The sequence below is a fragment of the Halobacterium wangiae genome (genome assembly GCF_021249345.1).
GTDB classification, from domain to species: Archaea; Halobacteriota; Halobacteria; order Halobacteriales; family Halobacteriaceae; genus Halobacterium; species Halobacterium wangiae.
Window position 1 is genome coordinate 709,336 of record NZ_CP089588.1, and the last position, 108,501, is coordinate 817,836.

The window sequence follows — 108,501 nt, forward strand, 5'->3', positions numbered from 1 at the left end:
CGCGCGCCTCGGCGCGGTACTGTTCGTAGAGGTCGAGTGCCCACTCGCGAGCGGCGGGGTCGTCGGTGCCCACGAACGCGCGGAGCATCCCCGTCTCCTCGTCGTACCCACCGACGCCGACGTAGTCGTCGAAGATGGCGAGGCCGAACGGGAGGTCGTCGTGGACCGAGAGCCTGAGGTTCCCCGACGCGACCGTCCGCCGCACCTCGTCGGGGTAGGTGTCGAGGATGTCGTCGACGACCGACGGCAGGTAGACGACGTCGACCTCCATCCCCCCGAGGATCTCGTCGCGAATCTCGGCGACGAAGATCGGAGCGATCGACGTCGTGTCGAAGCCGACGATGGAGTCGGACTCGCGGAGGCGTTCGAGGAACCTGACGACGGGTTTGTACGGGTTCGTCGGCTCCATCTCGCAGACGTGTGCGTCGGCGAAGAACTCCGTCTGGAGTTCGTCGGCGCGGTCGCCGAGCGTCTCGAGGAGGGGCTGCAGGTGGTCCGCGGCGTGGAGGCGCGTCCGGTAGGTCGTGACCTCGCGGGCGACGGTGGCGCCCAGCGGCGTGAGTCGGAACGAGCCCTCGTGCTGCTCGGCCAGCTCTTCGTCCTCCAGGGTGCGGATCGTCCGGCTGCGACGACGCCGTTCGTCGTCCAGCCGGGGGCGAACCAGACGCTGACGGTCACGTTCGCGCCAGCCGCGCCCGGACCACACGTCGCCACCGTCGAACTCGCACACAACGACTCCGACGCGTCGCCCAGCGTCGTCGGACTCGCCGGTAACGCCGTCGACACCACCGCACCAGCGGTCACCATCGACACCGTCGAGGGGTCCGCAGTGAACGGGACGACCGTCTACGCGAACGACACGGTCGTCGTCGACGGCACCGCTGGGGACCAGTACGGCACCGTCGATTCGGTCGTCGTCGACCTCGAGTCCACGTCCGTCCGGTACGTCCACTCGACGACCGCGAACTACGACTCGGGGACGGGCGAGTGGTCGGCCGACGTCGACCTCTCGACGCTCGTCGACGACGGCACGTACCGCGTCACCGTCCGGGCACGCGACGACAGCGGGAACGAGAACGCGACCACGGCGACGGAGAGCCTCGTCGTCGACCGGGAGCCGCCGGGGCTCGCGACGGTCCTCTCGCGGGTCAACGCGACGTTCGCCCGCGTCAACGTCACGGCGGACGAACCGCTCCAGGACGACACCCTCGACGTCACCGTCGACCGACCCGACGGCAGCAGCGTGACGGTCCCGCTCGCCCGGGCCGACGGGCGCTGGAACGGCACGTTCGAACTGGTCGGCACCCCCGGGCAGTACGAGGCCCGGGCGACCGCGCTCGACGAGGCCGGGAACCGCGGCACCGCGGACGCCACGGCGGTGTTCGAGACCGCGAGCACGGACGAGAACAACACGATCACGGTGAAGGTCGAACCGTCGAACCTCTTCGTCCGGTTCACCACGAACCAGTCGGTCAACGACACGTTCGTGACGATGACCGCGAGCAACCGCCCGCTCGCACCGCTCGTCCGCGGCAACGCTGGCGTGAACTTCATCGACGCCATCCTCGGTCCGGAACTCACGGCGAACCTCAGCTACGCCACCATCGGCATCCCGGTCGACGAAGCCGGGTTACCCGGCGGCAGCACCGTCGACGACGTGACCATCCGGTACTTCAACGAGACCGCCCACCAGTGGGAGGACGTCCCGACGACCGTCGAGACGGTGACGCTCCGGGACGGCACCACCGGCGAGTACTGGGTCGCGAACGTCTCGCACTTCTCGACCTACGGCGCCGTCGCCGTCGACACGACCGCGCCCACCGTCACGAGCCTGACCCCGACTCCCGGCCACGAGTTCCCGGCGGGCACGACCTCGACGACGCTCGAGATCGACTACGCGGACGCGCTGAGTGGCGTCGACACGAGCGCGGTCAGCCTGACCTACGACGGCGTCGACGTCACCGACGACAGCGCCACCAGCGTCACGAGTACGGGTGTGACGTACACCCCGACGGGGCTCGCGAACGGGTCGAGTTACACGCTGGCGGTGACCGTCGAGGACTACGCCGGGAACAGCCACACAGAGACGCTGTCGTTCGACGTGGCGGACCCGGCCGTCAGCCAGCCACCGTCGAACCCGGGGACCAGCGACCCGTCGCCGCCGACGAGTTCGCCACCGGCCACGCCCACGCCGCCAGTCGACCCACCGGAGACGGAGCGGCCGGCGCCGGCCGTCGACGTCTCGCCGCGGCTCGACGGCGGCTTCGACGCCACCGTCACGGACGCCCGGGCGAACGAGCGCGTTACGTTCGCGGTGCCAGCCGGAGCCGTCGCGTCCGACGGCGTCTCGCTCGACGCGCTCGACGTGACCGCGGCGGTCGACGGCGACCTCGCGTTCCAGGTCACGGGCAGTCGCGACCGGCCCACCGGGAGCCGAGCGTTCGACGAGGCGGCAGGAGTCCCGCTGGTCTTCCTGAACGTCTCCCACCCGACCGTCTCCGACGACCAGATCGCGAACGCGACGTTCCACCTCACCGTCTCGCGGGACCGCCTCGCCGACGGCACGTCGCCCTCTGACCTCGTGCTCTACCGCGACCACGGTGGTGCGTGGACCGCCCTGGAGACGCGAGTCGTCGAGAGCACGACCGACGCGGTCGTCCTCGAGGTCGCGTCGCCCGGACTGTCGGTGTTCGCGCTCGCCGCGCGCCAGCCGACCACGACGGCGCAGCCGACGACCGTCGACTCGACGACCACGACGACTGCGCCGACCACCACCCCGTCGAACCAGGAGACGGGCGTCGATTCGGGTTCGTCGGGGACGACGGTCACCGTCTTCCTCGGGTTGCTCGCCGTCCTCTCGCTGCTCGCGGTGGCGTTCCACCGCCGGCGGTCCTGAGAACGGCCCGCCGTTCGGTTAGTCGCGTTCGGCGACCGACGCCTCCTCCCTGAGGACGGTGACGGACACCTCGTTGCCCGTCTCCTCGTGGATCTCTTGCTGGAGTCGCGTCGCTGTCAACGACGAGTCCTCGGTGACGGTGACGGTCACGCTCGTCGGCGTCCGCGAGAAGAGGTTGGTCTCGTAGGACACCGACTGGGAGAGGATCGTTCCACTGTTGGCCTCCACCGCGCGCTCGACGTCCTCCTCGAAGGCGGCGTTCTGGGTCGCGTCGATGGTGGTCGCGACGAGGAACGACGAGAGGACGAGCACGCAGACGAGCAGGACGCCGACCTGCATGATCGCCCCGCTCCGGGCGAGTCGCTCCTCGCGGTACCGCTTGGGTCGATAGCCCCGGATCCACAGGACGGCCATGCACGCGAGGTTGATGCAGAGGACGTTGACGAGGACGAGGATGGTCGTGCTCACCGCGAGCACGGGGTTGGCGAAGGCGGCCCCGACACCGACGGCGGCGGCCGGAGGGATGAGCGCCGCGGCGATCATCACGCCGACCAGGACGGCGCTCGTGCCAGTGGTGAACGCCAGTGCGCCCGCGATCCCCGAGGCGAGCGCGATGACGATGGAGAGCGCACCGGGGTTCATCCGCTGGGCGATCTGCTCGTGTGTCTGTATCTCGATGCCGCTCCCGATGGTGTAGCGGACCACGAGCGCGAACGCCAGCGCGCTGGCGATCGCGAGGCCGACCCCGAGGAACTGCGCGCGGATGCCCCTGCGGAACAGCTGGGGTTCGTGTATCATCCGCCCGACGCTCGCGCCGATGGCGGGTCCGAGCAGCGGCGCGATGACCATCGACCCGACGATGACCGCCGCGCTGTCGGTCAGCAGTCCCGCCGTGGCGACGACGGCGCTGAGAGCGATCAGGACGAGATAGCTCGGGCCGGTGTCGGTCATCTCCTGGGCCCGGGAGAGCAACTCCTCCTGGGCGATGCGAGTGTCGTCCGCCGACTCGTCGGCGACGCCAGTGGACTCGTCACTTCCCTCGTACCGGTAGGAGGCGAGCGTCTCGAGGTCGCCGACGGCGACGAACCCCCGCTCCTGGATGCCGAGGTCGCGGAGTCCGTCCATCAGCTGGGTCGTGTCCGCCGTCGAGACCGGGACGAACAGCATCGCCTCGTAATCCCGGTCCGACGCCTCCTCGACGAGCGTGTAGTCGAACTCCGAGTCCTCCAGGAACGAGAGGACAGATTCGCGCTCACCGCTGGGGACTGGAAACTGTACGAGCCGCATACGGAGGGGACGGTTTCCAGTTCAATAGGGGCGTCGCCGCCACCTCACGTCCGCCTGGAGCGACTGTGCCGCCGCACACGGCGCCCCAGATCCGTCGCTGCAAGCAACTACGGCGTCGCCTCCTGGAACTCGACGGTTCGGACCCGGACGGCGACGGAGCGGCCGGTTCGGCGCTCTATCTCGGCAGCGATCTCGTCGGCGAAGTCCGGCGGCGGCGCGTCGTCGGGGTCGGTGTCGCTGAGCACCACGGTGACAGTCTGCGATTCGGCGAACAGGGAGGGGCTGACGTACTCGCTGCGGACCGCCACCACAGTCAGGTCCTGGTGGGCGGGGTCGTCGACGAGTTCGTGGACGGCGGCGTTGGCGTCTCGTTCGAACGCGACCTGCTGGGCCGAGGCCCCGGCAGTGCCCAGGACGACGGCCGCGAGGACGGCGACCACCGCGACGAGCAGCGCCGCCTCCCGCAGCGTCTGGAACTCGAGGACACTGCCGCGCCCGGTGAGGTCGGGTCGGTAGAGCGCCCACAGCGCCAGTAAACAGGCGACGTTGATCGCGACGACGGTCACGATTAGCAGGGCGAGGGTCCCCGCCCAGACGAGCGGCCGGTTCCAGACGATTCCGAGGCCGGAGGCGGCCGCAGTCGGGATCAGGGCCGCCGCGATCATCACGCCGATGAGGGACATCGGCCCCTTCGTCGTCAGGCCGATGCCGCCCGCCGCGCCAGCGGCCAGACCGACGATCACGGCGAGCATGTTCGGGGCGAGTCGCACCCCGACCAGTTCGATCGTGCTCAGATCGAGCACCGGCGGCGCGAACCGGAATACCTGCAGGGCGACTCCGAGGGCCGTCGAAGCGAGCACCGCGACCGCCAGTCCCAGCGCCTGCATACGGAGGCTGCCGGCGACCATCTGCCGGTCGCCGGTGATCACCCCGACGTTCGTCGTCAACACCGGTCCGACGACGGGTGCGATGACCATCGACCCGACGACGATGGCCGGCGAGTCCACGAGCAGGCCCGCGGTCGCAATCAGCGCACTGAGGACCATCAGCGCGTAGTACGAGACGTCGTCCTGGCTGAGGTCCCTCGCCTTCGACCGGAGTTCGGGCATCGTGAGCGGGTCAAAGTCCCGACTGTACCGCTGCTCGAGTGTCTCCCAGGTCGAGGTCATCGCGGTCTCGCCCCTGGAGACGACGGTGTACTGTTCGGTGTCGACACCCGCGTCTTCGAGCGCGTCCAGCACCGGCCCGACGGCGTCACCGGGGATCGGAATCTGGAGGAGGACATCCTCCTCGGACACCCCCGCGACCGGTTCGGCGCTCTCGGGGACGTCCGCGAGCGACCCGGACCCGAGCACTGCGTACTCGACGTCCATGTCGGCGAGCGACTCGAGGACCTCGTCGCGGCGGTCCTCGGGGACTCGTACGTAGAGGATCCTCACACAGGAACGTCAACGACCAGTTGAAAATACGTTCGGGCTGGCCGCAGACGGCCAAGGAGAGTCCAGCGGTAGCTTCAGTGCAGCGAACATCCCCACGGAGGAGATGCGGACCTCGGTACTCATAGGGCTCGTCGTCCCGCGGGAGCCACCCCGGGTCGGCCCGGTGGCGTCGTCATCGGCCAGGCGTCGGTACGGGCGGGCGGGAAAAGACGCTGGCGGTCAGTCGGTCAGCGCCGCCGAGTCGTCGCTGCCGCTCTGGGAGTCCCAGAGGTCGGCGTAGATGCCGCCCGTGTCGACGAGTTCGTCGTGGGTCCCGACCTCCGCGATCTCGCCGTCGTCCATCACGACGATGCGGTCGGCGTCCTGGACCGTCGAGAGGCGGTGGGCGATGACGAACGCGGTGCGGTCGGCGGTGAGCCGTCGCAGCGACTCCTGGATGAGCTCCTCGGTCTCGGTGTCCACGTCGCTGGTCGCCTCGTCGAGGACGATGATGGCGGGGTCGTTGAGGAGCGCGCGAGCGATGGAGAGCCGCTGGCGCTGGCCGCCCGAGAGCTTCACGCCGCGCTCGCCGATCTGGGTCTGGTAGCCCTCGGGCAGGTCGCGGACGAACTCGTGGGCCTCGGCGGCCCTCGCGGCGTCGAGGACGCGGTCGTCCACGCGGAAGTCTGCCGCCTCGTCCCGCACCCGCTGGCGGTCTGGCGAGTCGTCGAGGGTGGTGAGGTCGCCGTACGCGATGTTCTCCTCGACGGTGCCGGAGAACAGGTAGGGGTCCTGTTCGACGACGCCGACGTGTTCGCGGAGCCCCTGGAGGCTGTACTCGCGGACGTCCGACCCGTCGACGTGGACCGCGCCCGAGTCCACGTCGTAGAACCGCGGGACGAGTTTGACGAGCGTGCTCTTGCCGGCGCCCGTCGCGCCGACGAGACCGACCGTCTCGCCCGGGTCGACGTCGAGGTGCACGCCCGAGAGCACCTCCTCGGTGGAGTCGTAGCTGAAGTGGACGTCGTCGAACGTGACGCGGCCGTCGACGTCGTCGGGGTCGACGGGGGTCTCGGGGCTGGTGACGGTCGGTTCGTGGCCGAGCACGCCGAAGACGCGCTCGGCGCTGGACTTCGCGCGCTGGTAGCGGTTGACCGTCACGCCGATGCGGCGCATCGGGGCGTACATCCGCCGGAGGAACAGGAAGAACATCGTGAACGTCCCCGTGGTGATGCCCGCGCCGAGGACGAGCGGGCCGGCGACGAACTCCCCGCGGATGACCATCTCGCCGCCGACGAGCAGGATACCGACGAACGCCACGCCGGTGAGCACGCGGATGCTGGCGAAGAACAGCCGCCGGAGTTTGATGGCGGCGACCTTCTCGTCGTGGTAGGTCGCGGACTGCTCGGCCACGCGGTCGAGTTCGAAGTCGTAGCGGTCGAACGCCTTGATGACCTTCGCGCCGCCGATGTTGTTCTCCAGGCGGGCGTTCATCCGTGCGACGGTCTCCCGGATGCGCTTGTACCGGGGTTCGATCCACGTGAGGAAGAAGGCGCTCGACAGCCCGATGATGGGGACCGGCGCGAGCGCGATGACCGCCAGCGGCGGCGACACCCAGAACAGCACGGCGCCGATACCGCCGACGGTCGCCACCACGCGGATGATCTGGCGGATCTCGTCGTTGAGGAACCGCTCGAGGCGGTTGATGTCGTTGTTCAGGATGGACATCATCGCGCCGGTCTGGTGGTTCGCGAAGAAGTCCAGCGAGAGGTGTTGCATGTGGTCGTACGTGTCGTTGCGGAGGTCCCGCTGGATCTTCTGGGCGGTCGACTGCAGCAGGTATCTGGAGACGAATCGCGTCACCGAGCGGACGACGTACGCGAGCGCGGCGACGAGCGCGAGGCGGTGGAGGAGCGCGAGACGCGTCGCCTCAGAGGTGACCGCCGCGGTGGGGACGAGACCGGCCTCGGCGAGCAGCCCGGGTTCGCCGGACTGCAGGATGACGCGGTCGATGGCGGCGGCGACGACCAGCGGCGGGACGAGCCGGGAGAGCCGCGTGACGAGCGAGGACGCGATGCCGACGGAGAGGCGGGGCCAGTAGCGCCTGGCGTACCTGAGCAGGCCCACCATCGGGTGGCCGTCGACCTCCTCGCGGACGTCCTCGAAGCCGCCTAGCTCGTCGGACACACACGGGGTAGGCGCGGGACGCAAAAAGACCACACGGCTGCCCGAGCGTTTACCGGTACGCGTCGCCCGGGGTACCGAGACCGTGCCAGCTCAGAGCCCGGTCGGGTGATCGAGGAACGTCGTCTCCAGTCCCCACTCGTCGGCGATGGACTGGAGACGCCGCACACCGAACGTCTCCGTCGCGTAGTGGCCCGCGAGGACGACCGTCACACCCGCTTCACGGGCCTCGTGGTACACCATCTGCTTGCCCTCGCCGGTGACGAAGGCGTCGACGCCCGCGGCCTCCGCCTCCCGGATCCAGTCTGCACCGCCGCCCGTGAGCACCGCGACGTCCTCGAGGTCCGCCGGCCCGAAGTCGAGTACCCGGACGTCCTGGCCGCCCGTGTCGAGTTCCGATTCGAGGAGTTCCCGGAGTTCGTCGGCGGAGTAGGCCTCGGCGGCGGTACCCCGCGTCCCGGTGTGTTCGCCGCTATCCTCGGCGAACGGTTCACGGTCTTCGAGTTCCAGCAGGTCCGCGAGCCCCGCCGCGTTCCCGAGTTCCGGGTGACCGTCGAGGGGCAAGTGCGCGGCGTACAGCGCGCACTCGCCGTCAATCAGCGGCTGGATGCGCTCGTACTCGCGGCCGGTGACGGCGTCCAGGCCGCCCCAGACGACGCCGTGGTGGGTGACCAGCAGGTCCGCGCCCCACTCGACGGCCTCGTCGATGGTCTCGACGACGGCGTCGACGGCGAACGCGACGCGCTCGACGTCGCGCTCCCGTGGCCCGACCTGCAGGCCGTTCGTCGCGCCGTCCGCGTAGTCGTCGACGCGCAGGCGCTCGTCGAACTCGGAGACGATGTCGGAGAGGTCCATGTACGGAGAGGCGTGCGCCGGGAACTTCTAGGCGTCGCCATCGCGACGTTCCACCACCTCAGTAGCCGGCCAACCCAACACAGGGTGGGACTGGAAGGGGCCGCGTTCTCGACGACCCTCGGGGACGCAAGCACCGCAGGGACGAACGGAGTGAGTGACGAGGAGCGCAGCGAGCGCGAGGCCGACCGACGGGAGGCCTCGGACCGCTCGAACGGGGAGCGCAGCGACCCGTGAGAGCCGCGGGAGTCGAGAACGCGGGGGCTTCCAAGGCGTCGTACCTCCTCATGGCCGAATTTTCGAAACAGTAGAGAACTAGCCGTCCGCGTGAGCGTGAACGAACTCCCGGACCAGTTTCGCAGCTAGCGTCGCCGACTGGCCGTCGTCGCGGTCGTTGACCTCGACGACGTCGAACCCCACGGACTCCGGAGCCAACTCACGCACGAGGTCCCGCATCGTCGCGGAGTCGAGACCGAACGGTTCGGGGGTGCCGGTGCCGGGCGCGTATGCAGGGTCGGCAGCGTCGATGTCGACGCTGAGATAGACCGAGCCGTCGACGTCGGGCGTCCAGTCCGCCGCGTCCTCGGGCGGAACCACTGTCACGTCGGCCTCGCTGGCGCGCTCCCACTCGGCCTCGCTGCCCGAGCGCGCGCCGACCACGACCGCCTCGTCGGCGACTTCGAGTGCGTGGCGGGTGACCGTCGAGTGGCTCAGGGGGTCGCCGTCGTAGGACTCCCGGAGGTCGAGGTGGGCGTCGAGGGCGACGAAGACGTCCGGGTCGGCGGCGCGCACGCCCGCGACGCTGACGGTGTGTTCGCCGCCGAGGAGGATGGGGACGGCGTCGTTCCAGTGTGCGTCGGTGAGGACGCCCTCGAGGTAGTCGAGGTAGTCGGCGGCGTCGTTCCACGCGTGGACGTCGCCGTAGTCCGCGACGTCGCGTTCGGAGAAGTGGGCGCCCGACGCGTGGTGGTAGTCCTCGAAGGTGCGGGCGAACTGTCGGATCCGGTCCGGCCCGAAGCGTGCGCCCGGCCGGAAGGAAGTAGAGACGTCGAGCGGTGCGCCCACGACCACGTAGTCGGCGGTACTGCCGGCCGACTGGGGGTCGGCGTCGTGGGCGCCGGGGAACATGCTCAGTCCTGGAGGATCTTGCGCTGGCCCTCGAACTCGAGGTACTCGATGTTGTCGTCGGACTGCACGTCGAGGTCAGCGGGGATCTGCATCGTGACGGTCTCGTACGTGTCGAGGTCCATCACCTGCGCGACCGTCTCGGACTCCTTGGAGACGACCTGGCCCTGCTTCCGGTCGACGATGGGGACCCAGATCTTCGCGTCGACGGGCTGGCTGAGACTGCGCTTCTTCTCGTCGAAGACGCCCCGGGCTTCGATGCGTGCCTTCGCGCTGCCGTGCTTGCCCGGCTTCGCGGTGCTGTAGGCGTTGATCTTGCAGGCGGCGTCGTCGATCATGACGTAGTTGCCTTCCTGCAGTTCGCGCACTTCCGTCTGCTCTTTCGCCATACGGCTGGATTCACACCTGCCGGGTATAAACCGTTTGGAACGCGCTCCGCGGGGAACTGCTCGCAGTCGTCAGAGCACGGTCGAGACCCGGTCGAGTCCCTCGCGGAGTTCCGCGGTCGGCAGCCCGAACCCGATGCGGAAGTAGTCGTCGTAGGCGTCGCCGAAGCACCGCCCGGGCGCGAGCACGACGGAGGACTCCTCGACGACGGTCCGGCAGAACGTCGCCGAGTTCTCGAAGCTCGCGGGCACCTCGAGGAACGCGTTGCAGCCGACGGGGTCTGGCCAGTCGATGCCGTGCTCGCGCGCCCACTCTGCGGTGATCTCGTGGTTCGCCCGGACGTGTGCGAGTGCGTCCTCGCGCAGTTCAGCCTCCCGGCCCGTCAGCACCTGGCGGGCGACGTGCTGGCCGAACTTGGTGGGCGAGATGGTGGTGTAGTCCTTCCAGCGCTCGGTGGCCTCGACGACCTCGCTGGGGCCGGCGAGCCAGCCGAAGCGGAGGCCCGCGAGCCCGTACGTCTTCGAGAGCCCAGACGTGCTGATGGCGCGATCACCGAGACTCGTCACGGGCGGCAGCGGGTCCTCGGCGAGCAGGCGGTACACCTCGTCGCCGAGCAGGTAGGCGTCGGCGTCCACGGCGAGGTCGTAGACGGCTCGTACCGTCTCCTCGTCGTGCTGGCGGCCGGTCGGGTTGTTCGGGTTGTTCAGGACCACGAGTTCGGTCTCGGGGCGGATCGCCTCGGCCACGGCGTCAACGTCCAGCGTCCACTCGGGTGGGTCCAGCGGCACGCGGGTCACGTCGCAGATGGACTCCGGGATGGCGTGGAGGCTCTGGTACGTCGGCGTGACGACGACGGCGTGGTCGCCCGGCGAGAGCAGCGACTGGAAGACGAGGAAGTTCGCCTCCTGGGTGCCCACCGTGCAGACCACCTCGTCGGCGGTCCGGTCGTGTTCGTCGGCGATGGCGGCTCGCACGTCCGGCGCACCCTTCGTCGGGATGACGTACCCCAGTTCGCCGGGGTCCGTGTCGAAGTCGCTCGCCGGGAGGCTCCGGACGCCGCTCTCCGCGAGCATCACGTCGGCGTCGTGTTCGTACTCCGCGAACCACCGCTCCAGTTCGAACGGCGCTACGTCCATACGGTGGCTACGCGACAGGGGGTGAAAACTCGGGCGACGCCGGCAGGGAACTACACGTGCGGCTCGGGCATGAGGTCCGCGAACGCCTGGTCGTCGAGCCACTCGCAGAGCCGGACGAGTTCCCCGGTCGCGGCCTCGAACAGCTGTTCGCCCTTCGCTGGCGTGGCGTCGGTCTGGTCGCCGAGGACGCCGTTGGCGGTGTTGTCCGCGGCGTCGTAGAACGTCCGCGCACCGTGGACGATGGTCTCGGCCTCGGCGACGCTCGGGACGCCGCCGTCGCGTGCCTCGGCGAGGCGGTCGTCGTGGACCAGGTCGGGCGCGAGGTGCTGTATCATCGCCGTCTCCTTCGGGCCGCCGTGGGGGCCGTTCTGCGCGAACAGGTCGTCGACGAGTTCGGGAACGCTCTCGTCCCACATCCAGTCGACGGCGTACGCGACCTCGTCCTCGCGGAGGCGACGCCCCACTTCGCGCAGGTGCGGGACGTTGCCGCCGTGGGCGTTCACGAAGACGACGCGGTCGACGCCGTGGTAGGTGAGGTTGCGCGCGAGCGACTCGACGTAGTCGCGGAACGCGGGCGGGCTGACCCACATCGTGCCGTGGAACTGCCGGTGGTGGGAGCTGACGCCGACGTTCACGGTGGGCGTACAGAGGAAGCCGGTCTCGTCGGCGGCCGCCCGGGCGAACGCCTCCGCGATGAGGTGGTCGGTCCCCTCCGGGAGGTGGGGGCCGTGCTGTTCGGTGGAGCCGAGCGGGACCAGCGCGAGCGACTCCGACTCGAAGTAGGCGCCGAGGTCCGGCCACGCTTCGTTGCCGAGGTACATCACCGGACGAACGGCCGTCGTCCCAAAGAGTCTACTGGGAGTCAGTCGCGGTTGCGGAGGTTCTGCCGGGTGAACTGCGGCGTCGCGCGGATGCCCCGGCGCCGCCGGAACGAGCGGTACAGCGCGAGCGCGACGAGGAACGTGAACACGCCCGCGAGGGCGGTCGCCAGGGTGAGGTCCTCGAAGGCGTACAGCAGCGCCGTCGTCGGGACGCTCGTCGCGAGGACGAGCCCCAGGACGAGGCGTCGCGCGAGGCGGTCGATGACGCCGTTGTTGTCCTCGAGGTCCGCGCGGACGTGGAGGTCCTCGCGTTCGACGCGGTTGAGCGCGTCCTCCAGTTTCGGCGGAATGCGGACGGCCGACTGCGTGGAGTCGCGCAGCTGCTCGGCGGTCTGGGTGGCGAACTGCCGGATGGACTCCTCGCGGTAGCCCTGCTCGGTGAGGTACTCCGTCGCCACGGAGATGAAGTCGAACTCCGGGTCGAGGGTGACACAGACCCCCTCGACGACGGTGGCGACACGGAGTACGAGCGCGAGGTTCGACGGCAGGCGCAGCGGGAACTCGTAGATGGTGTCCTCCACCTTCCCGACGATCTGCTGGACGCGGTAGGTCTCGATGGACTCCCCGCGGGCGTCCTGGATGGCGAGTTCCATCACCTCCGCCATCGTCGCGCGGTCGGCCTCCGGGGAGAGTGTCCCCATCTCGATGAGCGCGTCGAGGATGGCGTCGATGTCCTGGTTGGCGACCGCGACGTAGAAGTCCACGATCTTCTGCTGGACGAACTCGTCGACGCGGCCGCTCATCCCGAAGTCGTAGAAGACGACGGTGCCGTCGTCGCGTACGGCGAGGTTTCCCGGGTGGGGGTCGGCGTGGAAGACGCCGTCCTCGATGATCATCTGGAGGTAGGTGCGTTCGAGCGTCTCGGCGACCCGCGAACGGTCGATGCCCTTGCGTTCGAGTTCCTCGACGTTCGAGATCTTCGTCCCCGAGATGTACTGCATCGTGAGCACGCGACTGCTCGAGTAGTCGTCGTACACCGGCGGGATGGCGACGGCCGGGTCGTCCGCGAAGTTCGCCCGGATCTCCGTGAGCATCTCGGCCTCGCGGTCGTAGTCCATCTCCTCGCGGATGGTCTTCGAGAACTCGTCGGCGAGGTTCCGGAGGCTGAACGCGCGTCCCTCCCCCACGAACCGCGCGACGACCGGCAGCGTCCACCGGACGACCCGGAGGTCGGCCTCGACGAGTTCCTCGATGCCGGGCCGGCGGACCTTCACCGCGACCGGTTCGCCCTCGACCTCGGCGGTGTACACCTGCCCGAGACTCGCGCCGCTGATTGGCTCGCGGTCGAAGTCGTCGAACACCTCGTCGACGGGGCCGAGTTCGCCCTCCAGTACAACCCTGGCGTTCTCCCAGTCGGCCGGCGGCACGCGGTCCTGGAGCTCCGTGAGCACGTCGACGTACTCCGGGGGGAGGACGTCCGGTCGCGTCGAGAGCAGCTGTCCGAGTTTGATGAACGTCGGGCCGAGCGTGAGCAGCGAATCGAGCAGCCGCTCCGCGCGCTCGACGCGTCGCTCGGACGTGACGCGTCGACTGCTCCCGAACAGCAGGAATCGCCGCCGGTCGCGGAGGTAGCCCCACACCAGCGGGAGGAACTGCCACGCGACGACGACGAACCGGCGGTACGACCGGAGTACCGCCACCGCTCTACCCCTCTACGGGGACGCGGTGGGCGGTCTCCCCTCGCTTCGGTAGTCGGACCTCGAGGACGCCGCGGTCGACGGACGCCGACGACCCGTCGTCGGTGGCGTCCGGCGGCAGGGGGAGTTCGAGGTCGAGGAACAGCGGGCGCTCCTCGGTCCGGTAGGTGAACCCGGTGGGCACCGACTTCTGGCGGTGGGCGTCGACGACCAGCGTCCGGCCGTCCACGCGCACGTCGACGTCGTCGGCAGTGACGCCGGCCACGTCGACGACGAAGAGGTAGGCGTCCTCCCGTTCGAGCACGTCGACGAACACCGAGTCTGGCAGGTTCCCCAGCGCTTCGCGCAAGCGGGACATGCGCGACGTTTAGAGCGGCGAGGCGAAAAAGCCGGTGGTCGAGACACTGACTCGTCTCGACGGTGCGCCGACCCGGTGGAAGTGCCGGCGCGGACCGTGTGCCCTGACACCGCATTCCCCGGGCATCCGTGTTCGGGTGGGGGGAAACGCGTGGGGGAAACGCGAAATCGTGGTCGCCGACCGGCGGAGGGGGGATGGCCGGCGGCGACCGGCGGACGCCCGGAACTGTGCCCTGACCGGCGGCGTACTGTTGCCGCCATCGAAGACATGGACCGCGAGGGTATTGAACGGTGGCGTCGTTCGCACTCGATTTCCGTCGCTTAAGCCGAATTAATCCGGAGTTATCCGGTGATTTTCGGCGACGCAATCCGGCCCCGGGACCGGCGTCCTACCGGCAGCGTGGCTATCCAGCCGGTGGACCGGGAGAACGCGGGTAGCGACCGGTTTCAGTCCGCCCGCGGGTCGAAGACCTCGTGGAACGTCTCGACGCGGTAGTCGCCGAGCACGCAGTGCCCGCGGTTCTCGGGCGCGTGACGTTCCACGTGGACGGCGTCGAGGCCGGCGTTCATCGCGGCGCCCACGTCGCTGGCCGCGTCTCCGACGTAGACCCCGCGGTGGGTCGCGGGTTCGACGCCGACGTCGCCGAGCGCGAGTTCGAGCGGGCGCGGGTCGGGTTTCCAGCCGGTGTCGTCGTCACAGCAGAGGACGACGTCGAACCAGTCGTCGATGTCGAGGTGCTCCATCACGGGACCCGCGAGGAACTCCGCGCAGTGGGTGACGACGCCGACCGGGCCGTCGAGGTCGCCGACGTAGGCGGCGTCGTCGTAGAGGTAGGTGGCCTCGGCACGGCGCTGGGGGTCCTCGATGTCGTGGAACGCCGCCCAGAACGCCGTCGGGTCGAACCCCCACGAGCGGAGGCGCTCGTTGCGGGACCCACCGAGGCCGTGCCACAGGATCTCGGCTTCGCGGTCCGTGAACTCGCGGCCGACGCGGTCGCCCACGCGGTCGAACACCTCCCGGGTGTACGACCACTCGGTGTCCACGAGGGTCCCGTCGAGGTCGAACAGCCAGACGTCGTAGTCGGACGGGGAGCCCATCGGATACGGGTGTACGCAATCCCGAAGTATGAGCGTTCCGGGAGACTGTGAGCGGGGCACACGCTCCCGTCGACGCGCCGGAGAGGCCGACCACCAGGCTGTCAGGCGGTGTTCGGGTCCGGTCGCTCGGCCAGCGTCACCTCGACCTGCCGGCGCTCGCCGTCGCGGAGGACCGTGAGCGTGACCGTCTCGCCGGGCCGCGTCTCCGTGAAGAGGTACGTCGAGAGGTCCTTCGTCGTGTTCACCGCCCGACCGTCGACGCCGACGATCACGTCACCACCGACCGGGATCGGGGTCCCGTCGACGACGGTGACCTCGGTCGTCTCCTGCAAGACGCCGCCGGCTGGCGTCCCCTCGTCGACCCGGTGGACGTAGACGCCCTCGGTCGCGTCGAGGTCGTTCGCTGACGCGAGCTGGGGGGTAATCGGGCGCACCGACACGCCGAGGTACGCGTGTTCGTAGCTGCCGTTCTCGACGAGGGCCGGCACGACCCGCTCGAGGAGCGTCGAGGGGACGGCGAAGCCGATGTTGTCGGCTCGCGCCGCCTGGAGGCCGGCCGTGTTGACGCCGACGACGGTGCCGTCGCAGGTGACGAGTGGCCCGCCGCTGTTCCCGGGGTTGATGGGAGCGTCAGTCTGGAGGACCGTCGGGATGGCGGCGTTCTGGCCGGTCGGCAGCGAGCGGTTGACGCCGCTCACGATGCCGTGGGTGATGGACTCGTCGAGGCCGAACGGACTGCCGAGCGCGGTGACGCTGGTGCCGGGGTCGGGGTTCGACGCCGCGACGGCCAGCGCCTCGACGTCGCTCGGTGTCTCCGTCACGCGGACCACCGCGAGGTCGGCGACCTCGTCCCTGCCGACGACCGCCGCGCTACTGGACGTCTCGTCGGTGAACTGGACGGTGACGGACTCGGCGTCGCCGACGACGTGGGCGTTCGTGACCACGTAGCTCGTGGCGTTGCCCTCGAACGTCTGGTAGACGAAGCCCGACCCCTGGCCGGCCGTCGTCCCGACGCCGACCACCGAGTCGATGGTCTGGTCGTACAGCGTCGCGTAGTCGCAGTCGGCTCGCTGGCCGGGGCGCTCCGTCTGTCCGGCGCTGGCTCCGTCCGTGGCGAGCGGGGACGCGGCAGTCGCGAAGCCGACCCCCGTGGTCACGAGGAGGGCCGCGACGGCGACGACGAGGAGGTCGCTGCGCATGCCGTGGTACGGTTCGTCGACGGTGGGAAAACGAGTTCTGGCCGATTGGCGACCCGAACCTTGCGGAGTACACCGCTGTCGCGCACCCTTCCGCTGGCCACTCCCTCAGTCCGTCGGTCGTTCGACCTGGGCGAGGAACTCCCGGATCGCCCGCTCGAAGAACGCGGGGTTGTCCCAGGGAGAGGCGTGCCCGGCGTCCGGGACTTCCCGAACCGTCACGTCGGGAATCCCGGCAGCCAGCGTCGATGCGTGACGGCTGACCACCGACGCTTCGTGTTCGCCGTACAGTACCAGCGTCGGGACGGTGATGGCGGCGAGGTCGACGTCGGTCTCGTGGAACGAGGCGACGGCCTGCAACGAGTTAACGGCGGCCACAGTGTCCATCTCCGGGAACGCCTCGACACGGAGACTCGAGGTGTTGTCCCCCTCCAGCTTCCGCCCGAACCACAGCACGAGCGCCCTGGCCCGGCCGTAGCCGACGACGCGAACGAGGCCGACCAGGACGTTCGTCAGCACGGTCCGCTCGATGCGGTCCCGGCGACTGACGAACGTCGGCGTGAAGGTGTCGGCGAGCACGAGACCGCCGAGCCGGTCGGGGTACCGACTCGCGTACACCTGGGCGATCATCCCGCCCATCGAGACGCCACAGAGAACGGGCCGGTTGAGGCCCAGGGCGTCGACGAACTCGTGGAGGTCCTCGGCTAGCTGGTCGATCGAGTACGCCGTGTCGTGTGGGTTCGTCGTTCTGCCGTGGCCCCGGAGGTCGTACGCGATGGCGGTGTAGTCGTCGCCGAACGCCCTCAGCTGCTGGGCTGCCGCCGTGTGGTCCGAGAGGGCGCCGTGGACGAAGACGATGGGCGGGCCGGTGCCTCGCTGCTCGTAGTGGGTCTCGATATCGCCTGTCTGGACTGTGGGCATCTGGGCACCTCTAGGGGGCTACTCGGGATGAAGGTGCCGCGGAGCGGCGGGCCTCGCGTGGAACCTGCCGAGAGCGTCTGCTGGCCGGTTCCACGCCCGGGACCGGCTACTCGCGCAGCTCCACGGAGCTCCCGAGGTACTTGTTCAGCACCTCGGTGGTGGTGTCGGCGTTGAACTGCGCGAGATCCGCGGCGATCTCGGCCTGCAGCGCCTCGTAGTACTCGCGGTCGGTCTCCAGGGAACGGTACTCCACGGACTCGACGGGCACGTCTAAGGCGTCCTCGACGACCGACCGGAACCGCACCGGGTCCCCGAGGTCGCCGCGCCAGAGGTTGTCTCTGAAGAAGCGCCAGCCGGGGTCGCCGGGCGGGTCGGCGGGCCGGCGGAGTCGCGTCTCGAACACCTGGGGGTCGACGCGCACGCCGCCCGTCGGTTCGAGGCGGAACCGGACCGCGAAGACGTACGCCGCGTCCATCTACCGGTGGTCGTCGCAGAGCTCCGCCATCTCGATGTCCTGGTCGGTGACCCCGCCGGCCTCGTGGCTCGTGAACCGGACCTCGACCTCCTCGTAGCCGATGCGGATCTCGGGGTGGTGGAACTCCTCCTCGGCGAGTTCGCCGACCTCGGTGGCGAACGCCACGCCCTTCAGGTAGTCGTCGAACTCGTAGGTCCGCGTGATCTCGTCGCCGTCGAGCGACCAGTGTGTCGGGAGTTTCCGTTCGATCTCGTCGTCGGAGAGTACGTCGGCCATGGGAGAAAGGTCACTCGCCAGCCACATAACGCTACGCCACGGCCCGCGTCGGCTCGCGTTCGGTCAGTCCTCGGACTCCGCCGGCGTCGCGTCGCTCGCCGTGGTGTCGAACGGCATCCCGTCCTCGAACTCGGGGTTGAACAGCTGGAGGGCGGTGGCGATGGTCGACCAGTCGTCCTCGGCCGCGGCGTCCCGGAGGCTCTTCGTCGGCGCCGCGAGCAGCTGGTTGACGAGCGCGTCCGCCATCGACTCCAGCACCTCGCGTTCCGCCGCCGAGAGCTCACCCTCGGCCGCCTCCAGTTGGGAGATGGCGGTCGACAGCTCCCGGTTCTTCAGGCGGTCGGCGCTCTCGTACATCTGCGCGATGACCTCGTCGGCGCGCTTGCGCTTGTACTGGGCGAGCAGGCGCTCGAACTCCGCGTCGATCATCGCTTCGACCTCGCGGGCGGCGTCCTCGCGGCGTTCGCGGGTCGCCTCGGTCACCGCTTCGAGCGCTTCGAGGTCGTGGACCGACACCGCCGCCTCGTCGTCGGCCTCGGGTGCGACGTCCCGGGGCTGGGCGAGGTCGACGACGACCGTCTCGCCTGCGCCCGCGAACGCCTCGCCGTCGAGGACGTAGCCCGGACTGCTGGTCGCCGCGACGACCACGTCCGCGTCGGCCGTCTGGTCCGTAGCGGCGGCGAGCGTCGTCGTCTCCGTCGGTGTGTCCACGACGTCGGCGACGCGGGCCGCGCGCTCCGGCGTGCGGTTGGCCACGACGAGCGCCTCGACGCCCGCGCTCGCGAACGCCTTCGCCGCGAGCGTCCCCATCTCGCCGGCGCCGACGACCAGCGCGCGGGCGCCGTCGAGGTCGGTCTTCCGTTCGGCGAGCCGGACCGCCGCCGTCCCGAGGGAGGTCGCGCCCTCGTTGATGGCGGTCTCCGTCCGCGCGCGCTCGCCGACGTGGATCGCCTTCGTGACGGCCTGACGGAGCACGTGGTCGATGCCGCCGGCGTCCTGGGCGGCGTCGAACGCGTCCCGGAGCTGGCCGAGGATCTGGTCCTCGCCGACGACCAGCGACTCCAGGCCGGCGGCGACGCGGAGAAGGTGGCGGAGGCTCTCCTCGTGGCCCATCGAGATGGCGCCAGCGCCCGCCGGGTCGAAGCCCGCGGCGCCCAGGGCGCGGCGGCCAGTCGCGGGGTCGTCTGTGACCACGTACGCCTCCACGCGGTGGCACGTCTGGAGGACGAGTGCCTCCTCGACGGCGGGCTGGTCGAGCAGCGCGTCGAGTGCGGCCGCGTCGGACGCTGCGCTCGCGGCCTCCAGTTCGTCGAGGGAGGCCGTCTCGTGTGAGACCCGCACGCCGGAGACGACACCTGTGTTCCCGTTCACGTAGACCACGTCACTTCGCCGACGGCGCTCGAAACGACGCCCTCGGCAGTTTCCCGAGGGTTGGAACTTCCGGTACGTAAAGCCTTCCAAACCGCGTCCGACCGCACGACAGCGCGTACGGCCTCGCGCCGCCGGTTCGGGGCGACGCCCGCCGCCTTCAGGTCGGCGCGGAGGTCGGCGGTCAGCGCCGCCATCTCCCCCGCGCCCTCGAACTCCGTCTCCAGTCGCTCCCGGAGGTACTTCGAGAGGGCCGGACTCGCGCCGCCGGTGGCGACGGCGACGGTCACCGGGTCGTCCCGGACCGTCGCGGGCACGACGACGCTGTCGGCGTCCCGGCCGCCGGACTCGTCGGCGCGGTTCACCAGCGCGCCCGCCTCCCGGGCCGCCGTCGCGAACGCGTCGTTGACGGCTGCGTCGTCGGTCGCCGCGACGACGAGTGCGGGGTCTGTCCGCGCGACCCAGTCGCCAGCGTCGGCGGGCGATGGCTCCGTCCGCACGAGGCGGGCGTCGCCGAACTCGGCGTCCGCGAACGCGGGGCTCAACACGACGACGTCGGCCTCGCGGGCGAACCGCCGGGCCTTCCGCGCACCGACCGGGCCGCCGCCGACGACCAGCACCGTCTCCTCGGCGAAGTCGTGGAGCAGGGGGATCATGTCGGAAGCGGCGCCCTCATGCGGTGTTGGCGTCTGCCCGCTCGGCGAGCCTGATGCCCGTCTTCTTCAGGATGCGCGTCGAGAACAGCGTGTCCCAGTCGTCGTCGCCGACGTCCCAGTACTCCGCCATCACGTCCCTGACCTGCTCGATGCGTTCCTGGCTCTCCTCCTCGGTGCGGCCGTGTGTCATCGCGAAGAAGTTGTACGGCCAGACGCCGTCGTGACGCGGGCGCTCGTAGCAGTGCGTGACGAAGTCGAGGCTCGCGACCGCCGGCCCGACCTCGCTCACCAGGTCGTCCGGGACGTCCCAGACGGTCATCCCGTTCTCCGTGTAGCCCAGCGAGTAGTGGTTCGGGATGACGCCGACGCGGCGTACCTTCCCCTCCTCGTTGAACCGGCGCAGCGTCTCGACGACCCAGTCGGTCTCCTGGCCGATCTCCTCGGCGACCGCCGCGTACGGCGTCTCGACGACGGGGAGGCCGTCCTGCACCGCGAGTACGAGGTCGCGCTCGGCGGGCGTGATCGTCCCGCGGTCGGTCGGCTCCGGGGCCGGGCCGAGGTGCGAGAGGTCGACGTCACCGTCCGAGACGGGGCCGTCGACGAGGAACTTCGCCTCCACGCGGAACTCCCGGAGCTTCGGGAGGTTGTACGTCTGCTGGCCCGTCTCCGCCTCGATCTCCTCGAGCACGTCCGCGACGCGCTCGTCGTCGGCGACCGACACGACGAACCACATGTTCAGGTGCGGGTGTTCGCGCTCGTAGTTGTGCGCGACCTCGCGGCGGGCGTTGACCTGTTCGGCAATCTCCTCGTAGCGGTCTTCCGGCGCGTGCATCGCGACCAGCGACGCGCTGCCGCCGATCTCCTCGGCGTTGATGAGTGCGCCGAACCGCGTCAGCACGCCCTCCTCGTCGAGTCGTCGCACGCGGTCGAGGAGGGCTGCAGGCTCGATCTCGATGCCGCGCGAGCGCAGCGCGTGTGCCGCTGGCTCGAACGGCCGCTGGACGACCGGGAATCCACCCTGGAAGGCGTTGAGTACGGCGCGGTCCCGGTCGTCGAGGTCCGCGATGTCCATGGCGGTGGTTGGGTCGCCACGCCAGATAAACGGCCCGGGTCGCGCCCGACGACCGGGAGAGACGCGATCGAACAGAGAAGAGGAAACTGGATTCGCCGGGGCCGTCTCAGGCGTCGAAGCCGTCCTCGGTGATACCGACGACCTCCTCGACACCCTCCACGTCCGCGATGTCCGAGAGGACGGCGTCGTGGTCGCCCGTGGCTTCCCAGTAGAGGACGAGGTCGAAGCGGCCGTCTCGGAGCAGTTGCTGGCACTCCCAGACGAACTCGTCGTCCGCGAGGGTGAGCCCCTGGTGCTGGTTCACGCCGAACTCGTCGCTGTCGTTGCCCGAGTAGACGTACGTGTCGCCCGTCTCGGCGTGCGCAGCGACCGCGTCGCCCGCGTCCAGCGTGAGCTGGTGGAGCAGGCTCTCCTCGTCGGAGCCGTAGCGCGTGTGCACGACCGCTCCGGCGAGTTCGATGTCACCCGGTCGCAGCAGTTCGACCGTCTCCCGGTAGAGGTTCTCGTCGACCGTCTCGCTCATGTACGATTGGACGCACCTGCCGGGCATACGTGTGGCGATTCACTCGTAAGCGGGCGCCTAACCCGTCTGTCGAGGGGGAAGGCTGATACGTGAGAGCGTTGTCGGTACGAGCAATGCGAGACCGGCTTCGAGCAGCGGTGCACGGCGCCTACGAGCGCGTGCTCCGCCGGGAGATCGACGGCGCCCCCGAGCACGTCGCGGTCATCATGGACGGCAACCGGCGGTACGCTCGCGAGCGCGGGCGAGACGCCACCGACGGCCACCGCTCGGGCGCCCAGACGACCGAGCAGATGCTGGACTGGTGTGCGGACCTCGGCGTCGAGGAGCTGACGCTGTACGCCTTCTCGACGGAGAACTTCGACCGTCCCGCCGAGCAGAACGAACAGCTGTTCGACCTCCTCACGGAGAAGCTCCGGGAGTTCGCGGACGCCGACCGCGTCCACGAGCAGGGCGTCCGCATCCGGACCATCGGCGAGACCGAACGCCTCCCCGAGCGCGTCCGAGAGGCCGCCACGTACGCCGACCGCCGCACCGCCGGCTACGGGTCGTTCACGCTGAACATCGCGCTCGCCTACGGTGGTCGCGCGGAGCTCCTGGGCGCCGCCCGCGGCATCGCCGACGCGGTCGACGCCGAGGACATCGAACCGGGCGACGTCGACGTCGCCGAGATCGAGTCCCGCCTCCACGCGAGCCCCGTCCGCGACGTCGACCTCATCATCCGCACGGGCGGCGACGAGCGCACGTCGAACTTCCTGCCGTGGCACGCCAACGGCAGCGAGGCCGCCGTCTTCTTCTGCACGCCGTACTGGCCGGAGTTCTCGAAAGTCGACTTCTTGCGGGCCGTCCGCACCTACGAGTCCCGCGAGGCGTCCTGGCGCCGCACCCGCGCCCGCCGTGCACTCGCGCTCGTCCGCTCGCTGGGCACCGAGGTGAAGGAGGCCCGCCGCGTCCTCGACCGCCTGAAGGAAACGCTCCCCGAGAGTCCGGACGTCGAGGAACCGGAGCGGCGGTCGGCGGACTAACCTCCGAAGATCGGCCTGTTCGCCCTCATCGTCCGAACCTGCGCTGCCTGTTCTCGTAGTCCAGCACCGCGCGGAGGTAGTCCCGCTTGCGGAAGTCCCGCCAGTTGACGTCCGTGAAGTAGAGTTCGGAGTAGACGGACTGCCAGATCATGAAATCCGAGAGGCGCTCGGCGCCGGTCTTGATGACGAGGTCGGGTTCCGCGGGGAAGACGAGTTCCGCCTCGATGGCGTCCTCGTCGACGTCCGCGGGGTCCATCTCGCCGTCGTCGACGGCCTCCGCGACGTTCCGGACGGCGGTGGCGAACTCGTGTTTGCCGCCGTGGCCGACGCTCACCTGGATGGGGGCATCGGCGCGCTCGTCGTCGTCGGGGCCGCGGACGGCGATCTCCCGGGGCGTCGAGACGCGCGCGAGTTCGCGTTCGAGCGTCGGCACCGCGGCCTCGTCGAGGACGCTGACGTACACCGTGACGCGGTCGGCGCCGTAGTCGAACGCCCAGTCGAAGAAGTCCGCGAGCGTGTCGTAGGCGCCCGCTTCGAGGAGGTCGCGTTCGGTGATGACGAGCGCGACGTGGTCGGGGGCGTCGGCGTCGTGGCGGCGCACGCGAGCGGCGAGGTACCAGTCGTACAGTCCCACGGCGACACCACGAACGGGGCGCCCAAAACGTTGCGGGTCCGTTCGGGGAAGTTAAGTGTGGTCCCACTCAACCGCCGGGAGACGTGAACTGGAGTCTCCGGCGCGCCCTCGCGTTCGCGCTCGTGGCGACGCTGGCTCTCGCGGCACCGCTGCTCGGCTGGGCAGCGGCGGTGCCGTTCGTCGTCGTCGCCGTCCTCGGCGCGTCGGTCACCGACGGCTGGCTGTTCGAGGTGTTCTCGACCGCGCGCGACCGCCGCGAGGAGCGCCTGCAGACGCTCGTCGGCTTCGCGGGCGCGGCGGCCAGCGTCGGCCTGCTGGTGCCGCTGTTCGACGTGCCAGTCGGCGTGTTCGTCGCGAGCGTGCTCGTCGTCGGCTACGGCGACCTGGGCCGCCGGCTGGTGCTGGAAGTGCGGGAGAACCGCGCGCTCTCGATGGCCGCGTTCGTCGTCCTGGGCGCGCTCGCGGCGCTCGTCGGGCAGGCCGTCGTCGCCGCCGCGACCGACGCGGCCGTGGACTACCCACACTGGGTGTTCCTGGCGACGAGCGGCGCGCTGCTCGCGGGCATCCTGCGGACGGTGTTCGTCTCGCGGGACGACCCGGTCGTGCTGTTGACGGTCGCCCTGTTGCTGTGGCTGTTCGCGGTGCTCGCGCCCCTCGAGGGCGTCCCGGCGACGGCGGCCTGGGAGCGCGTGCTCGTCGCGCTCGGCGTGACGGCCCTCTTCGGCTACGTCTCCCGCGCGCTCGGCGCGACGTCAGTCGCGGGGATGCTCACCGGCGTGTTCCTCGGGTTGCTCGCGGTCGTACTCGGGGGCTACGGCTGGTTCGTCGTCCTCATCGCGTTCTTCGCGGTCGGCAGCCTCACGACGAAGTTCCGGTACGACCAGAAACTCGAACGCGGCGTCGCCGAACCGAACGACGGCGCCCGGGGCACCGGGAACGTCCTCGGGAACTCCGCGGCGGCGCTCATCGCGCTCCTGCTGTACGCCGCCCACGCCCACGTGCCGCTGTCGGACCTGGTCTACCAGTTCGCCTACGCTGGCAGCGTGGCCACCGCGCTCGCGGACACGCTCTCCTCGGAGGTCGGCGGCCTCTTCGACGACCCCCGGCTGGTGACGACGTTCGAGCGCGTCGACCCCGGCACCGACGGCGCGGTCACCTGGCAGGGCGAGGTCGCCGGACTCGCGGGCGCCGCGGTCATCGCCGGTCTCACGGTGCTCGTCTTCGACTTCGGCGCGACGGGCGCCGCGGTCGTCGTCGGTGCGGGCGTCGCCGGGATGACCGCCGACAGCGTCGCGGGCGCGACGCTCGAGGGTGGGACGGTCGGGAACCAGTCGGTGAACTTCCTTGCGACGCTGGTCGGCGGCGTCGTCGGTGGCCTGCTCGCGATCGGCGTCGGACTCGCGTAGAAGGGTCGTCTAGTACTGGTCGGCGGTGTGGACCCGCACGCTCGCGGGCTGTTTGACGAACTCGCCACTGTCGGGTCCGACCAGCGTGCCGACGCCGCGCTGGGCGGCGAGGTCGAGGAGTCGCTGAGTGACGGTCGCGTCGACGACGAGGAACCGCGGGACCGTCTTCGCGTCCTCGAGCGCGTCGAAGGCGTCGGCCGCCTCGGTCTCCTGGAGCACGCGGAGTTCCTCGTCGAGCATGCGGGCGGTGCCCGCACCGACGACCTCCGCGACGTGGTCGGCGAGCGTCTTCGCCGCCGGGTCGGGACTCGCAGTGCCGCCCGTCGCGGGGGCCGGCGTCGCGCTGCCGTCGGTGGCCGCCGTCGCTTCGTCGTCGCCGGGAGCCTGCTCCGTCTCGCTCGCCGGCTGCTCGGCGTCTGCCGCCCCGTCAGTCACGGGATCCGCCGGGTCGAGTGGCCCCTCGCCGTCCCCGTCGTCGCCGGCGACCGAGGCGGGCTTCTTCCCGCGGAGCGCGGCGTCGACGGCGGCTCTGGAGAGGTCCTCGACGGACTCGCCGCGGGGCGCCCGTGCGACGAAGTCGACGTCGCCGACCTGCTGAAGTTCCTGGCGGATGAGGTCGCCGCCGCGGTCGCCGTCGAGGAACGCGGTGACGGTGCGCTCGTGGGTGAGGGCCGCGATTTCGTCGGGGACGTTCGTCCCCTCGACGGCGACCGCGTTCTTGATGCCGTACTGGAGGAGGTTCACGACGTCCGCGCGCCCCTCCACGACCACGACCGCGTCGCTGGTCTCCACGTGCGGGCCGGCAGGGTAGCCCTCGTACTCGGTGATGTCCTCGATGCGGACGCTCTCCCGGACCTCCTCGAGGATGTCGTCGGAGTCGATGGCGCCCTCGTCGAACGCCGTCGACAGCAGTTCCTTCGCGCGGTCGACGACCTCGCGGCGCTTGGCGGCGCGGACGTCCTCGATGCGCTGGACCTCGACCCGCGCGCGGCACGGGCCGATCCGCTCGATAGCCTCGAGTGCGGCCGCGAGCGTCGCCGTCTCGACGCGGTCGAGGCTGGAGGCGATGGTGATGTGGCCGAACGACTGTCCGCCCTCGCTGTCGACGGAGACGTCGATGCGACCGAGTTTCGCGGAGTCCTGCAGGTCGCGGATGTCGAGGCCGTCGCCGAGCAACCCCTCGGTCTGCCCGAACGCCGCCCCGACGACGTCGCTGCGCTCGACGACGCCGTCGGCGACGAGGTCCGCGTGGATCAGGTACTTCGCGGTGTCCTCCATCGATGTAGTTCTAGTCACGAGTACGTATCCGGGTGGGAAATAGCTGTCGTGACCGACACCACGCGCCGGACACCGCCTGCTCGCACCCGCCACTCGCCCGGAGACAGGATAGAGAGTTCGAGCGTGCGTTCTGCAGTTCAGGAGAGAATTTCTCTTCGAACCCGAAGATAGGTAGTTTTCAGTAACACTTAACCCGGATGGACGAAGAGTTGTGACAACGATGGCGTCACGTGTAGCTCTCGGGTGGGGAGTCGTCTTCGTCGTGCTCGTCGCGCTCAGCATCCCGTGGTTCCTCTGGCGCGACGCCACGACAGTCGCCGGCCTCCCGGTGTGGCTCTGGTGGCACGTCGCGTGGATGGGCGTCACGGCCGCCGCGTTCGCGCTGTTCGCGCGCCGCGACTGGGGCACCTTCGTCGAGGTGAGACGATGAGCGCGCTCCTCGAGATCGGTATCGTCACCGCCTACATGCTCGCCGCGGTGGCCGTCGGCGTGGTCGCCTACCGCGTCACCGACCGCTCCGCGGAGGACTACTACCTCGCGGGCCGCGGCCTCGGCACCGGCGTCCTGCTGTTCACGACGTTCGCCACGCTGCTGTCGGCGTTCACGTTCTTCGGCGGTCCGAACATCGCCTACCGCCTCGGTCCGGAGTGGATCCTCGTGATGGGGCTGATGGATGGCGTCCTCTTCGGCCTGCTGTGGTACCTCCTGGGCTACCGGCAGTGGCTGCTCGGGCGCGCCTACGGCTACCTCACGCTCGGCGAGATGCTCGGCGACCGGTTCGGCTCGCGGACGCTGCGCGGCCTCGTCGCCGGCGTCAGCATCCTCTGGCTGTTCCCGTACGTGATGCTCCAGCAGGTCGGCGCCGGCACCGCCCTCGAAGCGCTCACCGACGGCGTCGTCCCCTACTGGGCCGGCGCCGGTTTCATCACGCTGTTCATGATCGCCTACGTCGTCCTCTCGGGGATGCGCGGCGTCGCGTGGACGGACACCCTCCAGGGCGTGTTCATGCTTACGATGACGTGGCTCGCGTTCGTCTGGGTCGCCGCCGAGATCTCGTCCAGCGGACCGCTGGCTGCCGCGCTGCCCGCGGAGTTCAAAGCCCTCGGCGGCGGCGCGTACTCGCCGCAGTGGCTGCTCTCGCAAGCCATCGGCATCGCGTTCGGCGTGACGATGTTCCCACAGGTGAACCAGCGGTTCTTCGTCGGGCGGTCCGAGAAAGTGCTGAAGCGGACGTTCGCGCTCTGGCCGGTGCTCGTCGTGCTCCTGTTCGTCCCCGCGTTCCTGCTCGGGTCGTGGGCGCAGGGGGTCGGTCTCGCGATTCCCGAGGGCGTCAACGTGCTCCCGGTCCTGTTGAACGAGTACACGCCCGGCTGGTTCGCGGCGCTGGTCGTCGCGGGCGCGCTCGCGGCGATGATGAGCTCCTCGGACTCGATGCTGCTCTCGGGGTCGTCGTACCTCACGCGGGACATCTACCGGCCGTTCGTGAACGCCGACGCCAGCAGCGCCCGCGAGAACCTGCTCGGCCGCGCGGGCGTCGTGGTGTTCGCGCTCTCGACGTTCGCCGTCAGCCTCTACGAACCCGGCACGCTCGTCGAACTCGGCGAGACGGCGTTCGGCGGCTTCGCCCAGCTCGCGCTCCCCGTCGCGGTCGCGCTGTACTGGCGCGGCACCACGAGGTCCGGGATGCTCGTGGGGGTCGCGGGCAGCCAGGCGTTCTACCTCTGGACCGTCTTCGGCCCAGACGTCTACGTCGAGTCGCTGACGCTGTTCGGAGCCACGTTCACGAACGTCCCCATCCTCGCAGACGCCTACTGGGGCTGGTTCGCGTCCATCGTCGGGATGGCGCTCGGACTCCTGCTCACCGTCGGCGTCTCCGCCGTCACCGCCCGGTCGGTTACCGAGAACGAGGACGCGTACTTCGAGCCGCTGCGCGCTGACTAGTCGAGGTACCCCGCGGGGCTTCCCGTTCGCTCGCCGCCGAACCGCCGAAATCGGCCCCGTACGAGTGCAACGACCGGCCACGAACGGCGATGGAGCGACTCAGTACGTCTCGGACAGCCCGTCGCTCTGGAAGCTGTTCGTCGTGTAGTCGATCAGGCCGACCATCTCGCGGACGGTGAGGAAGTTCGTCGACTCGTTCGAGCCCTCGGGGAGGTGATATCGAGGAACGCCCTCGGAGTACGCCGCGACGATAGCCTTGTGTATTCCCGGGTGGTCGTCCAGTAACTCCCGGCGGATCTCGTCCAGGTCCTCGTTCGTGTCGTCGTACTTGTTCTCCAGAACCGCCTGCCGGATCTCGTCCTGTGCGTCCGCCCCGAGCTCACGTGCCCGGTACGCCCTCGGCACCCCGAAATCGTTCGCGACAAACACCACTAGTTCGCCGGAGACCGTCTCGTTCAACCGTCTGACGTGGCAGCGGACAGCGTCCGTGTCGAAGAACTCGGCGTCGTCTCTCCGGCCGCGGAGCCTAGTCATCTCCGCGCGGAGCAGTCCGTACTTCCGGTTCAGGTCCTCCGTCTCCGTGTACTCCTCGACCCAGTTGCTCATGAAACTCGTCCGGGCGTCAGAGTGGATGAACGTACTGGTGGAGTGGGACACGCTAGCATCCCTGTTTCGCTCTGCGCCCCGGACGAGGAGGACTGCCGACGGCCTAGACGTCGAGGTACTCCGCGACCCACTCGTGGTGGTCGCGCAGGCGGCGCTCGCCCGCGTCCGTCAGCGAGAGGCGGTCGTGGATGCCGTCGGCTTCCCGGACGAGGATGCCCGCAGTTTCGAGCTTCCGGACGGCGCCGTTGAACCGCTTGGGCCGGATGCGGTCGTCGTTCTTCCGCTCGACGGCGCGCTTCACCGACTGCTGCGTTGGGTTCCCTTCCCCCGCGACGACGACGCAGACGTCCCGCCGTAGGCCGGACTCGAGCCACTTGCTCATGGGCGGCGGTTGGCGCGACCGGAAGAAACCGCTGACGGTCCCGCGTACGCGAAGTGAGCGCGGGAGCACGAGAGACCGGTGTCTCTCGGCGAACCGAGGGACCACCCGTCGGAATCCCACTCGCGGGGAGCGAGGGAAACACGGAAATTCACGGCCTCCGGAACTCCGTGCATGAACGAGGCCGAACTGGGAGCGGTCCTCGACCACGACACCGCCGTCGATCGCGTCGAGTCCGGGGCCGTCCCGGAGTGGGCGCAGCGCCACTTCGAGAACTTCCGCGCGTCCGTGACCGGCGAGCGCGACGGCGAGCCGTTCCCGTGTTTCTTCGGGAAGGCGTCCGTCGAGGAGGGGCGGCCGCTGTACGCGTTCGTCGAGTCGACGACCCACCCGGACGCGCTGTTCTCGCTCCGCGACGCCCTGCTGGAGTACCTCGACACGTTCCGCGACCACGGCGACCGCGTGAGCTTCGCGGTGTTCTTCAGGCCGCCCGAGCGCCCGCTCGACGAGGCTGGCTGGCACGAGCGCTTCTGGCACGTCCTCCAGTTCCTCCACGTCGAGGACCCCGAACCGTGGCCCGCGGACATCCCGACGGACCCCGACGACCCGTACTGGGAGTTCTGCTTCGGCGGCGAACCCATCTTCCCGACCGCCCGCGCGCCGTTCTACGAGACGCGCCAGAGCCGGTACTGCCCGGTCGGCCTGGAGGTGACCTTCCAGCCCCGGGCGATCTTCGAGGGGGTCACCGGCGACACGGACGCCGGTGAACGGGCCCGCGACCGCATCCGGGAGCGCCTCGAGGACTACGACGGCGCCTGCCCGCACGCCGACCTCGGCGACTGGGGGGAGGACCACGAGTGGCCCCAGTACCTCCTCAGCGAGGACGAGTCGGAGGCCCCGGAGATGTGCCCGCTGCAGGTGACGGCGGACGTGACGACGGGGCGAGCATGACCGCGCCCGTCCTGCTGCTCGTCGACTTCCAGACGGGCTTCGACGACCCCGCCTACGGCGAGCGCAACAACCCCGACGCGGAGGCCAACGCCGCGCGCCTGCTGTCCACGTGGCGCGAGCGCGGCGACCCCGTCGTCCACGTCCGCCACGACTCGACCGAGGTCGACAGCCCGCTCCGTGGCGACAGTCCGGGGTTCGCGTGGAAGCCCGAGACGGCGCCCGAGGGCGACGAACCAGTGTTCGTGAAGTCCGTCAACAGCGCGTTCGTCGGGACCGACCTGGAGACGTGGCTCCGCGAGCGCGGGAACGACGAACTCGTCGTCTGCGGGCTGACGACCGACCACTGCGTCTCCACGACCACGCGGATGGCGGAGAACCTCGGCTTCGAGCCGACGGTCGTCGCGGACGCCACCGCGACGTTCGCCCGGGAGACCCACGACGGCGGGACGGTCGACGCCGAGACGAACCACCGCGTCGCGCTCGCCCACCTCCGCGGGGAGTTCGCGGCCGTTGCCACGACGGCAGACCTCGTCTAACGACCGACCGGCGCTACCGGAAGACCGGCGCGAGGCCGTGCGCGAGTGCCAGCACCAGCGCGACTGCGAACGCTGCGGCGACGGCTGCGACGACGCGCAGTGGACGTTCGACGCGACCGCGCTGGTGAGCGCGGGCCGCGAGGTAGCCGGCCAGGGGCACAGTTTCGAGGGCGTGGAGGCCGACGAAGTGTGCAATCCGGAGGTCGCCGCCGAGGTTCCAGCCGAGCACCGGGACGGTCCCTCCAGAGCCCGTGACCGACCCGGAGAGCGCCGCCATCGTCCCGCCCTGGAAGGAGCCGAGAACGAACAGGAGGACTCCCAGGCGGATCCCCCACGCGAACGGCGGTGCGACGTCGAAGTCCGCACGCCACGACCGGACGAGCAGCCAGGCGACGAGCACGACGACGCCGACGATGGTGGCTCCCATCACGTTGTAGACGGCCGTGTCGAGAGCCGTGGCAGTGTTGAAGTGGGATTCGACGCCGCGGGCTGCCTGGCCACCGATCAGCGCGATCTCGACGATCGACCCGGTGGCGACACCCGCGCTCACGACGCCCAGCAGGCGGTCCGAGACGGGGAATTGCGGCGTGAGCCACGCCAGCGACCCGGCGAACAGCGCGATGCTGGCGGCGAACTTCGTGGGTTTGAGCCAGACGGACTCACCGCCGACCGTCCGCGGGTCGATCGCGAAGCCGACGAGGAAGGCGGCGAGCAGTACGAGGAAGCCCGCGGTGACGCTCGCGAGCACGCGGTTCCGGCGGTAGAGTTCGGTGCCGAACGTGGACGGACGTAGGCGATGTCCCAGTTCGGACGCGACCTGTTGGACCATTGAGTTACGTCGCTCGCCCACGCCGGTAGTGGTTACCCCAACATGTTGGTGTCGGCGCGAGATGCTCCGTGCGCCACACTCGAGAGAGCGGCGTCCGATGTCGGGGTGGGCGCGTCACCTCCCGTGGCAGTACCCCAGGTCGGCGGCGTCGGCGGCCCCGGTATCGAGTCTCCTGATTTTTATACCGTCCACTCCACGGGTCCACGTATGCAGACGCACGTCGTGCCGGTCGGCTTCGACTACGACCGGCTCATCGCGCCGCTGGTCCGCGAGCAGTTGACCGTGGACCGCGTCATCCTCCTCGAGGGCGCGGTCGGCAGCGAGGCGAACGTGGAGTACAGCCAGCGCATCGCCCAGAAACTCGAAGCCGACTTCCGGAACCTCCTCGGCGCGGAGACAGAGCGCGTCGCCGTGACCGACGTCTACGACTACGACACCGCCTTCGAGCAGGCGTTCGACCTCATCGCGGATGTGCTCGACGCCGACCCCGAGGGCGAGGTGTGGGTGAACATCGCGTCGATGCCCCGGACCGTGTCGTTCGCGTTCGCGACGGCCGCCCACTCCATCATGGTCGAGCGCCAGGAGGACCGCGACCGCATCCACACGTACTACACGGCCCCCGAGAAGTACCTGGAGACGGAACTCGCCGAGGAACTCCAGGCGAGCGCGGACCTGCTCGCGGGCGTCTCGGACGGCGGCGTCGACGAGGACGAGGTCGCCGAGCGACTGGACGCCGCCCGTGACCTGCTCGCGGAGTTCGACGAGCGCGGCACAACCATCGGCGCGAAGGAGATCGACGGCAGCCACATCGTCGAACTCCCGGTCGCGTCGTTCTCCAACGTCAAGCCGTTCGAGGAGCTCATCCTGTTCACACTCGGCGAGCACGGCGAGTTCGACTCCGTCAGCGAACTCGCGGAGACGGTCGCCGCCGACCTCAGCGAGGAGTACACGGACAGCTTCCGCTCGAAGGTGACGTACACGGTGGACAAACTCGGCCCCGGCGGGAAGGGGTACGTCGAGCGCGAGGAACGCGGGAAGTCCTACCGGACGCGACTCTCGCGCATCGGCGAACTGTGGGTGCGCGCCCACCAGGACAGCGAGTAGTCGGGAGCCGTTCCCCGCCGCTACGTTCCCCCCGTCGCGGACGGGGCAGTGGTCCGGTCGACGGCCTCCCAGATGCCGACCCCGACGACGGCCGCGACGACGGTCAACGCCGCGCTGGTCGTCGCCGCCATCGCGACGGCGAGCACCCCGAGAGTGCCCGCGCAGGCCAGCGCCCATCTCGGGCGGTGTCTCGCCAGCCGGGTCATCGCCGCGAGGAACAGCAGGCCGACGACGACGCCGACGACGACGTCGACGACGTAGTGGACGCCGAGGACCACCCTCGACAGGGCGACCAGCGCGATCAGGAGGCCGGCGACCACGAACCGGCGCTGACGCTCCCGCGTTTCGAGGACCAGCGCGGCACCCCCGAACACCGCCGCCGACTTCACCGCGTGGCCGCTCGGGAAGCCGAACCCGTCGCCGGTCACCAGCGACTCGTACACCGGGTTCGCCACCGCCGGGAGCCACGCCGGGAAGGTCGCCGTCGCGGCCCCAGGTGGCCGCGGGAGACCGAACGTGTGTTTGAGGAGCAGCGTGAGCGCGTACCCGCCGATGGCGAGCGAGAACAGGAACAGGCTGTCTCCCAGCGGGCGTTCTGTCCGGAGCACGCCGCGCCTGCCGAGCCAGTAGAACGCCGCGATGCCGACGAGGACGAACCACATGTCGCCGAACTGGGTGACGAGTCCGGCGAGGGCGACCACCCACTCCGGGAACTCCGTCACGACAGCCAGTTCCCCTACTCCCCGCGACATCCGACATCCCTCCGGTTCATCTCCTCGGGCTACAGAGTCGCCGTACTTAGACGTTGGTGAACGGTCTGCAGACCAGACGCTCGGTGGCGAGCAGTTCGCCGCGCGAGACCCCCACTAGAACCCGAAGCCGACGTGGTCCTCGGGCACCCGGATCGGACTCTCCGGCAGGTTCTCGGGGAGGTCGACGTCGTTGAACGCGCCCGGCGCGACGTCGTTCGGCCCGTCGGCGTAGAACACGCCGGCGAGTTCCTGTATCTGCCCGCGACCCACGGAGAGTTCGAACTGGCCGCCACCGTACAACGACACGTCGTTCTCCAGTGCCCACTCAACGGTCTCCAGCAGCGACTCGACAGTGCCGAACCGCGAGGGCTTGATATTCAGCCACTCGGGTTCGAACGGCAGCGCGCGTACGTCGTCCATGCCGTGGATCGGGGCGTCCCAGGAGACGCGGTCGGCGTGTTCCTCGACGATAGGCGTCGTCTCGTCGTCGAGCGCCGGGTCCTCGACGACGGCGTCGGGGAACGTCTCGAAGACGCGCTCGTAGAGGCCGGGGTCCGGCGACTGGTCGACGTCCGTACCCTCGTAGCGACCCTTCAGGTCGAGGATGCGGACGGCCGACGTCTCCTCGAGGTAGTCGAACGTCTCGACGGGCCAGTCGGCGGTCGGGTCGAGTTTCAGTTCGGCCCCGGGGTAGCGCTCCAGGAGCGTCTCCATCCGGGACGTGTCGCCCTCGGGGAGGCGGCTACTGACGACGAACCGCACGGAGTCCAGCGTCCGGCCGAGGCGGTCGGCGAGCGTCGCGTCGGCCTGCCGGAGCGACAGGTCGAGCGCGGCGGCCTCGAACCCCCAGCGGCGGTAGTCCCGGAAGTCCTCGCGTTCGGGGTCGTCCGCCGGCCAGAGGTCGGTGTCGTCGAGGGCCGCGGAGAACTCCGCGAACGTGTACTCGCCCGCGAGGTCGAAGGCGTCGTCTGCCGTCTCGTCCCACCACTCCGCGAGGGCGTCGTGGTGGTCCGCCTCGTAGGTCACGTCCTCGCCGCGGCCCGTCTCGGCGTCCCCGTGGAGCGTGACGACGGTGGTAGCCCGCGCGAACGCCGGCGTCTCGCGCTCCACGCGTTCGAGTTCGACGCCTCCGACGGTCAGTGAGAGGTCTGCGACCGCGTCGTACATGGCCGAGTTGTCGGGTGCCGGAGTGATAAGCGCTCAGGCGTTCGTGGGTTCAGGCGGTATTTGGAACGGCTGGTGGTGCGTCCCACCAGAAAGCCCCGGGACGCTCGCGCTTGCCTGTTCGCTCGCGATCCAAGCACCGGAGCGAACGCAGTGAGCGAGGCGCACAGCGAGGCCCGGGAGTCGACACGGCCGGGGCTTTCCGGCGGTTGTTGAAGTCCAGAGAGAATGCCCCGGTTCCTCGGCCCCGGATTCAACTATCGCGGCGACCGTGCTCAGATTCCAGCGTCTTCACGCGCGTCGCGAGCGCGAGGAACGTCGCGAGGATGGTGAGTGTCACCGCAGCAGCGGCCGCAAGGTCGTGTGCGGCCAGCGAGTGGTCGAAGCCCATCCTAGTCTGTTCGGCGCGCAGCAGCGTGTGGTGGGGACCGCCGGCGACCTGCAGGAAGTAGTCGACGAGGTCGTTGAAGCCGTACCAGCCGACGGCGACGGCGACGGCGCCGACGGAGAACGTCGCGTAGCGGTGGATGACGAACGCCTGCACCGCCATCCCGACGTGGCTCACGACGAGGAACCAGTACATCGCCCACCAGAGGCTGCCCTGGCCGTTGACGACCAGCTGGACGAACGGCGTCCACAGTCCGAGTTTGAGACAGCCGAAGAACGCCAGCGCGTGCAGCCAGTCGGCGTCGTAGTCGAGTTTGTAGGCGGCCAGCGACAGCGCGATGAACAGCGTGGCGACGGGGCTGTCGGGGACGAGCGCCCACGCGACCAGCGGCGTCTCGACGAACTGGACGCGGTAGTACCAGAAGCCGAAGGCGGTCCCCGCGAGGTTGACGGCGACGATGACCCACGCGAACCGGAGCGCGAAATCCTCCAGCCACTCGGGCAGCGGCGCGACGTACCAGGGGAGCGACGCTCTCGACGGCAGCGACATAGCTGGTCGTCTCGCGAGCGGCGCAAAGCTCTGGCGGTCTCTCCCGTCGCGACGGCCCTACCGACCGAACAGCCGGTCGCGGATGCTCCGGGGGGACGCACGCTCGGCCAGCAGTATCGACCCGTCGAAGTGGGTGACGACGTCGACGTGCAGCGAGTCGGTGACGAGCCGGGAGAGCAGCCCCTGTTCGGTCGCACCCACGAGCAGGAGGGAGTGGTCGGCGGCCTCGTCGACGATGGCACCTTCCACGTCCCCGGAGTCGTCGACGACCAGGTCGGCGTCCGACAGGTCGTGGTCGGCGGCCCAGTCGGCGAGGAACTGCTCGCCGGCCTCGCGTTCGTCGGGAAGGGGGGCGACCCGCAGGAGCGTGACGGCCGCGCCGGCGGTTTCGCGGAGCGCTCGCGCGACGTCGGCGTTCAGGTCGGCGTGGACGTTGTCCGCGACCGGCAGCAGGATGCGGGAGGCGTCCAGTCCGCGGTCCCGGAACACGAGGACGTCGGCGGGCAGCCGGTTCGTGAGTTCGTCGAGCGGCCGTTCCGCGCGGCCCTTCGACCAGAGGCGGTCCTCGGCCCACCCCATCACCACGAGGTCCGCGTGCTCGCGCTCCGCGATGTCGAAGATCTCCTCGAACGAGCGGTGGGAGACGACGGTCGACGTCTCGTAGTCGACGTCGAAGCCCGCCGCTACCTCCCGGATGTCGCCGAGTAGTTCGTCGGAGTTCGCGACGATCCGGTCGCGCTGGTCGACGCGGTACCCCCGGGGCGTCCGGTCGGGCATCTGGACGACGTGGACGACGTGGACGGTGGCGCCGTCCGTCCGGGTGGCGAGCGTGCACGCCAGTTCCACGAGGTTGGACTCGGTCCGTGGGTTCGAGATGGGGACGACGATGCGGTAGTCGTCCTCACCGTTCCCGTGACCCTCGGCGGTGTCGACGATGGGAACGTACGAGCGGCCCACCAGTCCGCCGAAGAGCCACTCGCGGAGCGAGAGCTGTCGGTCCACGCCCTCGAAGCGGGCCGAGGAGATCCGGTGTTCCGTCGTCTGGAAGTAGTTGACGACGGTGACGAGGACGACTCCGCCGACGGTGTTCCCCAGGAGTACGGGGAGGACGAACTCCACGAGGCCGACGGCCACCGCGAGGTCGCCTTCGAGGACGAGGTACACCATCTCGGTGAACGAGACGACCGAGTGGTAGAGACCGCCGAGCGGAATCGCCAGGAACGCGATGTAGACGACCACGAGCCGTGATATCGTGTCCTGGGCGGCGTACTCGACCCAGACCACGCCCGCGACGATGAACCCCGCGAACGCGGCCTTCGAGAAGAGGCTCCACCACGCGGTCCCGACGCCGGTGTGGCCGAGGTACGACGCCACCGCCGCAGCCTCCGGCGAGATGACGCCGCCGAAGACCAGCGCGGCCGCGCCGAGCGCCCCGCCCGTGAAGTTGCCGGCGAGCACGACCGTCCAGTTGCGCAACAGCGCCGGGACGCTCGCCAGTCGTTCGAGCGTCAGCGCGACCGGCGGCAGCGTGTTCTCGGTGTACAGCTGGTAGCCGCCGATGATGATGTAGATGAACCCGAGGGGGTACAGCAGTGCGCGCACCACGGAGTCGCTGCCGGTCGTCGCGGTCAGCGAGACGTACAGCATGAACGTGACCGTTATCGCGAACCCACCGGCGAGCGCGCTGAAGAACAGTTCGCGGCTGCCGGACGTGATCTCTTCGTCGGCCGCGGCGACGATGCGCTGGAATATCTCGTCGGAGGAGAACCGGTCGCGGACGACCGACCCGACCGCTGGTGCACCGCTCCGAGAGCGCTCGACGGCGTCGCGAACGCCCGTCTCGGGGTCCCGCGGGTCACGGTCTGCCATTGGTGGCGGTATTTCGTTCGGAAACTAAGTGCTTGGCATCTTTGCTACTGGGAGCGTCACGTCGGCCATCGGTCGGGAACCAACTCGAGGGACGACACGCCTCCGCAACCGGTACGCATTAACAGTTCCCGGCGAAACCAACTCGTATGGCTACCGAGACCGACCTCGAGGAACTCCGTCGAGGCAGCGAACTCGTGAAGCGCGGCTTCGCGAAGATGCAGAAAGGCGGCGTCATCATGGACGTAGTCGACGCCGAGCAGGCGAAGATAGCGGAGGAGGCGGGCGCCGTCGCAGTGATGGCGCTCGAAGCAGTCCCCGCAGACATCCGGAAGCGCGGCGGCGTCGCGCGGATGGCCGACCCCGCGGACGTGAGCGAGATCGTCGACTCCGTCTCCATCCCGGTGATGGGGAAGTCCCGCATCGGCCACACGAAGGAGGCCGAGATTCTCCAGGCGGTGGGCGTGGACATGATCGACGAGTCCGAGGTGCTGACGCCCGCGGACGACAAGTACCACATCGACAAGCGCGACTTCACGGCGCCGTTCGTCTGCGGCGCGCGGAACCTCGGCGAGGCGCTCCGGCGCATCGACGAGGGCGCGGCGATGATCCGCACGAAGGGCGAGGCCGGCACGGGCGACGTGAACCAGGCCGTCCACCACCAGCGCACCATCAAGGGCGCCATCCGCGAACTCGAGGGGATGACCCACGAGGAGCGCGAGCACTACGCCCGCGACATCGAGGCGCCCGCGGAACTCGTCCACGAGACCGCGGAGATGGGACGCCTGCCGGTCGTGAACTTCGCGGCGGGCGGCATCGCGACGCCCGCGGACGCGGCGCTGATGATGCACCACGAGTGCGACGGCATCTTCGTCGGCTCCGGTATCTTCGGCGCGGAGGACCCCGAGGCGATGGGCCGCGCAATCGTGGACGCCGTGAACAACTGGGACGACGCCGAGCGACTCGCGGACATCTCCTCGAACATCGGTTCCGGCATGAAGGGCGAGGCGAACGTCGACCTGCCCGAGGAGGAGAAGATGCAGAACCGCGGGAACTGACGGGCCGAACGTACCGACCCCCGTTTTTCAGAAGCCGCCCCAGCGGAGGTACACCATCACCGCGACGACGGCGAGCTGGAGCACGCCCTGCACGCCCGCGAGTTTCGCGTTCCGCATGCCGATGTCGCCGATGAGCTGGACGTCCGGGTCGTCGGAGACCATCTCCCTGTACATCCGGACTTCGCCGGGCATCAACACCCCGAACCCGACGACGGTGAGCGCCGCGACGATGGCGAGCGCGGCGGCGATGGCGTGGTTGGTCATGGCGAACCCGGGGAGCGCGACGGCGAGGTAGGCCCCGCTGCCGAGGGCGGCGACGCCGAACCACGCCTGCCACCGCCAGTCGCCGAACGCGTCGAGCTGCCAGCCGATGAGGAGCAGCGCCGGGACGAGCGTGACGGCCGTGAAGATGGCGAGCCACGCGTCAGCGGCGGGGAACAACGACATCCGGAGTGCGAGCGTGATGCCGCCCGCGATGGTGACGAGCGCGAGCGTCGGCAGCAGGAACGTCATCTTCGGGGTAAATCGCTGGAAGACGTTCGCGCGCTCGTCGACGTCGAGACCACCGAGGACGGGACCGAGCACCATCGCCATGAAGAGGTCGATGCCCGTCCAGAGCACGCCCGCCATCACGTGGACGTACGTGTGGTGGATGCGGTTCGCGACGGTCGTCGCGTAGACGAGCGCGGCCACCGGAACGAGCACTGCACCCGCGGCGAACGCCGGGTTCGCGCGCGCTGCCATCCCGCGAATCGTGCCGCGAACGGTCGTCCGCCGTCCTCCGCTGGTCGTGCCCGGTGGAACGTCGGGTCGTGACTCGTGACCTGCCATAGATAGTCGATTGTTTCAATCGCGTTTCATAATCGTTTCGCCGCGACCCGAGCGAGCGGGGAGTGGGACTGCGCGCGGCTCGCGGCTTCGCCGCTCGCTCGGTCCGCGATCTCCCTTCGGTCGACTACGCGCGGTTCACGGTTCGCTTCGCTCACCGTTCACTCTATCCGCGGTCTCGCTGCGCTCGACCGCGCGCGCCGCTCGCCATCCCGAAAATCCCGCCACTTCTGGGTCGAACCGCGTCGATTTCTCGAATCGCCGACAACGAGACATACGGTGTCACCCCAAGACCTAATATCTCCTTTGAGGTGCCGCCGTCTTGCGATTCGCTGAATCCTCCCCTGACGACCGTGAACGATTCCCGCGCGACAGCGTCTGTCAGGGGGAAACACGTAAATACGAGGGGGAGATGGGAGGTGGTACGATGTCTCACAACGAGGCGCCCGGTGCAAGTCCGGGGGAACGGGTTCTTCGAGGGCACGTTAGCCCAGCGTAACGAGTTCGAACAGGTACGAGTTTTCGACACGACGCTCCGCGACGGCGAGCAGACGCCACGGACTTCCTTCGACTACGACGACAAGCGCACGATAGCCGCCGCGCTGGACGACGCGAACGTCCACGTCATCGAGGCCGGGTTCCCGGCCAACAGCGAAGCGGAGGCCGAGGCCGCCGCGGACATCACCGACTCGACCGACGCCACAACCTGCGGGCTCGCCCGCGTCGTGGAGTCGGACGTCGAGGCGGCGGTGAACGCGGGCGTGGACATGGTCCACGTGTTCGCGTCCACGAGCGACGTCCAGATCGAGGACTCGATGCACACTACACGAGAAGAGGTCGTCGAGCGCTCCGTCGCCGCGGTCGAGCAGGCCGCCGCGTCGGGCGCCGACGTGATGTTCTCGCCGATGGACGCCACCCGCACCGACCCCGCGTTCCTCGCGGAGGTCGTCGCGGCCGTCGACGAGGTCGGTGTCGACTGGATCAACATCCCCGACACCTGCGGCGTGGCCACGCCGAAGCGGTTCGGCGAACTCGTCGAGTTCGTCGGCGAGCACACCGACGCCCGCATCGACGTGCACACGCACGACGACTTCGGCCTCGCCACCGCGAACGCGCTGGCGGGCGTCGAAGCCGGTGCGGACCAGGTGCAGGTGTCGGTCAACGGCATCGGCGAGCGCGCCGGCAACGCGGCCTTCGAGGAGGTCGTGATGAGCGCGGAGAGCGTCTACGGTGCCGACACCGGCATCGACACGACCGCCATCGCGGACATCTCGAAACTGGTCGCCGAGCGCTCCTCGGTGCCGATTCCGGTGAACAAGCCAGTCGTGGGCGCGAACGCGTTCGCCCACGAGTCGGGCATCCACGCCGCTGGCGTCATCGAGAACAGCGAGACGTTCGAGCCAGGCGTGATGACCCCCGAGATGGTCGGCGCCGAGCGCGAAGTCGTGCTCGGGAAACACACCGGCACGCACGCGGTACGCCAGCACCTGGAGGAGGCGGGCTACGACCCCACCGACACGGAGGTCCGTGCGGTCACGAAGAAGGTCAAAGCCCACGCCAGCGACAAGGACGTCGTCACCGAGGCGGACCTGCGGGCGTTCGCGGGCGAGGTCGGCGTCGAGCGCGCTGCCGAAGAGGTGCGTGCGTGATGGCCGGCAACGATTGCGCGACCAGCAACGGCTTTATGCGACGAGCCACTGCTGACACGTACGATGCAGTCCCACACCGCACTCCCCGGTTCGCCCGTGGTCAGCGGTGTGGCTGTCGGTATTGTAGGGGCGTAAGCTCCCCCTTTATCCATTCTCCACCGACCGAGTCGTTCCAGGAAAATCCGACAGCCACTGCAGCATCCGCAATGAAACCGACAGCAACGAACCGCGACACGACACCACGGGAGGGGTATCGATGACAGATCAGGGCGCAGTGCCGGAGTTCGGCGACAGCGAGCGTCCACACGAGGAGGAAGCGACCGAACGAGCGGCGGAGGACGACAGCTCCGCAGAGTCGACTGAAGACGCCGAGCCCACGACGCGAACCGGCGCGGAGTCGGTCGTCGCGTCCCTGGAGACGGCCGGCGTCGACACCGTCTTCGGCGTGCAGGGCGGCGCCATCATGCCCGTCTACGACGCGCTGTACGACTCCGACCTCTCGCACGTGACGATGGCCCACGAACAGGGTGCGGCCCACGCTGCGGACGCGTACGGCTCGGTGACCGGGAAGCCAGGCATCTGCATGGCCACCTCAGGACCGGGTGCGACGAACCTCGTCACCGGCATCGCCGACGCCGACATGGACTCCGAACCGGTCGTCGCGCTCACGGGCCAGGTGCCGACCGACCTCGTCGGGAACGACGCGTTCCAGGAGACGGACACCGTCGGCGTCACGACCCCGGTCACGAAGTCGAACTACTTCGCGTCGAGTTCCGACACGGTCGGCGAGGACGTCAGCACGGCGTTCGCGCTCGCCGAACACGGCCGGCAGGGACCGACACTCGTCGACCTTCCCAAGGACGTGACGCTGGGCGAGACGGACGTCGAACCGAGCGAGCCGTCGGTGCCGGACACCGTCAGCGTGCGCGAGCACGCCAGCGACGAGGACGTCGCGGCCGCCGCCGAGACCATCGCCGAAGCGGACCGACCCGTGATTCTGGCGGGCGGCGGCGTCGTGAAGGGCGACGCCACCGAGGCGGTTCGGGCGTTCGCGACCGAACACGAGATTCCCGTCGTCACGACGATGCCTGGTATCGGCGCGTTCCCGGAGGACCACGACCTCGCCATGGAGATGGCGGGCATGCACGGCACCGGCTACGCGAACATGGCGGTGACGATGGCCGACTGCATGCTGGCGGTCGGCACGCGCTTCGACGACCGCCTGACCGGCGGCGTCGACTCGTTCGCGCCGGACGCGGAACTCGTCCACGTCGACATCGACCCCGCGGAGATCTCGAAGAACATCGAGGCCGACCACCCGCTGGTCGGGGACGCGGGCACCGTCGTCGAGCAACTGGCCGACGCGATGCCGGCCTCCCCCGACACCGGGGAGTGGGTCGCGCAGTGCGCCGAGTGGAAGACGGAGTACTCGATGGACTACGCGGTCCACGAGGACGACCCGGTGAAACCCCAGTACGTCGTCGAGACCGTCGACGCGGCCACCGACGACGACACCGTCGTCACGACCGGCGTCGGGCAACACCAGATGTGGGCCTGCCAGTACTGGACGTACACACAGCCCCGGACGTGGATCTCCTCCCACGGCCTCGGGACGATGGGGTACGGGCTGCCCGCGGCCATCGGCGCGCGCGTCGCCGCGGACGACGACCAGTCGGTCGTCTGCTTCGACGGCGACGGGTCGTTCATGATGACCTGCCAGGAGCTGATCGTCGCGGTGCGCGAACAGCTCGACATCACGGTGTTCGTGCTGAACAACGAGGCCATCGGGATGGTCCGGCAGTGGCAGGACGCGTTCTTCGACGGCCGCCGGATGGCCTCGGAGTATCCCTGGGTGCCGAAGTTCGACGAACTCGCCGAGGCGTTCGGCGCGACGGGCTTCCGCATCGAGGAGTACGACGACGTGCCGGACACCGTCGAAGCAGCGCTCGCCGTCGACGGCCCCTCGGTCGTGGACGTCTACATCGACCCAACGGAGAACGTCTACCCGATGGTGCCGTCGGGCGGCGACAACGGCCAGTTCGCGCTCTCGGAGGACCAGCTATGAGCGAGCGACAGGACCAGCAGGGCCTGCGGGGGCCGGCCCCGGAGGACCGGCAGCGACCCACGGGCCGCCGGAACGCCCAGGGCATCCGCATCGACCCGGAGACGGAGGCCGAACACCCGCCGCGCCGCACCGTCATCTCCGCGCTCGTCGAACACGAGCCGGGCGTGCTGGCGCGCGTCTCCGGGCTGTTCAGCCGACGACAGTTCAACATCGAGTCGCTGACCGTCGCGGACACCCAGAACGACGACTGGGCGCGCATCACCGTCGTCGTCGAGGAACCGGACCCCGGCATCGACCAGGTCGAGAAGCAACTCGAGAAGGTCGTCCCGGTCATCCACGTCCGCGAACTCGCAGCGGACGCCGTGACGCGGGAGCTCGTGGTGGTGAAGGTGGACGCGGACCGACCGAACGAGGTCCACGCCATCACGGAGATGTACGGCGGGAAGACCCTCGACGCCGGTCCCCGGACGATCACGGTCGAGTTGACCGGCGACGAGCAGAAGATAGACGACGCCATCGACGCCTTCCGTCAGTTCGGCATCCGCGAGATCGCGCGGACCGGACAGACGGCGCTGGCGCGTGGCGAGACCAAGACAGCAGTCGTTCCAGAGTACCTCAAATGACAGAGACAGATTTCACGCAGCCAGTGTACCACGAATCGGACGTAGACCGACGACACGTCGACGACAAGACCGTCGCCGTGCTCGGCTACGGCAGCCAGGGCCACGCCCACGCACAGAACCTCGCGGACAGCGGCGTCGACGTCGTCGTGGGCCTCCGCGAGGACTCCTCGTCGCGGTCGGCCGCCGAGGCGGACGGCCTGCGCGTCGAGACGCCGACGCAGGCGGCCAGCGAGGCCGACGTCGTCTCGATGCTCGTCCCGGACACCGCCCAGCCGTCTGTGTTCGCGGCCATCGAACCCGAACTGGACGCCGGTGACACGCTCCAGTTCGCGCACGGCTTCAACATCCACTACGGTCAGATCGAACCGCCGGAGGACGTCGACGTGACGATGATCGCGCCGAAGTCGCCCGGCCACCTCGTGCGCCGCAACTACGAGAACGGCGAGGGGACGCCCGCGCTGCTCGCCGTGTACCAGGACGCCACCGGTAGCGCCCGACAGGAGGCGCTCGCCTACGCCCACGCGCTCGGTTGCGCCCGCGCGGGCGTCGTCGAGACGACGTTCCGCGAGGAGACCGAGACCGACCTGTTCGGCGAGCAGGCCGTCCTCTGTGGCGGCATCGCCGAACTCACGAAGATGGGGTACGAGACGCTCGTCGACGCGGGCTACAGCCCCGAGATGGCGTACTTCGAGTGCATGAACGAGATCAAGCTCATCGTCGACCTGATGTACGAGGGTGGGCTGGCCGCGATGTGGGACTCCGTCTCCGACACTGCCGAGTACGGTGGCCTCACGCGCGGTGAAGCGGTCATCGACGACGCCGTGCGAGAGAACATGGAGGAGGTCCTCGAGGAGGTCCAGAACGGCCAGTTCGCCACCGAGTGGGTGGCCGAGAACCAGGCCAACCGACCCTCGTACCGCCAGCGCCGCAAGGCCGAGCAGAACCACGAGATCGAGGACGTCGGCGAGCGCCTGCGCGCGCTGTTCGCGTGGGCCGACGAGGAGACCAACGAGGAGACTGCAGAGGAGCGCGAGCGAGAGCCGGAGGTGTCCGCGGATGACTGAGAAGACGATGCGGAGCGTCAGTCAGCGGAACCCCTCGGACCCCGCGAACGTGTTCGGACGCGTGTTCCGACGCGGGCCGACGGTCGCCACAGACGGTGGCGAACGGGAGGGCGCCGAGGACGCGGACGAGGAGACCGACGAGGAACGCTCGCCCGCCGAGCAGAAGATGAAGGACGTCGACCAGACCCCGCCGAACGAAGCAGACGACGTCAACCGCGTCTGGGAACGCGGCGGCGAGCCACCCGTACCGGAGACGGCCGAGGAGTAACTGATGAGCGAGGGTACGCTGTACGAGAAGGTGTGGGACCGGCACGCGGTGACCGAACTGCCGACCGGGCAGACACAGCTGTTCGTGGGCCTCCACCTCGTCCACGAGGTGACGAGCCCACAGGCGTTCGGGATGCTCGAGGAGCGCGGCCTGGAGGTGGCGTTCCCGGAGCACACGCACGCGACCGTCGACCACATTGTGCCGACCGCCGACCAGTCGCGGCCGTACGAGGGCGCCGCCGAAGAGATGATGAGCGAACTCGAGGCGAACGTTCGCGAGGCGGGCATCCAGTTCGACGACCCGACGACGGGCCGCCAGGGCATCGTCCACGTGGTCGGCCCGGAGCAGGGACTCACCCAGCCGGGGAAGACCATCGTCTGTGGCGACTCCCACACCGCGACCCACGGCGCGTTCGGCGCGCTCGCGTTCGGCATCGGCACCTCCCAGATCCGGGACGTGCTCGCCACCGGCTGTATCGCCATGGAGAAACAGAAGGTCCGCCGCATCGAGGTGACCGGTGAACTCGGTGAGGGCGTCACGCCGAAGGACGTGATTCTCGCGGTCATCCGCGAACTCGGCACCGACGGCGGCGTCGGCTACGTCTACGAGTACGGCGGCCCCGCCGTCGAGGCGATGGACATGGCCGGTCGGATGAGTATCTGTAACATGAGCATCGAGGGTGGCGCCCGCGCGGGGTACGTCAACCCCGACGAGACCACCTACGACTACCTGCGGGGCCGCGAGAAGGTGCCCGAAGGCGAGGCGTTCGAGGAACTGAAGGAGTACTGGGAGTCCATCCGCTCTGACGACGACGCGACCTACGACGACGTCGTCGAGATCGACGGCAGTACGCTCGAGCCGACCGTGACGTGGGGGACGACCCCCGGCCAGAGCGTCGGCATCTCCGAGCCGATTCCCCACCCGGAGGACCTCCCGCCCGAGAAACAGGACGTCGCGCGCAACTCCCAGGCGCACTTGGGCGTCACGCCCGGCGACACGATGGACGGCTACCCGGTCGACGTGGCGTTCCTCGGCTCCTGTACGAACGCGCGGCTACCGGACCTCAGAGCCGCGGCGGACGTCGTCCGCGGCCGCGAGGTCCACGAGGACGTCCGCGCGATGGTCGTCCCCGGCAGCCAGCGCGTGAAGGCCGCCGCAGAGGCCGAGGGCCTCGACGAGGTGTTCACGGAGGCTGGCTTCGACTGGCGGGACGCCGGCTGTTCGATGTGCCTCGGGATGAACGAGGACCAGCTGGAGGGCGCCGAGGCGTGTGCGTCGTCGTCGAACCGGAACTTCGTCGGGCGACAGGGCTCGAAGGAGGGGCGGACCGTGCTGATGAGTCCGCCGATGGTCGCCGCCGCCGCGGTGACCGGCGAGGTGACCGACGTGCGCGAACTGGCTCCGCGCGGGGAGGTGCGACAATGAGCGGTCCGGCCGACACCGTCCGACAGGTCTCGGGGACGGGGATTCCCGTGCGCGGTAACGACATCGACACGGACCAGATCATCCCGGCGCGCTTCCTGAAGGTCGTCACCTTCGACGGCCTCGGGCAGTTCGCGTTCTTCGACCAGCGGTTCACGGACGACGACGAGCAGAAGGACCACCCGTTCAACGAGGAGCGCTACCAGGGCGCGTCCGTGCTCGCCGTGAACGCGAACTTCGGCTGTGGCTCCTCCCGCGAGCACGCGCCACAGGCGCTGATGCGGTGGGGGATCGACGCCGTCGTCGGCGAGTCGTTCGCCGAGATCTTCGCGGGGAACTGCCTCGCGCTCGGCATCCCGACCGTCACCGCCGACGCCGCGGACGTGCAGGCGCTCCAGGACTGGATCGCCGCGAACCCCGACGGCGACGTCGAGGTCGACGTCGCGGCGGCGGAGATCCGCTACGGCGACACGACCGTCGACGCGACCGTGGACGACGCACAGCGACGTGCGCTCGTCGACGGCGTCTGGGACACGACCGCGCTGATGGGGTCGAACGAACAGGCCGTGCGCGAGACTCGCGCCTCCCTCCCCTACACCGATGACTGAGGAGATCGTGGTCATCCCGGGCGACGGCATCGGCGCGGAGGTCCTGCCGGTCGCCGTCGACGTGCTGGGGGCCGTCGGCGACTTCGAGTTCGTGCGCGCGAACGCGGGCGACGCGGTCGCCGCCGAGACCGGCACGCCGCTCCCCGAGGAGACACGGGCGGCGGCCGAATCGGCCGACGCGACGCTGTTCGGTGCGGCCGGCGAGACCGCCGCGGACGTCGTACTGCCGCTCCGCGCGGCCGTGGACTCGTTCGTGAACGTCCGACCGGCGCGCGCCTACCCCGGCGTGGAGGCGGTCAAGCCGGAGACGGACGTCGTCTTCCTCCGGGAGAACTCGGAGGGCGTCTACGGCGGCCACGAGGCGACGATCGCCGACGGCGTGGCGACGACCACTCGCGTCATCACCAGAGAGGCCACGGAGCGCCTCGCGGAGTACGCCTGCGAGTTCGCGCCGGAGGGGTTCACCATCGCCCACAAGGCCAACGTGATGCGCGAGAGCGACGGCCTGTTCCTGGAGACGGTCGAGCGGGTCGCCGAGGAGCGCGGCGTCCCGACGGAGGCCGAGCTGATGGACGCGATGGCGACGCACCTGGTGCAGTCTCCCGAGGACTACCACACCGTGGTCTGTCCGAACCTCGCGGGCGACGTACTCTCGGACCTGGCAGCCGGCCTCGTGGGCGGCCTGGGCCTCCTCCCGTCGGCGAACGTCGGCCCAGAGCGCGCGCTGTTCGAACCGGTCCACGGCTCCGCGCCGGACATCGCGGGCGAGGGCGTGGCGAACCCGACCGCGGCCGTGCTGTCGGCCGCGATGCTGCTGGAGTTCTTCGACTACGACGAGGAGGCTCAGCGCGCCCGTGATGCGGTCGAGCACGTACTCGCGGAGGGGCCGCGGACGCCCGACGTCGGCGGCGAGGCGACCACCGAGGAGATGGGCGCCGCACTCGCCGACCGACTCTGAACGGCGCGAGTATCTCTTCGGTCTGGTCTAGGCGACGCTATCGATGAACGCTACCAGGCGGCGCTCTACTAGTCGAGAGGTGTCCTGCGACGGTGCGCCGCACGACCACGGGTCGCCGCAGGCCGTTCGCTACGTCACGGGCCGGGATGCTCCCGGCATGGTACTTCAACCCTCGGAGCGGGCAGTGCGTCTACCGGGACGGTCGCCGGTCTACAGGATCGTCGCGCCGTCTCCGATTGCGGTGGGGTAGGAGGTTGCGTCGACGCCGGCACTCTCGAACCCCTCGACCAGCTCACTCGCGACGCGCCGTCGGTCGCCCGCCCGGCAGACGGCGAGGACGGCGGGACCGGCGCCGCTGATGGTGACGCCCGTCGCACCCGCGTTCCGGGCGGCCTCACAGGCAGCGTCGTAGCCGTCGACGAGCGCGGCGCGAGCGGGCGTGACGAGGTGTTCTTCGAGGCCGCGCCCGACCTGCGCCGGGTCGTCCCGGCACATCCCGACCGTGAGCGTCGCCGCGGCGCCGACCGTCTCCACGAGGTCCTCGATGGACGCGGACTGCGGGACGACGTCACGCGCGTCACGCGTGGAGACGACGATCTCCGGGAGACAGACGACGAGCGGGACGTCGGCGTCGACCTGCTCGATGCCGTCCTCGCGGACGACCGTGAACCCGCCGAGGATGGCGGGCGCGACGTTGTCCGCGTGGGCGTCCCCGGAGGCGGCAGCCTCCCCCTCCGCGGCGATGCGGACGAGTTCTTCGGGGGTGTGCTGACGGTCGTACAGCGCGTCGAGGGCGACGGCCGCCCCGGCAGCACTCGAGGCCGACGAGCCGAGGCCCGATGACGGCCGGACGCCCTTGTCGATGCGGATGTGTGCCGGCGCGTCGAGGGCGTCCGCGACGACACCCGCGGTGTTCTTCGCGGGGTCCTCGGGGACGTACTGGGCACCCATGCCCGTCACCTCGATGGTCGTCTCGGCGGCGCGTTCGACACTGACGAGGTCCGCGGGCCGGTCGAGGGCAACCCCGAACACGTCGAATCCGCTGCCGAGGTTGGCGCTCGTCGCCGGCGCGCGGACGGTAATCATGTCACGACGTAGCGGAGGGGCCCGCAAAAGCGTAGCGGGTGCGTGGGCGAGCGAAGTGAGACCACGTTCAGGCGAACGGCGACCGGAGGGAGCCGTGAGCCGCGTGGTCTCCCACTGGTCGGCCACGGTTCGAACGAGCCGTCTGTCACTCGACCGTGACGTCGAACCGGGTGCCTTCGCCCGTTGCGGTCGTCAGCGAGAGGCCCCAGCCGTGGGCGTCGGCGACTTCCTGGACGATGGCGAGGCCGAAGCCCGTGCCGTTCTCGCTGGTCGTGTACCCGCGTTCGAAGACGTTCTCGCGGTCCTCCGCGGGGATTCCCGGGCCGTCGTCCGCGACGAAGAACCCGTCGTCGGTGGCACCGACGGTGACGGTCACGCTGCCGTCCGCCGACGTTCCGTCCGGGCTCGTGGTTCCGTGCTCGACCGAGTTCCGGAAGAGGTTCTCCAGCAGGCGGAGCAGCGCGGTCTCGTCGGCGACCACCGAGCCGTCGGTCTGCACGTCGATGGTCGCGTCGGCGTCGATCGTGTCGACAGCGTCCCACGCCGTCCGAGCCGCCGCGTCCAGCGACATCACCTCGCCGTCGACGTCGGCGTCGCCCTCGCGGGCGAGCGTGAGCAGGTCGTCGATGATGCGTTCCATGCGGTCGAGTGCGTCGTCGGCCGTCTCGAAGTGGGCGTCGTCGCCGCTCTCGCGGCCGAGTTCGAGGTGGCCGCGCGCGACGTTCAGCGGGTTCCGGAGGTCGTGGCTGACGACGCTGGCGAACTCCTCGAGGCGCTCCTCGCGGACCTGCCGCTCGGTGACGTCCTGGAGGAGGACGACCCGGCCGGTCCGCGCCCCCGCCTGGTCGACGGACGTGACGGACACCTCGTAGGTGCGGGGTTCGCCGGCGTGGACGGCCTCGCACTCGTAGGCCCCCGGCTTCCGCCAGCAGTCGTCACCGAGCACCGGCGTGAGCGCGTCGGTGGCGAGCGACCCGACGGGTGCCGCGGCGACGTCGCGGCCAGCGGGGTTCGCAGCGACGACGCGGTCGTCGTCGTCGACGACGAACACGGGACGGTCGAGCTGCCTGACGACCGTCTCCCAGGCGACCGGCGTGAGTGTGAACAGTTCGTTGCGGGCGACGCTCCACGCGACGACGCCCGCGGTGACGACGAAGGCGAGCACCGGGAGGTTCAGCGATGGAATCGGGTTCACACCCGAGATGTAGACGACCCCCGTGATTGCAGGGGCGAGCGCACCGACGAGTAGCGCCGTTGTCTGACGGCTGTAGAGGTCGACGGCGTGCGAGCGGTGGCGGACGAGCAGCCAGACGGACGCGGCGACCAGCGCGTACACGTACGCCATGAACCCGTAGAACACTGGGCCGTGGTCGGTCTCCAGCGCCACGAACGTGCCGAGGTCGACAGTCTCCACGCCCTCCCACACGAGGTGCGAGGCGGGGTAGGCGAGCGCGAGTGCGAACACGACGACCGGCGGCGTGGCGAGGACCACCCACCGACGCCGCGTGAGCAGGTCGTCGTAGCCGACGTACGTGAGGATGTACGCGAACCAGAGCAGCGGGACGGAGACGGTCCCGAGGTACTGGACGCGGGCGAACAGCAGCTGGGCGTTCGTCGTCGTCACGGAGAGTTCCGCGGCGTACCCCAGCATCCACACCCCCGTCGCGGCCATCAGCGGCACCGCCACCCGATCGCCCCGGTTGCGGGTGCCGGGCTGGGTCACGATGTAGACGCTGAATGCCACGAACGCCAGCCCGGAGGCGGCGAGCGGCAGCGTGTACGGGGTCGCCTGGAACGCCATACCCCCGCAAAGCACGGCCCCCTCAAAGTGGTGGCGGCCCGGGACCGTAACGCTAACACGGAATCCAGCCCGATGATGTGGCATGATTGCCATCGTCGGTGGCGGTATCGCGGGACTCGCGGCCGCACACCGGCTCCAGTCCCACGGTCACGAGGCGCGCGTCTTCGAGGCGGCCGACCAGGTGGGCGGGCTCGCGGCGACCCAGGAGACCGCCGGGGACCCCATCGAGAAGTTCTACCACCACCTCTCGGCGTCCGAGGAGACCATCGTCGACCTGCTGGCGGAACTCGGCCTCGGCGACGACCTTCAGTGGCCCATCGGGAAGAACGCCTACTACGTCGACGGCACGGTCCACCCGATGGACAAGCCCTGGGAGATCCTCGCGTTCCCCCACTGGAGCCTCTACGACAAGTTCCGCCTCGGGATGCTCACCCTCGACGTGGACGTCCGAGGCGGCATCCCGAGCTTCGACACGTACGAGCGCCTGGAGGACTTCGAGGACGTCCCCGTCGAGGAGTTCTGTATCGAGCACACCACGCGGAACGTCTACGAGACGTTCTTCGAACCGCTGCTGGAGGCGAAGTTCGGCGAGCGGATGTCGGACGTGAGCGCGGCGTGGCTGCTCGGCCGCATCAAGTTCCGCGGCGAACGGGACCTGCTGCGCGGCGAACCGCTGGGCTACCTCGACGGCGGGTTCGGCCGCCTGAACGACGCGCTCGTCGACGCCGTCGGCCACGAGAACATCGAGACGGGGGCGCAGGTCACCGAGATCTGGGACGGGGAGGACGGCGTCGAGTCCGTGACCGTCCAGCGCGAGGGCGAAGCCCCGAAGACGGTCGACGTGGACGCCGTCGTCGTGGCCACGATGCCGAACGTCCTCGAGTCCCTCACTGGCTACGAGTGCGACATCACGTTCCAGGGGACTGTCTGCTCGCTGGTGAGCATGGACCGCCAGTTGACCGACACGTACTGGCTGAACATCGCGGACAAGGCGCCGTTCGGCGCGCTCATCGAGCACACGAACTTCGTCTCGCCGACACGCTACGGCGGCGAACACCTGCTGTACGTCCCGAAGTACATCCAGAGCCCCGAGGACGAGGTGTGGCAGATGGACGACGGCGAGGTGGCCGACCACTGGCTGTCGGGCATCGAGGACCTCTTCCCGGAGTTCGACCGCGACCACGTCAACTGGGTGGAGACGTTCCGCAACCCCCGGACAGCACCCGTCTACGAGCGCGGCTACCTCGACATGGTGATCCCCTACGACCTGGCCACGGAGGGCCACGAGGGCGTCTACTACGCCGGGATGGCGTCGCGCGCCCAGTACCCCGAGCGGTCGCTGAACGGCGGCATCGTCGCCGGGTACGAGTGCGCGGACCAGATCGCCGGCGAGGAGTAGTCGTCCCGTTTCGAGACGTTCCCGAGTCGTTTTCCGTTACGTCTGGGCGTGCCAGTAGTCGACGGTCCGGTAGAGCACGTAGAGGACGGCGTTCAGGACACCGGTGAGTGCGAACAGTGGGCCGAGGCCGGCGATTGCACGCTCGAATGGCAGGCCGACGTCGGCGACGCCGTACGTGAAGACGGCCGCGATGGTCCCCCAGACGAGGAGGATGGCGGCGATGCGTGCGCCGTCGGCAACGTACGCCGAGACGGGTTCGGGGTCGGGAGTGGAGGGCGAGTGAGACACGACGTCACGATGCGACGACACCGGCGTAAATCTGCTGGCCCGCTGCAGTAATCGAGAACCCCCGAGCGACCCGGGACGGGTCACCGCGACGGCGCGGCCTCGATGGCGGTGATGACGCCGAGCAGCGCCGTCGAGGCGCTCTGTACTTCAAGGTCGGAGTTCTCGAGGAGTGCGAGTGGTTCCTGGTTCCAGCGACAGCTGTGGTTCTCGTAGTGGGCGTCCGCCCGCCAGTCCTGGAACCGCGCGAGCGGGCCGACCGAACTCCGCCCGTGTTCGAGCAGGAGGACGCGGCCGTCCGGCTCGCACACCCGCGCCATCTCGTCGAGCGCGGCGACCGGGTCCGGGAACGTGCACGTCGACAGCGACGAGACGACGGTGTCGAAGCTGTCGTCGGGGAACTCGAGGGCCTGGGCGTCCATCTCGTGGAGACCCTCGACGCGGTCCCAGGCGCCCACCCGGTGTCTGGCCTTCTCGAGCATCTCGGGGCTGGCGTCGATGCCCACGTAAGTGGTAGACGCCGGGAGGTAGCGGGCGTTCAGTCCCGTCCCGCAGGCGACGTCGAGGACGCGTCCCTCGGCACGCCCGAACAGGCGCTGGCGGTACCGGCCGGTGAACAGGTGGTTCAGCCAGCGGAACCGGTCCATCTGGTCTGCTTGCTCGGCGTACGTCTCCCGCACCTCGTCCAGCGAGTGGGCGCGGTGGTCGGTCGACGAACTGGTGTCCGTAGTCGTGTCGGCCATGTAGACCGCTACGGCCCGAAGTGGCAAATAGGCGACTGCCATCGCCCGGGGCTGACGACGGCTGCCAAAGCATAAGCGACTGACGAGCGAACTGTCCGCGTATGACCGCGGAACTCCGCCCGGGCGTCTGGTGGCTCTCGCTGCGCGGCGTGAACGCCTACCTCGTCGAGGACGGCGACGACCTCACACTCGTCGACGCCGGGATGCCGTGGCAGGCCGGGAAGATTCGCCACGGACTGGAGGTCGCCGGCTTCTCGGCCAGCGACCTCGACCGCGTGCTCGTCACGCACTACGACCTCGACCACGTCGGGGGGCTACGGTCGCTGGTCGAGTCGGCGGGCGACGTCGAGGTGTACTGCGGTGCCCGCGACGCGGACGTGCTCACGGGACTCCGGAAACCGCCCCTCGGCAACCGGAAGGGGCTGTTCCACCGACTCACCGGCTTCCTCGTCCCCGCCGTCGACGCGCCGGTCCACAGCGTCGAGGACGGCGACCAGATCGGCGGCTTCGAGGCGATCCACACACCCGGCCACACGGTCGGACACACCGTCTACGTCCACGAGGACCGCGAGGCGGCGATGCTCGGCGACCTCGTGCGTGCGAGCGACGGCTCCCTCGAACCGTCGCCTGCGCTCCTGTCGGTCGACACTGACGCCGTCGACGCGAGTATCAAGCGGGTGCTGGACCGTGCCCCCGACTTCCAGGCGGCCTGCGTCGGTCACGGCGACCCCCTGCGGTCGGGTGGCCGGGCGGCGCTCGCGGACGCTCGCTAGGCGAAGGGGCTGTCGTCGGGGTCGACGTCGTCCGGTTCCTCGACGTCACCGCGCCTGACCTCGCCGTCCTCGGTCTCGACGTACACGTCGTCCTCGTAGCCGGCGGCGGCGTTCTCGAACGTCGCGTCGTCGAGTTTCTCGGGGGTGGTCGGCGCGTCCGGAACGCCGCCGGCCGGCCGGAACTCGCCGAGCGGGTCGTCGATGCTGATGCCGTGCGCGTCGAAGAATCCGGCGTAGCGGTCGTAGTGAGTGGAGAGTTCCTCGGGCGGGAACTCCATCATCTCCGCCCAGCCGTGGTTGTAGAAGTCGAAGTTCCCGACGACGTGGGTGATCTCGCGGGCCGAGGCCTCCGTGTACCCCTCCTGGAGGGCGGCGAGGTACATGTCCATCGTCGCGTCGAAGAAGCCCTCGAGGTGGTCCTCGCGCTCCGCGCGCTTGGCCTCGGGCGCCTTCTCGGCGAAGATACGGACGTGGAGGTCGACGAGTTTCGGCCGCACGACGTCGCGGAGCCCGGGCAGTTCGAGCGCCTTCCGGGACGCGAAGTGACGGACGTTCTGACGGATCTTCATGGGGCGGCCTACGGAACGGACGCTAAAGAACGTCCCGACCGGTGGAGACCGCGTTCAGTTGACGTAGGCGACTTCGGTGTCGTCCTCGAAGGGCACTCGAGTCACGCGCTTGAAGTACGTGACCCGGACCCAGCCCGGCCGTTCGGCGGGTTCGACGACGACGTTCCCGTCGTCGGGGAGGTCGAGGTGGTCGCCGGGGCGGACGAGTTCGGAGACGAGCCTGTAGTCCTTCTCTGGCATCTTGGGCGTCGTCGGCCGCGGTAATCCGCGGTTACCGACTACGGCACGCGTTAACGCTCGGCTACTAAGACTGTTTCGCCCCGCCGCCCCGCGGTACAGCGCGGTGACAGGACGAGTCGTGGAACCAGCACTGGCGAGGGCCGAAGCCAGCGCGTACGGCGCCGTGCAACCGGAGAAACACGCCCCTACTCTCGTCGTGCGAGCGCTGGCTACCGCGACGAGTGCGAAAAAAGCGGGAGTCCCGCGTTACTGGAAGCCGATCTCGTGACGCCGTTCCTCCTCGTCCTTCGGGACGGTGATCTCGCAGACGCCGTCATCCTGCGTGGCGGTGGCTTCCTCGGGGTCGATGTGCGCCGGGAGCGAGATGCGGCGTTCCAGGCGCACCGGGCGTTCGGTGAGGAGCGGGCTCTCACCCTCGTCCTCGTCGAAGACGGAGTCCTCGGACCGGTCGGCAGTGAAGAACAGGTTGTTCGCGTCCGCGTGGATGTCGATCTGGTCCTCGCCGAAGCCGGGGACGTCGATGTAGACGACGACGTCCTCGGCGGACTCGACGATGTCGACCATCGGGACCGCAGCCGGCGTCTGTGAGCCGACGCTCTCGCCACCCCCCAGAGCCGGTGGCGGCATCGACGGCTGCGAGCTTCGCTGTTGCTGGCCGGACATCGGCGGCGCCTCCATCGGTGGCTGGCCGGACCTGGCTGCCGAGCCGACGTTTCTCGGCGGGTCCTCCGGCGAGCGGTCCTGCTCTCGGGTCATCGGTCTCGCTGACCAGTCACTCGGGAGTGTCGGCCCCGTCGCTGTTCCTGGCTCCTCCGGTCCTGGGAGCCCTGCTGTTGCTGGCCGTGCTGGCCGCCCTGGTGCTGGCCGTACTGCTGGGAACTCTGGCCACCCTGCTGCTGGCCACGCTGCTGGCCCTGTTGCTGGCCGTACTGGTGGGTGCCCTGGTGGGCGCCCTGGTGTTGAGTCCCCTGCTGCTGACCCAGCTGGCTCTGGCCGCGGTGCTGCTGGCCGTACTGGGTGTCCTGCTGGCCGGTCTGCTGCTGTCCGCGCTGCTGGCTCCCCTGGTGCTGTCCGGAGCGGCCGTGCTGCTGGCTGCCCTGTCCGGACTGGAACTGGCCCCCCTGGTGTTGCTGGGTCCCGTGCTGGCTGCCCTGCTGCTGGTGGCCCTGGTGATGCTGCTGGCCGCCCTGCTGCTGGTGGCCCTGGTGTTGCTGACTACCCGGCTGTTGCTGGCCGTGCTGCTGGCCCTGCTGGCCCTCGATCCAGTTCTGCTGGGAGTACTGGTCGTGCTCCTGGCTACCCGACTGTCCGTGCTGCTGCTGGCCGGCCTGCTGCTGCCCGCTACCGCGGTGGCCACCCTGGCTCTGTCCGAGCTGGCTCTGGTGTTCGGTAGTCTGGTGCTGGGAACCCTGCTGACCCATCAGACCGTGGTGCTCGGTGCCCTGGCGTTGCTGGCCCACCTGGTGCTGCTGGCTCCCCTGCTGCTGGCCACCCTGGAACTGGGAGCCCTGTTGCGGACTGCCCTGGTGTTGGCCCATCTGGCTCTGGCCACCCTGCTGGGGCTGCTGACTGCTCTGGTGCGGGTTCTGCTGCTGGCCGCTCTGGTAGGGGCTGTGCTGTTGACCACTCTGCTGTTGACCACTCTGCTGTCGCCCCTGGTGCTGGCCACCCTGGCCCATCTGTCGCTGCCCGCGCTGCTGGCCGCCCTGCTGGTGGCCCTGATGTTGCTGGCCCTGCTGGTGCTGGCCCTGCTGATGCTGCTGACCCTGGTGATGCTGCTGGCCCTGCTGTTGCCCCTGTCGATACTCCTCTGTGTGTCGTGACTGTCGGCGTCGGTTCTCGTCGTGCATAGTTGGAATCAGCCCCTCGTCGGGACGACTCGAACATCCACGGGAACGCGAATAAACGCGGCCGATAGTTCAACCGAGTTCAGCCGGTAGAAGCCCTGTAGCACACACTTACCGGATTTCGTGGCATCGACACACACACGCGAAGGCGCCACCCAACGGGCAGTCGTACGCGTCGTTACCGACGAAAGTCGGGCCTACTGGCGGTTTTTACGCCGGCGTCCCGGCGGTTCTTCGCCGGCTACCGGGAGCGTCCGAACGTAACGCACAGCGTTACGCAGAGGTGCCCCCAGGGGTCGCTACTGCCGGGCAGATAGCAATCCACTTTAACCCTGAAGGCTTCACTCCGAGTATGAGCGAGTCGTACGTGATAATCGGTGACGGCATCGCGGGCAGTTCCGCCGCCGAGGCCCTCCACGAAGAGGCCCCCGAGGTCGACATCACCGTCGTCACCGACGAGGGTGAGACCCTGTACAATCGAATCCTCATCAAGGAGTTCGCGAAGGGGAAACTCCCCGAGGCGCCCATCAGCATCCACGAACCCGACTGGTACGACGAGCGGGACATCGACCTCCGGCTCAACACCCTGGTCACGGACGTCGACCCCGAAGCCCACACCATCCAGACCCACGAGGGCGAGGAGATCTCCTACGACAAACTGCTGGTCGCGGCGGGCGGGACGCCAAACCAGCTCCCGATCGAGAACTCGGAGGCGGAGGGCGTCCACCACTTCTGGACGTTCGAGGACGCGCGCCGCATCCGAAAGCACGCCGAGGAAGCCGACACCGGCGTCGTCGTCGGCGCGGGCCTGCTCGGCATCGACCTGGCGGCCATCTGCGGCGGCCAGGACGTCGACGCGAAGTACCTGATGCGCGGCAACCGCTGGTGGCGGTACGCGCTCAGCGAGGACGGCGCCGAGATCATCCACGAGGGGCTCCGCGAGAAGGGCGTCGAACCCGTCTTCGAGTCCGGCGCCGACCGCTTCGTGACGAACGACGACGGCGAGGTCGTCGCGACCGTCGACGGCAACGGCGAGCGCCACGAGTCGGAGTTCGTCGGCGTCGCCATTGGCCTCGACTTCAACGTCGAGATCCTCCAGGACACGGAGGCAACCATCGACAACGGCGTCCACGTGGACGAGTACATGCGGACCGAAGTGGAGGACATCTACGCGGCGGGCGACATCACGCAGTTCTTCGACACCATCATGGGTCAGCGCGCCCAGAACGGGTCGTGGGGCTCCGCGAAACAGCAGGGCGCACTCGCGGGGAAGGTGATGCTCGCGGACAACGGTCACGACGTCGACCCCGATCCGTTCCGCTGGGTCTCCTCGTACTCCATCACACACTTCGACTTCCCGTTCCTCTCCTTCGGCTTCCCGACGATGGGCGACGACGAGTGCGAGCGCAAGTACAACGACGGCGAGTGGCGCCGCCTCACGTTCAAGGACGGCAAGCTCATCGGGGGCGTGCTCATCGGTAACCTCGCCCCGCAGTCGAAGTACAAGCAGCTCATCAAGAAGGAGGCCCACGTCGTCGACCAGAAGGACGTCCTCCTCCAGGAGAACTTCGAACTCGACGAACTCGCCATCCCGCAGGAGCAGTAGCTACGTCGAACGGAGCGTCGTTTTCCGGAACCCCACTCCCCCGGCGGTAGCTTTATGCGTTGCTGTGTTATACGGTAGCACGGCACACGAGTGCCGGTGACCCGATGAATCCGATCCTCGAAGCGACGGAGACCGGACTGGTGACCGACGAACAGACGGTCCGAGACTACGACGAGCTCCGGGAGCCAGCGAAGGCGGCGCTCCCCGCGGCCGTCGAGCGCGAGGCCGTCTCGATTCCCGAAGCGGCCGCCGAGGACCTCACCGACGGCGAGGTCGTACGGTTCACCGGCTACTATCGCGTCAGCATCGGCCAGTAGGGGCCGGGACCCCAACCGAAGCCGTTTTTCCCGTCCGCACCCCACGTTCCGCCATGAGCCAGTCTGGTGGGAGTACGGACATGACCCTCGCCTTCGAGCTGTCCGCGCTCCAGGAACTCGCCAAGCCCGGCACCGCGTTCGCCGGCGCGCGCCAGTGGACGGAGTACGTCGGCGTCGTCTCCGACGAACCCACCTACGTCGTCACGAACTTCACGCGCAAGCGCCGCATCCGCCAGGACTTCTTCTCCGGGCCGAAGGGCCGCGAGGAGAGCCTCGAGTCCGTCAAGCGCCAGTTCGACACCGAACGCCACGTCTTCGTCGGCGTCGACGACGAGGACCGGGCACTCGCCGAGAAGGTGGGCTGGGAGTACCTCCCGCTGGAGGACGCCGCGGAGAAGGCCGACTGGGAGCTCGCCGCCGAGGCCGACGAGGAGGAGACGACGGAGGAACCCGTCCGGGACGACTGGCCGTAGTTCGACAGTAGCAGCCCCGCAGCCCCTGTTTGCAGTGTGACTGCCGACAGAGCCAAACTGTTTAGGCAACTGAGAGAAGGGGGTGGGCGTTCTCTTCTCCCACGAATCCCGATGGCGAGCCAGGCACCAGAAACCGACAAGATGGTCGAGCCGTGCGCGAACTGCGGGCGAGAGACACCCCACACCGTCACGGTCGAACTGTGGACGGAGAGCGCGGGCGGGGAGAACGCGTCGTTCTCCCGCGAACCGTACCGCGTCGCCGAATGCCAGATCTGCGGCGAGGAGTTCGTCCAGCGGATGAGCAACGCGTAACGACGGGTGACGAGGCGGACGTTGCTCTCCCCTCCGGCCGACGCCGATCTCGATTCTACCGACGCTCAGTTCACGTCCTTCCGGCGGAAGTACCACTGACTCCCAGCGACCAGCGCGAGCGTCGCCCCGGTCAGGATGGCCGCGCCCGCCAGGTCGTAGCTGCCGTCGACGAGGATGGCCGTGGGGTCGAAGTATCGCATCGGCGCCACGGCACCCGCCCACGAGTAGTCCGTCGAGGAGACCAGTGACTCCAGCAGGAAGAGCCCGAAGACGACCGCCATCGCGGCGCGCTGGGCGACGCTCGCGCGGTCCGCGAGGACGCTGAGTGCGAGGCCGATTGCGGCGCACGCGAACAGGTACGGCAGCGAGAGGGCGTGGACGATCACGAGGTCCGCCGTCCCGATGGGGTAGCCGATGGCGCGGGTGGCGACCCACGTCACCGCGGCGACGACGACGTTGATGACGAGGATGCCGGGGACCAGCGAGAGGTAGCGCTCGCCGACAATGCGCGCCCGCGACACCGGCAGCGCCAGCAGGAGGTCCATGCGGCCGTCCTCGACGTCGCCAGCGATCAGCGAGGCGGCGCTGTACGCGAGGTAGAGCCCGAGCAGGATGACCCACGCGAACTGGTAGAGCTCCGTCGCGAGGAACCCCTCGATGGTGTCGAACGCACGCAGGCCGAACGCCTCCACGAACACCGGCGGGAGCGCCTCGACGTACGCCTCGATGTCCAGGGTCCCCTGGAACGACGGGAAGAACGCGGCGTACAGCGCGCTGAACGCCGACAGCCCGATAGACAGCGCCAGCGCACCCTTGAAGCGACGGCGAGCGCCGTACGCGGCGAGTTCAAGCACTCGCCTCACCCCCGTAGAACTGGAGGAAGACGTCCTCGAGCGGCGCCTCCTCGACGTCGAGTTCCTGCAGCGAGTAGCGGTCGAGTTCGTCGACGAGCGCGTCCACGTCGCCCGAGAACGTGAACGACACCTGCGTGGCGTCGTCCACGTCCCGGTGGGTGAGGTCCGCGACGCCCGGCAGGTCGAAGGCGTCGGCGGGGAGCCCGCCGGCGACGGTGGCCCGGACGAGTTTCCCGCTGCGGTCGAGCAGCGTCTCGACGTCCTCGATGGCGACGAGTCGCCCCTCGCGGATGATGGCGACGCGGTCGCAGACGCGGCGCACCTCGCTGAGCACGTGACTGGAGAACAGCACCGTGACGCCGCGTTCGCGTTCGTCCCGGAGGAACTCGTTGAACCGCTCCTGGAGCAGCGGGTCGAGCCCCGAGGTGGGTTCGTCCATCACGACGACGTCCGGGTCGTGCATGAACGCCTGCACGATGCCGAGTTTCTGGACGTTCCCCGTGGAGTACGCCCGCACCTTGCGGTCGAGTGGCGGGTCGAACAGTTCGAGGACGTCCTCGCGACGGCTGCCGCCCTTCAGCGACTCGTGGAGGTCGAGCACCTCGCGGCCGGTCGCCTGCCCGTCGAAGCTCGGGTGCGCCGGCAGGTAGCCGGTCCGGGCGAGCGCGTCGAGGCGCTCGCTCTCGACGGTCGTGTCGGCCCCGAGCACCGACAGGCGCCCCGCTGTCGGCGCCTGCATCCCCAGCAGCGTGCGGATGGTCGTCGTCTTCCCGGCGCCGTTCGGCCCGAGGAAGCCGAACACCTCCCCCTCCTTCACGTCGAACGAGAGGTCCTCGACGGCGACGAGGTCGCCGTACCGCTTGGTCAGGTCCTCGATTTCGATGACGCTCATAGGTCGACAACTCGGCTCTCCCGCTTGAAGATTCCCCACGCCGCGAGCGGGGGAGCAACTGGCGGACGTTCCGGACAGTGGAACAGCCGACAGCCTGGCGGATCGAAAGGGCGAGGCGGGCTTTCTGGCGGTAGCTTTCTGGCGGTACTTATCCACAGCGCCACGTTCTACGAACCCTCGCCAGCCAACTAGCGCACATTCCGCGGGGCTTAACCGCCACGGCGGCCAACACCCGGGCAATGACCGAGCCGCGCGTACCGGGCACGGAGGCAAACGACGACCGCATCGACCTCCCGTGTGGCGAGCGCGCCGACCAGGGGACCTTCGACATCGGGATGCGGGAGTACGCCTGCACCTGTGGCGACCAGCACGCCGTCGTGATGGACATGCACCCGCCGTCGCGGTTCTTCCCCGAGTCCATCGTGAGCGTCCTGCGGGAGGCCATCGCACCCGCAGAGGACGACCAGTTCGACGAGTTCGGCACCCCACACCTGATGGGTGCCGTGATGGAACAGCTCCCCGACGACGTGGTCGCCGTCGACGGAACCGAGAACGGGACCGTCGGCTGGGCGATGCTGTGGGTGACCGAGATGGACGCCCGCGAGCTACACGGCGTCGTCGTCGAACTGATGGTGGAGCTGATGGACCACGCCGTCAGTCACGCCGACAGCGACGCGACGGCCACCGAGTTCGAGGAGCAGATGACCGACTTCGACGTCGCTGAGTTCGTCGATGCCTACCGGGAGGCCCGCGAGTGGGAGGACGAGAGCGGGCCACGCGGCGGCGACGCGCGCTGATTACTGCTCGAACTCTTCGGCCGGCGTGGAGTCGGCGAGGGCCTCGACGGCGAGTTCGAAGTTGCGCTTGTTCGCCTTCCAGCCGGCGTCGAAGAGGTCCCCGACCGCGGGGATCGAGCCGATGCCCGCGTCGACAGCGACGTTGACGAGCATGGCGGCCAGGGTGTCGCGCTCGACGCCCTGGCGCGCGGACTCGGCGACGATGTACAGCGAGATGGCTGCGGTCGCGACGTCGCCCGCGATCGGGAGTACGCCGACGATAGGGTCGATGCCGACCTTGCGGTCCGTCCCCGGGACGGGGACGGCGTCGTCGAGCGCCCACGCGACGACCTGCATCCGCTTGACCGCCGACCGGTCCACGTGGTCGGGCAGTTCGTCGATGTCGAATTCGGCCTCCATGTCGATTTCGTCGTCGGTACTGGACATACAGTAGTGGAGGAGACGAGCACGGAAAAGGGCGCGGGCAGGTGTGTGAACGGCTCTCGGCGCGGTACGTCGGCTGAGAGACGCCGTCGAACTTGCCGGCAGGCTTCTCACGGCGAAGCCCGGTGACGCGTGCGGACCAGTGACGGCGAGTCGTGGGTGCCCTGTGGAACTGGTGTAGCGAGTACTCGTTACGATTTTCGTAATTGGGTTTCGAACAGCACACTGATTCGCTGAGCTTATTACGATGGGCGAACTCCCCACGGATAGCATGAGCGAGCACGAGGACCGGACGGTACTGCTCATCGGCAGCGGACCAATCCAGATCGGCCAGGCCGCCGAGTTCGACTACTCGGGCGCACAGGCCTGCCGCGCGCTCCGAGAGGAGGGCGTCCGAGTCGTGCTCGTCAACTCGAACCCCGCGACCATCATGACCGACCCGGAGATGGCCGACGCCGTCTACATCGAACCCATCACGACGGAGGCCATCGCGGAGGTCATCGCGACGGAGGACCCGGACGGCGTCATCGCCGGCCTCGGCGGTCAGACGGGGCTGAACGTCACCGCCGAACTGGCCGAGGAGGGCGTCCTCGACGAGTACGACGTCGACGTCATGGGGACGCCCCTGGACACCATCTACGCCACCGAGGACCGCGACCTCTTCCGCCAGCGTATGCAGGACCTCGACCAGCCGGTGCCGCGCTCGACGACCATCTCGCTGGCCGACGACGAGTCGGTCTCGGAGTTCGACGAGGGCGCACTCGCCGAGCGCGTCGAGGCGGCCGTCGACGACGTCGGCGGCCTCCCGGTCATCGCGCGCACGACGTACACGCTCGGCGGCAGCGGGTCGGGCGTCGTCGACGACATGGACGAACTCCTCGCCCGCGTGCGCAAGGGCCTGCGCCTCTCCCGGAACGGCGAAGTCCTGATCACCGAGTCCATCGCCGGCTGGGTCGAACTGGAGTACGAGGTGATGCGGGACGCCGACGACTCCTGTATCATCGTCTGCAACATGGAGAACCTCGACCCGATGGGCATCCACACGGGCGAGTCGACGGTCGTGACTCCCTCGCAGGTCATCCCCGACGACGGCCACCAGGAGATGCGCGACGCGGCCCTCGAAGTGATTCGCGACCTCGGCATCGAGGGCGGCTGCAACATCCAGTTCGCGTGGCGCGACGACGGCACGCCGGACGGCGAGTACCGCGTCGTCGAGGTCAACCCCCGCGTCTCCCGCTCGTCGGCGCTCGCGTCGAAGGCGACCGGCTATCCGATCGCCCGCGTGACCGCGAAGGTCGCGCTCGGCAAGCGCCTCCACGAGATCACCAACGAGATCACCGGCGAGACGACCGCCGCCTTCGAACCCGCCATCGACTACGTGGTGACGAAGGTGCCGCGGTGGCCCATCGACAAGTTCGAGGAGACCGACTTCACGCTCTCGACGGCGATGAAGTCGACCGGCGAGGCGATGGCGATCGGCCGCACGTTCGAGGAGAGCCTCCTGAAGGCGCTCCGTTCCTCCGAGTACGACCCGGCCGTCGACTTCGGCGTCGTGGAGGACGACGAACTCCGCGAGGCGTACCTCGAACGGCCGAGCCCGGACCGCCCGTACGCGATGTTCGAAGCGTTCGAGCGCGGGTTCTCGGTCGACGAGGTCGTCGAGGCCACTGGCATCTACGAGTGGTACGTCGAGCGGTTCCACCGCATCGTCGAGGCGAGCAAGGTGGTCGTCGACGGGGAGTTCACCCCCGCAGCGACCGCGGGCTTCACCAACGCGGAGATCTCCGCGCTCGCGGGCAACGTCTTCGAGGACAGCAGCCTCACGTGGCTGCCCGAGACGCGCGGCGCGTGGCGGGAGGCCGCGGAGGTGCCCGCCGGCGACGCCGACGCACTCCCCGTCTCCGCGGAGCGCGCGGGCGTCGGCCAGGTCGAGGCCGCGGTGCCCGGCCGGACGTACAAGCAGGTCGACACCTGTGCCGGCGAGTTCGAGGCGTCGACGCCGTACTACTACTCCTCGCGGCAGCCCGAGTGGTTCTCCGGCCCCTACGAGGGCGACGCGGCCGCCGGCGAACTCCGCGTGAACCGCGACGTCGAGAGCGTGGTCGTCGTCGGCGGCGGCCCCATCCGCATCGGACAGGGCGTCGAGTTCGACTACTGTTCCGTCCACGCGGTGCGCGCGCTCCGCGAGCAGGGGATCGAGGCGCACGTCGTGAACAACAACCCCGAGACCGTCTCGACGGACTACGACACCTCCGACGGGCTGTTCTTCGAGCCGATCACCGCCGAGGAGGTCGCCGACGTCGTCGAAGCGACGGGCGCGGACGGCGTGATGATCCAGTTCGGCGGGCAGACCTCCGTCGACATCGGCGAGCCACTGGCGGCCGAACTCGACCGCCGCGGCGTCGACTGCGAGATCATGGGCACGTCCGTCGAGGCGATGGACCTCGCGGAGGACCGCGACCGCTTCAACCGCCTCATGGACGAGCGCGGGATCGCCCAGCCCGAGGGCGGCAGCGCCACGAGCGAGACGGAGGCGCTCGAGCTCGCCCGCGACCTCGGCTATCCGGTGCTCGTCCGCCCGAGCTACGTGCTCGGCGGGCGCGCGATGCAGGTCGTCCACGACGACGCGGAACTGGAACACTACATCGAGGAGGCCGTCCGCGTCAGCCCGGACAAACCCATCCTCGTCGACGAGTTCCTCGAAGACGCAGTCGAGCTGGACGTGGACGCCGTCAGTGACGGCGAGGACGTGCTCGTCGGCGGCGTGATGGAGCACATCGAGGCGGCGGGCGTCCACTCGGGCGACTCCGCCTGCGTGATTCCGCCGCGCTCGCTCGACGACGACACGCTCCGTCGCGTCCGCGAGGTCACCGAGGCCATCGCCTCGGCACTGGACACGATGGGACTGCTGAACGTGCAGTTAGCAGTACAAGACGACGAGGTCTACGTCCTCGAGGCGAACCCGCGGTCCTCGCGGACGGTGCCGTTCGTCTCGAAGGCGACGGGCGTCCCCATCGCGAAACTCGCGGCGAGGGTGATGGCCGGCGAGACGCTGGCCGACCTGGACGTCAGCGAGGGCGTGCCCGAGCAGTACAGCGTCAAGGAGGTCGTGTTGCCGTTCGACCGCCTGCCGAACTCCGACCCCCGTCTCGGCCCGGAGATGAAGTCGACGGGCGAGGTGATGGGCACCGCGTCGTCTCCCGAGATGGCGTACTGGAAGGCCCAGCAGGCGGCCTCGAACGCCCCCGAGGCGGGCGGCACCGCGGTCGTCGACCTCCCCGTCGAGGGGTACGACGACCACTTCGAGGTCGCCGAGTTCGCGGACGTCCCCGAGGCCATCCGCCGTGGCGACGTCGACTTCCTCGTCTCCGACGACCGCGAGGCACTCACGACGGCCGTCGAGGAGGAGATCCCCTACCTCTCGACCGTCGCGTCCGCGGACGCGATGGTGGCGGGCCTCGCCCACCGCGAAGACGACCTCGACGTGCTACCGGTCGGCGACCGGCCGATCCGCGACGAGTCCTGGGGGTAGGCCGGGAGTACTGCTCCCACCCCCCTACGCGACGACGAACACGGCGATACCGCCGGCGAGGAACGCGGCGAGCGCGTACCACGGTTCTCTCCTGACGGTTCGACTCGCTGCGCTACCGTATCGAGCGACGCCCAGCGCCGCGACGACGAAGACGACGCCGAGGGCGACGCCGAGGTCCGGGTAGTCGGCGGTGCGGAGGTAGGCGGCGAACGCGCCCACGGCGGCCCCGAGCACGGCGGCGTGCCACTCGCGGAACGTCAGTTCGTTCGCCGAGAAGACGGACTCGGACATTGGTTTCTCGTATTTCGACGGTGAAGATAAGGCTTCGGGCCGCGGGCTCTCCGGCGCAGCGACGCGAGAACGAGGGGGCAGACAGCCGGCGCGGTCAGTCCGCGGCCAGCGACATTCGACGCGACTCGGCCATCGCGAGCACGTCGTCGAAGAAGTCGAGGGTGTCGTTCGGGCCGGGGTTGGCCTCGGGGTGGTACTGGCGCGTGAGCACGTCCATTTCCGCGGAGTCCAGTCCCTCCGGGGTGTCGTCGTTGACGTTGATCTGCGTCACGTCGAGCGCGCCGGGGTCCGCGACAGTGTAGCCGTGGTTCTGCGTGGTCATCACGACACGGCCGCTGTCGTGGTCGAGCACCGGCTGGTTGACGCCGCGGTGGCCGAAGTCCATCTTCTCGGTGGTGCCGCCGAGCGCGCGGGCGACGACCTGCTGGCCGAGGCAGATGCCCGCGAGCGGCACCTCGCCGACGAACTCGTCGACGAGCGCCTCGGCGGCCTCGAAGTTCGCGGGGTCGCCCGGCCCGTTCGAGACGAACAGGACCTCCGGGTCGATCTCGGCGACCTCGGCCGGCGTGGTGTCGTGCGGGAGGCGGTGGACGGTGGCGCCACGCTCGACGAGGGAGTCGACGATGGACTGCTTGGCGCCGCAGTCGACCAGCGCGACGTCGACGTCGCCGTCTCCGTACACCTCGGGTTCGGCGACGCTGACGCGCTCGCCGACGTCGGTGACGTCGCTCATGTGCGGGCAGTCCGCGAGCTGTGCGCGTGCGTCGGCGGGCGTCGCCTCGGGGCCGGCGGCGATGCCGACCTTCATCGCGCCGCCCTCGCGGATGTCGAGGACGAGGTCGCGGGTGTCCAGGCCGTCGACGGCGGGGACGCCCTCCGCGCGCAGCCAGTCGGCGACGTCGTCGGTGAGTTCGCGGGCGACGACGGCGCTGGGATGGACGCGGTCGGACTCGAATCGCTCGTCTCGGACGCCGTAGTTCCCGATGAGGGGGTACGCGAAGGTCAGCACCTGTGCCTCGTAGGACGGGTCGGTGAGGCTCTCCTCGTAGCCCGTGTACGCCGTGGTGAACACGAGCTCGCCGCGCGCCGTGCCGGGGGCGCGGGCGTTGGCCTCGACTACGTCGCCAGTTTCGAGCGCGAGGTAGGCGTCCGGCATTACGAGTTACCCATGGTGGAGCGGAGTATAAATCTTGCTTTCGTAACTGAGTTTCGAAATTCGTAATCCTTTTTGTGTGGGGCTCGCACGTGAGGGTATGGACGACATCGACCGGCGCATCCTGGACACGCTCCGACGGGACGCGCGGACGCCCTACACCGAGATCGCCGACGACATCGGTGTCAGCGAGGGCACCGTCCGCAACCGCGTCGACAGCCTCGTCGAGAAGGGCGTCATCGAGCGCTTCACCGTCGCCACCTCCACCGGCAACGTGAAGGCGATGATCGAGATCGGCGTCGCGATGGACGTCAACACCCACGAGATCGGCGACCGGATGGTCGAGTGGAGCGAGGTGGACTTCGTCTGGCAGGTCTCCGGGGAGGACGACATCGTGCTCGTCGTCGACGCGACGGACACGGGTGGCGTCAACCAGCTCGTGACGAAGGCCCGCGAGCAGGAGGAGGTCGTGAGCACGAAGACCCGGCTCATCCTCGACGAGAAGATGGGGTAGAGTCGAAGCGCTATTAGTTCGGGTCCACCTCGGTGTGTCCATGAGCGATACAGAGCCCAGCGTTCCCGTCGAGTCGTCGCGGGACGACGAGACCGCGGAGAACGCCGAACAGGACGTCGTCACCGTCGACCCCTACGACGAAGCGGAGGGACTCGCCAACCGCCTCGACGCCCACACCGAGGGCGGCATCCGCCACCGCGCGTTCACCTGCCTGCTGTTCGACGAGGACGGGCGGATACTGCTCGCCCAGCGCGCCGCCCGCAAGCGCCTCTGGGACACTCACTGGGACGGCACTGTCGCCAGCCACCCCGTCGAGGGCCAGACTCAGAAGGAGGCCACCCGCGAGCGCCTCGAGGAGGAACTCGGCATCACGGCCGACCAGTACGACGAACTCGAGGTCACGGACCGCTTCGAGTACAAGCGCCACTACCTCGACGAGGGCGTCGAGTGGGAGGTGTGTGCGGTGCTCAAAGCGACGCTCACGGACACCAGCGTCGACCCCGACCCGGACGAGGTCGGCGGCGTCCTCTGGGCGGACTACGAGGACCTCCACGAGAACCCGCGGTACTACCGCCAGCTACGCCTCTGCCCGTGGTTCGAGATCGCGATGCGCCGCGACTTCGACGGCGACGCCGACCCCGTCCCCGACGGCGTCCGCGAGTAGGGAGTCGGTTTTTTCCGGTCGCCCGCCCAAGCAGGAGCGTGCTCGCGCTCTCGCGGTCGGCCTACGACGCGATTCTCGACCACGCGCGAGCAGACGCGCCACGCGAGGCGTGTGGCGTCCTCGTCGGCGAACGTTGCGACGAGGAGCGACGAGTCGAGGCGGTGCGCCGGGTCCCGAACGTCGCCGCGGCGCCCCGCGTGACCTACGAACTCGACCCCGAGGCCACGATGAGTGTCTTCGACGAGGCCGAGGCGACGGCACGCGACGTGGTCGGCTTCTACCACTCCCACCCCGCCGGCCCGAGCCACCCCAGCGAGACGGACCGCGAGGACGCGTCCTGGCCGGACTACGTCTACGTGGTGGCGTCACTGGCGGCGCGTCCGCCGACGCTGGACGCGTGGCTGTGGACCGGCGAGGCGTTCGAGCGCACCGACGTCGTCGTTCGAGAGAACTGAGCCGCTACCCGCGAATCGCCGTCCAGACGCCGACCGCGCCGAGCAGGATGGCGGGGATCATCGGGATGGCGAGGTACGTGTCCCGGAAGCTCAGCCCGAAGCTCCCGGCGCCGACGAAGTAGACGTAGGCGGGCGCCAGCAGCCCCGTGAGGACGAGGACGGCGACGACCAGCCACTGGGCGCGCTTGCTCATCGCCCGCTCCGTCGTGGCCGCCTCGGGTTCGTGGGGGTTCGCCATCAGTAGTCGCTGTCTGGTCTTACGACCACCTTCCCAAAGCCCTCACGGTTCTCCAGCAGTTCGTGGGCGCGGGCCGTCTCGCTCATCGGGAGCACGTCCCGGATGCGGACGTCGAACGTGCCGTCCCAGACCAGCGAGAGCGCGTCGTCGGCCTCCCCGGGCGTCGCCATCGTGGAGCCGAGCACGGAGAGCTGGTTCCAGAACAGCCGCTGGACGTGGGTCTCGGGCTTCCCGCCGGTGGTCGCGCCGCAGGTGACCAGGCGCCCGCCCTTCGCCAGCGAGCGCAGCGACTGCCCCCACGTCGCTTCGCCGACGTGGTCGACCACCACGTCCACGCCGCGCTTGCCCGTCCGGGCCCGGATCTCGTCGGCGAAGTCCACGTCGTCGTAGTCGATGGCGTACTCCGCGCCGAGTTCCTCGGCGTAGCGGCGTTTCTCCTCGGTGCTCGCCGTGGCGTAGACGTCGGCGCCCGCGTGGTCCGCGATCTGGACTGCGGCGTGGCCGACGCCGCCGCTCGCGCCGAGGACGAGCACGGACTCGCCCGGGTTCACCTCCGCACGCGTGACGAGCATCCGCCACGCCGTCTGGAAGACCAGCGGTGCGGCCGCCGCCGTCTCCCAGTCGACGCCGTCCGGGACGGGCAGGAGGTTGTCCTCTGGAATCGCTGCGCGCTCGCTGTGGACCCCGCGGACGTGCTCGCCGATGACGTGGAACGACGCACACAGCGGGTAGTCGCCGTCCCGACAGAACTCGCAGTCTCCGCAGTAGACGCCCGCAGAGAGCGCGACGCGGTCGCCGGCCTCGAAGCGCGTGACGTCTGGCCCGGTCTCGAGGACGACGCCCGCCGCGTCGCTCCCCGGGACGTGGGGCATCTCGAGGTCGAGGCCCGGCATCCCGCGGCGCGTCCACACGTCAAGGTGGTTGAGCGCGCCCGCCTTCACGTCCACCAGCACCTCGTCCCGGCCGACCTCGGGGTCCGGTACCTCCCCGTAGTCGATGACGTCGGTGCCGCCGTGCCCGTCGAAGCGAACTGCCTGCATGTCGCGGTGGTCGCGGGGAACGACCAAAACTGTGGGGTTCACGCTTTTGCCACGGGCCTCCGAAGGCCAGCACATGGTCGACTTCCAATCGAGGGACACGCGCCGCGGCACGGACGAACGGACGGACGACCCGCCGGACGAGGAGGAGACGGAGGAACTCGAAGAGCACGCCGAACACGACCACCACCACCACCACCACGACGTCGAGCAGGTGGGTGCGGCCGTCGTCACCGTCTCGTCGACGCGGTCGCTCGACGACGACCCCGCGGGCGACGCCATCGCGGCGGCGTTCGAGGACGACGGCCACGAGGTCGTCACCCGCGAACTCGTCCGCGACAGCTACGACGGCGTGCAGTCGACGCTCGACCACCTCGTGAGCCGCGAGGACGTCGACGTGGTGGTCTCCACCGGCGGCACCGGCGTCACGCCCGACGACGTCACCGTCGAGGCGGCGGGCGCGCTGTTCGACAAGGAACTGCCCGGGTTCGGCGAACTGTTCCGCCGCCTCTCCTACGACGAGGTCGGGACCAGGGTCGTCGGGACGCGCGCGGCCGCCGGCGTCGCCGACGGGACCCCGGTGTTCTGCCTCCCCGGTAGCGAGAACGCCGCGCGTCTCGGTAGCGAAGAGGTCGTCGTCCCGGAGGTCGGCCACCTCGCCGGACTCGCACATCCCCACAGGGACGACGAGGCCGAGTAGGCAGTACTGGGTGGCGTCGATACCGCCGAAAAAGCGCACGGAGTTCGGGTGGTTCGACCGCGACTCGCCGCGTTACGCGTCGGCCGACTCGGCGTCAGTCTCGCCGTCCGCCGAGAGCAGGCCGCTCAGCTCCGCCCCGAGGTCCTCGAGGTCACCGTCGAGGAACGCGTTGATCTTCTCGTGGACGTCGCTCACGCGGTCCGGGACGGGCGTCGGCATGTCGGTCGGCGGCCCCGCGTCGCCCGCGTTCTCGGACGCCGACGCGTTCCCCGCCTCGTCGGCGTTCCCGCGTTCTCCGACGTCGCCGGCCGCCGAGGCGTTCGCCGCGGCGCTGCCGTGGTCGGCGGAACTGTTGTCCGCTTCGTCCGGCGTCTCTGCAGCCTGTCCTGCTGGCGTCGCGGCGCCGGCCGCAGCCACACCGCCCACGAGGACGGTGACTGCGAGCGCGACGGTGAGTACTGTTTTCGCGTTCATCGCGTCTGGTCCTGGGTCGGCGACCCACTTCAACGGGGGAAGCGCTGAGGTCGAATTCCCTCGCGTCGGACCGTCTGAACCCCGATTAACTCGAATTAGTCGCGATTTGTGCCGACCGTGGAGGTCCACAGAGCCGACCACCCGTGGTTCGACGCGGCGCGTGGACTGTCCCTATTTGGGCGTCGGCCGTCTACCGGCGAGTGTGACGAAACAGGAGCTCCGCGAACGGGTGTGGAATAGCCTGGAGGACAGCGGCGAAGCCAGGTTCCCGTTCCCGCCCCACGGCCGCATCCCCAACTTCGCCGGCGCGGACGACGCCGCGGCCCTGCTCGCCGAACAACCCGAGTGGGAGCGCGCAGCGACCGTGAAGGCGAACCCGGACGCGCCGCAGTTGCCCGCGCGCCGACGGGCGCTCGGTGACGGCAAGCGAGTCTACATGGCTGTGCCACGCCTCCGCGACGAGGACTGCTTCCTCGAACTCGACCCCGACCGCATCGACCCCGAGAACTACGACGCTGCGCCCGCGCTGTCGAACGTCGACGACTACGCCGAGCAGGTCGGCCCGGACGCGCTCCCCCACGTCGACCTCGTGCTCAGCGGGAGCGTCGCGGTGACGCCGTCGGGCGCCCGCGTCGGCAAGGGCGAGGGGTACAGCGACCTCGAGTTCGCCATCCTCTCGGCCCTCGGCCTCGTCGACGAGGAGACAGTGGTCGCGACGACCGTCCACGAGTCCCAGGTCGTCGCCGACGACGAGGTAGCGCCTGACGCCCACGACGTCCCGATGGACCTCGTGGTGACCTCCGAGCGCGTGATTCGCCCCGACGGCGCGTACGACAGGCCGACGGGCGTCGACTGGACGGCGCTCGACGAGGAGCGCGTCGAGGAGATGCCGGTGCTCGCCCGTTTGCGGGCCGACCTTTAAGCCCAAGAGCGTCGAACACGACTCGTATGCCGGCCGGCGACGACGCGGTCGACGCGGACGCGACGAGCCACGCGGCCGATACGGAAGCCGCGGAGGCCGCGCTGTCGGGAGCTATCGACGGGACCGACGGCGACCCGATCTGCACGCTCTGCTCGAAGCCCGCGGACTACTTCCTCTACGACCCCGGCAGCGTCGAAAAGTTCGTCTGCTGGGAGCACGTCAGCCCGCACTCCGCGGCGGTGGACGGCGAGGACCCCCGGCCCGGCCGCCCGGTCGCGCTGTCGCTCTAACCCATCGGCGCCATCGTCGCCGTGAACACCGCCACGTCGTCGGTGTCGTTGCGCGCGCCGTGGGGGACGCCGCGCTCGTGGACGACCACGCCCGGCGCCGCGACCGTCTCCTCGTCGTCGCCCTGCACGACGACGACTTCGCCCGCGAGGACGTGGAACGCGTTCGTCTGGTCGGCGTGCTCGTGGGGGTCGACGCTCGCGCCGGGACCGAGCGCGAACGCCTTCACGAGCGCGTCCTCGGAGAAGTACAGTTCCTCGGTGCGCACCTCGCCCGGGTCGGGGTCGAGGTCCGGATAGCGGTCGAGTGACATACCGGACCGCACGCGGCCGAGGGGCTTCAGTGGTGGGGCGGTATCAGACCGAGACCGTGACGTTCGCCGCGACCCCGGACGCTGTCGCGTTCTCGACGAACCCCTCGTAGCCGGAGAACACCACGGTCGTCTCGTCCCCGACGCGCTGGAGCGCGAGCGGTTCGGAGACGTTTGCCTCGAACTCCGCGAACGCGGTCTCGAACTCGTCGGCCTCGCTGGGGGCGTCCCAGCGGACGACCCACGCGAAGGCGTCTTCGTCGATGGACTGGAAGTGAATCGACCGGTCTTCGCCCCAGCCCGCGGCCGTTTCGGCCGCTCGGTCCCGCGAGAGCCCGTACTCCAGAACAAACCGTAGTTGCGCTTCGCCGCGGCGCTGGACGTCCACCACGGTGAGTTCGCTGTCATCGCTGGGGGCGCCCTCGACGCTGAGGTTCCGCGGTGGCTCGCTTCCGGGCTGGAGGCCGTGCAGAATCTGTTCGGCGGTCGTGGGCGGGTCCCCGTACAGCGACGCCAGTGGCGCGTCCGGGTCGGTGACGTTGCGTGCGTACGCCGCTCCCAGGTACTATCCCCCCTGGAAGTACCGCGTGTACGGCCGGCCGTCCTGGAACGACGCCCGACTAATCTCCTCGTGGTCGACGTCCGTGTACTGCGCTGCGTACTGCCACGTGGCGTGCTCCACGGCTCCCTCGTGGTCCGCGTGCTGGACGAACGTGCTCGCGTTCGACGGGAGCGCGTCGAGTTCGTCGTCGTAGTAGACGTGTGCGAACTCGTGGGCGAGCACGACTTCTAGCTTCTCGTCGGTCGTGTGGGAGTTCCGCACTAGTTCGACCTGTTCGGTGGCGGGGTTGTACCGGCCCCCGGCGGACTCCCAGGTGAACCAGTACGCCTCCGCGCCGAACGACTGCCAGAACAGCGGCGGCGTAATCTCACTGTCGGCGCTGCCGGACTGCACGACGACCGGCGGCGGAGCCGGGGCGTCGACGCTCAGGAGATCGTCCACTCGCTGCCAGACTGCCGTCGCGTCGACGTCGCCGAGGGTCGCGTCTCGTTCGGTGACGTCAACGCCGTCGGCGGACTCGGTCGTCGTGGCCCGAATCGTCGTGTCGGTCTCTGTCTGTTTCGTCTCGGTTACGTCCGTCGTCCCGTCCGTACTCGTAGCTGTCGTTTGCGGGTTCTCCGGCGTGGCCGGAGAACCGCTTAGTCCGTTACAGCCCGCGAGGACTACCAGGGCGACGACGAGGAGGGCACGTTTTCGCATCGCCCGACCGAGTTCGACGAGTCAGTATAAGTATCTTTCTTCAGACCAGTTCCTCGGCGACGGCTTCGGGGCCGAGCAACTCGGGGTCGATGGCGAAGTCCAACCGGGACTTCACGAACTCCGGCATCGAGTCCGGCGTGTACGCGACGGTCTTCAGGTCCTCGTTGCGTTCCAGCGCGACCGGAATCGCGGTCGCCTCACCGGCGTCCGTGATGACGAGCAGGTCGGCGTCCTCGACGCCGGCCTCGACGAGCCGTTCGCCCGACGCGATGCCCTCGATGCGCGTGACTTCGACGCCCTCTGCTTCGAGGGCGTCGGCGATACTGCGGTCGGGTCCGACGACGATGGCCTTCATTCGTACTCGATGGTCGCGGGTGGTTTGTGCGTCACGTCGTAGACGACGCGAGAGACGTTGTCGATGGTGCCCGCGATGCGGGACTGGAGGCGCTGGAGGGTGTCCCAGTCGAGTTCCTGGGCGCGGGCGGTCATGCCGTCGCGGGACTCCACGGAGCGCACGGCGACGACGTGGCCGTGGACGCGGTTGTCGCCCTTCACGCCCGTGGCCTTCCCGAGCACCACGGCGAACGCTTGCCACGGGTCGTACGCCTCGAGTTCCTCCTCGACGACGTGGGTGGCCTCGCGGGCGATGCGGACCTTCTCGCGGGTGACCTCGCCGAGCACGCGGACGGCGAGTCCGGGACCGGGGAACGGCATGCGCTCGCTGATGACCTCCTCGAGGCCGAGTTCGCGGGCGACCTCCCGGACCTCGTCCTTGTAGAGGTCGCGCATCGGTTCGACGATGCCCTCGAAGTCGACGACATCCGGGAGACCGCCGACGTTGTGATGGCTCTTGATGTTCCCCTCGCTCTCGATGCGGTCGGGGTAGATGGTCCCCTGCACGAGATAGTCCGCGTCGACCTCCTTCGCGACCGTCTCGAACTCCCGGATGAACTGGTCGCCGATGACCTTCCGCTTCTCCTCGGGGTCCGTGACGCCTTCCAGACGCTCGAAGTAGCGGTCCGCGGCGTCGACGACGCGGAGGCGCTCCATGTAATCGAACTCGCGGTGGATCTCCTCCGTCTCGCCCTTCCGCATCAGCCCCGTGTCGACGTAGACGGGGACGAGCTGGTCACCGACCGCCTCGTAGGCCAGCGCCGCCGCCGTCGAGGAGTCGACGCCCCCCGAGAGTGCGATGACGGCGGTGCTGTCGCCGAGTTGTTCGCGGATCTCTGCGTTCGCGTCGTCGATGAATTCGTCGGTGTTCACCATCAGTTGGTCACCTCGGTTCTCGCGTCCGGTCGGTCGAGCACCGCGTCCAGCAGGCCGACGAACGGCGGACTCGCGCGGGTCGGCCGGGACCGGAACTCGGGGTGGAACTGCGTCCCGAAGAAGAACGGGTGGTCGTCGTACTCCACGATCTCCATGCGGTTGCCGGCCTTCCCGGAGAACGTCAGGCCGTCCGTGGTGAGGTCGTCGATGTACTCGGGGTTGACCTCGTAGCGGTGGCGGTGGCGCTCCGTGCAGGAGGTGTCGCCGTAGAGTTCGGCGGCGAGCGTGCCGGGCTGGATGTCCGTCTCGTGAGCGCCCAGGCGCATCGTGCCACCGAGGTCCTCGAGGTCGTACTGCTCGGGGAGCAGGTCGATGACCGGGAAGGGGGTGTCCTCGTCGACCTCCGCGGAGTGAGCGCCCTCCATGCCGAGGACGTTGCGCGCGTACTCCACGACCGCCATCTGGAAGCCCAGACAGAGGCCGAGGAACGGGACGTCGTTCTCGCGGGCGTACCGGATGGCCTCGATCTTCCCCTCGGTGCCGCGGGAGCCGAAGCCGCCCGGCACGACGATGCCGTCGGCGTCCTCGAGGCGCTGCTCGTGGTGGTCGTGCATCTCCTCGGAGTCCACCCACAGCACGTTGACGTCGACGTTCTTCTCCAGGCCGGCGTGCTTGAGCGCCTCGTGGATGCTCATGTAGGCGTCCTCGAGGGCGTACTTGCCGACGAGTGCGACGTCCACCTCGCCGGTGCGGTCCTGCGTGACCAGGTCGCGCCACTCGGTCGAGCGCTCCTCGTAGGGGAGTGCCTCGTCCACGAGGTCGAATCGCTCCATCACGTACTGGTCGAGGCCCTCCTCCTCGACGGTGAGCGGGACGTGGTAGACGTCCTCGACGTCCGGGTTCGAGAACACCGCGTCCGTGGGCACGTCACAGAACAGCGCGATCTTCTCCTTCACGTCGGGGTCGAGGCGGTCCTCACAGCGCCCCACGAGGATGTCCGGCTGGAGACCGATGGACCGGAGTTCCTTCACGGAGTGCTGGGTCGGCTTGGTCTTCTGCTCGCCGTTCTTCGAGTACGGGACGAGCGTGACGTGCGCGAAGAGGATGTCCTCGTCGTCCTGCTCGTGGCTGAACTGGCGGAGCGCCTCGAGGAACTGCATCCCCTCGATGTCCCCCACGGTGCCACCCACCTCGACGATGCAGACGTCCGAGCCCTCGGCGGCCTCGCGCACGCGGCGCTTGATGTCGTCGGTGACGTGCGGGATGATCTGGACGGTCTTCCCGAGGTAGTCGCCGGCGCGCTCGCGCTCGATGACGTGCTGGTACACCTTCCCCGTGGTGACGTTGTGGTCGGAGGTCATGTCCACGTCGAGGAACCGTTCGTAGTTCCCCAGGTCGAGGTCGACCTCCCCGCCGTCTTTCAGCACGTACACCTCGCCGTGCTGGTAGGGGTTCATGGTGCCCGCGTCCACGTTCAGGTACGGGTCGATCTTCACTGCAGTAACGTCGAAACCCGCGTTCGAGAGCAGTCGTCCGAGACTCGCGGCCGTGATGCCCTTCCCCAGCCCCGACATCACGCCACCAGTCACGAACACGAACTTGCTCCCAAGAGAGGGGTCGTATCCGGTCTCCTTCGGCATACTGACCGTCCGACAGGCGTGGCAAAAACCGTTTCGGGACGGCCGTCGCGCGCCAGGGCGTGCCACCCGACGGCGACGACGGCGCCACGCGCGCGCCGACAGCGGCCCTCCGGGTCAGACGAGGCTCAGCAGGTCGAGGACGTACTCGAAGTATTTGTCGAAGCGACCCTGCTCTGGCTCCTCGTCCGGGTCGTCGCCCCGCGAGGGTTCGCCGTCCGCTCGACCGCCGCCGGGTTCGTGTCGGCGTCCGTCGCTCGGAGTCACGGTTCGAGACAGCGCGTGCGCCACAATAGGTGTTCGCCCGCCGCAGGCGAGAACAGACCGACGACGGTCCCTAGCACGCACGGACGAGGAACGGCCCGACGGCCTCCGCGACCGCGTCGAACCGCCCGATGAAGAAGTGGTCGGCGGACAGTTCGACGACCTCGCAGTCGAGTTCGCGGGCGGCGGCGACGACCGTTTCCCAGTTGGCGGTGTCGTCCCGCGTTGCGTAGACCACCTGCAGCGGGGCGGTGACGTCCTCGAGGGCGTCCGCGGCGTTCAGTCCCGCGGGGAGTTCGACCGCGGGCGCGAGCATCGACACCGCACAGAGGTCGACCTCGGTCGTCGCGGCCGCGAGCGCGGCGATGCTCCCGCCGAAGCTGAACCCGAAGATCCCCACGGTGTCGTAGCGCTCGCTCGCCCACCGGAGGGCGTTGCGGGCGTCCTCGCGCTCCCCCTCGCCTTCGTCCCAGTCGCCGTAGTCAAAGCGCAGCGCCGCGACCCCCCGCTCGACGAGGTACGTCGAGACGGCTTCGAGGCGGTCGTCGCCGCGGTGGCCCCTGTGCTGGGGGTGTGGCGGACACATGACGACGCAACTGCGCGACCCGTCGTCCGGTTCGTCGAGGGTCGCCTCCACGTCTCGCGCGCCGGGCACGAGCACGGTCTCCTGTCGCATACCGGACGTTCGGGGCGGCGGGGCTTATCGGTCCCGACATCCGGCGCCCGGAACGGACCGCCTCGACCCGCTCGCACCGATGCGAGGGACCGTTTCGAGTGGAGTTTTTACGTCCGCGGGCCGAACGCTTCTACATGGGTATCGTCTCACGACTATCGTACACGATCCGGTCGAAACTGAACGCTCTCGTTCGGTCCACCGAGGACCCGTCGGAGACGCTGGATTACTCGTACGAACGACTCCGGGACCGACTCCAGGAGGTCGAGACCGGGCTGGCCGACCTCACCGCCCAGAAGAAGCGCCTCGAAGTCCAGCGCGAGCGCCTCGCGCAGAACGTCGAGAAGCACGACGACCAGGCGTGGGAGGCCGTCAAGCAAGGGCGGGACGACCTGGCGCGGCGCGCCCTCGAGAAGAAGCGCGCGAAACGCGATCAGGTCGCGGAGCTCGACGACCAGATAGCGGACCTCGAGGGGACCCAGCGCGACCTCGAGGAACGGAGAGACGGACTCGAAACGAAGGTCGAGGAGTTCCGCACGAAGAAGGAGACGATGAAGGCGCGCCACGAGGCCGCGAAGACCCAGACGCAGGTATCCGAGGCCGTGACGGGGCTGAGCGACGACGACGTGCCGCGTGCCATCGAACGCGCGGAAGACCAGACCGAGGAGATGGAGGCTCGCGCGGCCGCGATGGACGAACTCGGCGACCGCGGTGTCCTCGAGGACTCGCTGTCCGACGACGACCGCATCGAGAAGGAACTCGCCGCAGAGCGCGGCGACGACGTGGAATCCGAACTCGCGGCGCTCCGCGCCGAGGTCCGCGGTGAGGGCGACGACGTCGTCGAACGGACGGCCAGGGAGACGGGGACCGAGGTAGTCGACGAGAACCGCAGCGACCGAGACCCCGACAGTAGCAGTGACGCCGACGAGGTCGAGGAGGTCCGGGCAGAGGTCCTGGACGACGAGCAGGAGGTGTAGCCGGCCGCCGACCGCGAGTAACGTTTTGGGGCGCGCCGTCGTACGGACAGTATGAGCGACGAGTCGGACGACAGCGAGTTGCGCGACCGACTCCCCGGCAGCCGCGCCCAGGTCTGGCTGGTACTGGACGCCGACCGCCGGGTCGTCGCCGCCGCGTTCCTCGCCATCCTGTTCGGGACGTTGATCGTCGCCGAACTACTGATACCGACGCCGACGAGCACGCTGTTGACCCGCGGTGACCCCCACGAGACACTGTTCCAGGCGCTCGTGGGCTCGGTCATCACGGGCGTGACGCTCGTGCTCACGCTGAGCCAGATCGTGCTCTCCCAGGAGCTCGGTGCGGTCGGCGACCAGCGCGAGCGAATGGAGGGAGCGCTGACGTTCCGGGACGACGCCGCGGACGTGACAGGCAAGAGTGTCCCTCCGGCGGAGCCGGCGTCGTTCCTGCAGGACCTCGTGGCGTCGACCTGCGAGCAGGCCGAAACGTTCGCGGACGCCGCCCCCAGCGGCGACGTCGGGGACGCCATCGACGAGTACGTCGACGACCTCACCGAGAACGCGGACGACGTCACCGACCAGCTCGAGGGCGCGGAGTTCGGCAGCTTCGAGGTGGTGCGTGCGGCGCTGAACTTCAACTACTCGCTGAAGATCTACCAGGCAGAGCGCATCAGAGCCGCCTACGGCGACGAACTGAACGAGGAGGCGTCAGACGCGCTGGACGAACTGCTGACCACCCTGGAGCTGTTCGGACCGGCCCGCGAGCACTTCAAGACGCTGTACTTCCAGTGGGAGCTCTCCGACCTCTCGCGCACGCTGCTGTACGCCGCGATGCCAGCGCTCTCCATCGCGGTCGTCGCACTCCTGCTGTTCGACCCGGCGGAGTACCCCGGGACGACGCTGGGCGTGAACCACGCGTTCCTCGGGACGAGCGCCGCCGCGACGGTCGCCGTGCTCCCGTTCGCACTCCTGCTGGCGTACATCCTGCGCATCGTCACGGTCACGAAGCGCACGCTCTCCATCGGCCCGTTCATCCTCCGGCAGACGGACCGTTCGGAGGACATCGACTACAGCGAGTAGGGCGGCTTCCACGGGCCGTGGCGTCCGACGGCGACGTGGGCGCCGACGAGGACGAACACGCCGACCGCGAACGCCAGCACGTCGCCGACGCCGTCCGCGATGCCCAGCGAGACGATGAGGACGGTGGCGTACGCGGGTGGGTGGAGACTCTCGGTCGCGTACATGGCGACGGTGGCAGCGACGGTCGCGGCGAGCGCGGCGGCGACCCGCTGGAGGCCGGCCAGCGACTGGGGCGCGGCGTCGAGCAGCGGGGCCGCGCCGCTGGCGAACAGGAGTACGGCGAGGAACGCAGCGAGCACGCTGGCGAGCTGACCGACGACGACGCGCCGCGGCTGGTCGTTGATCGCCGCGAGCACGTACGCTGACGGACCGAGACTCGGCAGCAGAATCGCTGTGCCGGTCGTCCACGCCAGCGCGCCCAGCACCGCCAGCAGGAATGCCACGTACGTCCCGACACCGAGGCCCACGCGCCACGTCATTACCGCGACGGACTCGCTCGACGAAGATGTGGTTGGCGTTTCTCGGCGGTCCGAGCGGCGTTCTCCGACTACTCGACGAAGTCCGGCTGCGTCCGCTTCTCGCCGACTTCGCTGTCGAGGTGGTCGCGGAACGTCTCGAGGTCGACGTCGTTGCGCTCGCGCTCCTGGCGGTCGCGCACGGAGACGGTCCCGGCGTCCTCCTCGTCGTCGCCGACGACGAGCATGTACGGGACGTTGTCGTCGTGGGCCTGCTGGATCTTCCGGCCGACCGTCCAATCGCGGTCCTCGACCTCGACGCGGTAGCCGTCGAGTTCGTTCTTCACGCGGTGGGCGTAGCCGAGGTTGTCGTCCGTCACCGGGAGGATGCGCACCTGCTCGGGCGCGAGCCACGTCGGGAAGCGGCCGTCGTAGTGCTCGACGAGCACCATGAAGAACCGCTCGTAGGAGCCGTACAGCGCGCGGTGGATCATCACCGGCTGGTGGGCGTCGTTGTCCGAGCCCGTGTACTCCAGTTCGAAGCGCTCGGGCATGTTGAAGTCGAGCTGGACCGTCGGGCCGTCCCACGACCGCCCGAGGGCGTCCTCGAACCCGAAGTCGATCTTCGGGCCGTAGAACGCGCCGTCGCCCGGTTCGACGTCGTAGTCCATCCCCTGCTCCTCGAGGACCGCCTGGAGCTGGCTCTCCGAGCGCTCCCAGATCTCGTCGCTGCCGACGGACTTCTCGGGGCGGGTCGCCAGCGCCACCTCGTAGTCGAGGTCGAAGGTGTCCAGCACCTCCAGGATGATGTCGATGAGTCGGCGCACCTCCTCCTCGACCTGGTCGGCGCGCGCGAACACGTGGCCGTCGTCGATGGTGAACGCCCACACCCGACTGAGTCCGGAGAGCTCGCCGCGCTGCTCCTTGCGGTACACCTTGCCGTCCTCGAAGTACCGCACGGGGAGGTCGCGGTAGCTCCACGACCCCTGGTTGAAGATGGTGGCGTGGCCCGGGCAGTTCATCGGTTTCAACCCGTACTCCTCGTCGTTCACGTCGAGGAGGAACATGTCGTCGACGTAGTTGTCGTAGTGGCCGGACTGCTTCCACAGCTCCGTGCGGAACAGGTGCGGGGTCTCGACCTCGTCGTAGCCCATCCCGCGGTTGAGCTCCTGGACGTACTCCGAGAGCTCACGGAGCACCGTCTTCCCGTTCGGGTGGTACAGCGGGAGGCCGGGACCGGTGACGTCGGGGATGGAGAAGAGGTCCATCTCGCTGCCGATCTTCCGGTGGTCGCGCTCGGCGGCCTCCGCGCGGCGTTCGAGGTAGTCGTCGAGTTCGTCCTCCGTCGGGAACGCGGTGCCGTACACCCGCGTCAGCGTTTCGCGCTCCTCGTCGCCGCGCCAGTAGGCGGCGGAGGTCTCCAGAACCTCGAAGCCACCGATCTCGCCGGTGGACTCGACGTGCGGGCCACGGCAGAGGTCCTCGAACTCGCCCTGCCGGTAGAAGCTCACGGGGTCCTCGCCCGCGGCCTCGGTCTCCAGGATCTCCCGTTTGAACGGGTTGTCGTCGTACTCCTCGAGAGCCGTCTCGCGGTCGTACTCGACGCGCTCGACGTCGAGGTCCTCGGCGACGATCTCCTCGGCCTCGTCCTGGATGGCCTCGAGGTCGTCGGCGTCGAGTTCGACGTTCGCGACGTCGTAGTAGAACCCGTCGTCGGTGTACGGGCCGATGGTGAGTTTGGCGTCGGGGTGGTGGCGCAAGATGGCCTGCGCGAGGACGTGCGCGGCGGTGTGCCGCAGCACGTCGAGGTACTCCCCGCTGTCCTCGGTGACGATCTCGATCCCGCAGTCCTCGGTCAGGGGGGTCTCCTTCGAGACGAGTTCGTGGTCGACCTTCCCCGCGACTGTGTCACGGCCGAGGCCGGGCCCAATTTCGTACGCTACGTCCTCGACCGTCGCGCCGGACTCCATCTCGAGGGTGGAACCGTCCGGCAGCGTCACAGTGACCGTGCTCATACAGGTGGTTCTTTCGCCGGGAAGCACCCATAAGCCTGTTGAGAGCGGACGGCGTGTGAACGCGCCACACACCCCGGCGTCCCCGGTGGCGGCGTCAGTTCTCTTGCACGCCCGTTCCCGGGCGGTCGACGGCCTGCAGGTCGACGTGGCCGGCGGGCATCGGCACGCCCGCGAAGTCGTCGCGGTCGAGCAGCAGCGACCCGTCGAGGTCCGCGTAGTCGAGCAGCGGCGCGAGGTGGGCGGCGGCCGCGATGCTCGCGTTCGACTCCGCCATGCAGCCACACATCACTTCCAGCCCGTGGGCACGAGCGGTGTGAATCAGGCGCTTGGCTTCCCGGAGGCCGCCGGTCTTCATCAGCTTCAGGTTCGCGATGTCACAACGGTCCGCGATGTTCGGCACGTCGTCGGCGGTGATGCAGGACTCGTCGGCCGCGATGGGGAGTTTCGAGCGCTCGTAGACATACTTCAGACCCTCCGTGTGCTCGGCGGGAACGGGCTGTTCGACGAACTCGACGCCGTAGTCGTCGAGCCACTCGATGTTGCGGACGGCCTCCTTCGGCGTCCACGCCTCGTTGGCGTCCACGCGGAGTGTGGCGTCTGGCGCGGCGTTCCGAACAGTTTCGAGCAGTTCCTCGTCGCGGTCCGTCCCGAGTTTCACCTTCAGCGTGGTGTAGCCGCGGTCGAGGGCCTCGACGGTCTTCTCGTGCATCGTCTCCGCGTCGTCGATACCGATGGTGTAGGAGGTGTCGAGGCTGTCCTCGGCGTCGAGTCCCCAGTACTGGTACAGCGGCAGGCCAGCGCGTTTCGCCGCGAGGTCGTGGCAGGCGATGCTGACCGCGGTGCGGGCCGCGGGGTTGTCCTCGACGACCGTTCGCATCCCGGCCTCGACCTTCGCGACGTTCTCCGGGTCGTCGACGCGTTCGACGACGGCCAGGAGGTCCGGCATGACGGCCTCGACGGTGCCGGCCGTCTCGCCGTAGTGCGCGGACGGCCCGGCGGCGCCGATGCCGACGGTCCCCTCGTCGTCGTGGACGCGGACGACCACGACCTCCGCCGTCGTCTGCGTGCCCCGCGAGATAGTGAACGGGTACTCCAGGGGGAACTCGCGGCGCTCGAACTCGGTGTTCACATGATCACCTCCAGAACGTCGTCGGTCCCGAAGCGTACCGGGTCGTCGGCCGGCACGCCGATACTGTCCGAGAACTCGGCGACGGCGTCCTCGGCGTCGGCGTCGTCGTCGACGCTCCGCGTGTTCAACATCCCGGCGGCCACCGGGCTGTCGCTCACCGGCTCCGCGAACGTCTCGTAGCGCTCGGGAAAGGAGTCGACGGGCGGGAGCGCCTGGTCGTACCCGTGGACGGAGTCGCGGCCGACCTCGTGGCACAGTACCTGGTAGTCCGGCATCGACCCGTGGACGATGCCCACGGTCACGCCCGAGTACGCGGGGTGGACGATGCTCCCCTGACCCTCCACGAGCACGTAGTCGTGGTCCTCGGCGGCCTCGACCACCATGCGCTCGACGGCACCGGCGGTGAAGTCCGAAATGACGCGGTCGACGGGGATGCCCGACCCCTCGATGAGGATGCCCGTCTGTCCGGTCGCGACGAACGCCGCGTCCATCCCGCGCTCCTGGGCCGCCTCGTACAGCTCCCGGGTGGCGGTCATCTTCCCGACGTTGCAGTCCGTACCGACGGTCGTGACGACGGTGGCGTCGACGTCGGCCGCGACGCCGTCCGACACGCCCAGGTCCTCGGGTGGCTTGCGGACGTCCCACAGTTCCGCGCCGTGCTCGTCGGCGAGTCCGGCGAACTCCTCGTCCTCGGCGAGGAAGTAGTGGAGGCCGGCGTAGACGTCACAGCCACGTTCGAGCGCCGCGCGGACGTCCGGGCGCCAGGACTCCTCGAAGCCGCCGCCGATGGGGGCGACGCCGATGACGAGCGCGTCCACGTCCGCCTCGACGTCGTCCATCGACGCGACGACGGGAGCGTCCTGGACGTCAGGCAGGGAGTCGTTGACCCGCGTGCCCGCGTTCGTCCGGTCCAGGACCGCGACGACGTCGTAGTCGGCGTACCGAAGGACGCCGACGGCGGTCTTCGCGTCGTCGGGGAACTTCTCGTGCGCGAGGAGCGCGACCTTCATGCTTCGACCGTCTCCGTCCGCGCCCTTAAACGTAGCACCGGTGGCAACCTAGAGGAGGGAGAGCGGTACCGTCCAGAACGTGGCGCGAGCGTCGTCGAGTGCGGCCTCCGGTTTCCCGGTGGCGTCGACCGCCGCGGTGACGTCCGCGTCGAACTCGTCGAGCAGCGTCGACTGCCCGACGACGAACGTACGGTCGGCCTCGACACCTGCGAGCGCGGCCTGGCACTTCTCGACGTGTTCGCGTATCTGGCTCTCGCGGCGGCGCTCGAAGCGGTCCTGGGAGAACCCGCCCTTCGAGTGGGCTCCCTTCACGTCGCTCTCGAACCCCTCGTAGTGGACGCGTTCGTCGCCCTCGAACACCCCGAGCGCGAACAGGTCCGCGCGCACGACGGCGAACGCGTACCGGCCCGTCGGTGCGAACCACGCCCGCTCGATGCGAGCGCCCTCGTCCCACTCGCAGAACGCCGCCGGCGGGTTCGGCGGGCGGAGCGCTGCGGAGACGACTCCCTCGCGGTCGCGGACGACGAGACACGGCGCGGCGCGTTCGACGAGCGGTGCGCGGTCCCCGAACGCCTCGCGGACTGCTTCCGGCGGGTCGTCGGGGACGTAGGCGGTGAGGACGCTCTCCGCGCCGGCTTCGAAGCTGTCCAGCAGCGCGAGCACGCGGTCGCGGCGCTCGCCGCGGAGGTCGGCGCGGCGCCGGAACTCGGGTTCGGCGTCGTCGCCGCCGGTGCGGTCGACCCGGTCGGTGAGTTCCGTCACGCGGTCCTCGAGTTCGTTGACGCGGCGCTCGGCCGCCTGTCGGTCCCGGACTGCCTCGCTGCGACGCTCGCTCTCGGCGTCGAGCTGGTTCCGCAGGGACTCGGTCTCGGCCTCCAGTTCCTCGATGCGCTCCTTGAGTTCCGTGCGCCCGAGGAGGTCGTCCAGCATGGGCCAACCGCGGGTGGCCGCGGGCTTAGGCGTTTCCCCACTCCACGAGCGATGCGCAGCCCGCTCGCACCCCCGGCATTACTTTGTTGCGAGCGGTCGAATGAGGAGACAGGACCATCGAATGCGCGAGTTCACGGACATTCGCGGTCTCCACTACCGCGACCTGACGGGACGGCAGCGCCTCTTGTTCTGGTTCGGCGTCGGTCTCGTCCTGCTCGTCGGCATCTTCACCGTCGTCTACTACTGGGGGATAAACAACCTGGAGAACCAGCCGCGGTCCATCTTCCAGGCGTTCAACGTCGTCATCGAGACGATGACCACGACGGGGTACGGCGCCGACTCGCCGTGGTCGACGCCGGCGATGAACGTGTTCGTCGCGCTGATGCAGGTGACCGGCATCGTCCTCGGGTTCGTCACGCTGCGCATCCTCGTCATCCCGCTGTTCGAGCGGACGCCGCTGAACCTCGACGACCGCCTCACCAGCAAGGACGACCACGTCGTCGTCGCGGAGTACGAACGCGACACGGAGGTGTTACTCGACGAACTCGAGGCCCTCGACGTGGACTACGTCCTCGTCGAGTCCGACGAGGACGAGGCGCTGCGGCTCTCCGACGACGGCTACCAGGCGATCAACGGCGACCCCGAGGACCGCGACGACCTGGACCGCGCGACCATCGAACGGGCGTCGCTGCTCATCACGGACGCCGGCGACAGGACGGCGAGCGTGGTCCTCACCGCCCTGGAGGCCAACGAGGACCTCCGCGTGGTCAGTTTCACCGCGTCGACCCGCCGGAAGGCCGCGCTCGCCGAGGTCGGCGTCGACCGGAGCGTCGCCCCGCACGCGCTCATCGGTCGGCGGCTGGCCGAGAAGGCGACGACGCCCGTGGCACTCGACGCGCCGTCGGCCGACGACGCGGTCGTGATCCGCGAACTGCTCGTCCGACGGGGGAGCCCGCTGCACGGCGTCAGTGTCCGGGAGTCGCCGGTCGCCCGCCACCCGGACCTGACGCTCGTCGCAGGGTGGTTCGACGGGGAGTTGCGCCTCCCACCGTCGCCCGAGGACCGCCTCACCCCGAACACGGTACTGGTCGTCGCCGGACCGGAGCACTCCGTCGACGAACTCGAGAACGAGGTGGGCAGCGGACGGACGCCGCGAGCGGCGACGCAGTCACAGGTGATCGTCGCCGGGTTCGGCGAGGGCGGCCAGGAGGCCGTCTCCACGCTCCCGGCGGACGTCCCGGTCACGACCGTCGACCAGTCCGCCGACAGCGGGGCGGACGTCGTCGGCGACGCGACGGAACCGGAGACGCTCCGGGCGGCCGGCGTCGAGGGCGCGTCGGCGCTGGTCGTCACCGTCGACGACGACGCCACTGCGCTGCTGACGGTGGCGATGGCACGCTCGCTGTCGGACGACGTCGAGATTCTCGCCCGCGTCACGGACGCCGAGAAGGAGTCCGCGGCGTTCAGGGCGGGGGCCGACTACGTGCTCTCCATCCAGCGGGTGTCCGCGCGACTGGTCGCCGCGGAGGTCCACGGCGAGCGCGTGATGGACCCCGCGGGACAGATCCGACTCGTTCGGGCCGAGGCGGACCGGTTCGTCGATGCGCCGCTGTCGGCAGCGCGTGGGAACACGGAACGCGGCTGGACGGTCGTCGGTGTCGCCCGCGACGGCCGCGTCCTCACCGACGAGCGCACCGAGATCCGGTCCGGGGACGACGTGTTCGTCGCGGGCAGCGACGACGCTATCCAGCGATTCGAGCGCACCGCCGACCGGAGGTAGCGGACGCTGGTCGGCGCTTCGTCCGGCTACGGAACGCGCTGTCGAGGTTACACCGCGCCGATGTCCAGCAGGCGGGCCGCGTGCTCGCGTTTCGCCAGCAGGACCTCCCTGAGCGTCGGTGGGTTCGATACGTCGAGGTCCTCGAGGACGTCCTCCGGAACCGCGAGCGTTCGCTCGGGCACGTCGTCCTCGCCGTGGACGGTGAGGTGCGCCGCACCGAGTTTCATCACGAGCGGGAGGTCCGTCCGGGAGAGTCCCGCGTCCGTGGTGTACAGTTGCTCGTTGACCAGCTCGTGCTGGTCGCGGTTGATCGCCGCGTACCCGCCTGACGCGGGTTCGACGTACAACCGTCCGAGGTAGTAGCCGCTGGAGAAGGCCTCGAACATGTGTGCGAACGTTTCGCACGGACGGTGATAAGCGCTCCGGGCAACCCTTAAGCCGTCGCGCTATTCGACCGGAGCAGACACCCTTATCCGCTCCGGCCGCTAACTTCGCGTGAACATGGACTCCGGGGCACTACTCGACCTTCTCGGGAACGAGAACCGGCGGCGCATCCTGCGCCTGCTGGCTCGCAAACCCTGCTACGTCACCGAGATCTCCGAGTACATCGACGTCAGCCCCAAGGCCGTCATCGACCACCTCCGCCGGATGGAGGAGGCCGGCCTCGTGGAGTCGCAGGTCGACGACCAGCGCAGGAAGTACTTCCACATCGCCGAGAACCTCCGCCTGGAGGTCCGGCTGTCGCCATTCGACTTCGGCGCGAAGTCGGCGTACCCCGCGAGCGCGGACTTCGACCTCGCGCAGTTCCAGTACGTCTCCGTCCGCGTGGCCGAGCGCCGCGAGAACGACGTCGCGGAGCTCGCCACGAAACTGGAGGAACTGAAGGACCTCGAACGGGAGCTGTCGCTCACCCAGCGCTGGGTCCAGGGCCAGCTCGCGGACGTCCAGAACAGGCTCGCGGACACCGTCGGCGAGGGGACCGACCGCCTCTACGCGGACGTGCTCGCGGCGCTCGCGGACGGCGACCGGACCGTGGCCGTCCTCGCCGAGCGCCTCGACGCGCCGGAGGCGCTGGTCGAGGGCGTCCTCGAGACGCTCCGCGAGCGCGGCGTCGTCGCGGAGACCGACGGCGAGTGGCGCATCACCGAGTAGCAACCTTTTCCTCCGCGCGCTCGGAACTTCGTTGCATGAACGCAGGCGACCGCGTGCGCGTCGAACGCGACGGAACGGCCCACGAGGGCGTGCTGTTGCCGTCGGCGTCGCCGGACCACCTCGTCGTCAAACTCGACTCCGGCTACAACGTCGGCGTCGACCGCGACGAGGCGACGGTGGACGTACTGGAATCGGGCGTCTTCGACGTCGATGCCGAGGGTGGCGAGGAGGCGGCCTCCGAGGTCGCGTTCGACGACGGCCTGCCGACGATCGCGCTCATCTCGACCGGCGGCACCATCGCCTCGACGGTGGACTACCGGACGGGTGCGGTGACCGCGCAGTTCGACGCCGAGGACGTGCTGCGGGCGGTGCCGGACCTCGCGGGCCGCGCGAACTACCGCGGGCGCGTCGTCGCCAACATCCTCTCGGAGAACATGGAGCCGCCGATCTGGCAGGAGCTCGCCGAGGCGGTCCACGAGGAGATCGCGGACGGCGCCGACGGCGTCGTCGTGATGCACGGCACGGACACGATGCAGTACTCCGCGAGCGCGCTCTCCTTCATGCTCGACACGCCCGTCCCGGTCGTGTTCACGGGCAGCCAGCGCTCGGCGGACCGGCCGTCCTCGGACAACGTGATGAACGCCGTCTGCTCGGTGGAGGCCGCCAAGAGCGACGCCGCCGAGGTGATGGTCTGCATGCACGCCTCGACGAGCGACGACCGGTGTGCGCTCCACCGCGGCACGCGCGTCCGGAAGAACCACACGAGCCGCCGGGACGCCTTCGAGACGGTCGGCGCGGAGCCCCTGGGCTACGTCGACTACGACGTCGCCAGCGAGGACGCGACCGGCGAGGCGAGCGGTGTCGAGTACACGAAGCCCTACGCCTCCCGTGGCGAGACGGAACTCGACCTCGACCTGGCCCTGGAGAACGACGTCGAACTCGTGAAGTTCACGCCCGGGATGGACCCCGCGTTCTTCGAGGCCTGCGAGGGGAAGGCCGGCGTGGTCATCGAGGGGACTGGCCTCGGCCACGTCCACTCGAAGTTCGTCGACACCGTCGCCGACCTCGTCGACGACGGCACGACGGTCGTGATGACCAGCCAGTGTCTCGAGGGGCGAGTCTGCGACCGCGTCTACGACACGGGCCGGGACCTCCTCGACGCCGGCGTCGTCGAGGGCGAGGACATGCTCCCGGGCACCGCGAAGGTGAAGCTGATGTGGGCGCTGGCGAACACCGAGAGCGTCGCCGAGACGATGCACACCCCTATCGCGGGCGAGATCACCGAGCGCTCCGTCCCGTGGGAATGAGCCTGGAACTCACGATCCGGCAGGCGGAACTCGACGACCACGAGGACGTGGTCGCGTTCACGAGCGAAACGTGGGCCGACCGCCGCGACAGCGGCGACTACATCCCACGCGTCTTCGAGAGCTGGGTCGAGAGCGACGGCCCGAGCCAGCGCACGCTCGTCGCGGACACCGGCGACGACGTCGCGGGCATCGTCCAGGTCGTCCTGCTCAGCGAGCACGAGGCGTGGGTGCAGGGGATGCGCGCGAACCCCGACTACCGCGGCTCCGGCGTCGGCCTCGAACTCGCCCACGCGGCCTTCGACTGGGCGCGCGAGCAGGGCGCCACCGTCGCTCGCAACATGGTGTTCAGCTGGAACGTCATGGGCCTCGGTCACTCGCGAGCGGCGGGGTTCGGCCCCGCGGCGGAGTTCCGGTGGGTCCACCCCGAACCAGACGCCGACGCCACTACCGACCGCGAGATCACCGACGACGTGAACGCGGCGTGGCGCTACTGGCAGCAGAGCCGCGCTCGCGACGCCCTCCGTGGCCTCGCGCTCCACACCGAGGAGTCGTGGGCGCTCGCGGAACTCGCCCGCGACCACCTCGTGGCGGCCCGCGACGAACGCGACGGCCTGCTGGTCGTCCAGGACGACACCACGGGCACGCAGGGGTTCACGTTCCGTACCCGCACCTACGAGCGCGAGGACGACGACGGCGACACCCAGACGTGGGTGGAGTACGGCGTCGCCGGCTGGGAGAGCCAGTCCGCCTGCGAGGATCTGCTCGCCGCTACCGCCCGGGACGCCGCGAGCGTCGGCGCGGACCGCACGCGCGTGCTGATTCCCGAGAGCGTGACGATGGTGAGCGACGTCGCCGTGACGCGCACGGAGATCGGCGAGGAACCCGACTTCGTGATGGCCGCCGACCTCACGAGCGACTACCGCAGGTAGACCGCCCCACTTCTTCGAGCGGCCCTAGCCGCCGAGCACGTAGTCCAGCACGCCCGGGTAGTCGCTGATGACGCCGTCCGCGCCCGCATCCCGGCACCGCTGGGCGTCCCGCCAGTCGGTGACGGTCCAGACGTTGACGCTGCGGCCGTCGCGGTGGGCGTGGTCGACCAGGTCGGCGTCGACGGCGTCCAGGGGCGCGTACAGCGCGCGGCAGTCGAACTCGCTGGCGCGCGTCAGCCCCCGGTCGGTGTCGATGCAGAGCGCCGCTCTCGGGGTGTCCGGGGCCACCTCCTGGGCGGCCTCCAGCGCACCGTCGAAGAACGAGGAGAGGACGACCGGGGCCTCGCAGTCCGCCAGCGCGTCCGCCACGCGCTCGACGAACGGGCGCCACTGTGCGGCGCCCGGACCGGGGAGGCCGAGGCGCGCGTCCTCACTCCCCGGGGTCTTCAGTTCGACGTGGAACTCGACGCCCGGTGGCACGAGGGCGGCGACCGACTCGAGGTCGGGCACCGCCTCGCCCGAGTCGAGGACGTCGGCGTCGTCGAGCGTCTCCCGGTCGGCGTCCCAGACGAACCCGGACGCGTCGGTGACGCCCCGCGAGTCGCCCTCGTCGTCGAGTCGCTGGTCGTGGAAGACGACCGGCGTCCCGTCCGCTCGGGGCTGGACGTCCACCTCGATACCGTCGGCCCGGTCGGCGGCCGCCCGGACCGCGGCGGCGGTGTTCTCCGGGGCGACGCCCGCGAACCCGCGGTGTGCGATGGTGAACATCAGCCACCGCTCACCGGCGGGAACATCGCCAGTTCGTCGCCGGCAGCGAGTTCGGTGTCCAGGCCGTCCAGGTTGCGGACGTTCTCCCCGTTGTGCAGGACGTTGACGTGGTGTCGCAGGTCGCCGTCCTCGGTGAGCACGCGGTCGGCCAGCGCCGGTCGGTCGTCGACGAGTGCGTCCAGGGCGTCCCCAACCGTCTCGCCCGGCTGAACGTCGACCTCGACGTGGCGGTCGCCGCCGACCTCCGCGAGGTCCGCGAAGAGCTTCCACTCCATGCCCGCCACTCGGCCGTCGCCCCCCATAGGTGCTACGGGGCGGTGGCCGCGCTGTCGAGTCGGCGCACGACGTCCGGGCGGGCGACGACGTACAGCGTCTCGCCGGCCGCCAGCACGCGGCTCCCCTTCGGAATCGCCTCGACCCCGTCGCCCGTGCGGACAGCCGCGACGGTGCCGTCGACGTCCCCGACGGTCCTCCCCTCCAGGTCGCTGCCTGCTCCGACGGACACCACGGTCATCGTCTCGTCGGCGTTGCGTAGCAGGCTGGCGAACTGGCGGTCGGCGCCGGGTTCGTACGGCAGGGTGAGCAGCCGGTAGTCGCCGCCCGCGATCGACCGGGCGTCGAACTCGTCGAGGGACAGCGTGACCGTGTCGTCTTTGACCGCGCGTAGCTCCGCCGTCGTCACCTGCCGTGGCTGCTCCCCGTCGGCCCGCCACACCTGCACGAGGTCGCCAGCAGCGGCGGTGTACGGCGGGTCGGCGCGCACCGCGACGGCGGCCGTGCCGGGCGGGAGCGTCGGCCCGATACCGGCGGTCCGCCGCCCGAGCGCGAGGTAGGAGACGGTGCCGGCGGCGTCCAGTTCCACGTCCACGTAGCCGACCTCGTAGTCGTCTTTCAGGCGGGCGACGAGTCGGTCCTCGAGTTCGTCGACGGTGAGCCGGCGCGGGAAGATGAACGTCTTCCCGGCCAGTTCTCGCTTCGTCTCGGGCGTGACCGGGTCGTACCCCTCGATGTCCGCCACCTCCTCGGGGAGTTCGACCGCCACCGCACGCCCGACGGCTTTCACGAGCTGGCCGACCTCGCCCTCGAGTTCGCGGGTGCCCGTGGCCGCGAGCAACTGGATGCCGATGCGGTCGCCGGCGCGGAGCGCGGCCGGGACGAGGACGATGGCGGCGGCGAACACCGCGAGGTTCGAGCCGACCTCGGCCACCGACAGGGCGTCGGTACGGCCGGCGACGGCCTCACCGAGCGCGACCCGGGTGTTGAGGTAGAGCGTGACCACGGAGACGTCCACGAGCAGCGCCACGCCGAACGGGACGCGCTGGCGGAAGTACCACCGGAAGCCGGCCGCGAGCACGACGACGACGAGCGCCGCGACGACGGTGAGGCCGACCGCCTGCGCGACCGCGGCAGTCGTGACGGGGGCCATCAGGCGACCACCCCCTCGAAGCGGTCGAGGGCGTCCCGCGGTCCGGTGACGAACAGTTCGTCGCCGACCCCCAGTTTCGCGTCGCCGCGGGGGGCGATGATCCACGACCCGCCGTTGCGGACCGCGAGCACCGCGACGCCGTGCCGGTGACGTACGTCGCTCTCGGACAGCGAGGTGCCCGCGACCTCGCTGTCCTCGCGGATGGTGAGTCGGCGGACGCGCTGGCCGGCGCGCCTGAGCAGCCCCAGCAGTTCGTACTCCCGGCGGGTGCCGCGAGCCCGAACCACGACCCGGGCGTCGTCGGCCGTGAGCAGGCGTTCGGCGTCCGCCCGCGGGACGGCGACAGTGACGCGGCCGTCGCCACCGGTCGTCGTCGGGGCGGTCGTCCCCTGCACTTCGTCGTCCTCCGAGTCGGCGGCCGACCCGCCGACAGCGTCGCTCTCGCCGCTGGAGTTCGCCGCGAGCACCGTGCCGTCGACGTTGTCGTCTCCCGTGAGCACCGACACCTCGTCGCCGCGCGCGACGCCGGTCGGGACGAGCGCCGAGACGGAGACCGCGCGCTGCCCGACGGGCGTTCGTTTCGAGACGCCGGCGGCAGGCGGCGCGGCGGCGACGCTGGCGCGCGCCTGTCGGTCGAGGGAGACCGAGGCCTCCTGGAGGTCGAACTCCGAGCGGAGGCGGTCCGCGAACCGGGACTCGAGTTCCGACAGCGGGAGGTCCGCCGGGAACTGCCACTCGAGGGTCTTGATCTCCGTGCGGAGCGCGTCCGGCAGCGGCGGGTACCCCTCGACGTCACGGACCGGCCCCGTGACCGTGACGGTGGCCTCGCGGCCGCTGCCCACGAATTTGACCACGTCCGCGCTCAGTGTGCGGTCGCGAAGCGACCGGAGACTGAGCCGTCGAGGGAGGTTCGCGCCGAGGCGGTCGCCGACCGCGTGCATGTAGAACGTCAGCAGCGCCACCACGAGTAGCGCCACCACGAGCGTCGTGGAGTTCGCCGCCTGCGTGATGGTCGGGTCCGCGAACGCGAGCAGGCCGCCGTTGACACCCGCGAGCGCGACGCCGAGCACGACGACACCGAACGCGGGGATCGAGAGCCCGGTCACGTACCGGAAGATGAACCCGAACCCGAACGCCACGAGCGCCGGGATGACGCCCGCCAGCAGTCCGAGGTAGATTCCGTGCAGCACCTGCACGGGAGTCGAAGCCATGTCGCCGACCCACTCGCGCCGCGGCCAAAACCCTACCGTTCGGTGCCGACGTCGGGCCGCCGCCATTAAGAGGGGGGACCACGCCCGTGGAGGTATGGACCTGCCGGGCGTCGAGCGCGTGACCGGGCGCGTAGCGGTCGCGTTGACGCTCGCAGTCGCGGGGCTGTCCGTCGTCGTCGGCATCCTCGGCATCGTCGCTCCCACGGCGAACTTCGGACCGGTCGCCCCCTACGTCCCCCCGGCGATCAGCCAGACGGCGGGGTTCACGGGCGCACTCACCGGCTTCCTGATGGTGATGAGCGCGTTCGGGCTGCGCCGCGGCCTCCGCGCCGCCTGGTACTCAACGCTCGTCCTGCTGCCGGTGACGGCCGGCCAGGGACTCGTGCAGGCGACGCCGTACTCCGTGCCGCTGGTCGTGCTCTCCATCCTCGCGTTCCCCGTGCTCGCGGTCGCCCGCAAGCGCTTCGACGAGCACATCTCGCTGACCACGAGCCAGCTCGCCGCCGGTGGCGCGCTGTTCGGCGTGCTGGCCTACGGCACCATCGGCACGTACGCCCTCCGCGGCGAGCGCGGCTTCGAGGAGGTCTCGACGATGCTCGACGCGTTCTACTACACGCTCGTGACCGCCAGCACCGTCGGCTACGGCGACCTCACGCCGACGACCCAGGAGGCGAGGCTGTTCTCGCTGTCCGTCGTCGTGCTCGGCACCGCGAGTTTCGCCATCGCACTCGGCGCACTGCTCGGTCCCGCCCTCGAAGCCCGGTTCGCGAGCGCACTCGGACGCATGACACAGAGCGACCTAGAGTCCCTCGACGGCCACGTCGTCGTCGCGGGCTACGGCGACCTGACGGAACCGATTCTGAGCGAGTTCGCCGCGGACGGCCGCACGTTCGTCGTGCTCACCGACCGCGAGGACCCGGTGGCTCGGCTCCGCGAGCGGGACGTGAACGTGCTGGTCGCGGACCCGACCGACGAGGACTCCCTCGACCGCGCAGGGGTCGACCGTGCGCGAGCCGTGGTCGCGGCGACGGACGATGACGGCGAGGACGCGCTGGCCATCCTGACGGTCCGGGAGTCCTACCCGGACGTCCACGTCGTCGCCGCCGCCACCGAGCGCGAGAACGAGGCGAAACTCCGGCGCGCGGGCGCGGACGTCGTCATCAGCCCCGCAGTCATCGGCGGCCGCCTCATCGCGCGGTCCGCGTACGGCGACGAGGGAGCCGCGCGGGAAGCCGCGGAACTCGAGTAGCCTCAGCCGACGTGGACGACGGCGATGTCCGTCTCGACGTCCCGGACGCGCTCGTAGGTCGGCCGCGAGAGGAACTTCGACGCCGCCGACCGGTCGGTGCTGGCGCCGACGAAGACGAGGTCGTAGTGGGCGTCGTTGCGTTCGAGGAACGACGCGACGTCCGACCGCGAGACCCGCGTCTCGCAGCGCGTCTCGACCGTCTCCGCCAGGTCGGCCAGCATCGACTCCGCGCGCCGCCGGTCGCGCTCGGCGTCGATGCACGTACAGGCGCTGATCGTGCCGGTCCGGGCGGCGAGTCGCTGGGCGTAGTCGAGCATCGCGTGCGCGCCGTCGGAGGCGCTGCGCACCGGCACCATGATGCGCTTCCAGCGGGTGCGCTCGGAGTCCGAGCGGAACGCCACGACGTTCTGGTCGCTGCGGAACAGCCCCCGGACGAGCGGTGAGAGACCCCCGTTACTGGTCTCGAACGGCGTCACGACGAGGTCGGAGTTCGTCTCCTCGGCGGCGGCGAGGACGGTCTGTGACGGGTCGCCGTCGGCCACCGCCACCACCACGTCGCAGGGGACGCCGACGCGCGTCTCGATCTGCGCCGCCTGCTGTTCGAGTTCCCGCGCGGACACGTCGGCGGCCTTCGCCTCGACGTCCGTCTCCGGGTCCTCGACGTAGTCGGCGTCCGTCTCGTCGCCCCGGATGAGGGCGCGCTCGGCCTCGGCGAGGTCCTCGTCCTCGACGACGTCCAGGAGCACGACCTTGCCGGCGTCGTGGGCCGCCGCGATGCGGGCGCCGAACATCGCCGTCTGCGGGGCCGTCTCGCCGCGCATCGGCACGATGACGTGGTCGTCGGCGTTCGTCGTCCGGTAGAGGTAGCGCGCCCGCTGCTCGTAGAACTGGGCGCGCCACACCACGAAGACGATGGCGACGAGGCTCGCCGACAGCGCGACGCCGACGACGTACGCGAACTGCGCCGCGCCAGTGATGAGCACGAGCAGCGCCGTCGAGTACGCCGTCGGGAGTTCGAGGTGCAACAGCCACGTCACGACGCCGGTGAGCAGCACGGCGAGTGCGGCGGCGGTGGCGTCGACGCCGAGCGCGCTCGTCGGTACCCCGTAGACGTAGGCCGCCGTGAACTCGACGGCGCCCCACCCGCAGAGCGCGCCGACGGTCATCCCGCCGACGAACTTCCCGGGGTCCGAGTAGCGGCCCTCGGGTTCCGAGAACAGCGTGTACGTCCCGGACGCCAGCGGCGGGAACAGCAGGAACGACACCAGCGCGATGCTGTTGGCGAGCAGCGTCACGAGGCCGACGAGCAACGGCACGAACAGGAGCACGGAGACCCGCGTGAGGTTGCTCGTCGTCTCGATCCACCGCCGGAACTGCCGGACCTCCCGGCGCTCGAAGCGGGAGACGCGCCGCCGGGTGGCCGCGAGCCGTCGGCGCAGTTCCGGGAGCATTACCCTCTCGGTCGGTGGGTCGAGCAGTTGTGTGTTGTGGCTCCGGGACGGTGGCCTACGGCTCGTACCACGTGAGATTGCAGTAGCGACCGGGCAGCGTGTCTGGCGGCTGGATGTCGGCGACAGTCGTCCAGCCGCCGTCTCGTCTCCTGAGCACCGTACCCCGGTGCGTGACGGCGACGAGGTCGTCACCGACTGTCGTCCAGCCGACGACCACCTCGTCGGGACACGGGAACGCGACAGCCGCCAGTGTCGTCCCGTCTCGGCACTGGAAGACTGCGGGGTCGGCCTCCCGCTGGTCCCACCTGTTCGGCGGAACGCACGCAGCCGAGGTGTACAGGACCCCGTCGTGCGAGTAGACCGAGCGGAAGTACCGCTGTTCGACGGTCTCGTCGAGGCGCGTCCACGAACGGCCGACGTCCGTACTCCGATACAGGCCTACACCAGTAGCGGCGACGTAGACCCGGTCGCGTTCGGTGTAGAGCTTGTGGACGTCGTCGTGCACACCGTCGCTGCGCTCGTCCCACGTCTCCCCGCGGTCTTCGCTGACGTGGACGCCGCCAGGTTCGACACCGGCGACGATCCGGTCCGGCGAGTCCGGGTGGGCACAGAGGCTCCGCAGTTTCGCGACGTTGTCGTGCCGGGGAACACCCCACTCGTCACGGGACGGGAGGTCGCGGAACCCCGCGAGTTCTCTCCAGTCGAGTGCCTCGGGACGGACGTGCCCGTCTTGGCTCAGGGACGACACGTACACGTGGGTCGGACGCGTCCCGGCGTAGATTCGCTCTCCGTCGGGTGAGACGACGACTGCGTAGACGGTCTCCTCGGGGACGCGAAGGTCGACCCAGTCCGACCCGTCGCGCGAGTAGTAGAGGCCAGCCTTCGTGGCGGCGAACACGCCGTCTACGGCGTCGAACTGGCGGACACGTTCAACTCTCGGCGCGTCGAGGACCTTCGCTACCGCCGTGTCTCCACCGCCCGCGAGACCAGTGACACTGTAGGCCCCGTCACCGGTTCCTGCGATGAGCATACGCGGCCAGTCACGGATGGTGCACTTGAGTGTTCACGGCACCGAGTTTTTGTAACCCAAGGTATGTTTTTCCCGGTGACGTCGGGGTCCTCGAACGCGGTCCGGCGTGTATCGGCCCAGTTACGCGAGGTCGACGACCGCGTCGAGTGCGATGTCGATGGCGCGCGCGACGTTGTTCTTGGCCTTGTCCGGGAGTTCGTCGTCGGAGTCGGCGCCCTTCTGGGTGCCCGCGACGAGGTTTCCGTCGACGGTACAGATGGCGCCCGCGCTGAGGCCGCGTCGGCGCGCCAGCGAGAAGACGGTGGCGGCCTCCATCTCGATGGCGAGCAGGCCGGCGTCGTTCCAGTCCGCGACGTACTCGTCGCTCTCGTTGTAGAACGCGTCGTCGCTGACGATGGGGCCGACGTGCACCTCCTCGTCGTTGGCTTCCGAGGCGTCGACGAGACTCGTGAGGACGTCGTAGTCCGGGACGGCCGGATACACTTCGGACTCGTAGCGCTTGCTCGTCCCCTCCTCCTTGGCGGCGCCGGTGGCGACGATCATGTCCCCGATCTCGACGTGCTCCTGGAGGCCGCCGATGGTGCCGACGCGGATGAACGTCTCGACGCCGACGCGCGCGAGTTCCTCGACGGCGATGGCGGCCGACGGGCAGCCGATGCCGGTGGAGCTGATGGTGAGGTCGACGCCGTCGTAGGTGGCGTTGACGACCTTGTACTCGCGGTTCTCCGCGACGACCTCGCTGTCGTCGCAGTGGCTGGCGATGCGGTCGACGCGACCCGGGTCGCCGGGAATCAGCGCGATGTCGTGGACGTCACCCTCCTCGACGAGCAGGTGGGGCTGTTTTGCCATGCAACTGCGTTCGACGCCCGCGAGAAAAAGAGCGGGGATTGGGGCCGACGGCGAGCGTGGCCGTCACGACGCCCCGGTGTCCACCCGGTAGAGCGCGAGGAGACCGATGGCGACGAACAGTAACCCCGTCACGGCGGCGGTGACTGCGGCGGTGACCGACCGGGACACCGCCGCGGCGAGCAACTGCCCGACGCCGACGGCTAGCAGCACGACCGCGACGAGTTTCCACGCGTTCATGGAGAGTGCGAGGGGCGGTCCCCGGAAAAGCGTTGACGTCGGCGGCGGGGGTTCGGCTCAGCGAACCACGAGGCCGCGGGGGCGCGCGGACTCCAGGGTGGCGGGGAAGTCGCCGTCCAGGGGTTCCCAGGACGCGCCCCAGTCGTCGGTGCGGTAGAAGCCGTGGTTCGTGGCTGCGATGGCCTCGTCGGCCTCACCCGTGCTCGCGAGCACGGGCGCGAGCAGTCCCTCGGGACCGGGCAGGTCGTCACAGTGCTCCCAGTCGCCGCCGTCGCGGCGGAAGACGGCGCTGTTGGCGCTGCCGGCGTCGTGGGCGCTCCGCGGGCCGTGGGCGGCCGAGACGAGCAGGCGTTCGGGGTCGGCTGGGTCGCAGGCCACGCTCCAGCAGTAGGTCCTGTCGAGGCCGGCCTCCTCGGCGCGCCAGGTGTCGCCGCCGACCTCGGTGACGTAGAAGCCGTCGCCGGCCGCCGAGTACGCGAGGTGCGGGTGGTCGGGGTGCGTCGTCATCCCGTGGGTGTCTCGCGGGCCCGACGGGACGCGGTCGAGCCACGTCTCGCCGCCGTCGGGCGACCGGAGGAGCGCGCCGGCCTCGATGGCGACGTAGAGGTGTTCGCTCGTGGGTTCGAGCCAGCGAACGTGGTGCGTGGAGGGCCGCGGCGGGAACGCCCACTGATCGCTGGACGGGAGGTCGTCGAGGCCCGGACGTTCCTGGAACTCCTCGCCGTCGGGGGCGTAGTAGACGGCGCTCGGCGCGGTGCCGGCCCAGACGCCGTCGTCGGCGACGGCGATGGCGGTCACGTCGCCGAGGGCCGCGACCTGCGTCCAGGCGTCTTCGGTGTGCCACTGCGCCGTCTGGGTCGTCCGGTAGACGCCGTCGTCGGTGCCGCAGTAGGTGCCCGCGGGACCGGCGTCGAGACACTGCACGTCGCCCTCGAAGGCGGTCGTGTAACCGTCCACGTCGTGGGCGAGCACGCGGTCGGGGTAGGCGGCGAGCAGGTTCATACGGGACCGTACGCGCCGGGGGAACCTAAAGCCGGCTCGGAATCGAGCGACTCAGAACTGGCCGTCGAGGAACGACTCGGTCGCCTCGCGGGTGGGAGCGGTCCGCGCGCCCTCGGACTGCGCGGCGAGCGCACCGCAGGCGTTGGCGAACTCGAGGGCGCGCTCGTGGTCGTCGGGGTGGTCGAGGAGGACGGCGAGGAAGCCCGCGGCGAACGCGTCGCCGGCGCCCGTCGTGTCCACCGTCTCGACGTCGAAGCCCGGGTGGTCGTACGAGCAGTCGGGCGTGTGGACGGTGGCGCCGTCCGCCCCGTGTTTCACGACGACGACGCGATCACTGAGCGCCGACTCGGCGTACGAGGCCTGCTCGTCGAGGACCTCCAGTGCCTCCCGGTCGTTGACGAACAGCACGTCCGCGAGCGCGATGGCGTCCGAGAAGTCGCGCTCGTCGAGGCGCCTCCCCGGGTCGAAGGAGACAGTGGCGTCGGCCTCGGAGGCGACCGTCGCGAGGTGAGCGGCCGTCTCGGGGCGCTGGCTGGTGAGGTGGAGGTGGTCGGCGGCCTCGACGTAGTCCGCGTCGACGTCGCCGGGGACGACGGCCTCGTTCGCGCCGTCGTTGCCGAGCACCATCACCTCGCCGTCGGCGTCGACGACGAGGTACTTCACGCTCGTCTCGGCGTCGGCGACGACGCGGAGGCCCCGCAGGTCGACGTCCGCGCCCTCCAGTTCGCGGCGCGCGAGCAGGCCGTTCTCGTCGTCGCCGACGCTGCCGACGAGGCCCGTGTCGACGTCGAAGCCCGCGAGCGCGCAGGCGACGTTGGCGGCGCTGCCGCCGCCGGAGCGCCGCTGGGAGACGAGTTGCGCTTCGCCGTCGGGCTCCGGGAGGGAGTCCACGCGGAGCGTCACGTCCCAGTTGACGTGGCCGGCGGCGACGACTCTAACCATACCCCCGACGTCAACGGCCGGCGGCTAAAACCCTGCGGGGTTGGAGGCGACGAACAGCAGAATGTTGTGGACGCCGGGGCCGAGACCGACCGCGGCGACGATACCGAGCACGAGGTAGCCCTCGCCGGGCACCTCCCGGACGTAGTCCGCGACGAGCACGACGACGACGGAGACGAGCACGACCTTCACGAGGACGAACAGCCAGCCGACGCCGAGGTAGGGTTCCGTCGGGAGGTGGGCCGCGAACTCCATGACGAGCGCCGACAGCGGCGTTTGCTCGCCGAAGCCGAGCACGTCGATGCCGACGGCGGTGGAGGTGCCGTCGAGGACGTGCCCGAAGACGGCGAGCGCGCCGGCGACCCCCGTGAGGCGGGCCGCCTCGGGTCGCCAGTAGCGGACGCCCAGCCACGTGACGTGGCCGAGGACGGCGGCGGCGCCGACGGCGGCCAGCGGCCACGCGAGGTCCAACGAGTCGTGTTCGAGGCCGAAGTTGATCGCGGCGGCCGCGGGGAGAACTGCGAGGACGGCGCCGACGCCCGCGAGGACGGCGAGCGGGCTGGACGTCCGGCGGGCCGCGAGCCACGTCACGCCAGCGACGGCGAACGTCGTCGCGTAGACAATCGGAGAGCCGAAGAGGGGCGCGACGGATTCGGGGTAGAGCTGGAGCTGGAAGCAGACGTAGAGCGCCGACCCGAGGGCCATCCACGGGCCGAACGCGAGAATCGTCAGTTCGTCGACTGGCGGTGACTCGCGGGCGAGCAGCCAGGCGACCACGACCACCGCGGCGGCGACGGCCGCGAGATACGGGAGCGGCGGGAGTGCGAACCCTTCGGGGAGCACCATACCGGGTGAGCGGACCCGCGCCTTGAGAACGTTCCTATTCCGCGAGCGGTCGGACTACGTCTCGGCCCACGGCTCCGTCGTCCCCTCACCGTACAGCTCCCGCATCAGCGTGACGATGCTCTCGGGCGGGAACTGCCCGCGCTCGGTGACGATGGCGTCGACGTACCGCGGCGGCGTCACGTCGAAGGCGGGGTTCTCGACGGCGACGTCGCCGACCTCCGCGCGCTCGGCGTCCGTCATCACCTCCGACTCGTCGCGCATCTCGATCTCGACGGTGTGGCCCGTGAGCGTGTCCGGGTGGAGCTTCAGCGTCTGCGCCGCGACCATGATGGGCGTGCCGCGCTCGCGAGCGGCGACGGCAAGCAGGCTCGTCCCGACCTTGTTGATGACCGAGCCGTCCGCGGCGATGGAGTCCGCGCCGACGAGCACGTGGTCGCAGTCGTCGAGGTAGCGCCGCGCGGCGTTGTCCACGACGACGGTGACGGGGACGTCCCACTCGCGGAGCTGTTTCGCGGTGATGTGGCCCTGCTTGCGGGGCCGGGTCTCCTTCACGACGGCCTCGATGTGTTTCCCGTCGTCGAGTGCGGCGCGCACACAGGCCAGCGCGTCCGTCGAGTGGCAGTGGGTCATCACAGTGTCGCCGTCCTGCAGGCGGTTCGCGCCGATGTCGCCGAGGTCGTCCTGGGCGCGTTCGAGCTGGTCGCGGAACGACGCCGCGGCCTCGATGGTCGACACGCGGAGTGCCTCGACGGAGTCGCCGTCGAGTTCCCGGAGGACGTACCGGAGCGCGTTCGGCAGGCTCACGGCGGTGGGGCGGGTGTCCCGGAGGCGGCGCGCGGCCGCTCGCATCTCTGCACGGAACGCGTCGGGCGAGGCCGCCTCGCTGGCGCGAGCCTGCGCCTCGAGCGCGTCGGCGGCGGCCTCGGCGATGGAGGCCGCGCCTCGAATCTCCATGTCGGCGATGTCCTCTGCCGTTCGCTCGACTTCCGGTACGGGCATACCTGCCCGTAGGCACCCGCGAGTAAAAGCAGTTGGGCGCCCAGGAGCGCACCGGCCGGCTTTTTGACTGATGCCGTCCACGGTTCGGCCATGAACCGCGAGGAACTCGCCGCGAGCATCGACCACACCGTCCTCGGGCCGGAGACGACACTCTCGGACGTCGAGCGCGTCATCGACGAGGCCGTCGAGTACGGCATGAACGTCTGCATCCCGCCGTGCTACGTCGCCGAGGCCCGCGACGACGCCCCCGACGACCTCACGATTGCGACCGTGATCGGCTTCCCGCACGGCCAGAACGCACCCGACGCGAAGGCCGCGGAGGCCAGCCTCGCCCACGAGGACGGCGCGGACGAACTCGACGTCGTCGTCAACGTTGGCCGCCTGCAAGCCGGCGAGCACGACGCCGTCCGCGAGGACCTCGAAGCGGTCGTGGACGCCACGCCGCTCCCCGTGAAGGTCATCATCGAGACGGCGCTGCTCGACGACGACGAGAAGCACGCGGCCTGCGAGGCCGCCGAGGAAGCCGGTGCGGACATGGTGAAGACGTCGACCGGGTTCGCCGACGGCGGCGCCGAGGTGCCGGACGTCGAACTGATGAGCGACTACCTCCCGGTAAAGGCCAGCGGCGGCGTCGGCAACTACGAGCAGGCGCAGGCGATGTTCGACGCGGGCGCGGTGCGCATCGGCGCCTCCTCTGGCGTCGCCATCGTCGAGAGCTACGACGGCTAGGCGAGCGAGAGTATCACGGATTCGCCCTCCCCGTCGCCGTCCGCCACGGCGTAGAGGCGCCCACCCGCGACGGCCAGCCCCGCACCGACCTCCCGTTCCACGTCGACCGTCCACTCTCGGTCGCCGCTCACCGATAGTGCGTGAACCTCGCTCCCGGTTCCCACGTACACGCGGTCGCCGCCCACCACGGGCATCGTCGTCACGTCGTGCTCGAACTCCTCGACCCAGACGCGTTCGCCCGTCTTCGCGGAGAGCGCGTGGACTGCTCGCTCGTCGACGAGGAACACACGAGCGCCGTCGAACGCGATGCCCGACCGCGAGAGTTCGTCGGCGCCGTCGAACGTCCAGACGACCCGGCCGCCGTCCTGTGCGAGCGCCACCGCACCCTCCTCGATGCCGACGTAGACCCGGTCCGCCCCGACCACCGGTTGTGTCGCGGGAACGCGGTCCAGGTCGGTCCGCCACCCCACGAACCCCCACTGCGTGAAGCGGTACGCTTCCCCGGTGTACGACACCGCGTAGACGTCCCTCGTCGCGGCCACTCTGAACGACCCCTGCCCGTACACGTCGTGGGTCCACTCGTCTGGCCGCCCACCCACTCCGTCGTCGGGATTGCGCATCGTAGCGGCGACCTGTCCACCGGTCGGCGCGGCGACGTACCCCTGCTCGGGGGTGACCGACGGGGCGTACGTCGGCACCCCGGACAGGTCGACACGGTCCGCGACGTCGCCACTCGACTGATCGAGCGCGAGAGCGGTCGACGCCCCCTCGCCGCCCCGAACCCACGCGAGTCCGTCCACCACGTTCGGCGCGACTCTCGCCTGGACGGTGGCGTTCTGGCTCCAGACGTGGTCCCCGGAGACGACGTCGAAGGCCTGAGCGGCGCCGTCGGCCGTGTACACCGTTGCGCCGTCCACCGTCACGGTTCGCATCGACGCTCGCGGCGGTATCGACAGCGGCCGCGACGTCCAGTCGACACTCGGTTCCGGAATCGGGTCGGCGTCCGGCACGCAGGCCGTGTTCGCCCGGTCCCGGCGGAACTGCGGCCAGCCGTGGGTTACTGGCGCGTCGGCCGGTTCAGGGAAGTCCTCGCCGAGCGCCACGGAACGGCTGTGGCCGACGAACGGGAGGGTAGTACAGCCGGCGACTGCGGCCGAACCGACCACGCCGGCAGTAGACAGAAATCGTCGTCTGGAGGGCATCGCCGGCGGTTCGGCGGCGCGAGTGGTAGGCGTTACGGTGGCGTCACAGCGCGGGCTGGGCCACGCGGGCGGTCGTCGTGTTGTTCTGGCGGACGACGTAGCGCTTGCCGGCCTGGCCCTGCAGGAGCGCGTCCACCGGCGCGTGCTCGTCGGTGAGCACGGGGACGTCGCCGGTCTCGACCTCGCTGGGGTGGGTGTACCGCGTGACGGCGCCGGTGAGGTCGACGCCGACGTCCCGGGTCCCGGCGAGCGCTTCGAGTTCGGACTGCGACCACGACTGCCCCTTCGTCGCCACGATCTCGATGTTCTGGAGCGCGTCCGTGTCGCTCGTCGGGAACGCGTAGACGTGCGGGAACGCCCGCTCCATGGTCTTCATCTCGGCGCGGAAGAACGCCGAACCGGCACCCGAACGCGCGCTGATGACGTTGGCGACCAGCGCGCCGTCGTCGTCGAGTTTCGACGCGGCGAGCTCCATGAACTCGACGGTGGTGAGGTGGAAGGGGACGGCGTCGCGCTGGTAGGCGTCGAGCACGACGAGGTCGTACGTGTGGTTCGTCTGCTCAAGGAACCGGCGACCGTCCTCGACGTGGACGTCGAAGTTCGGGCCCTCGCTGACGCCGAAGTACTCCTCGGCGGCGTGCACGACGCCGGGGTCGATCTCGACGACGTCGACGGTGACGTCGTACTCCTCGGCGAAGCGCTTCGGGCCGGAGAAACCGCCGCCACCGATGAACAGCACCCGGTCCACGTCGTCCTGCCACAGCATCGGGACGTGGGCGTACTTGCTGTACTCGAAGACGTAGCCGTCGCGGTCGTCCGTGTACATCGCGGAGTGGCGGACGCCGTCGAGGTACAGCGTGCGCACGCCGTCGGCCTCCCCGACGCGGAGTTCGGAGTAGGCGGTCTGGTCCTCGTAGAGGGTGTCCTCGCCGACGTTCACGCCGTAGACGCCGACGACAGTGGCCGAGAGCAACAGGAGCGCGGTCACGCCGAGTTTGCCGACGGCCCGCGGCGTCGGCTCCGCGACCAGCAGCGCGGCGACGAGCAGCAGGCCGCCGAACAGTGCCGCGATGACGGTGACCTCGAGCGCGGGGATGAGGACGAACGTCGTGCCGAACGTGCCGATGATGCTGCCGATGGTGCCGAGCGCGTAGACGCGGCCGGACGCCGCTCCCCTGCTCTCGGCGGCCGACAGCTCCGCGCCGTACGGACTCACCAGCCCCACGAAGAACGTCAGGGGGCCGAAGAGGACGACGATGGAGGGGACTGCGGCGTAGCGAGTGGGTATCGGCAGCGACGCGGAGAGTTCGACCACCGTCTCGCCGCCCACCACGACGGCGGCAGCGAAGGCCGCGGACGCCGCGAGGACGGAGACGAGCAACGCGGGCGACGCGTACTTCGCGGTGCGTCCGCCGACGGCGTACCCGACGCTGAGCGCGGTGAGGAAGACGCCGATGACGCTCCCCCAGACGTAGATGCTACCCCCGAAGGTCGGCGTGACGAGCCGACCCGCGAGCAGTTCCAGCCCCATGCTGGCGACGCCGGCGGTGAACACCGCGGCTTCCGCACGAGTGAGGCGAGGGACCCGTGACACGCACGCACCTTGCGGTGGCGTTCCCTTCACCGTATCGCTACGGGCGAACTAGCGCGGTGCAGTAGGTCCAGTCGCGGGCCGTATCGCACTACTTTTCCGGTGCATCCGCCCGGAATACCCGGAGCACGTATATTGTTGCCTGGCGAACGACAGAATCGAGGACCCCGAATAATGTCGAAAAATCCACGCGAGAAGTTCGAGCGGGAACGCGGACGTTGCGAGGACATCGAGGACGACGACGTGCGAGAGGCCGTGCTCGCGTACGGCGACGCCATGGACCGCGAGTACGACTACGAGAACGCCCCCAAGCCCACCTCTACCGGCGCAGTCACGCGAGAGAGCAAATCGAACGGCACCGCGGCCATCTACCTCTCGGCAGTGCGCTCCGCCCACGACCGCGGCCTCAACCTCCTCGAAGCCGATGCCGAGACGGTCAACCACTTCATGCTGGACCTCGTGAACGACCCCGACGACCGCCGGTACGGCCTCGTGGACGAGGACTACGAGGACAAAATCCAGAAGTCGTCCGGCCAACGGTGGCAGTCCGCCCTCATCGGGTTCTACCGCTACTGCACGGAACCCGGCGTCAGCGACGACCGCCCGACCGTCGCCGTCGAGTGGCCCGCCGACGACATCCACATATTTCCCGACCGGTCGGACCCGAAATACGACGAGGACGACATGCCCGAGCAAGCCGACCTCGACGCGCTCCGGGAAGCCTGCCTGTACTCGCAGAACACGCACCGGGACCGTGCGCTCCTCGAACTCGCCGCCGGTACCGGCCAGCGCGTCTACGCACTCGTGACCCTGAAGGTCAAACACGTCCGTCTGGAGGATGAGGTTCCGCACATCCTGCTGAACCCCGAGATAGACGGCGACGGCGACAAGAACGCCATCGAGTATACGGGGCGATTCAAACCCATCGTCTCCGACATCGGCCCCATCCGCGAGTGGCTGCGGCACCACCCGCTCCGGGACGACGACGTGCGCGCCAGATACGACGGCGTGCCCGAGCAGTTCGAGGACTGCTACCTGCTCATCGGCGCACTCAACCACAAGGACACCGACCCCACCAGTCACTGGGACGCTGACGCTGCCCGCGACATGCTCGTCCGCCGCAAGGAGAACACCAAGACCATGCCCGGCGTGAAGACCGTGGACGTGCCCGTGAACCCCCACAACTGGCGTCACTACGCCTACACGCGGTCGAAGGACCTCGCGATTCCCGAGAGCAAGCGCCGGTCGGTGTTCGGGTGGGCACGCGACTCGAACATCGGCGAACGCCTCTACGACCACAAGGCGAACACGGACAACTCGCGGGATTTCGCCGACGCGTGGGCGGAGACGTTCGGGACCGAGGGCGGCACGAGCGTCGCCGAGCAGGTCGTCGGGGACGCCGCACTCGCGGACCTCTCCCCCGAAGCCACCCGGGCACTCGTCCGCGAACTCGCGACCGACGAGACCGCCATGCGGGAACTCGCCGCCGCCGTGCGCGAGGCCGCCGAGTAGGTCCCGCCGCCCACTACCGCTCTCCTGCATCCTCTCTCACCCGCTTGAGCACGCGCGCTGCCGGCCCCCGCGGCACGTCCTCGCCCCGCACGACCGCGGCCAGCACCACCAGCGAATCGGCCGCCCGCTGGTTGTCTTCGGCCTCGGCCTCCGCGGCGGCACGCTCGAACTCGCCGGCGAGCGACGGAAGTGACGACCGCCCGCTCCGGTCGCCCCACGCACTGCTCACGGTCGCACCTCCCCGTGATGCGTCGCGTTGGCCGCCGAACCGGGCGAAACGGCTTTGTGCGACCACCACGAAGGAATACCACCGGGTGTCGTAGTACACCGCGGCGCTCGGTGTGACGGCAATCGGGCGGTTCTTCGTCGTCCCGTCTGTCGTTTATGGTGTCGCAACGGGCGGTCGTTCGCGAGGGACCGGCCCCCCGCCACTCGGCATCCATTCTCTGGGTTCATGCGCGGTGCGCCTCCGTCTCGTAGACCTCTGCCATCTGACAGAGCAGGTCGTCCCACGTCTGCCCGTCGCATTTGTAGTTCCGAAGTTCGTCCCGCGTCTCCGCCCGGAGCGGGATTCTCGCGTTCATTTCTGCCATTGCAACACAGCGTGCGGCACGCCGAAGTTTAAGCGTTTCAGTAAACTGACACTACGTGGGAGGGGTTTGTACTACCTGATGGAACTCTGTGAGTAGGAGCAATGCCAAGAGAGGCGGCGCCGGACACGCACTGCGTAGAACGCCCACATCTCGGGGAGGGCGACTACGTGAACTGTAACCAGTAGGTGATGACGTTCAGCGACTCCCCCCAGTACGAACTTAGTACCATGAGGAGCGCTAACTTTACGGTGGCACTCGGACCCACGTGCTCCCAGGAGTCTGCCCAGTGGTTCAGTGCTTCCTCGGCTCGTGCA

118 protein-coding genes (2 of these 118 cut by a window edge) are annotated in these 108,501 nt (G+C 69.5%); 42 read left to right on the plus strand and 76 right to left on the minus strand.

The features are described from left to right. Positions 1 to 409, minus strand: partial view of a helix-turn-helix transcriptional regulator gene (locus LT965_RS03835; RefSeq protein WP_232702691.1) — the 5' portion only. It extends 23 nt beyond the left edge of the window; only the first 409 of its 432 coding nucleotides appear in the window; it begins with the start codon at positions 407 to 409; the stop codon falls past the left edge of the window. Between the two features lie 9 nt (positions 410 to 418). On the opposite strand from LT965_RS03835, the gene LT965_RS03840 reads away from it, so the two are divergent. Next, positions 419 to 2,896 (plus strand): Ig-like domain-containing protein, encoded by a 2,478-nt coding sequence (locus tag LT965_RS03840; RefSeq protein ID WP_232702692.1) that lies wholly within the window; start codon positions 419 to 421, stop codon positions 2,894 to 2,896. An 18-nt stretch (positions 2,897 to 2,914) separates the two neighbouring features. Here the strand turns inward: LT965_RS03840 and LT965_RS03845 are convergent, their stop codons facing one another. From LT965_RS03845 to LT965_RS03860, 4 genes are all read right to left on the minus strand, one after another. Next, a complete protein-coding gene (locus LT965_RS03845) occupies positions 2,915 to 4,183 on the minus strand; it encodes a TIGR00341 family protein (RefSeq protein WP_232702693.1) in 1,269 nt (422 codons plus the stop codon). 107 nt (positions 4,184 to 4,290) lie between these two features. Next, entirely contained in the window at positions 4,291 to 5,622 is a 1,332-nt protein-coding gene (locus LT965_RS03850) for a DUF389 domain-containing protein (RefSeq protein ID WP_232702694.1), read from the minus strand. A 219-nt stretch (positions 5,623 to 5,841) separates the two neighbouring features. Then, on the minus strand, positions 5,842 to 7,788 hold the full coding sequence (locus tag LT965_RS03855) for an ABC transporter ATP-binding protein (RefSeq protein ID WP_232702695.1): 1,947 nt from the start codon (positions 7,786 to 7,788) through the stop codon (positions 5,842 to 5,844). A gap of 90 nt (positions 7,789 to 7,878) precedes the next feature. Further along, a complete protein-coding gene (locus LT965_RS03860) occupies positions 7,879 to 8,640 on the minus strand; it encodes a Nif3-like dinuclear metal center hexameric protein (RefSeq protein WP_232702696.1) in 762 nt (253 codons plus the stop codon). A gap of 84 nt (positions 8,641 to 8,724) precedes the next feature. Between LT965_RS03860 and LT965_RS03865 the strand changes: the two genes are divergently transcribed. Then, positions 8,725 to 8,874, plus strand: a complete 150-nt coding sequence (locus LT965_RS03865) for a hypothetical protein (protein WP_232702697.1) — start codon at positions 8,725 to 8,727, stop codon at positions 8,872 to 8,874. Between the two features lie 78 nt (positions 8,875 to 8,952). Here the strand turns inward: LT965_RS03865 and speB are convergent, their stop codons facing one another. From speB to LT965_RS03940, 15 genes are all read right to left on the minus strand, one after another. Continuing rightward, complete coding sequence (gene speB, locus LT965_RS03870) at positions 8,953 to 9,765, minus strand: agmatinase (protein WP_232702698.1); 813 nt, start codon at positions 9,763 to 9,765, stop codon at positions 8,953 to 8,955. A gap of 2 nt (positions 9,766 to 9,767) precedes the next feature. Then, positions 9,768 to 10,151 (minus strand): translation initiation factor IF-5A, encoded by a 384-nt coding sequence (locus LT965_RS03875; RefSeq protein ID WP_232702699.1) that lies wholly within the window; start codon positions 10,149 to 10,151, stop codon positions 9,768 to 9,770. Between the two features lie 69 nt (positions 10,152 to 10,220). Next, positions 10,221 to 11,285, minus strand: coding sequence for an aminotransferase class I/II-fold pyridoxal phosphate-dependent enzyme (locus tag LT965_RS03880; RefSeq protein WP_232702700.1), 1,065 nt, complete (start codon positions 11,283 to 11,285; stop codon positions 10,221 to 10,223). A gap of 50 nt (positions 11,286 to 11,335) precedes the next feature. Beyond that, complete coding sequence (locus LT965_RS03885; RefSeq protein WP_232702701.1) at positions 11,336 to 12,106, minus strand: creatininase family protein; 771 nt, start codon at positions 12,104 to 12,106, stop codon at positions 11,336 to 11,338. A 41-nt stretch (positions 12,107 to 12,147) separates the two neighbouring features. Then, positions 12,148 to 13,806 (minus strand): ABC1 kinase family protein, encoded by a 1,659-nt coding sequence (locus tag LT965_RS03890; RefSeq protein WP_232702702.1) that lies wholly within the window; start codon positions 13,804 to 13,806, stop codon positions 12,148 to 12,150. Between the two features lie 4 nt (positions 13,807 to 13,810). Then, a complete protein-coding gene (locus tag LT965_RS03895) occupies positions 13,811 to 14,161 on the minus strand; it encodes an Hsp20/alpha crystallin family protein (RefSeq protein WP_232702703.1) in 351 nt (116 codons plus the stop codon). 446 nt (positions 14,162 to 14,607) lie between these two features. Continuing rightward, positions 14,608 to 15,258: an HAD family hydrolase gene (locus LT965_RS03900; protein WP_232702704.1), complete on the minus strand. Its 651-nt coding sequence runs from the start codon at positions 15,256 to 15,258 to the stop codon at positions 14,608 to 14,610. 101 nt (positions 15,259 to 15,359) lie between these two features. Further along, a complete protein-coding gene (locus tag LT965_RS03905) occupies positions 15,360 to 16,457 on the minus strand; it encodes a S1C family serine protease (protein WP_232702705.1) in 1,098 nt (365 codons plus the stop codon). Positions 16,458 to 16,562: 105 nt separating this feature from the next. Next, on the minus strand, positions 16,563 to 17,375 hold the full coding sequence (locus LT965_RS03910; protein ID WP_232702706.1) for an alpha/beta fold hydrolase: 813 nt from the start codon (positions 17,373 to 17,375) through the stop codon (positions 16,563 to 16,565). Between the two features lie 106 nt (positions 17,376 to 17,481). Then, on the minus strand, positions 17,482 to 17,850 hold the full coding sequence (gene lwrS, locus LT965_RS03915; protein ID WP_232702707.1) for an LWR-salt protein: 369 nt from the start codon (positions 17,848 to 17,850) through the stop codon (positions 17,482 to 17,484). Then, a complete protein-coding gene (locus LT965_RS03920) occupies positions 17,851 to 18,126 on the minus strand; it encodes a 4a-hydroxytetrahydrobiopterin dehydratase (protein ID WP_232702708.1) in 276 nt (91 codons plus the stop codon). A gap of 63 nt (positions 18,127 to 18,189) precedes the next feature. Next, positions 18,190 to 19,497, minus strand: a complete 1,308-nt coding sequence (gene hemA / locus LT965_RS03925) for a glutamyl-tRNA reductase (RefSeq protein ID WP_232702709.1) — start codon at positions 19,495 to 19,497, stop codon at positions 18,190 to 18,192. Further along, a complete protein-coding gene (locus LT965_RS03930; protein ID WP_232702710.1) occupies positions 19,494 to 20,150 on the minus strand; it encodes a precorrin-2 dehydrogenase/sirohydrochlorin ferrochelatase family protein in 657 nt (218 codons plus the stop codon). Before LT965_RS03930 ends, hemA begins: the two co-directional genes overlap by 4 nt. A gap of 16 nt (positions 20,151 to 20,166) precedes the next feature. Beyond that, positions 20,167 to 21,222: a siroheme decarboxylase subunit beta gene (ahbB, locus tag LT965_RS03935; RefSeq protein ID WP_232702711.1), complete on the minus strand. Its 1,056-nt coding sequence runs from the start codon at positions 21,220 to 21,222 to the stop codon at positions 20,167 to 20,169. Between the two features lie 106 nt (positions 21,223 to 21,328). After that, complete coding sequence (locus tag LT965_RS03940; RefSeq protein WP_232702712.1) at positions 21,329 to 21,745, minus strand: DUF5778 family protein; 417 nt, start codon at positions 21,743 to 21,745, stop codon at positions 21,329 to 21,331. 113 nt (positions 21,746 to 21,858) lie between these two features. On the opposite strand from LT965_RS03940, the gene uppS reads away from it, so the two are divergent. Beyond that, entirely contained in the window at positions 21,859 to 22,767 is a 909-nt protein-coding gene (uppS, locus tag LT965_RS03945) for a polyprenyl diphosphate synthase (protein ID WP_232702713.1), read from the plus strand. Between the two features lie 25 nt (positions 22,768 to 22,792). Here uppS and LT965_RS03950 read toward each other — a convergent pair whose 3' ends face one another. Beyond that, positions 22,793 to 23,401, minus strand: a complete 609-nt coding sequence (locus LT965_RS03950; protein ID WP_232702714.1) for an undecaprenyl diphosphate synthase family protein — start codon at positions 23,399 to 23,401, stop codon at positions 22,793 to 22,795. Between the two features lie 83 nt (positions 23,402 to 23,484). On the opposite strand from LT965_RS03950, the gene LT965_RS03955 reads away from it, so the two are divergent. Further along, positions 23,485 to 24,807, plus strand: coding sequence for a DUF92 domain-containing protein (locus LT965_RS03955; protein ID WP_232702715.1), 1,323 nt, complete (start codon positions 23,485 to 23,487; stop codon positions 24,805 to 24,807). Between the two features lie 9 nt (positions 24,808 to 24,816). Here the strand turns inward: LT965_RS03955 and dnaG are convergent, their stop codons facing one another. Further along, positions 24,817 to 26,085 (minus strand): DNA primase DnaG, encoded by a 1,269-nt coding sequence (dnaG, locus tag LT965_RS03960; RefSeq protein ID WP_232702716.1) that lies wholly within the window; start codon positions 26,083 to 26,085, stop codon positions 24,817 to 24,819. A gap of 220 nt (positions 26,086 to 26,305) precedes the next feature. Between dnaG and LT965_RS03965 the strand changes: the two genes are divergently transcribed. Further along, positions 26,306 to 26,515 (plus strand): DUF3311 domain-containing protein, encoded by a 210-nt coding sequence (locus tag LT965_RS03965; protein ID WP_232702717.1) that lies wholly within the window; start codon positions 26,306 to 26,308, stop codon positions 26,513 to 26,515. Continuing rightward, positions 26,512 to 28,026, plus strand: a complete 1,515-nt coding sequence (locus LT965_RS03970; protein WP_232702718.1) for a sodium:solute symporter family protein — start codon at positions 26,512 to 26,514, stop codon at positions 28,024 to 28,026. The genes LT965_RS03965 and LT965_RS03970 overlap by 4 nt, the downstream gene beginning before the upstream one ends. 99 nt (positions 28,027 to 28,125) lie before the next feature. On the opposite strand, the gene LT965_RS03975 is transcribed toward LT965_RS03970, so the two are convergent. After that, positions 28,126 to 28,632: a hypothetical protein gene (locus LT965_RS03975; RefSeq protein ID WP_232702719.1), complete on the minus strand. Its 507-nt coding sequence runs from the start codon at positions 28,630 to 28,632 to the stop codon at positions 28,126 to 28,128. A gap of 103 nt (positions 28,633 to 28,735) precedes the next feature. Beyond that, entirely contained in the window at positions 28,736 to 29,014 is a 279-nt protein-coding gene (locus LT965_RS03980; protein WP_232702720.1) for a PadR family transcriptional regulator, read from the minus strand. 171 nt (positions 29,015 to 29,185) lie between these two features. On the opposite strand from LT965_RS03980, the gene LT965_RS03985 reads away from it, so the two are divergent. Beyond that, complete coding sequence (locus LT965_RS03985) at positions 29,186 to 29,962, plus strand: YqcI/YcgG family protein (protein WP_232702721.1); 777 nt, start codon at positions 29,186 to 29,188, stop codon at positions 29,960 to 29,962. Continuing rightward, entirely contained in the window at positions 29,959 to 30,498 is a 540-nt protein-coding gene (locus LT965_RS03990; RefSeq protein WP_232702722.1) for a cysteine hydrolase family protein, read from the plus strand. Before LT965_RS03985 ends, LT965_RS03990 begins: the two co-directional genes overlap by 4 nt. A 13-nt stretch (positions 30,499 to 30,511) precedes the next feature. On the opposite strand, the gene LT965_RS03995 is transcribed toward LT965_RS03990, so the two are convergent. Continuing rightward, positions 30,512 to 31,327 (minus strand): hypothetical protein, encoded by an 816-nt coding sequence (locus tag LT965_RS03995; RefSeq protein WP_232702723.1) that lies wholly within the window; start codon positions 31,325 to 31,327, stop codon positions 30,512 to 30,514. A gap of 207 nt (positions 31,328 to 31,534) precedes the next feature. Between LT965_RS03995 and LT965_RS04000 the strand changes: the two genes are divergently transcribed. Then, complete coding sequence (locus LT965_RS04000; RefSeq protein WP_232702724.1) at positions 31,535 to 32,431, plus strand: HFX_2341 family transcriptional regulator; 897 nt, start codon at positions 31,535 to 31,537, stop codon at positions 32,429 to 32,431. 20 nt (positions 32,432 to 32,451) lie between these two features. Here the strand turns inward: LT965_RS04000 and LT965_RS04005 are convergent, their stop codons facing one another. The 4 genes from LT965_RS04005 to LT965_RS04020 form a co-directional block, all read right to left on the minus strand. Continuing rightward, a complete protein-coding gene (locus LT965_RS04005; protein ID WP_232702725.1) occupies positions 32,452 to 33,183 on the minus strand; it encodes a phosphatase PAP2 family protein in 732 nt (243 codons plus the stop codon). A gap of 114 nt (positions 33,184 to 33,297) precedes the next feature. After that, a complete protein-coding gene (locus tag LT965_RS04010; RefSeq protein ID WP_232702726.1) occupies positions 33,298 to 34,350 on the minus strand; it encodes a hypothetical protein in 1,053 nt (350 codons plus the stop codon). Positions 34,351 to 34,600: 250 nt separating this feature from the next. Continuing rightward, a complete protein-coding gene (locus LT965_RS04015; RefSeq protein ID WP_232702727.1) occupies positions 34,601 to 35,284 on the minus strand; it encodes a DUF1405 domain-containing protein in 684 nt (227 codons plus the stop codon). 57 nt (positions 35,285 to 35,341) lie between these two features. Next, entirely contained in the window at positions 35,342 to 37,153 is a 1,812-nt protein-coding gene (locus LT965_RS04020; RefSeq protein ID WP_232702728.1) for a formate/nitrite transporter family protein, read from the minus strand. Between the two features lie 146 nt (positions 37,154 to 37,299). Between LT965_RS04020 and pdxS the strand changes: the two genes are divergently transcribed. Beyond that, the gene (gene pdxS / locus LT965_RS04025) at positions 37,300 to 38,208 is read left to right on the plus strand and encodes a pyridoxal 5'-phosphate synthase lyase subunit PdxS (protein WP_232702729.1); all 909 of its coding nucleotides are present in this window, start codon (positions 37,300 to 37,302) and stop codon (positions 38,206 to 38,208) included. 27 nt (positions 38,209 to 38,235) lie between these two features. Here pdxS and LT965_RS04030 read toward each other — a convergent pair whose 3' ends face one another. Then, on the minus strand, positions 38,236 to 38,952 hold the full coding sequence (locus LT965_RS04030) for a hypothetical protein (RefSeq protein ID WP_349292081.1): 717 nt from the start codon (positions 38,950 to 38,952) through the stop codon (positions 38,236 to 38,238). Between the two features lie 533 nt (positions 38,953 to 39,485). On the opposite strand from LT965_RS04030, the gene LT965_RS04035 reads away from it, so the two are divergent. The 8 genes from LT965_RS04035 to LT965_RS04070 all read left to right on the plus strand — a co-directional run bounded on the left by LT965_RS04035 (position 39,486) and on the right by LT965_RS04070 (position 47,693). Further along, complete coding sequence (locus LT965_RS04035; RefSeq protein ID WP_232702731.1) at positions 39,486 to 40,685, plus strand: LeuA family protein; 1,200 nt, start codon at positions 39,486 to 39,488, stop codon at positions 40,683 to 40,685. 256 nt (positions 40,686 to 40,941) lie between these two features. Next, positions 40,942 to 42,750 carry a biosynthetic-type acetolactate synthase large subunit gene (ilvB, locus tag LT965_RS04040; RefSeq protein WP_232702732.1) on the plus strand — a complete coding sequence of 603 codons (1,809 nt, stop codon included), beginning with the start codon at positions 40,942 to 40,944 and terminating at the stop codon, positions 42,748 to 42,750. Further along, positions 42,747 to 43,373 (plus strand): acetolactate synthase small subunit, encoded by a 627-nt coding sequence (ilvN, locus tag LT965_RS04045; RefSeq protein WP_232702733.1) that lies wholly within the window; start codon positions 42,747 to 42,749, stop codon positions 43,371 to 43,373. Before ilvB ends, ilvN begins: the two co-directional genes overlap by 4 nt. After that, a complete protein-coding gene (gene ilvC / locus LT965_RS04050) occupies positions 43,370 to 44,437 on the plus strand; it encodes a ketol-acid reductoisomerase (protein WP_232702734.1) in 1,068 nt (355 codons plus the stop codon). The genes ilvN and ilvC overlap by 4 nt, the downstream gene beginning before the upstream one ends. Continuing rightward, the gene (locus tag LT965_RS04055; RefSeq protein ID WP_232702735.1) at positions 44,430 to 44,705 is read left to right on the plus strand and encodes a DUF7989 family protein; all 276 of its coding nucleotides are present in this window, start codon (positions 44,430 to 44,432) and stop codon (positions 44,703 to 44,705) included. Before ilvC ends, LT965_RS04055 begins: the two co-directional genes overlap by 8 nt. A 3-nt stretch (positions 44,706 to 44,708) precedes the next feature. Then, positions 44,709 to 46,130, plus strand: a complete 1,422-nt coding sequence (leuC, locus tag LT965_RS04060) for a 3-isopropylmalate dehydratase large subunit (protein ID WP_232702736.1) — start codon at positions 44,709 to 44,711, stop codon at positions 46,128 to 46,130. Continuing rightward, complete coding sequence (gene leuD / locus LT965_RS04065) at positions 46,127 to 46,735, plus strand: 3-isopropylmalate dehydratase small subunit (protein ID WP_232702737.1); 609 nt, start codon at positions 46,127 to 46,129, stop codon at positions 46,733 to 46,735. Before leuC ends, leuD begins: the two co-directional genes overlap by 4 nt. Continuing rightward, positions 46,728 to 47,693, plus strand: a complete 966-nt coding sequence (locus tag LT965_RS04070) for an isocitrate/isopropylmalate dehydrogenase family protein (RefSeq protein ID WP_232702738.1) — start codon at positions 46,728 to 46,730, stop codon at positions 47,691 to 47,693. Before leuD ends, LT965_RS04070 begins: the two co-directional genes overlap by 8 nt. 210 nt (positions 47,694 to 47,903) lie before the next feature. On the opposite strand, the gene LT965_RS04075 is transcribed toward LT965_RS04070, so the two are convergent. Next, a complete protein-coding gene (locus tag LT965_RS04075; RefSeq protein WP_232702739.1) occupies positions 47,904 to 48,779 on the minus strand; it encodes a homoserine kinase in 876 nt (291 codons plus the stop codon). Between the two features lie 145 nt (positions 48,780 to 48,924). Next, the gene (locus LT965_RS04080) at positions 48,925 to 50,580 is read right to left on the minus strand and encodes a sensor histidine kinase (RefSeq protein ID WP_232702740.1); all 1,656 of its coding nucleotides are present in this window, start codon (positions 50,578 to 50,580) and stop codon (positions 48,925 to 48,927) included. An 82-nt stretch (positions 50,581 to 50,662) separates the two neighbouring features. On the opposite strand from LT965_RS04080, the gene LT965_RS04085 reads away from it, so the two are divergent. Next, positions 50,663 to 51,979: an NAD(P)/FAD-dependent oxidoreductase gene (locus LT965_RS04085; RefSeq protein ID WP_232702741.1), complete on the plus strand. Its 1,317-nt coding sequence runs from the start codon at positions 50,663 to 50,665 to the stop codon at positions 51,977 to 51,979. 36 nt (positions 51,980 to 52,015) lie between these two features. Here LT965_RS04085 and LT965_RS04090 read toward each other — a convergent pair whose 3' ends face one another. Together LT965_RS04090 and LT965_RS04095 are read right to left on the minus strand one after the other, a co-directional pair. After that, on the minus strand, positions 52,016 to 52,267 hold the full coding sequence (locus LT965_RS04090) for a hypothetical protein (protein WP_232702742.1): 252 nt from the start codon (positions 52,265 to 52,267) through the stop codon (positions 52,016 to 52,018). Between the two features lie 80 nt (positions 52,268 to 52,347). Further along, a complete protein-coding gene (locus LT965_RS04095) occupies positions 52,348 to 53,007 on the minus strand; it encodes a class I SAM-dependent methyltransferase (RefSeq protein WP_232702743.1) in 660 nt (219 codons plus the stop codon). 101 nt (positions 53,008 to 53,108) lie between these two features. Here LT965_RS04095 and LT965_RS04100 point away from each other — a divergent pair, with 101 nt between their 5' ends. Next, on the plus strand, positions 53,109 to 53,780 hold the full coding sequence (locus LT965_RS04100; protein WP_232702744.1) for an MBL fold metallo-hydrolase: 672 nt from the start codon (positions 53,109 to 53,111) through the stop codon (positions 53,778 to 53,780). Here the strand turns inward: LT965_RS04100 and LT965_RS04105 are convergent. The 3 genes from LT965_RS04105 to LT965_RS04115 form a co-directional block, all read right to left on the minus strand. Next, positions 53,777 to 54,349, minus strand: coding sequence for a DUF6149 family protein (locus tag LT965_RS04105; RefSeq protein ID WP_232702745.1), 573 nt, complete (start codon positions 54,347 to 54,349; stop codon positions 53,777 to 53,779). The two genes, LT965_RS04100 and LT965_RS04105, sit on opposite strands and share 4 nt — an antisense overlap. Before the next feature lie 54 nt (positions 54,350 to 54,403). After that, on the minus strand, positions 54,404 to 54,589 hold the full coding sequence (locus LT965_RS04110; RefSeq protein WP_232702746.1) for a hypothetical protein: 186 nt from the start codon (positions 54,587 to 54,589) through the stop codon (positions 54,404 to 54,406). Between the two features lie 246 nt (positions 54,590 to 54,835). Beyond that, positions 54,836 to 55,345: an Hsp20/alpha crystallin family protein gene (locus LT965_RS04115; RefSeq protein WP_232702747.1), complete on the minus strand. Its 510-nt coding sequence runs from the start codon at positions 55,343 to 55,345 to the stop codon at positions 54,836 to 54,838. Between the two features lie 26 nt (positions 55,346 to 55,371). Between LT965_RS04115 and LT965_RS04120 the strand changes: the two genes are divergently transcribed. The 5 genes from LT965_RS04120 to LT965_RS04140 all read left to right on the plus strand — a co-directional run bounded on the left by LT965_RS04120 (position 55,372) and on the right by LT965_RS04140 (position 59,144). Continuing rightward, positions 55,372 to 56,412 (plus strand): hypothetical protein, encoded by a 1,041-nt coding sequence (locus LT965_RS04120; protein WP_232702748.1) that lies wholly within the window; start codon positions 55,372 to 55,374, stop codon positions 56,410 to 56,412. A 376-nt stretch (positions 56,413 to 56,788) separates the two neighbouring features. After that, positions 56,789 to 58,042: an NAD(P)/FAD-dependent oxidoreductase gene (locus LT965_RS04125; protein WP_232702749.1), complete on the plus strand. Its 1,254-nt coding sequence runs from the start codon at positions 56,789 to 56,791 to the stop codon at positions 58,040 to 58,042. Positions 58,043 to 58,146: 104 nt separating this feature from the next. After that, positions 58,147 to 58,359, plus strand: coding sequence for a DUF7979 domain-containing protein (locus tag LT965_RS04130; protein ID WP_232702750.1), 213 nt, complete (start codon positions 58,147 to 58,149; stop codon positions 58,357 to 58,359). A 53-nt stretch (positions 58,360 to 58,412) separates the two neighbouring features. Beyond that, positions 58,413 to 58,832 carry a DUF7124 domain-containing protein gene (locus tag LT965_RS04135; protein WP_232702751.1) on the plus strand — a complete coding sequence of 140 codons (420 nt, stop codon included), beginning with the start codon at positions 58,413 to 58,415 and terminating at the stop codon, positions 58,830 to 58,832. A gap of 111 nt (positions 58,833 to 58,943) precedes the next feature. After that, the gene (locus LT965_RS04140) at positions 58,944 to 59,144 is read left to right on the plus strand and encodes a DUF7835 family putative zinc beta-ribbon protein (protein WP_232702752.1); all 201 of its coding nucleotides are present in this window, start codon (positions 58,944 to 58,946) and stop codon (positions 59,142 to 59,144) included. Between the two features lie 65 nt (positions 59,145 to 59,209). Here the strand turns inward: LT965_RS04140 and LT965_RS04145 are convergent, their stop codons facing one another. Both LT965_RS04145 and LT965_RS04150 read right to left on the minus strand, forming a co-directional pair. Continuing rightward, on the minus strand, positions 59,210 to 59,998 hold the full coding sequence (locus LT965_RS04145) for a DUF2705 family protein (RefSeq protein WP_232702753.1): 789 nt from the start codon (positions 59,996 to 59,998) through the stop codon (positions 59,210 to 59,212). After that, entirely contained in the window at positions 59,991 to 60,890 is a 900-nt protein-coding gene (locus tag LT965_RS04150) for an ABC transporter ATP-binding protein (protein WP_232702754.1), read from the minus strand. Before LT965_RS04150 ends, LT965_RS04145 begins: the two co-directional genes overlap by 8 nt. A gap of 239 nt (positions 60,891 to 61,129) precedes the next feature. Here LT965_RS04150 and LT965_RS04155 point away from each other — a divergent pair, with 239 nt between their 5' ends. Then, a complete protein-coding gene (locus LT965_RS04155; protein WP_232702755.1) occupies positions 61,130 to 61,687 on the plus strand; it encodes a DUF5815 family protein in 558 nt (185 codons plus the stop codon). On the opposite strand, the gene LT965_RS04160 is transcribed toward LT965_RS04155, so the two are convergent. Further along, on the minus strand, positions 61,688 to 62,113 hold the full coding sequence (locus LT965_RS04160; protein WP_232702756.1) for a DUF4112 domain-containing protein: 426 nt from the start codon (positions 62,111 to 62,113) through the stop codon (positions 61,688 to 61,690). Positions 62,114 to 62,381: 268 nt separating this feature from the next. Between LT965_RS04160 and carB the strand changes: the two genes are divergently transcribed. Then, entirely contained in the window at positions 62,382 to 65,642 is a 3,261-nt protein-coding gene (gene carB / locus LT965_RS04165) for a carbamoyl-phosphate synthase large subunit (protein ID WP_232702757.1), read from the plus strand. 24 nt (positions 65,643 to 65,666) lie between these two features. On the opposite strand, the gene LT965_RS04170 is transcribed toward carB, so the two are convergent. Beyond that, positions 65,667 to 65,933 carry a hypothetical protein gene (locus tag LT965_RS04170; protein ID WP_232702758.1) on the minus strand — a complete coding sequence of 89 codons (267 nt, stop codon included), beginning with the start codon at positions 65,931 to 65,933 and terminating at the stop codon, positions 65,667 to 65,669. A 94-nt stretch (positions 65,934 to 66,027) separates the two neighbouring features. Beyond that, on the minus strand, positions 66,028 to 67,089 hold the full coding sequence (gene carA / locus LT965_RS04175; protein WP_232702759.1) for a glutamine-hydrolyzing carbamoyl-phosphate synthase small subunit: 1,062 nt from the start codon (positions 67,087 to 67,089) through the stop codon (positions 66,028 to 66,030). Between the two features lie 97 nt (positions 67,090 to 67,186). On the opposite strand from carA, the gene LT965_RS04180 reads away from it, so the two are divergent. From LT965_RS04180 to LT965_RS04190, 3 genes are read left to right on the plus strand one after another with little or no spacing between them, the layout of a single operon-like run. Then, positions 67,187 to 67,600, plus strand: coding sequence for an Lrp/AsnC family transcriptional regulator (locus tag LT965_RS04180; RefSeq protein ID WP_232702760.1), 414 nt, complete (start codon positions 67,187 to 67,189; stop codon positions 67,598 to 67,600). Positions 67,601 to 67,640: 40 nt separating this feature from the next. Further along, a complete protein-coding gene (locus LT965_RS04185; RefSeq protein WP_232702761.1) occupies positions 67,641 to 68,264 on the plus strand; it encodes an isopentenyl-diphosphate Delta-isomerase in 624 nt (207 codons plus the stop codon). 38 nt (positions 68,265 to 68,302) lie between these two features. Further along, positions 68,303 to 68,719 carry a desampylase gene (locus LT965_RS04190; protein WP_232702762.1) on the plus strand — a complete coding sequence of 139 codons (417 nt, stop codon included), beginning with the start codon at positions 68,303 to 68,305 and terminating at the stop codon, positions 68,717 to 68,719. Positions 68,720 to 68,723: 4 nt separating this feature from the next. Here LT965_RS04190 and LT965_RS04195 read toward each other — a convergent pair whose 3' ends face one another. After that, positions 68,724 to 68,957 carry a DUF7977 family protein gene (locus LT965_RS04195; RefSeq protein WP_232702763.1) on the minus strand — a complete coding sequence of 78 codons (234 nt, stop codon included), beginning with the start codon at positions 68,955 to 68,957 and terminating at the stop codon, positions 68,724 to 68,726. After that, positions 68,957 to 69,997, minus strand: a complete 1,041-nt coding sequence (locus tag LT965_RS04200; protein WP_232702764.1) for a zinc-binding dehydrogenase — start codon at positions 69,995 to 69,997, stop codon at positions 68,957 to 68,959. The genes LT965_RS04195 and LT965_RS04200 overlap by 1 nt, the downstream gene beginning before the upstream one ends. A 73-nt stretch (positions 69,998 to 70,070) precedes the next feature. Here LT965_RS04200 and LT965_RS04205 point away from each other — a divergent pair, with 73 nt between their 5' ends. Beyond that, entirely contained in the window at positions 70,071 to 70,694 is a 624-nt protein-coding gene (locus LT965_RS04205) for a MogA/MoaB family molybdenum cofactor biosynthesis protein (protein WP_232702765.1), read from the plus strand. Between the two features lie 72 nt (positions 70,695 to 70,766). Here the strand turns inward: LT965_RS04205 and LT965_RS04210 are convergent, their stop codons facing one another. Further along, complete coding sequence (locus LT965_RS04210) at positions 70,767 to 71,168, minus strand: hypothetical protein (protein WP_232702766.1); 402 nt, start codon at positions 71,166 to 71,168, stop codon at positions 70,767 to 70,769. Between the two features lie 202 nt (positions 71,169 to 71,370). Between LT965_RS04210 and LT965_RS04215 the strand changes: the two genes are divergently transcribed. Next, complete coding sequence (locus LT965_RS04215) at positions 71,371 to 72,090, plus strand: 5-formyltetrahydrofolate cyclo-ligase (protein ID WP_232702767.1); 720 nt, start codon at positions 71,371 to 71,373, stop codon at positions 72,088 to 72,090. A gap of 26 nt (positions 72,091 to 72,116) precedes the next feature. Next, positions 72,117 to 72,380: a hypothetical protein gene (locus LT965_RS04220; RefSeq protein WP_232702768.1), complete on the plus strand. Its 264-nt coding sequence runs from the start codon at positions 72,117 to 72,119 to the stop codon at positions 72,378 to 72,380. Here LT965_RS04220 and LT965_RS04225 read toward each other — a convergent pair. From LT965_RS04225 to LT965_RS04260, 8 genes are all read right to left on the minus strand, one after another. Then, positions 72,377 to 72,691, minus strand: coding sequence for a cupin domain-containing protein (locus LT965_RS04225; RefSeq protein WP_232702769.1), 315 nt, complete (start codon positions 72,689 to 72,691; stop codon positions 72,377 to 72,379). The genes LT965_RS04220 and LT965_RS04225 overlap by 4 nt on opposite strands. A gap of 43 nt (positions 72,692 to 72,734) precedes the next feature. Further along, positions 72,735 to 73,076 carry a hypothetical protein gene (locus LT965_RS04230; protein ID WP_232702770.1) on the minus strand — a complete coding sequence of 114 codons (342 nt, stop codon included), beginning with the start codon at positions 73,074 to 73,076 and terminating at the stop codon, positions 72,735 to 72,737. Between the two features lie 177 nt (positions 73,077 to 73,253). Further along, positions 73,254 to 73,949, minus strand: coding sequence for a hypothetical protein (locus LT965_RS04235; RefSeq protein ID WP_232702771.1), 696 nt, complete (start codon positions 73,947 to 73,949; stop codon positions 73,254 to 73,256). 40 nt (positions 73,950 to 73,989) lie between these two features. After that, positions 73,990 to 74,304 carry a DUF7126 family protein gene (locus LT965_RS04240; protein WP_232702772.1) on the minus strand — a complete coding sequence of 105 codons (315 nt, stop codon included), beginning with the start codon at positions 74,302 to 74,304 and terminating at the stop codon, positions 73,990 to 73,992. Continuing rightward, complete coding sequence (gene guaA, locus LT965_RS04245; protein WP_232702773.1) at positions 74,301 to 75,218, minus strand: glutamine-hydrolyzing GMP synthase; 918 nt, start codon at positions 75,216 to 75,218, stop codon at positions 74,301 to 74,303. The genes LT965_RS04240 and guaA overlap by 4 nt, the downstream gene beginning before the upstream one ends. Continuing rightward, the gene (gene pyrG, locus LT965_RS04250; RefSeq protein WP_232702774.1) at positions 75,218 to 76,858 is read right to left on the minus strand and encodes a glutamine hydrolyzing CTP synthase; all 1,641 of its coding nucleotides are present in this window, start codon (positions 76,856 to 76,858) and stop codon (positions 75,218 to 75,220) included. The genes guaA and pyrG overlap by 1 nt, the downstream gene beginning before the upstream one ends. A gap of 114 nt (positions 76,859 to 76,972) precedes the next feature. Beyond that, positions 76,973 to 77,122 (minus strand): hypothetical protein, encoded by a 150-nt coding sequence (locus LT965_RS04255; protein ID WP_232702775.1) that lies wholly within the window; start codon positions 77,120 to 77,122, stop codon positions 76,973 to 76,975. A gap of 70 nt (positions 77,123 to 77,192) precedes the next feature. Further along, positions 77,193 to 77,795 (minus strand): alpha/beta hydrolase, encoded by a 603-nt coding sequence (locus tag LT965_RS04260; RefSeq protein WP_232702776.1) that lies wholly within the window; start codon positions 77,793 to 77,795, stop codon positions 77,193 to 77,195. Positions 77,796 to 77,929: 134 nt separating this feature from the next. Here LT965_RS04260 and LT965_RS04265 point away from each other — a divergent pair, with 134 nt between their 5' ends. After that, complete coding sequence (locus LT965_RS04265) at positions 77,930 to 78,769, plus strand: PspA/IM30 family protein (protein WP_232702777.1); 840 nt, start codon at positions 77,930 to 77,932, stop codon at positions 78,767 to 78,769. Between the two features lie 51 nt (positions 78,770 to 78,820). Next, positions 78,821 to 79,846: a DUF7972 family membrane protein gene (locus LT965_RS04270; RefSeq protein WP_232702778.1), complete on the plus strand. Its 1,026-nt coding sequence runs from the start codon at positions 78,821 to 78,823 to the stop codon at positions 79,844 to 79,846. Here the strand turns inward: LT965_RS04270 and LT965_RS04275 are convergent. The 5 genes from LT965_RS04275 to LT965_RS04295 all read right to left on the minus strand — a co-directional run bounded on the left by LT965_RS04275 (position 79,834) and on the right by LT965_RS04295 (position 85,385). Beyond that, a complete protein-coding gene (locus tag LT965_RS04275) occupies positions 79,834 to 80,325 on the minus strand; it encodes an HPP family protein (RefSeq protein WP_232702779.1) in 492 nt (163 codons plus the stop codon). The genes LT965_RS04270 and LT965_RS04275 overlap by 13 nt on opposite strands. Positions 80,326 to 80,393: 68 nt before the next feature. Then, positions 80,394 to 82,316, minus strand: coding sequence for a threonine--tRNA ligase (gene thrS / locus LT965_RS04280; protein WP_232702780.1), 1,923 nt, complete (start codon positions 82,314 to 82,316; stop codon positions 80,394 to 80,396). Between the two features lie 94 nt (positions 82,317 to 82,410). Next, positions 82,411 to 83,445: a dipeptide epimerase gene (locus LT965_RS04285; protein WP_232702781.1), complete on the minus strand. Its 1,035-nt coding sequence runs from the start codon at positions 83,443 to 83,445 to the stop codon at positions 82,411 to 82,413. Then, positions 83,442 to 84,455 carry an N-acetyltransferase DgcN family protein gene (locus LT965_RS04290; RefSeq protein ID WP_232702782.1) on the minus strand — a complete coding sequence of 338 codons (1,014 nt, stop codon included), beginning with the start codon at positions 84,453 to 84,455 and terminating at the stop codon, positions 83,442 to 83,444. The genes LT965_RS04285 and LT965_RS04290 overlap by 4 nt, the downstream gene beginning before the upstream one ends. A gap of 48 nt (positions 84,456 to 84,503) precedes the next feature. Next, complete coding sequence (locus LT965_RS04295) at positions 84,504 to 85,385, minus strand: Vms1/Ankzf1 family peptidyl-tRNA hydrolase (protein WP_232702783.1); 882 nt, start codon at positions 85,383 to 85,385, stop codon at positions 84,504 to 84,506. Positions 85,386 to 85,506: 121 nt separating this feature from the next. Here LT965_RS04295 and LT965_RS04300 point away from each other — a divergent pair, with 121 nt between their 5' ends. Further along, entirely contained in the window at positions 85,507 to 87,165 is a 1,659-nt protein-coding gene (locus tag LT965_RS04300) for a potassium channel family protein (protein WP_232702784.1), read from the plus strand. Between the two features lie 47 nt (positions 87,166 to 87,212). Here LT965_RS04300 and LT965_RS04305 read toward each other — a convergent pair whose 3' ends face one another. Then, positions 87,213 to 87,551 carry a DUF5802 family protein gene (locus LT965_RS04305; protein ID WP_232702785.1) on the minus strand — a complete coding sequence of 113 codons (339 nt, stop codon included), beginning with the start codon at positions 87,549 to 87,551 and terminating at the stop codon, positions 87,213 to 87,215. A 115-nt stretch (positions 87,552 to 87,666) separates the two neighbouring features. Between LT965_RS04305 and LT965_RS04310 the strand changes: the two genes are divergently transcribed. Genes LT965_RS04310 through LT965_RS04320 form a run of 3 tightly spaced genes read left to right on the plus strand, consistent with a single transcriptional unit; the run spans position 87,667 to position 90,553 of the window. Then, positions 87,667 to 88,317 (plus strand): ArsR/SmtB family transcription factor, encoded by a 651-nt coding sequence (locus tag LT965_RS04310; RefSeq protein ID WP_232702786.1) that lies wholly within the window; start codon positions 87,667 to 87,669, stop codon positions 88,315 to 88,317. A gap of 35 nt (positions 88,318 to 88,352) precedes the next feature. Then, positions 88,353 to 89,624: a Glu-tRNA(Gln) amidotransferase subunit GatD gene (gene gatD / locus LT965_RS04315; RefSeq protein ID WP_232702787.1), complete on the plus strand. Its 1,272-nt coding sequence runs from the start codon at positions 88,353 to 88,355 to the stop codon at positions 89,622 to 89,624. Then, positions 89,621 to 90,553, plus strand: coding sequence for a GNAT family N-acetyltransferase (locus LT965_RS04320; protein ID WP_232702788.1), 933 nt, complete (start codon positions 89,621 to 89,623; stop codon positions 90,551 to 90,553). Before gatD ends, LT965_RS04320 begins: the two co-directional genes overlap by 4 nt. A gap of 24 nt (positions 90,554 to 90,577) precedes the next feature. On the opposite strand, the gene LT965_RS04325 is transcribed toward LT965_RS04320, so the two are convergent. Genes LT965_RS04325 through LT965_RS04340 form a run of 4 tightly spaced genes read right to left on the minus strand, consistent with a single transcriptional unit; the run spans position 90,578 to position 93,958 of the window. Next, positions 90,578 to 91,321 (minus strand): glycerophosphodiester phosphodiesterase, encoded by a 744-nt coding sequence (locus tag LT965_RS04325; RefSeq protein ID WP_232702789.1) that lies wholly within the window; start codon positions 91,319 to 91,321, stop codon positions 90,578 to 90,580. Further along, positions 91,321 to 91,596, minus strand: a complete 276-nt coding sequence (locus LT965_RS04330; protein WP_232702790.1) for a ubiquitin-like small modifier protein 1 — start codon at positions 91,594 to 91,596, stop codon at positions 91,321 to 91,323. The genes LT965_RS04325 and LT965_RS04330 overlap by 1 nt, the downstream gene beginning before the upstream one ends. 32 nt (positions 91,597 to 91,628) lie before the next feature. Next, entirely contained in the window at positions 91,629 to 92,747 is a 1,119-nt protein-coding gene (locus LT965_RS04335; protein ID WP_232702791.1) for a DUF8167 domain-containing protein, read from the minus strand. After that, positions 92,747 to 93,958: a potassium channel family protein gene (locus tag LT965_RS04340; RefSeq protein WP_232702792.1), complete on the minus strand. Its 1,212-nt coding sequence runs from the start codon at positions 93,956 to 93,958 to the stop codon at positions 92,747 to 92,749. Before LT965_RS04340 ends, LT965_RS04335 begins: the two co-directional genes overlap by 1 nt. Before the next feature lie 94 nt (positions 93,959 to 94,052). Here LT965_RS04340 and LT965_RS04345 point away from each other — a divergent pair, with 94 nt between their 5' ends. Continuing rightward, positions 94,053 to 95,207: an NAD-binding protein gene (locus LT965_RS04345; RefSeq protein ID WP_232702793.1), complete on the plus strand. Its 1,155-nt coding sequence runs from the start codon at positions 94,053 to 94,055 to the stop codon at positions 95,205 to 95,207. A gap of 2 nt (positions 95,208 to 95,209) precedes the next feature. On the opposite strand, the gene LT965_RS04350 is transcribed toward LT965_RS04345, so the two are convergent. The 8 genes from LT965_RS04350 to LT965_RS04385 form a co-directional block, all read right to left on the minus strand. Beyond that, positions 95,210 to 96,658: an HPP family protein gene (locus tag LT965_RS04350; protein WP_232702794.1), complete on the minus strand. Its 1,449-nt coding sequence runs from the start codon at positions 96,656 to 96,658 to the stop codon at positions 95,210 to 95,212. A 55-nt stretch (positions 96,659 to 96,713) separates the two neighbouring features. Beyond that, positions 96,714 to 97,688, minus strand: a complete 975-nt coding sequence (locus LT965_RS04355; RefSeq protein ID WP_232702795.1) for a WD40/YVTN/BNR-like repeat-containing protein — start codon at positions 97,686 to 97,688, stop codon at positions 96,714 to 96,716. 120 nt (positions 97,689 to 97,808) lie between these two features. Further along, positions 97,809 to 98,537: a guanosine phosphorylase gene (locus LT965_RS04360; protein WP_232702796.1), complete on the minus strand. Its 729-nt coding sequence runs from the start codon at positions 98,535 to 98,537 to the stop codon at positions 97,809 to 97,811. 63 nt (positions 98,538 to 98,600) lie between these two features. Beyond that, positions 98,601 to 98,774: a hypothetical protein gene (locus tag LT965_RS04365; RefSeq protein WP_232702797.1), complete on the minus strand. Its 174-nt coding sequence runs from the start codon at positions 98,772 to 98,774 to the stop codon at positions 98,601 to 98,603. 57 nt (positions 98,775 to 98,831) lie between these two features. Continuing rightward, positions 98,832 to 99,776, minus strand: coding sequence for a WD40/YVTN/BNR-like repeat-containing protein (locus LT965_RS04370; protein WP_232702798.1), 945 nt, complete (start codon positions 99,774 to 99,776; stop codon positions 98,832 to 98,834). A 51-nt stretch (positions 99,777 to 99,827) separates the two neighbouring features. After that, on the minus strand, positions 99,828 to 100,718 hold the full coding sequence (locus LT965_RS04375) for an ATP-dependent ribose-1-phosphate kinase (RefSeq protein ID WP_232702799.1): 891 nt from the start codon (positions 100,716 to 100,718) through the stop codon (positions 99,828 to 99,830). 24 nt (positions 100,719 to 100,742) lie between these two features. Then, a complete protein-coding gene (locus LT965_RS04380; RefSeq protein ID WP_232702800.1) occupies positions 100,743 to 101,561 on the minus strand; it encodes a DUF63 family protein in 819 nt (272 codons plus the stop codon). 54 nt (positions 101,562 to 101,615) lie between these two features. Then, complete coding sequence (locus LT965_RS04385; RefSeq protein WP_232702801.1) at positions 101,616 to 102,560, minus strand: ribose 1,5-bisphosphate isomerase; 945 nt, start codon at positions 102,558 to 102,560, stop codon at positions 101,616 to 101,618. A 90-nt stretch (positions 102,561 to 102,650) separates the two neighbouring features. Here LT965_RS04385 and deoC point away from each other — a divergent pair, with 90 nt between their 5' ends. Beyond that, positions 102,651 to 103,289 carry a deoxyribose-phosphate aldolase gene (gene deoC, locus LT965_RS04390; protein ID WP_232702802.1) on the plus strand — a complete coding sequence of 213 codons (639 nt, stop codon included), beginning with the start codon at positions 102,651 to 102,653 and terminating at the stop codon, positions 103,287 to 103,289. Here the strand turns inward: deoC and LT965_RS04395 are convergent. Both LT965_RS04395 and LT965_RS04400 read right to left on the minus strand, forming a co-directional pair. Next, on the minus strand, positions 103,286 to 104,491 hold the full coding sequence (locus LT965_RS04395) for an outer membrane protein assembly factor BamB family protein (RefSeq protein ID WP_232702803.1): 1,206 nt from the start codon (positions 104,489 to 104,491) through the stop codon (positions 103,286 to 103,288). The two genes, deoC and LT965_RS04395, sit on opposite strands and share 4 nt — an antisense overlap. 43 nt (positions 104,492 to 104,534) lie before the next feature. Continuing rightward, positions 104,535 to 106,022: a spermidine synthase gene (locus LT965_RS04400; protein ID WP_432419321.1), complete on the minus strand. Its 1,488-nt coding sequence runs from the start codon at positions 106,020 to 106,022 to the stop codon at positions 104,535 to 104,537. A gap of 234 nt (positions 106,023 to 106,256) precedes the next feature. Here LT965_RS04400 and LT965_RS04405 point away from each other — a divergent pair, with 234 nt between their 5' ends. Next, complete coding sequence (locus tag LT965_RS04405; protein WP_232702805.1) at positions 106,257 to 107,594, plus strand: site-specific integrase; 1,338 nt, start codon at positions 106,257 to 106,259, stop codon at positions 107,592 to 107,594. A 13-nt stretch (positions 107,595 to 107,607) separates the two neighbouring features. On the opposite strand, the gene LT965_RS04410 is transcribed toward LT965_RS04405, so the two are convergent. From LT965_RS04410 to LT965_RS04420, 3 genes are all read right to left on the minus strand, one after another. Further along, positions 107,608 to 107,823 (minus strand): hypothetical protein, encoded by a 216-nt coding sequence (locus tag LT965_RS04410; protein ID WP_232702806.1) that lies wholly within the window; start codon positions 107,821 to 107,823, stop codon positions 107,608 to 107,610. A 223-nt stretch (positions 107,824 to 108,046) separates the two neighbouring features. Then, entirely contained in the window at positions 108,047 to 108,187 is a 141-nt protein-coding gene (locus LT965_RS04415) for a hypothetical protein (RefSeq protein WP_232702807.1), read from the minus strand. Between the two features lie 163 nt (positions 108,188 to 108,350). Further along, a protein-coding gene (locus LT965_RS04420; RefSeq protein ID WP_232702808.1) for a hypothetical protein crosses the window boundary here: on the minus strand, positions 108,351 to 108,501 show its 3' portion. The gene runs 692 nt beyond the window's last position; 151 of the gene's 843 nt are visible here — the last part of the coding sequence; its start codon lies beyond the right edge, outside the window — the gene reads right to left on this strand; it ends in the stop codon at positions 108,351 to 108,353.

What these genes read in the sequence shown, in the direction of transcription:
- LT965_RS04085 (WP_232702741.1), top strand. Translation starts at nt 50,663, where the DNA reads ATGATTGCCATCGTCGGTGGCGGTATCGCGGGACTCGCGGCCGCACAC.
- LT965_RS03845 (WP_232702693.1), bottom strand. Translation starts at nt 4,183, where the DNA reads ATGCGGCTCGTACAGTTTCCAGTCCCCAGCGGTGAGCGCGAATCTGTC.
- LT965_RS04405 (WP_232702805.1), top strand. Translation starts at nt 106,257, where the DNA reads ATGTCGAAAAATCCACGCGAGAAGTTCGAGCGGGAACGCGGACGTTGC.
- LT965_RS03930 (WP_232702710.1), bottom strand. Translation starts at nt 20,150, where the DNA reads ATGATCCCCCTGCTCCACGACTTCGCCGAGGAGACGGTGCTGGTCGTC.
- LT965_RS04030 (WP_349292081.1), bottom strand. Translation starts at nt 38,952, where the DNA reads ATGGCAGCGCGCGCGAACCCGGCGTTCGCCGCGGGTGCAGTGCTCGTT.
- LT965_RS04290 (WP_232702782.1), bottom strand. Translation starts at nt 84,455, where the DNA reads ATGAAGGTCGCGCTCCTCGCGCACGAGAAGTTCCCCGACGACGCGAAG.
- pdxS (WP_232702729.1), top strand. Translation starts at nt 37,300, where the DNA reads ATGGCTACCGAGACCGACCTCGAGGAACTCCGTCGAGGCAGCGAACTC.
- LT965_RS04015 (WP_232702727.1), bottom strand. Translation starts at nt 35,284, where the DNA reads ATGTCGCTGCCGTCGAGAGCGTCGCTCCCCTGGTACGTCGCGCCGCTG.
- LT965_RS04070 (WP_232702738.1), top strand. Translation starts at nt 46,728, where the DNA reads ATGACTGAGGAGATCGTGGTCATCCCGGGCGACGGCATCGGCGCGGAG.
- LT965_RS03905 (WP_232702705.1), bottom strand. Translation starts at nt 16,457, where the DNA reads ATGCGCAGCGACCTCCTCGTCGTCGCCGTCGCGGCCCTCCTCGTGACC.
- lwrS (WP_232702707.1), bottom strand. Translation starts at nt 17,850, where the DNA reads ATGGACGCGGCGTACGTCTTCGCGGTCCGGTTCCGCCTCGAACCGACG.
- ilvB (WP_232702732.1), top strand. Translation starts at nt 40,942, where the DNA reads ATGACAGATCAGGGCGCAGTGCCGGAGTTCGGCGACAGCGAGCGTCCA.
- LT965_RS03885 (WP_232702701.1), bottom strand. Translation starts at nt 12,106, where the DNA reads ATGTACCTCGGCAACGAAGCGTGGCCGGACCTCGGCGCCTACTTCGAG.
- ilvN (WP_232702733.1), top strand. Translation starts at nt 42,747, where the DNA reads ATGAGCGAGCGACAGGACCAGCAGGGCCTGCGGGGGCCGGCCCCGGAG.
- LT965_RS04020 (WP_232702728.1), bottom strand. Translation starts at nt 37,153, where the DNA reads ATGGCAGACCGTGACCCGCGGGACCCCGAGACGGGCGTTCGCGACGCC.
- LT965_RS04340 (WP_232702792.1), bottom strand. Translation starts at nt 93,958, where the DNA reads ATGGCTTCGACTCCCGTGCAGGTGCTGCACGGAATCTACCTCGGACTG.
- LT965_RS04200 (WP_232702764.1), bottom strand. Translation starts at nt 69,997, where the DNA reads ATGCAGGCAGTTCGCTTCGACGGGCACGGCGGCACCGACGTCATCGAC.
- LT965_RS04275 (WP_232702779.1), bottom strand. Translation starts at nt 80,325, where the DNA reads ATGACGTGGCGCGTGGGCCTCGGTGTCGGGACGTACGTGGCATTCCTG.
- LT965_RS04415 (WP_232702807.1), bottom strand. Translation starts at nt 108,187, where the DNA reads ATGGCAGAAATGAACGCGAGAATCCCGCTCCGGGCGGAGACGCGGGAC.
- LT965_RS03965 (WP_232702717.1), top strand. Translation starts at nt 26,306, where the DNA reads ATGGCGTCACGTGTAGCTCTCGGGTGGGGAGTCGTCTTCGTCGTGCTC.
- ilvC (WP_232702734.1), top strand. Translation starts at nt 43,370, where the DNA reads ATGACAGAGACAGATTTCACGCAGCCAGTGTACCACGAATCGGACGTA.
- LT965_RS03985 (WP_232702721.1), top strand. Translation starts at nt 29,186, where the DNA reads ATGAACGAGGCCGAACTGGGAGCGGTCCTCGACCACGACACCGCCGTC.
- LT965_RS03990 (WP_232702722.1), top strand. Translation starts at nt 29,959, where the DNA reads ATGACCGCGCCCGTCCTGCTGCTCGTCGACTTCCAGACGGGCTTCGAC.
- LT965_RS04195 (WP_232702763.1), bottom strand. Translation starts at nt 68,957, where the DNA reads ATGGCGAACCCCCACGAACCCGAGGCGGCCACGACGGAGCGGGCGATG.
- LT965_RS04110 (WP_232702746.1), bottom strand. Translation starts at nt 54,589, where the DNA reads ATGCCAGAGAAGGACTACAGGCTCGTCTCCGAACTCGTCCGCCCCGGC.
- LT965_RS03875 (WP_232702699.1), bottom strand. Translation starts at nt 10,151, where the DNA reads ATGGCGAAAGAGCAGACGGAAGTGCGCGAACTGCAGGAAGGCAACTAC.
- LT965_RS04170 (WP_232702758.1), bottom strand. Translation starts at nt 65,933, where the DNA reads ATGTCCGAGTCCGTCTTCTCGGCGAACGAACTGACGTTCCGCGAGTGG.
- LT965_RS04265 (WP_232702777.1), top strand. Translation starts at nt 77,930, where the DNA reads ATGGGTATCGTCTCACGACTATCGTACACGATCCGGTCGAAACTGAAC.
- LT965_RS04080 (WP_232702740.1), bottom strand. Translation starts at nt 50,580, where the DNA reads ATGGCGTTCCAGGCGACCCCGTACACGCTGCCGCTCGCCGCCTCCGGG.
- LT965_RS04310 (WP_232702786.1), top strand. Translation starts at nt 87,667, where the DNA reads ATGGACTCCGGGGCACTACTCGACCTTCTCGGGAACGAGAACCGGCGG.
- LT965_RS04335 (WP_232702791.1), bottom strand. Translation starts at nt 92,747, where the DNA reads ATGGCCCCCGTCACGACTGCCGCGGTCGCGCAGGCGGTCGGCCTCACC.
- LT965_RS04075 (WP_232702739.1), bottom strand. Translation starts at nt 48,779, where the DNA reads ATGATTACCGTCCGCGCGCCGGCGACGAGCGCCAACCTCGGCAGCGGA.
- LT965_RS04205 (WP_232702765.1), top strand. Translation starts at nt 70,071, where the DNA reads ATGGTCGACTTCCAATCGAGGGACACGCGCCGCGGCACGGACGAACGG.
- LT965_RS03970 (WP_232702718.1), top strand. Translation starts at nt 26,512, where the DNA reads ATGAGCGCGCTCCTCGAGATCGGTATCGTCACCGCCTACATGCTCGCC.
- LT965_RS04295 (WP_232702783.1), bottom strand. Translation starts at nt 85,385, where the DNA reads ATGCTGGACGACCTCCTCGGGCGCACGGAACTCAAGGAGCGCATCGAG.
- thrS (WP_232702780.1), bottom strand. Translation starts at nt 82,316, where the DNA reads ATGAGCACGGTCACTGTGACGCTGCCGGACGGTTCCACCCTCGAGATG.
- LT965_RS04000 (WP_232702724.1), top strand. Translation starts at nt 31,535, where the DNA reads ATGCAGACGCACGTCGTGCCGGTCGGCTTCGACTACGACCGGCTCATC.
- LT965_RS03920 (WP_232702708.1), bottom strand. Translation starts at nt 18,126, where the DNA reads ATGGCCGACGTACTCTCCGACGACGAGATCGAACGGAAACTCCCGACA.
- LT965_RS04345 (WP_232702793.1), top strand. Translation starts at nt 94,053, where the DNA reads ATGGACCTGCCGGGCGTCGAGCGCGTGACCGGGCGCGTAGCGGTCGCG.
- LT965_RS04225 (WP_232702769.1), bottom strand. Translation starts at nt 72,691, where the DNA reads ATGTCACTCGACCGCTATCCGGACCTCGACCCCGACCCGGGCGAGGTG.
- LT965_RS04005 (WP_232702725.1), bottom strand. Translation starts at nt 33,183, where the DNA reads ATGTCGCGGGGAGTAGGGGAACTGGCTGTCGTGACGGAGTTCCCGGAG.
- LT965_RS04140 (WP_232702752.1), top strand. Translation starts at nt 58,944, where the DNA reads ATGGCGAGCCAGGCACCAGAAACCGACAAGATGGTCGAGCCGTGCGCG.
- LT965_RS04055 (WP_232702735.1), top strand. Translation starts at nt 44,430, where the DNA reads ATGACTGAGAAGACGATGCGGAGCGTCAGTCAGCGGAACCCCTCGGAC.
- LT965_RS04010 (WP_232702726.1), bottom strand. Translation starts at nt 34,350, where the DNA reads ATGTACGACGCGGTCGCAGACCTCTCACTGACCGTCGGAGGCGTCGAA.
- LT965_RS04270 (WP_232702778.1), top strand. Translation starts at nt 78,821, where the DNA reads ATGAGCGACGAGTCGGACGACAGCGAGTTGCGCGACCGACTCCCCGGC.
- LT965_RS04160 (WP_232702756.1), bottom strand. Translation starts at nt 62,113, where the DNA reads ATGTCCAGTACCGACGACGAAATCGACATGGAGGCCGAATTCGACATC.
- LT965_RS03895 (WP_232702703.1), bottom strand. Translation starts at nt 14,161, where the DNA reads ATGTCCCGCTTGCGCGAAGCGCTGGGGAACCTGCCAGACTCGGTGTTC.
- LT965_RS04375 (WP_232702799.1), bottom strand. Translation starts at nt 100,718, where the DNA reads ATGGTTAGAGTCGTCGCCGCCGGCCACGTCAACTGGGACGTGACGCTC.
- LT965_RS04365 (WP_232702797.1), bottom strand. Translation starts at nt 98,774, where the DNA reads ATGAACGCGTGGAAACTCGTCGCGGTCGTGCTGCTAGCCGTCGGCGTC.
- LT965_RS04355 (WP_232702795.1), bottom strand. Translation starts at nt 97,688, where the DNA reads ATGCTCATCGCAGGAACCGGTGACGGGGCCTACAGTGTCACTGGTCTC.
- LT965_RS04150 (WP_232702754.1), bottom strand. Translation starts at nt 60,890, where the DNA reads ATGAGCGTCATCGAAATCGAGGACCTGACCAAGCGGTACGGCGACCTC.
- LT965_RS04385 (WP_232702801.1), bottom strand. Translation starts at nt 102,560, where the DNA reads ATGCCCGTACCGGAAGTCGAGCGAACGGCAGAGGACATCGCCGACATG.
- LT965_RS04330 (WP_232702790.1), bottom strand. Translation starts at nt 91,596, where the DNA reads ATGGAGTGGAAGCTCTTCGCGGACCTCGCGGAGGTCGGCGGCGACCGC.
- LT965_RS04235 (WP_232702771.1), bottom strand. Translation starts at nt 73,949, where the DNA reads ATGCGAAAACGTGCCCTCCTCGTCGTCGCCCTGGTAGTCCTCGCGGGC.
- LT965_RS03860 (WP_232702696.1), bottom strand. Translation starts at nt 8,640, where the DNA reads ATGGACCTCTCCGACATCGTCTCCGAGTTCGACGAGCGCCTGCGCGTC.
- LT965_RS03975 (WP_232702719.1), bottom strand. Translation starts at nt 28,632, where the DNA reads ATGAGCAACTGGGTCGAGGAGTACACGGAGACGGAGGACCTGAACCGG.
- leuD (WP_232702737.1), top strand. Translation starts at nt 46,127, where the DNA reads ATGAGCGGTCCGGCCGACACCGTCCGACAGGTCTCGGGGACGGGGATT.
- LT965_RS03880 (WP_232702700.1), bottom strand. Translation starts at nt 11,285, where the DNA reads ATGGACGTAGCGCCGTTCGAACTGGAGCGGTGGTTCGCGGAGTACGAA.
- LT965_RS04125 (WP_232702749.1), top strand. Translation starts at nt 56,789, where the DNA reads ATGAGCGAGTCGTACGTGATAATCGGTGACGGCATCGCGGGCAGTTCC.
- LT965_RS04305 (WP_232702785.1), bottom strand. Translation starts at nt 87,551, where the DNA reads ATGTTCGAGGCCTTCTCCAGCGGCTACTACCTCGGACGGTTGTACGTC.
- LT965_RS04370 (WP_232702798.1), bottom strand. Translation starts at nt 99,776, where the DNA reads ATGAACCTGCTCGCCGCCTACCCCGACCGCGTGCTCGCCCACGACGTG.
- LT965_RS04130 (WP_232702750.1), top strand. Translation starts at nt 58,147, where the DNA reads ATGAATCCGATCCTCGAAGCGACGGAGACCGGACTGGTGACCGACGAA.
- gatD (WP_232702787.1), top strand. Translation starts at nt 88,353, where the DNA reads ATGAACGCAGGCGACCGCGTGCGCGTCGAACGCGACGGAACGGCCCAC.
- carB (WP_232702757.1), top strand. Translation starts at nt 62,382, where the DNA reads ATGAGCGAGCACGAGGACCGGACGGTACTGCTCATCGGCAGCGGACCA.
- LT965_RS04210 (WP_232702766.1), bottom strand. Translation starts at nt 71,168, where the DNA reads ATGAACGCGAAAACAGTACTCACCGTCGCGCTCGCAGTCACCGTCCTC.
- LT965_RS04105 (WP_232702745.1), bottom strand. Translation starts at nt 54,349, where the DNA reads ATGAAGATCCGTCAGAACGTCCGTCACTTCGCGTCCCGGAAGGCGCTC.
- LT965_RS04095 (WP_232702743.1), bottom strand. Translation starts at nt 53,007, where the DNA reads ATGGCCGACACGACTACGGACACCAGTTCGTCGACCGACCACCGCGCC.
- uppS (WP_232702713.1), top strand. Translation starts at nt 21,859, where the DNA reads ATGCGAGACCGGCTTCGAGCAGCGGTGCACGGCGCCTACGAGCGCGTG.
- leuC (WP_232702736.1), top strand. Translation starts at nt 44,709, where the DNA reads ATGAGCGAGGGTACGCTGTACGAGAAGGTGTGGGACCGGCACGCGGTG.
- LT965_RS04320 (WP_232702788.1), top strand. Translation starts at nt 89,621, where the DNA reads ATGAGCCTGGAACTCACGATCCGGCAGGCGGAACTCGACGACCACGAG.
- LT965_RS03980 (WP_232702720.1), bottom strand. Translation starts at nt 29,014, where the DNA reads ATGAGCAAGTGGCTCGAGTCCGGCCTACGGCGGGACGTCTGCGTCGTC.
- LT965_RS03995 (WP_232702723.1), bottom strand. Translation starts at nt 31,327, where the DNA reads ATGGTCCAACAGGTCGCGTCCGAACTGGGACATCGCCTACGTCCGTCC.
- LT965_RS04360 (WP_232702796.1), bottom strand. Translation starts at nt 98,537, where the DNA reads ATGGCAAAACAGCCCCACCTGCTCGTCGAGGAGGGTGACGTCCACGAC.
- LT965_RS04260 (WP_232702776.1), bottom strand. Translation starts at nt 77,795, where the DNA reads ATGCGACAGGAGACCGTGCTCGTGCCCGGCGCGCGAGACGTGGAGGCG.
- LT965_RS03900 (WP_232702704.1), bottom strand. Translation starts at nt 15,258, where the DNA reads ATGGGCTCCCCGTCCGACTACGACGTCTGGCTGTTCGACCTCGACGGG.
- guaA (WP_232702773.1), bottom strand. Translation starts at nt 75,218, where the DNA reads ATGGTGAACACCGACGAATTCATCGACGACGCGAACGCAGAGATCCGC.
- LT965_RS04115 (WP_232702747.1), bottom strand. Translation starts at nt 55,345, where the DNA reads ATGACCCGAGAGCAGGACCGCTCGCCGGAGGACCCGCCGAGAAACGTC.
- LT965_RS03940 (WP_232702712.1), bottom strand. Translation starts at nt 21,745, where the DNA reads ATGAGCGAGACGGTCGACGAGAACCTCTACCGGGAGACGGTCGAACTG.
- dnaG (WP_232702716.1), bottom strand. Translation starts at nt 26,085, where the DNA reads ATGGAGGACACCGCGAAGTACCTGATCCACGCGGACCTCGTCGCCGAC.
- LT965_RS04185 (WP_232702761.1), top strand. Translation starts at nt 67,641, where the DNA reads ATGAGCGATACAGAGCCCAGCGTTCCCGTCGAGTCGTCGCGGGACGAC.
- LT965_RS04155 (WP_232702755.1), top strand. Translation starts at nt 61,130, where the DNA reads ATGACCGAGCCGCGCGTACCGGGCACGGAGGCAAACGACGACCGCATC.
- LT965_RS04400 (WP_432419321.1), bottom strand. Translation starts at nt 106,022, where the DNA reads ATGGGGCTGGAACTGCTCGCGGGTCGGCTCGTCACGCCGACCTTCGGG.
- LT965_RS04380 (WP_232702800.1), bottom strand. Translation starts at nt 101,561, where the DNA reads ATGGTGCTCCCCGAAGGGTTCGCACTCCCGCCGCTCCCGTATCTCGCG.
- LT965_RS04100 (WP_232702744.1), top strand. Translation starts at nt 53,109, where the DNA reads ATGACCGCGGAACTCCGCCCGGGCGTCTGGTGGCTCTCGCTGCGCGGC.
- LT965_RS04395 (WP_232702803.1), bottom strand. Translation starts at nt 104,491, where the DNA reads ATGCCCTCCAGACGACGATTTCTGTCTACTGCCGGCGTGGTCGGTTCG.
- LT965_RS04180 (WP_232702760.1), top strand. Translation starts at nt 67,187, where the DNA reads ATGGACGACATCGACCGGCGCATCCTGGACACGCTCCGACGGGACGCG.
- LT965_RS04135 (WP_232702751.1), top strand. Translation starts at nt 58,413, where the DNA reads ATGAGCCAGTCTGGTGGGAGTACGGACATGACCCTCGCCTTCGAGCTG.
- deoC (WP_232702802.1), top strand. Translation starts at nt 102,651, where the DNA reads ATGAACCGCGAGGAACTCGCCGCGAGCATCGACCACACCGTCCTCGGG.
- LT965_RS04350 (WP_232702794.1), bottom strand. Translation starts at nt 96,658, where the DNA reads ATGCTCCCGGAACTGCGCCGACGGCTCGCGGCCACCCGGCGGCGCGTC.
- LT965_RS04220 (WP_232702768.1), top strand. Translation starts at nt 72,117, where the DNA reads ATGCCGGCCGGCGACGACGCGGTCGACGCGGACGCGACGAGCCACGCG.
- LT965_RS04300 (WP_232702784.1), top strand. Translation starts at nt 85,507, where the DNA reads ATGCGCGAGTTCACGGACATTCGCGGTCTCCACTACCGCGACCTGACG.
- LT965_RS04325 (WP_232702789.1), bottom strand. Translation starts at nt 91,321, where the DNA reads ATGTTCACCATCGCACACCGCGGGTTCGCGGGCGTCGCCCCGGAGAAC.
- ahbB (WP_232702711.1), bottom strand. Translation starts at nt 21,222, where the DNA reads ATGGACATCGCGGACCTCGACGACCGGGACCGCGCCGTACTCAACGCC.
- LT965_RS04240 (WP_232702772.1), bottom strand. Translation starts at nt 74,304, where the DNA reads ATGAAGGCCATCGTCGTCGGACCCGACCGCAGTATCGCCGACGCCCTC.
- carA (WP_232702759.1), bottom strand. Translation starts at nt 67,089, where the DNA reads ATGCCGGACGCCTACCTCGCGCTCGAAACTGGCGACGTAGTCGAGGCC.
- pyrG (WP_232702774.1), bottom strand. Translation starts at nt 76,858, where the DNA reads ATGCCGAAGGAGACCGGATACGACCCCTCTCTTGGGAGCAAGTTCGTG.
- LT965_RS03910 (WP_232702706.1), bottom strand. Translation starts at nt 17,375, where the DNA reads ATGCCCACAGTCCAGACAGGCGATATCGAGACCCACTACGAGCAGCGA.
- speB (WP_232702698.1), bottom strand. Translation starts at nt 9,765, where the DNA reads ATGTTCCCCGGCGCCCACGACGCCGACCCCCAGTCGGCCGGCAGTACC.